Source organism: Ruegeria sp. CDSB117 (genome assembly GCF_059611005.1).
Window position 1 is genome coordinate 109879 of the sequence record NZ_JBXWOS010000004.1, and the last position, 112263, is coordinate 222141.

The following is a 112263-nucleotide window of genomic DNA, read 5'->3' on the forward strand; positions in this document are numbered from 1 at the left end:
GCGGATGTGGACGCATTGGCCGCGATTACCGGTGACCTGCCAATCTGGGCGATGATGGAGACCCCACGCGGTATGCTGAACGCCGCTGAGATCGCCGCTCATCCGCTGATGGCAGGCTTCGTAATGGGTACCAACGATCTGGCGAAGGAATTGCAAACCCGCTTCCGCCCGGATCGTCTGCCGCTGATGACCTCGCTGAGCCTGTGCCTTCTGGCCGCAAAGGCCGAGGGTCTGATCGTTGTCGATGGTGTCTACAACGCATTCAAGGATGCCGAAGGTCTGGCCGCCGAATGTGCGCAAGGCCGCGACATGGGTTTTGACGGCAAAACCCTGATCCACCCCGCACAGGTCGATGTCACCAACGCGGCCTATGCCCCGTCGGAGAGCGAGATCGATCTGGCCCGTCGCCAGATTGCCGCTTTTGAAGAAGTTGAGGGGCAAGGGCAGGGCGTTGCCGTGGTCGACGGCAAGATCGTTGAAAATCTGCACGTTGTAACTGCCCGCGAAATTCTGGCAAAAGCGGAGGCAATTACAGCTTTGCAAGCGGGGTAAGCCAGCATGGGCTTTGTTCTTCTCATTCTCGGTGTGGCACTTTGGTGGGCCGCGCATTTGTTCAAACGTGTGATGCCAGAGCGTCGCGCTGCGATGGGCGACGCCGGCAAGGGCGCGGTCGCTTTGGCCTTGGTGGCGTCGATCTTGCTGATGATCTTCGGCTATCGCATGACCGACTTCATCTATGTCTGGGCCCCGCCTGCCTTCATGATTCACATCAACAACCTTCTGGTGTTGATCGCGATCTTTATGTTGAGCCCGGCCGGAACCAAGGGCCGTATTCTGAACAAGCTCCGCCATCCGATGCTGGGCGGGTTCAAGCTGTGGGCTTTCGCGCATTTGCTGGTGAATGGGGATCTGGCCTCGATCATCCTGTTCGGCGGGTTGTTGGCTTGGGCTGTGGTCGAAGTGATCGTGATCAACAAGTCGCAGCCTGACTGGACCCCCGGTGAACCCGGAACCTATGGGAAGGACGCGATGTTCTTTGTGGCCTCGATCGTGCTGCTGGGTGTCATCGGCTACGTTCACGGGCTGGTCGGCCCGTCGCCGTTCCCCTCGTAAGGATTTGACATCATGGCAAAACTCTACCGTTTGTTGACCGAAGAAGACACCTCGGCCTTCTGCCACAAAGTGTCAGATGCTTTGGCAAAAGGGTGGGAGCTGTATGGCGACCCGTCCTATGCCTATGACGATAACAGCCGCATGATGCGCTGCGCGCAGGCCGTGACCAAAGAGGTCGAGGCCGACTATTCACCTGACATGAAACTGGGACAGCAATAATGGCAAAAACCAATCCGGGCCGCTTTTTCGAGGACTATTCCATCGGTCAGGTGTTGCACCATGCCGTGCCGCGCACGGTGACCAATGGCGAGAGGGCGCTGTATCATGCGCTCTATCCGGCGCGGCATGCGCTGTATTCCTCGGACGAGTTCGCCCGGAATTGTGGTCTGCCGCAAAGTCCCTTTGATGATCTGGCGGCGTTTCATGTCGTGTTTGGCAAGACTGTCCCCGATATCTCGCTTAATGCCGTGGCCAATCTGGGCTATGCCGAAGGGCGCTGGTTAAAGCCGGTCTATTCCGGCGATACGCTGCGTTCGGAATCCGAGGTGATCGGCCTCAAACAGAACTCGAACGGTAAAACAGGCGTCGTCTGGGTGAGAACGCGCGGCCTGAACCAGCGCGATGAAGTAGTCATCGAATATGTGCGCTGGGTCATGGTGCGGAAATCGGATCTGGATGCGCCCGCACCCGAGACTGTGGTGCCGGAACTGAAAAAGGCGCTGGACGCGAAGGATCTGATCGCGCCCGAGGGCCTTGATTTCTCTCAGTACGTTTTCGCTCAGGCTGGTGAGGCGCATCGCTGGGGCGACTATGAGATTGGCGAGACCATTGATCACGTCGATGGCGTCACGGTCGAAGAGGCCGAGCATATGCTGGCCACCCGCCTGTGGCAGAACACTGCCAAGGTGCATTTCGATCTGACCTTCCGCCCCGAAGGGCGGCTGATCTATGGCGGTCACGTGATTTCCATGGCGCGGACCCTATCGTTCAACGGGTTGGCAAACGCACAGATGATCGTTGGCCTGAACGGTGGCGCGCATGCGAACCCCTGCTTTGCCGGCGATACGATCAAAGCCTGGTCCGAAGTTCTGGATAAGGCGGAAACTGCCATTCCGGGTGTTGGTGCGGTTCGCCTGCGGCTGGTCGCCACAAAGGGCGGCGCGCCTTTTGAGTTGAAAAACGAAGACGGTCGTTATCTGCCCAATGTCCTGCTTGATCTGGATTACTGGGCCTTGATGCCGATCTGATACTCGTGGTGACATTCATTTGATCGCAGCCAGCGCCAATCGTGTTAGGCTGTGGTCATGACCTTGCTTCGCACGATAGTTGCCTGCGCCTGTCTGACGCCACCCGCTTATGCCTGCGATCTGGCATTAGCGCTGGCTGTAGATGTCTCAGGCTCGGTGGATTCGACCGAGTATCGAATTCAGATGGATGGCCTTGCTGCGGGGTTGCGCGATCCAATTGTGTCCGAGGCGCTGGTGCGTGGGAAAGCCCGCGTGATGCTAGTGCAGTGGACAGGGTCCTCTCGTCAGATGGTCACTGTTCCGTGGACACAGATCGACAGTTTCGAGGCAATTGATCAGTTTGCTGTGAAGGTGGCCAACGATCCAAGGGTTTGGCGCAACTTTTCCACCGCAATTGGCGAGGCGCTGGAATCGACCATGTCCTATTTCGATACGGTGTCGGATTGCAAACGCCACCTGATCGATATCTCTGGCGATGGGGTGTCGAACGAGGGGGTTGAACCATCGGACGTACACAGAATTCTGCGGACACGCGGTGTGACGGTGAACGCGATTGCAATTGAAGAAAGCGAACCGGATCTGACCGCGTATTTCTTCGAAAATGTGATCGTGGGCGAGGGGGCGTTTGTCGTCTCAGCCTCAGGGTTTGCTGACTATCCCGAGCGGATTCGTAAGAAACTGCTGCGCGAGGTGACCCAGCAAACCGCTGATCTGAAATAGCCACACAACAGAATCGGGTCTGTAGGCGCTAACATCATAACGGATGGAAAACTTTTTGTGATCACGAGCTTATTTTGTGTGATCACATAATGCAAATATCCGTCATTTTGCGTCAATTGTGAACTTTTTTGCATCTGCAGCACGTGACAGAACGGCAAAAAACGGTAAAACCTTCGGAAGCCAAACGTAAAGGAGCCAACATGGCCGATGTAAATCGGGGCAACCGCCCTCTTTCACCTCACCTCACGATCTACCGCCCCCAACTGACTTCGATGACATCGATCCTTGTGCGCATCACGGGAATTGCATCGTTGTTGATTGCGTTCTTTGTCGTCTGGTGGTTCCTGGCAGCTGCAACATCCGAGGCGTCGTTCAATTTCATCGACAGTCTGATGAGAAGCTGGCTGGGTGATCTGGTGATGTTCGCTGCGACCTGGGCGATCTTCTATCACATGCTGGGTCGTCTGCGTCACGTGATCTGGGATCTGGGCTATTGCGTGGATGTCGGTATCTCCGAAAAGATGGGGATCGGCATGATGGTGTTGGCCACCATCTTCGCCTTCATCACGGCAATTGCGGTTTAAGGAGATTGGCCATGAATTACCTCACTGACCGCAAACGCGCGCAGGGTGCCGGTGCTGGCGGCGCGGGCACACATCATCACTGGCAGATGATGGTCAGCTCGGCCGCTCTGGTCCTTTTGGTGCCTCTTTTTGTTTTCGTCTTCGCAAACGGCTTGGGCAGATCCTACGAAGAGGTTCTGGCCTATTACAGCCGCCCATTCCCGGCGATTGTGACTGGCCTGACGATGGTCGTTGTCATCATCCATCTGGTACGTGAAACGCAGGTTGCGATCGAGGACTATGTTCACGGTGTTGCAGAAAAGCTGAGCCTCATGGCCGTCGCGGCGTTTGGCTACACATTGATAGCTGCCGGGCTGTTTGCCCTGATCAAGCTGGCTCTGTGAAACGCGCGGTAAGGAAATAAACAAATGACAACTGCATACGAATACGAAACACACGAATATGACGTGGTTGTTGTCGGCGCTGGCGGCGCTGGTCTGCGCGCCACACTGGGCATGGCAGAACAAGGTCTGCGCACGGCATGTGTCACGAAGGTGTTCCCGACACGCTCACACACGGTTGCCGCGCAGGGCGGTATCGCCGCATCTCTGTCCAACATGGGCCCGGACCACTGGCAGTGGCACATGTACGACACCGTCAAAGGCTCGGACTGGCTGGGTGACACCGACGCGATGGAATACCTTGCGCGTGAAGCGCCTAAGGCTGTGTACGAGCTGGAACACTATGGCGTGCCGTTCAGCCGGACTGAGGAAGGCAAGATCTATCAGCGTCCCTTCGGCGGTCACACGACCGAATTTGGTGAAGGCCCCGCCGTGCAGCGGACCTGTGCGGCTGCTGACCGGACCGGCCACGCGATCCTGCACACGCTGTACGGTCAGTCGCTGAAGAACAACGCCGAGTTTTATATCGAGTACTTCGCCATCGACCTGATCATGTCCGACGACGGTCAGTGTCAGGGCGTTGTCTGCTGGAAGCTGGACGACGGCACGATGCATGTCTTCAACGCCAAGATGGTGGTGCTGGCAACCGGCGGTTATGGCCGGGCCTATTTCAGCGCAACATCGGCCCACACCTGCACCGGTGACGGAGGCGGCATGGTGGCCCGCGCAGGTCTGGCCCTGCAGGATATGGAGTTTGTTCAGTTCCACCCGACCGGCATCTACGGCTCTGGCTGTCTGATCACCGAGGGCGCACGTGGTGAAGGTGGTTATCTGACCAACTCGGAAGGCGAGCGGTTCATGGAGCGGTACGCGCCTCAGTACAAGGACCTCGCACCTCGCGATTACGTCTCCCGGTCGATGACAATGGAGATCCGCGAAGGCCGTGGCCATGGTGATGGTGGCGACCACATTCACCTGAACCTCAGCCACCTGCCGGCCGAGGCGCTGGCCGAACGTCTGCCAGGTATTTCGGAATCGGCACGCGTTTTTGCGGGCGTAGACGTCACCAAGGAACCGATCCCGGTTCTGCCGACTGTGCATTACAACATGGGCGGCATTCCCACGAACTATTGGGGTGAAGTTCTGAACCCGACCGCTGATAACCCGACGGGCGTTGTCCCGGGGTTGATGGCTGTCGGTGAAGCAGGCTGTGCCTCGGTCCACGGGGCGAACCGTTTGGGCTCGAACTCACTGATCGACCTCGTGGTGTTTGGCCGCGCTGCTGCAATCAAAGCGGGCAAGGTTGTGGATGCCGAGGCACCGAACCCGGTGCTGAATCAGGCGTCCGTCGATAAGGCGTTCGACCGCTTTGACGCGGTACGCAATGCCAGCGGTGCAATCGCGACCGCCGATCTGCGTCTTGAGATGCAGAAGACCATGCAGGAAGACGCAGCGGTCTTCCGGACAGCAAAAACCATGGCCGAGGGCGTCGACAAGATGACGGCGATCGCCGCCAAGATGGACGACCTGAAAGTCAGCGACCGCTCGCTGGTCTGGAACAGCGATCTGATGGAAACGCTGGAGTTGACCAACCTTATGCCAAGTGCCTTGGCGACCATCGTTGGCGCTGAGGCGCGCAAAGAATCCCGCGGCGCACACGCGCATGAAGATTTCACCGAGCGTGATGATGAGAACTGGCGTGTTCACACAGTGTCGCGTGTTGATGGCAACAAAGTCGATCTCAGCTATCGCCCGGTCATTGCCGATCCGCTGACAACCGAAGACGAAGGCGGCATCAGCCTGCAGAAAATCGCGCCCAAAGCGCGGACGTTCTGATCAAGCGGACCCCGCCTTAAAATGGCTCGCTGATCGGACGGCACATGCGGCGGATTAGTGAAACGAAAAATAGCAAGGGTCGCTGACATGATGTCTGCGGCCCTTCATTGTGGGTCAGCCAGCCGGCCATTAAATGCTTGCAAGATTAAGGTTGTCTAACTGCCCGTTTTTGGGCGACGACGATTTGAGCTACAGCGATGATTATGTTCAGCGCATGGTCAAATGCCTAGAAAACCACGACGCGGACAAAGTGGTCATCGGCACGCATGGGATCACCTATTCCAGTACAGCTCCGGAAAACGTTCATCAAAGAACACCAATTAAGTTCGGCCAGCCGTTGCAAAACATGCAGCGTGTGGACCGACTGGGAACAGAGGCATTGGTTGCGCTTGGCCGTAACATTGCGCCCTACGAGTACGTGGAATCCAGCCAGAAATTCGTGGATGTGTGTTATGCGCGTTGGTTGCATGAAAACGGCATTGAAAGCTGGGTCATCGATCGCGAGAACAGCGGATTTATTCGGCGCGTGCCCACCGAAGGTGAGCACGGAACATTCTTCATGACTTTTACCAGAAAGACGAGCCAGGTTTGGATGAAATCAGTTTTTTAACGCGTACGACGGGTATCGTGTAACGGGTGACCGCATCTAGGTCAGCTCAGACAGCGCACGTTTCAGGTCGCCGGATATTCGGTGCGGGCTGCGTTCAACCGCAAAGTCGAGACAGGCCTGACGTTTTTTGGCCAACTCCTCATCGGACATGCTGAGTACACGCATCATCATGCGGATCAAGCCTCTTGGGTTTTGCGCGGGATAGAGCAGATCATGACAGGCCTCTGGGGTAGTATGCTTGTGCGCATCAATGTCGGGGCCGATAATCGGCAAGCCAAAGGTCTGCGCCAGCATAGCCGTTCCCGAGGTAAACGTGGTCGTCGACGGCAGCATGTATGCATGCGCATTTGAAAACACTTGGGCTATTTCGGAATCGGGAATTCGTTCAGGCATAACCGTAGTATTGCGGTTTGACCGCAAGCGGCGCATCAGGCGGCGGCCGGACGGATACACACGCCCGACGACTGACACCTGAAAGTCATGCCCGCGACTAGTCAATTTTTTTGCGGCATCTCCCAACCGCCCCAATTCACGGCTGCCCCGCATTGTTCCAAAGCTTAAGAAATGGGTACGCTCGCGCAGAGGAAGGGGGCGTTTCAACGTTTGCTCTGCCGGTTCGTAAACACCAAGATAGCTCGGATGCGGAATGAGACGCAGTTTTTCCGGGTCAGTGCCATAATCATCAATCATATGTTGCCGGGCATGGGGCGTGTGAACGTGAACTAGGTCGACAATATCCGCCAATTCCTGGCGGATATTGCGGAAATAATCTGTCTTGAAACCTTCGGAATGCGCAAACTGATTGTGAATGGTCCAGATCAATCTCCCGCCATTGGCCTGATACTGTCTCATGCCGTCACAGGTGGCCCGAAAATCAGAAGCCTGCTCTTCCGTTTCCGGCGTGGGGAACAACCGGTCGTCCCAATGTATATGAATGATGCTTTGATCGGGTTGAAAATCAGCCTTTGCAAACGCGGACAAAGGAGCGCTTCTGGAAGCAATCAAGCAGAACTCTGGCTTGCAGGCCGAATACAGCATGTTCTGGTAAGGGTTCTTATTGCCGTAGGGTATGTTGACGACATTAATCGGCATTCACTGTCCTGAACTCAACTCGTTTCTTTGGCGGCACGATCCATGTGCACCGCGGGAATTTTGTAGTGAACTTGCCCAATTTTCTTGGGTGTTTTCAAGGTTAAAAGGTTGGCTTTCCGGCCTGCCGAGTATATCTATACGCAGGATTTTAGCGAGGTCGGAAATGGTACAACTCACCCTGCCAAAGAACTCTCGGATTACCACAGGTAAAACTTGGCCGAAGCCTGAAGGCGCGGCCAATGTTCGTAAGTTTCAGATCTATCGCTGGAACCCGGATGACGGTCAAAATCCACGTGTAGACACCTATTTTGTCGATATGGACAGCTGCGGCCCGATGGTTCTGGACGCGCTGATCAAGATCAAGAACGAAATCGACCCAACCTTGACCTTCCGCCGATCCTGCCGCGAAGGTATCTGCGGTTCCTGCGCGATGAATATCGACGGGATCAACACGCTGGCCTGTATCTACGGCATGGATGAAATCAAGGGTGATGTTAAGATTTACCCGCTGCCGCATATGCCGGTCGTCAAGGACCTGATCCCTGACCTGACGCATTTCTACGCGCAGCATGCAAGCATCATGCCGTGGCTGGAAACCAAGACCAACCGTCCTGCGAAAGAGTGGAAGCAATCTATCGAAGATCGCAAGAAGCTGGATGGGCTGTATGAATGCGTGATGTGCGCCAGCTGCTCGACCTCGTGCCCCAGCTATTGGTGGAACGGGGATCGCTATCTTGGGCCCGCTGCGCTTTTGCATGCGTATCGCTGGATCATCGACAGCCGTGACGAAGCCACGGGTGAACGATTGGATGAGTTGGAAGATCCGTTCAAACTGTATCGTTGCCACACGATCATGAATTGCGCCAAGACCTGTCCGAAGGGTCTGAACCCGGCCAAGGCGATTGCCGAAATCAAAAAGATGATGGTTGATCGCGCAGTTTAAAGCGTATGAAAATCATGCACTTGCCGCCTTGCGGTAAGTGCATGTCGCAGTTGCAGATTTGTGTAATGCGATGGCCCCTGATCCAGACTATCTTTGTGATCAGGGAGGAGTGATGAGACCGAAAACGGGACCGCTCCGATGCAAAATCAAAGACTAGAATCCAAAACGAGCGCTGCTGAAGCTCTGGAGCTTCTAAATCAAGCGTGGGCCTACTACACACCCGAGCCTGTAGAGGTGGAAGAAAAGCACGAACCTGAGCTTTTCGAATACGCAAACGCAGCATAAGTCGAAGTCAGGCTTGCGGCCGGCACTCAAAATGGGTCATGCATTGGTCATGCCCATTTTGCTTCTTATCTTGGCAGGCGGTGTGTTTGCCTATTTCCTATGGCGCTCGCGCATCTCGTCCCTGAGCCGGGACTGCCGCTGGCGGCAGCATCGTAAAGAAGGCGTTTGGGTGTGTGCATTCTGTGGCGCACAGCAGCAGGGCAGCGACGCGCCAACTCAATGTCTGAAGGGTCAATAGCGGGGATAAGCAGGGCGGCTTCCCACCCTGCGTTTTTGCATTTACGCTGCCGGGAATGCCGCCTGCAGTGCGACTTCAACCATATCGCCAAAACTGCTTTCGCGTTCAGCTGAGGGCAAAGATTCGCCGGTCAGCAAGTGATCGGAAACGGTTAGAACAGCCAATGCGCGGCAATTGTGCCGCGCGGCCAGAATGTACAGCTCCGCAGCTTCCATCTCGACCCCGAGAATACCGTGCCGTACCATCTGTTCGTTCAGATCTGGGCGTTCGTCATAGAAAACGTCCGACGAATAGATGCCGCCGATATGGGTTGGCGTGCCTTTGGCCGCAGCCGCCTGAGCCGCCGCCTGAAGCAGCCCCCAATCAGCACAGGGTGCGAAATTGAGCTCTTTCATGATGCCGCGTGACGGTGTGCTAAGCGTGGTCGAGGTCATCGCCAGGATCACATCGCGGACATTCACACTGTCCTGCATGCCCCCGCAAGAGCCGATACGGATCAGCGTTTTGGCACCATAGTCCCGGATCAGTTCGTTGACGTATATCGACAAGGATGGCATGCCCATGCCGCTACCTTGAATGGTGACAGGATTATCTTTCCAGCGTCCCGTAAAGCCCAACATGCCGCGCACGTCATTGACTTTCTTCACGTCGTCCAGGAACGTTTCAGCCGCCCATTTTGCACGATAGGGATCGCCAGGCAAAAGAACCGTTTCTGCAATATCGCCTTTTTCGGCTCCAATATGAATTGTCATTTTGGGGTACGTTCCAATTAGAAATTAGACTTCCAGATCCGAAATATCTGCGCCGGAATTCAATGCGTCATGAATCCATTGCGGCTTTCGACCACGACCCGACCATGTTTGTTCTGGATTGGCGGGGTTTTTGTATTTCGCTTTTGTGGCTTTTCCAGATGTCGGATTGTCTTTTGACAGTTCCGACAAAGAGAACCCGAATTCAGCTGCGGCTTTTTCCGCCGCTTTCAGCGCTTCTTTGCGTTCGCGTTTTTCTGCGCCAATAAGCGCCTTTTCCACCTGATCGCGCAATTCAAGTAGATCCTTGCGCGACATATTTTCCAGATTTGTCCCCGACATTCACCCTCTCCCAGGAAATAGTCATTAACGGCGTCACCGATGGCACACCGTAATTCCAAAGAAAAGGATTATCTATCCCCTTTTATTCAGGGATAGAAACAGGATCAGTTCAAATTGACCGGCGTTACTCGGCAGCCAGGTTTTGAGGATCTACAAGAGTGACGATATCGCCCATGATTGCATTCAGTTCGAAATTCTTGGGCGTATAGATCTTTGCAACACCCATTGCAGTAAGCTTTGCGGCGTCGTCATCGGGGATGATGCCACCTACAATCACCGGAATATGATTCAGCCCGGCCTCGCGCAGCCGGTTCATGACGTCCTGCACAAGCGGAATGTGGCTGCCTGACAGAATAGACAGACCGATCACATGTGCGTCGTCATCCGCAGCGGCGGTTACGATTTCTTCCGGCGTCAGGCGAATACCTTCGTAACTGATATCCATACCGCAATCGCGTGCACGGAATGCGATCTGTTCCGCTCCGTTCGAATGACCGTCCAGGCCCGGTTTGCCGACCAGGAATTTCAGACGGCGGCCAAGCTTGTCGCTGACCGCATCCACTGCAGCTCGCAGATCTTCCAAGCCTTCTGTCTTGTTCGAGACCGAGCCCGATACGCCCGTAGGCCCGCGATAGGTACCATAGACTTTGCGCATTTCTTCGGCCCACTCACCGGTGGTTACGCCAGCCTTGGCAGCTGCGATTGAGGGCTCCATGACGTTGGTGCCGTTTTGCGCCGCTTCGCGCAACGCGGCCAGAGCCGCCGCGACAGCTGCGTCATCGCGATCTTGCCGCCATTCATTCAGGCGCGCGATTTGTTCTTGTTCGACAGCAGGGTCAACGACCATGATGCCGCCATCTTCGGTCTGCAGGGGCGAGGGTTCGCCTTCGATCCACTTGTTCACACCGACAACGACAGTTTCGTTCCGTTCAATGCGGTTCAGGCGTTCAGCGTTTGAATCAACAAGCCGTGACTTCATGTATTCGATTGACGCTACTGCTCCGCCCATTGAATCCAGATTGGCGAGTTCGGCGCGTGCGCCCTCTTTCAATTCTTCAACCTTCGCGTCAACAGCGGGGTTGCCGTCGAACAGGTCGCCATATTCCAGCAAGTCGGTCTCATAGGCCAGAATCTGTTGCATCCGCATCGACCATTGCTGATCCCACGGGCGGGGCAGGCCCAGTGCCTCGTTCCATGCGGGCAGCTGAACTGCGCGGGCGCGGGCTTTTTTCGAAAGAGTCACGGCCAGCATCTCGATCAGGATGCGGTAGACGTTGTTTTCGGGCTGCTGCTCGGTCAGCCCAAGCGAGTTGACCTGAACGCCATACCGGAATCGGCGGAATTTCGGATTCTCAACACCATAGCGTTCGTGCAGGATTTCGTCCCAAAGATCGACGAAAGCGCGCATTTTGCACATTTCGGTGACAAACCGGATACCTGCGTTCACAAAGAACGAAATCCGTCCGCAAAGCGCTGGGAAATCGTCGGCGGGTACACGAGGGCGCAGTTCGTCCAGAACGGCGATGGCTGTGGCCAGCGCATAAGACAGCTCTTGTTCCGGTGTCGCGCCAGCTTCTTGCAGGTGATAGGAACACACGTTCATCGGGTTCCATTTCGGCACGTTGGTATAACAATACTCGGCCACGTCGGCGATCATCTTGAGCGAGGGTTTAGGCGGGCAGACATAGGTGCCGCGGCTCAGGTATTCCTTGATCAGGTCGTTCTGAACTGTGCCCTGCAGCTTGGAGATATCTGCGCCTTGTTCCTCGGCCACAGCGATGTAGAGCGCAAGCAGCCAAGGCGCTGTCGCGTTGATCGTCATCGAGGTGTTCATCTGTTCTAACGGAATCTGGTCGAACAGAACCCGCATATCGCCTAGGTGGCCGACGGGTACGCCAACCTTGCCCACTTCGCCGCGCGCAAGTGTATGATCGCTGTCATACCCGGTCTGCGTGGGCAGATCAAAGGCCACTGAAAGGCCCGTCTGGCCTTTTGCGAGGTTCCCGCGATACAACGCATTCGACGCTTTGGCGGTGGAATGACCGGCATAGGTTCGGATGAGCCAGGGGCGATCTTTCTGCGTCTGCGTCATAGCTGGACCTCGTGTCTCGGTTGGGCAAGAAAATTACGTTCCCGGCCTCTAAAGCGCAATTTTCGGGACATGTCAATTCGCTGCGTCGCGGCATATTAGGTTCTTCAGATTGTAGGACGCAGCGTTTGGTGGCAGGGTGCACGCATGACTCAGACCGTGGAACTTCCGCTTTGGCTTTTTTTGCTGATCCTGGTGTTTGCCGTGGTCACTTTGGCATCACATTTTCTGTTCCCGTCGGTGCGGTGGTTTTTCAGGCGTCGACTCGAACGAGCGGTGAAACGATTGAACACGCGCCTGAAGCGGCCGATCCAGCCGTTCAAGTTGGCACACCGTCACGATATGATTCAGCGCCTGATCTATGACCCGCAGGTTGGTCAGGCCGTTCAGGATCACGCACGCGAAACGGGTGTCCCCGATGCTGTGGCGTTCGAGCAAGCGCAGCGATACGCGCGTGAGATCGTTCCCTCGTTTTCAGCCGTTGCCTATTTCAGCATTGCGATCCGTCTGGCTCGTTTGCTGAGCAATGCGTTTTATCACGTGCAGCTTAGCTATCAGGACGAAGACGCTGTCGAAAACATCGACCCCGACGCCACGGTGGTTTTCGTCATGAATCATCGCAGCAATATGGACTATGTGCTGGTTACCTACCTCGCAGCGCAACATTCGGCCCTTTCTTATGCGGTGGGTGAATGGGCCCGTGTCTGGCCCCTTAGCCGTCTGATCCGTGCGATGGGGGCTTATTTTATCCGGCGAAAGTCCGGCAATGATCTCTATCGTCAGGTGTTGTCCTGTTATGTGCGCCACGCGACCGCGGCAGGAGTGACGCAGGCCATGTTCCCCGAAGGTGGGCTAAGTCTGACTGGTGCCCTGGGTCGTCCAAAGCTGGGTTTGCTCAAATATATTATTGACGGGACCTCGGAAGAGGGCCGCGATGTTGTATTCGTCCCCGTGGCGCTGAACTATGATCGTGTGCTCGAAGATACTGTTCTGACGCGTGCCGCATTAGGCAATGAACGACGGTTTCGCGCGCGGATCGGCGTAATCACCAGATGGATCCTCAAACAAATCTGGCGGCGCGTGATCGGGCGCTACAAACGATTTGGCCTAGCCTCGGTCCGATATGGTCAGCCCGTTTCCTTGCGGGCGTTTCGGGCAGATCATCAGCGCGATCTGATGACCGATTTGGCGCGTGACCTGATGACGCGACTCCGCGCTGCCATCCCGCTGGTCCCTGTACCCGCCGCGTGTTGGCTAATGCAAAAGCAAAAAGAGATGTCGGAGGCCGATGCCGTTCAGGTGATTGTCGAGCTCATGCGTCGCAATGGAATGACGGACCAAGAGAACCAGACATCGGTTGAAGCCGCGATTGATCAGTTGGTCGAACGGCGAATTCTCAGGCGCAATGACGGGAAAATATGCCTGTCCGGTCAAAGGGTTGATCTTCTGGAGTATTATGCAGCCTCGGTTCCGATTGGACCAGATGAGGGAAATGCTGCGGATGCGAAGGAAATTTCTGCATCCGCTGGGTCATAAAGTTACAAAACAGCACCGATTTCGGTTGCATTATTTCCTAAAGGCCAATATTCCATCGGTTAATGCACGCGATTCTGCATCGCGGCAAAGGTTTAGAACTGAAGGAGGCCAACATGGCTCTGGACACCGACAGCGGCATCGCGTCGTACGAGGCACCGGAAAAAGACCTCTATGAGATGGGTGAAATCCCTCCGATGGGTTTTGTGCCCAAGAAAATGTATGCATGGGCGATCCGCAAGGAGCGCCACGGCGACCCGGACACCGCGATGATTCAGGAAGTCGTAGACGTCCCCGTGCTGGACAGTCACGAAGTGCTGGTTCTGGTCATGGCTGCAGGCGTCAACTACAACGGCGTCTGGGCCTCGCTGGGCAAGCCGATCTCGCCTTTTGACGGCCATAAGGCACCTTACCACATTGCCGGTTCTGATGCGTCGGGCATCGTTTGGGCCGTTGGTTCAAAAGTGACCCGCTGGAAAGTTGGTGACGAGGTCGTCATCCACTGCAACCAGGATGATGGCGATGACGAGCATTGTAACGGCGGTGATCCGATGTATTCGGACAGCCAGCGGATTTGGGGCTATGAAACCCCCGATGGTTCGTTCGCGCAGTTCACTAATGTTCAGGCCCAGCAACTGATGCCGCGGCCCAAGCACCTGACTTGGGAAGAAAGCGCTTGCTACACGCTGACGCTGGCGACTGCCTACCGGATGCTGTTCGGTCATGAGCCACACGACCTAAAGCCGGGCCAGAACGTTCTGGTTTGGGGAGCGTCGGGTGGTCTGGGTTCCTATGCGATCCAGCTGATCAACACCGCAGGTGCAAACGCGATTGGTGTGATCTCAGACGAAAGCAAGCGTGACTTTGTCATGGGTCTGGGTGCCAAGGGCGTTCTGAACCGCAAAGACTTCAACTGCTGGGGTCAGCTGCCCACAGTGAACACACCAGAATATGCCGAGTGGTTCAAAGAAGCCCGCAAGTTCGGCAAGGCCATTTGGGACATCACCGGTAAAGGCAACAACGTCGACATGGTGTTCGAGCACCCCGGCGAAAGCACCTTCCCGGTTTCGACCTTTGTTGTGAAGAAGGGCGGCATGGTTGTGATCTGCGCTGGTACAACCGGCTACAACCTGACCTTCGATGTGCGTTACATGTGGATGCACCAGAAACGTCTGCAGGGCTCGCACTTTGCCCACCTCAAGCAGGCAGCGGCTGCAAACCAGCTGATGGTTGAACGTCGCCTGGATCCCTGCATGTCCGAAGTGTTCACCTGGAATGATCTGCCCGAGGCGCACATGAAGATGCTGCGGAACGAGCATAAGCCGGGCAACATGTCGGTGCTGGTTCAGGCTCCACAGACCGGGATGCGCACCTTGGAAGAGGTTCTGGCCGCACGCGACTAACTTCGTCTCAGACAAAATCCAAAACACCCGCGAATCGGTTTTCTGGCTCGCGGGTGTTTCTTTTTGGGCGGTGGTCTTAGCCTTTTTAAAGGCTTAAGCGAAAATACCCCGCTGTTTTTGGGGAGTAGAAATCAGTGAATAGGCCAAAAAAACTTCCTCATGCTATGGTTGTGTTAACCCTTCGTTAACCGTTTCGGAGAGACGCTGATGGCGCAAAATGAGTGGATACTGGACGTACTGTCGGACCTCAGCGCCTTTGCTGTTGAAAACGGTTTGACCGCGCTTGCCGAGCAGTTGGATGACACCAAGCTGATCGCCGCAGCCGAAATCTCGTCCAGAAAGAATGAGGTTCGGGCACCAGCGGATGGCAACAAAACTCGATATGAGCCAGGTTCTGGAGGACTTGGAAAACACCAGCTCGCTTGACGAACTAAGCGAAGTCGCCATTCGCCTGCGGGACAGGCTGCAGATTGAAAACCTGATTTACCATTGGGTCGACGGGGCCGGTGATCAATACGGCTATACCACCTATCCCGACGTTTGGGCCGAACGGTACCGCGAGCGTAACTATCACAGAATTGATCCGGTCATACTGGGCTGTTTCCAACGGTTTCATCCGGTGGACTGGAAGACGCTGGATTGGTCGGGCAAGGTTGCCAAGACGTTTTTGAAGGATGCATTAGAGCACGGCGTTGGCAATCAAGGTTATTCCATTCCGATCCGCGGCCCGAATGGCCAATTCGCTTTGTTTACCGTCAATCATACCTGTGACGATGACACCTGGCAGAAGTTCATCAAAACGCATGGGCGCGAACTGATCCTGATTGCGCATTACTTCAACCGAAAGGCGTTGGAGTTTGAAAGTGACCGTCAGCCCGATTCTGCACGTGGATTGTCGCCGCGTGAAGTGGACGCCATGACCTTGCTCGCCCTGGGTTATAGCAGGGCACAGGTCGCTCATTCCTTGTCGATCTCGGAACACACGCTGAGGGTTTATATCGAAAGCGCCCGCGCCAAGCTGGGTGCGCAAAACACAACTCATGCTATCGCAACGGCCCTGAGCCGAGGGTTAATAGTCGTTTAAAGCGCGCCCGCACCAAAAACCGGAAATTAACCACGACTTTGTACCCCCTTCGTTCTTGCACAGGACGACAAGGGGAAAAGAGTCATGTTGCGCTATGTCTATGCTGACGAATTGCACAAATATCCAAAACTGGCTGAGGGGATGTTTCGGGACCGCGCCGATCAATTCAAAACCCGGCTGGGCTGGGATGTTCATGTCAACGACAAGGGGGAAGAGCGGGATCAGTACGATGATCTGAACCCGATCTATGTCATTTGGGAAGAACCGGATGGCAGCCACGGCGGCTCCATGCGCGTGATGCCGACCACCGGTCCGGTTATGGTGAACGAGGTGTTTGGACACCTGACGGGCGGCAAACCAATCAACAGCCCCTTGATCTGGGAAGTGACGCGCTTTTGCCTGTCGCGCACGGCAAGCCCGCACACGGCCGGGGCCATCATGCTTAGCGGCGGCGAGATGATGGAGGGGTTTGGTCTAACCCACATTGCGGGTGTTTTCGATGCGCGTATGATTCGCATCTATCGCCTGATCGGATCATCTCCGATCGTGCTGGGCACCGAAGGTAAAGGGCGTGATCAAATCTCGGTCGGGATGTGGCCGTATTCGGCGGACGACTGCAACCGCGTGGCCAAGCGCGCGGGCATCCCGCGTGAATTGTCGCGGCTGTGGTTCAAGACGGCTTTCGGCGTTGGCAGACAGCACCCGTTTGCATTGTCAGCCTGACAGGGTGAAAACCGAATTCCACATCTGGTGATAGCTGGCGCGGGCTTGTAGGGTCGCGCCATGTCTTTGCCCTCTGTTACTTACTCTGACGACCAGGCCGCCGCGTATGACAGCATCTCTGAGATGCTGAAATCGGCAGGTGTTGACCTTGACGATGACGCGCTGCTGAAGCTTCCGGGATCGGGTAAATCCGGTGTGATGGCTGTGATTGGCAAGGCAGGGTCCGGAAAAACGCTTCTACTGGCCGAGCTTTACAAGGCCATTGCGGACACCGGCGTTCAGATTGTGTCCGGCGATTTCGAGAGCCGCAAAGCCCGTGAAAAACGCAGTCTGGCGATTCTGGCCCCGACGAACAAAGCGGCCAGCGTATTGCGTCTGCGCGGGGTGCCAGCGACAACGATCCACCGTATCCTTTACACACCCGTCTACGACCCGGAATACGAACGGATCGCCGAATGGCTGGCAGGCAATGACGAACGTCCCGAAATCGAGGGTCTGACCGACGAGGCTCTGGATCGCGCAGCGGCGTTTTACCAGAACAACAAGTCCATCCCGGGCGCTCTGGCCGCGGCAGGGTTACGAGGCTCCGATTTTATCACCGGCTGGAAACGCCGGGACGAACCGTTGGACATCGGGTTTGTGGACGAAGCCTCGATGCTGGATGACCGGCAGTTCGAAGACCTGCAGGAAATTTTCCCAACACTTCTGCTGTTTGGTGATCCGGCGCAGCTGGCTCCGGTCAATCAGTCGGGCAGCATGGTGTTCGAAGCGTTACCGGAACCGCGCAAACAGATCCTTCACCGGGTTCATCGGCAGGATGCGGACAACCCGATATTGGACCTTGCCCATGCGCTGTCGGACCCTCAGATGGGGTTCGAAGATTTTGAGCGCATGGTCGAACAGACCGCCCGTCAGGACGACCGTGTGGTTTGGGGGCAGCGGGTCGAGGTCGATCTGATGGCCCGCAGTCCCGTTCTGGTCTGGCGCAATGCAACCCGCATTCGACTGATTCAGGCCTTTCGAAACGTTCATGGCGCGCCGGATACCGAATTGTTGGAAGGCGAACCGCTTATCTGCGACGGTATCGAATTACCTTTGAAACATCGCAAGAAACGGCTGGATCTTGAGGCGCGTGGCTTGATCAAGGGCGCTCAGGTCATCTATCTGGGTCTCGGTCGCAAACCGGGGTTTTCCAGGTTGCACGTGATGGGGGCTGAAGACCCTCAAGTCAGCGCCGCATCCATCGTCAAGATTGAAAAACCGGACGAGGAAGAGCCGTTTATTCCCTTTGCCGCGCGCATGGGTGCCACCTTTCTTCATGGCGCAGCGGTCACCATTCACAAGGCGCAAGGGTCGCAGTGGAACACTGTTCAAGTGTTTGCTCCGGACATCTATGCCGCTGCCCGTATGGGCCGTACTGAAGCTGGACAGCCGCTGTGGAAACGCCTGGCCTATGTGGCCATCACACGCGCGCAAGAAAGGCTGATCTGGGTCGTGCGCAACCGGCTTGCCAAGCCGACCTATCCGCTGCGTGTGGACGACCTGCGCGCTGTCCCCGCGGCCTCGCTGACATTGGAGGCAGAAGAGACATGACATCCATTATTGTGACCGGCGCAAGTTCTGGCATAGGGCGCGCCACTGCTGAATTGTTTCTGGCCCAAGGATGGACGGTTGGTCTATTGGCGCGCAGTGCTGGCAAGCTGAACCAAATGGCTGCAGAGCACGCAAACGCAATTCCATTGATCGCGGATGTCACCGATGCACAAGCCATCGAGGCCGCCTTTGGAGAGTTTCAGGGTAAGGCGGGCCATTTGGATGTGCTGTTCAACAACGCGGGAATTTTCGCGCCGGGGGGAACGATTGACGAGATCGCGTTGGACGATTGGTACCAAAGCGTCGCCGTCAACCTGAACGGCATGTTTCTGTGCGCCCGTGAGGCGTTTCGGATCATGCGTCACCAATCGCCGCAAGGCGGGCGCATCATCAATAACGGTTCAATTGCCGCCCATGTGCCGCGCCCCAACTCGGTGCATTACTCGGCGACAAAACACGCCATATCGGGCCTGACCCGCAGCCTGTCTTTGGATGGGCGGGGCTTCAATATCGCTTGTGGGCAGATCGATATCGGCAATGCGCGAACACAGATGGTGCAGGGCCTGGTCGAGGCGGCCATTGCCGACGGGCAGCAGCCCGACCCAACAATGGCCGTCGAAGATGCAGCGCGGTCCGTCTTGCACATGGCAAACCTGCCGCTTGAGGCAAACGTGCAGTTCATGACCGTGATGGCCACGACGATGCCCTACATCGGACGCGGGTAACGGTCAGTTACTCGCGCAATAGGCGGAACGCGGTTGACGCACCCCAACCCGCCGCTATGGCAATGACCAAAGACATCAAGCCGTACCAGACCGGTTGCTGACGGGACATGTTGTACAAAAACCGCTCCAACCCCACTTTGCGCACGTCGATGGTGGTTTCAAATTGTGAAACAACCTGGCCGCCGCGGGTTAGGAAGATGCGCGCAACATAGTCGCCTTCCGTCAAGTCCGCTGGCATTTCGATTGAGGTACGGAACAGGGTTTGTTCATCAACGGCCACCGTGTCTTCGCGAATGGAATACAGACTTTCGTGCTCGCGGATACGAATAACAGCGTCCGCGAATTCCTGCGCGCCGCGGATGTTCATCGCAGCACCAACAGACCGGATGGCACGTTCGATTGATACGCTGTATCGCAGGTCTTCGGTATCTGACAGAATCTCATTCAAGGGCGCGCTGGTCGCAACCGCATAAAAGCTGGGGGCTTCGTCTACGAGGACACTGTCAGTATTGACCCAGATTCCAAGCTTGCGCTCTTTACGCCGAACTGTGACAGGACTGGATGGGCCGGACACTGCGACAATCACTTCCAGCGGTGGTCCTGACGGAATGGGAGCCTCGCGTTTGACCGCGCCAAAGACCAGGATCTCAGAGCCGTCGAAATTGGCGGTGATGGCCACGCGATCCTGGCTGAGGCCCAGAACGACCTCTTCCTCAACGGCCAGGGCGGGGCTGGCGCAAAGAGCCAGCGCAACAAGCAAGCGTTTCAGCATGATCAGTGCCCTCCGCCGGTGCCAAGCGAATAGAGCTCGGATGGTTCAAGCAGCAGATCCAGCGCCAGTTTTCCGCAGACCACAAGAACAAGGGCTGCGAGCAACACGCGCAACTGCTCGGCAGGCATGCGGGCGCCGATCACCGTGCCGATCTGTGCGCCGATGACGCCGCCAACCAGAAGCAATACAGCGAGAACGACATCAACTGTAAAGTTGGTGGTGGCATGCAGCATGGTCGTAAAGGCGGTGACAAAGATGATCTGGAACAGGGATGTTCCGACCACGACCTTGGTGGGCATTCCCAACAGGTAAATCATCGCAGGCACCATGATGAACCCGCCGCCAACGCCCATAATGGCCGACAGAACGCCAACGAACAGGCCAACCAGCGCAGGCGGAATGACCGAGATATACAGGCCCGAAGTCCGGAACCGCATTTTGAACGGCATCGCATGCACCCATCCGCGCTGACGACGTTTGGGGGGTGCGGACACGCCTTTCTTGGATTTACGGAGCGCGTTCAGGCTTTCGATGAACATCAAACCGCCCACGACGCCAAGGAACACGACGTAGCACAACGTCACAAGCAGATCGACCTGCCCGAGGCTTTTGAGGTAGTTGAATATCACCACCCCAAGTGCGGCACCCGTTAAGCCGCCCATCAATAGGACGGTCCCCATTCTTAGGTCGACTGTTTTTCGTCGAAAATGCGCCAGAACCCCAGAGAAGGAAGAGGCAACAATCTGGTTGGCCTCGGTTGCAACTGCAACGGCGGGCGGAATGCCGATGAAGAACAGCAGGGGTGTCATCAGGAAACCTCCGCCGACACCGAACATGCCCGAAAGAATGCCGACCATCCCCCCAAGCCCCAATAGAAGGAACGCGTTGACAGAAACTTCGGCGATAGGAAGGTAAATTTGCATATCGAGCTACTGGATGAGGGTCGGCGGATCACAGAGGGTGATCAGGGTCGCCTCAAGGCAAAGTGGTGTAGGTTTAATGCGACGCGCGGCGGCAGTGCCCCGTGGCCACATGGCGGAAGTCGGATCGCTGGGCGTCATGCCAGCAGCCTGATACGGCTAAATGTCTGGTTTTCCTCAGTGTTGAGGCGTTCATGCGTTCCCAAATACACGGTTCGGGTGGATTCCGAGTCGTGGGGTATGATTGGCGACACATGCATACCCCTTTAGAACGGTTGCGGCATGCAAAATCAACTCCGCATGCCGCTCTGCAGCGAACAGGACTGAACTGAGTCCGAAACTGGACTTATCAGCGCTCTTTCACGTAAGGCTCACCACCGGCGCGCGGCGGAACCGCTTTACCGACAAACCCGGCCAGAATAACGACGGTAAGGACGTAGGGCAGGGCGTCCATCGCCTGCACAGGGATGACCACGCCGCCCAGATCGATGTTCTGGAACCGCAGCGCGATGGCCTGCAACAATCCGAACAACAGGCAGGCGCCCATTGCATGCCAGGGGCGCCATTTCGCAAAGATCAGCGCAGCCAGCGCGATGAACCCACGGCCTGCAGTCATGTCCTTAACGAACCCGGCCTGCAACGCAGTGGCCAGATAGGCCCCGGCGATGCCACACAGCACACCACAGATGGCGACAGCGGCATAGCGCAGGCCAACGACCGAAACACCGGCCGTGTCGACGGCAGCGGGGTTTTCACCCACAGCTCGCAGGCGCAATCCGAACCGTGTGCGATACAGTATCCACCATGTTGCCGGCACCATCAGGAACGCGACATAGACCAGGATCGAATGGCCCGAGAGCAACTCGGAATAGATCGGCCCGATGATCGGCACCCCGCTCAGCAATTCGGCAAAGGGGAAGTTGATCGGTGTGAAACGACCGCCGCCAAACAACGAAGGCGTGCGCCCGCCCTGTTCGAACCAGCTTTGCGCGACAAGAACCGTCATACCTGCCGCAAGAAAGTTGATTGCGACCCCGGATATCAATTGGTTGCCCCGGAAGGTGATCGAGGCCAAACCGTGAAGCCCGGAAAGAACGAGAGAAGAGGCGATCCCCGCCAGCAGGCCCAACCAGACTGATCCGGTCACGGCCGCGACGGCTGCCGAGAAGAAGGCGGCCATCAGCATCTTGCCTTCCAGACCGATGTCGAAAATGCCTGCACGTTCGGAATAGAGCCCAGCCAGACAAGCCAGCAATAGCGGTGTGGCCAGACGGATGGTCGAATCCAGGACCTGGATGAAGGTAATGAAGAACTCCATCACTGCGCTCCCTTCCGCAGGCTCAGGAACAGCTTTTCAAGCGGCATCCGGACCATGTTGTCCAATGCTCCGGTGAACAGGATCACCAGGGCCTGAATGACTACGATCAGTTCGCGCGGGATCGACGTCCAGAAAGCCAATTCTGCACCGCCCTGATAGAGAAACCCGAACAGGATCGCCGCTAGGAATACACCAAACGGGTGCGACCGGCCCATGAGGGCCACGGCGATGCCGATGAAACCCGCGCCTTCGGTCGCGTTCAAGACCAAGCGCTCTGCCTCGCCCATCACGTTGTTGATCGCCATCAGCCCCGCCAGCGCGCCTGAAATCAGCATCGCTATGATCGTGATCCGCACAGGTGAAATGCCTGCGTAGACGGCGCCGGTTTCGGTTTTGCCGTAAGATCGGATTTCATAGCCCAACCTTGTCCGCCAGATCAGTGCCCAGACGACAAAACAGGCCAAAACCGCAATGAAGAACGTGATATTAACAGGGGTCCCTTTAAACACCACGTTTTCGGCGGTTGAGAACATCGACTGAAATGTGGGCAGGTGAACGGTCTCGGGGAAACGCGCAGATGAGGGGTCTTGCGCGCCCGGTGGTCGCATAAGATTGACCAACACGTAGTTCAGGAATGCCGCCGCAATAAAGTTAAACATGATCGTTGTGATCACGATGTGACTGCCACGCTTGGCTTGTAGATAGGCCGGAATGGCGGCCCATGCCGCGCCAAACAGCATCGAACCTGCGCAGGCCGCCAATAGCGCAATGCTCCAATGCGGCCACGGGATGTAAAGGCATACCATGGCAACGCCCAGCCCGCCCAGCATAGCCTGACCTTCGCCCCCGATGTTGAACAGCCGGGCGTGGAAGGCGACGGCCACAGCCAACCCTGTGAACATAAAGTTGGTGGCATAATACAGCGTATACCCCCAACCGTACGTCGACCCGAGCGCACCGGTCACCATCAGTTTCACCGCTTCGATCGGGTTTTCACCGATGGCCAGAATGACCAAGGCGGACAAGATTGCGGCCAATATCAGACTGATCAGCGGGATCAGCACCACATCGGCCCATTTGGGCATCTTTTCCATGTTACGCGGCCTCTCCCGCAACGCCGGCCATCAACAGGCCAAGTTCTTTTTCATCTGTTTCATGGGGCAGTCTTTCGCCCATGACATGTCCGTCAAACATCACAGCGATGCGATCCGATAGCGAGAAGATTTCTTCCAACTCGACCGAGACGAGCAGGATTGCTTTACCCTGATCGCGCAGCGCGACGATTTGCTTGTGAATGAACTCGATCGCGCCGATGTCGACGCCGCGGGTTGGTTGCCCCACCAATAGAAGATCCGGGTTCCGTTCAATTTCGCGCGCGACAACAATCTTTTGTTGGTTCCCGCCCGAGAAGCTTTTGGCTGTAAGCCACGCATCAGGTGGCCGGACGTCGAATTTCTCGATCTTGCGCTCGGTATCGGCGCGCAGAGCGGCGTTGTTCATGAAAATCCCGCTCTGATAGGCAGGATCACGGTGATAGCCAAAGGCCACGTTTTCCCAAGCGTGGAAGTCCATCACAAGACCTTCGCGCTGACGGTCTTCGGGAACATGCGCAATATGCTGGGCGCGACGGGCCTGACCGTCCGATCCCGGACCGCTAAGCGCCAGCGGGGCACCGTTCAGTTTGATCGAACCCTGACCCGGACGCATGCCACCCAGAACTTCCAGAAGCTCCGATTGGCCATTTCCGGCCACGCCAGCGATACCGACGATTTCACCAGCCCGAACGGTCAGGTCGATACCCTTGACCCGTTCGACCCCGGCCGAATCGAAAACGCTGAGCTTTTCAATTTCCAGAACGGGCTTTCCGGGTTGCGCAGGCACTTTGTCGACCTGCAGCAGCACTTTGCGGCCCACCATCAGCTCGGCCAGTTCCTCGGGGCTTGTGTCGGCTGTTTTCACCGTCGCCGTCATCTGACCGCGACGCATGACCGAAACCGTATCGGTGTTTTCCATGATTTCGCGCAGCTTGTGCGTGATCACGATGATCGTCTTCCCTTCGGCCCGTAGGCGGTCAAGGATGCGGAAAAGCTGGTCAGCCTCGGACGGGGTCAGAACCCCGGTGGGTTCGTCCAGAATCAGAATTTCGGCCTTGCGGTACAGGGCCTTCAGGATCTCAACCCTTTGCTGCATTCCGACGCCAATCTCGTCGATGCGCTTGTCGGGATCAACGAACAGCTCGTATTCCTCTTCCAGCGCTTTCAGTTCTTTGCGCGCTTTGGTCAAGGACGGGGCCAGCAGCCCGCCATCCTCGGCACCGAGAACGATGTTTTCCAGAACGGTGAAATTCTCAACCAGTTTGAAATGCTGGAATACCATCCCGATCCCGGCAGCAATGGCCGCCTGGCTGTCAGGGATGTCGGTCTTGTTGCCGTTAATCCAGATTTCACCTTTATCGGCTTTGTAAAAGCCGTAGAGGATGCTCATCAGCGTGGATTTGCCCGCACCGTTTTCACCGATGATCCCATGGATCGTACCGGGGGCGACGCTGATGGAAATGTCTTTATTGGCCTGAACCGGCCCAAAGGCTTTGGATATCCCTTTGAGCTCAATGGCGGGGACGGTCATGTCTTGTCCTCAATTGCCGAAAGGGCCGCGGTGTCATACGCGGCAGAGTCGGGGGGCAAGGCGGAGGTTGTACCCCCGCCTTGCGCGATATCAGAACTGAAGTGCCGGGCAGCTGTCGTTCTCATAGTAGCTGACAACAGAGACGTTACCGTCGATGATGTCCTGCCGCGCTTTGTCGACTGCGCCTTTCATCTCGTCCGAGACCAGAGGTGCGTTGTTGTCATCCATGGCGACGCCAACACCTTCTTCGGCCAGACCCATCTGGAACACGCCGGTTTCCAGGCCTTCGCCCGCTGACATCGCGTCATAAACGGCAACATCAACGCGTTTCAGCATCGAGGTCAGAACCTTACCCGGGTGCAGGTGGTTCTGGTTGCTGTCCACGCCGATCGACAGGATGCCTTCGTCTGCCGCGGTCTGCAGTACGCCAACACCGGTGCCGCCAGCGGCCGCATAGATCACATCAGCGCCCTGGCTGATTTGTGCTTTGGTCAGTTCCGAACCCTTCACCGGGTCGTTCCATGCTGCCGGGGTGGTACCGGTCATGTTGGCAACAACATTGATGTCAGGGTTTACCGCCTTGGCACCCTGCGCATAACCGCAGCCAAAGTGGCGGATCAGCGGGATATCCATGCCACCGATAAAGCCAACGGTGCCGGATTCCGATGCCATCGCGGCCATCATGCCAACCAGATATGATCCCTCATGCTCGGCAAAACCGATTTGACGGATGTTGGGGATGTCCAGCCAGTTGACGTCAACCGCAACAAATTTGGTGTCTGGGTAGTCAGCAGCCACGGCGGACAGCGGATCTGCCATACCAAATCCCATCGTGATGATTGGGTTTGAGCCGGATTCAGCGAAACGGCGCAGAGCTTGCTCGCGCTGTGCTTCGGACTGGATTTCGATCTCGTTGTAGGTGCCGCCTGTTTCTTCGGCCCAACGCGACGCGCCATTGTGGGCGGCTTCGTTAAACGATTTGTCGAACTTGCCGCCGAGATCAAAGATCAGGGCAGGATCTGCCAGCGCAGCGCCAGCCGTAAGTGCGACTGCGGCGGTGGCACCCATCAAGGATTTCATCAGGGTCATTTTATACTCCCGTTTGTTATTATCGGTCGGGGCGAAGATAGCCCCGTTCACCCACTGTGAGCGAGCATAACTGTTGTGATGGCGGGAATTAAGGACGTTTGCAACCGCCGTGGTCAACAGATTTTTGACCATTTGGTCGAAAAAATATGTCTTAAGCGGTCAATCCAGCGCGGATTCCATCACGATAGCATCGACTTTCTGATTGTTTTCGCGCAGGTAATACCCCTTGCGCAAACCACAGGCGCGATAACCGCTGTGTTCATACAGCGCGATGGCGGGCAGGTTATCCGCAGCGACGTCCAGGAAAGCGCGCGTCGCGCCCAAAGCCTTTGCTTTGGAATGCCACTCTTGCATGCACGCTCGGGCCAGGCCCTGCCGCTGAACGTCCGGATGCGTGGCGATTGTCAGCAATTCAGCCTCATCGCCGATCACCTGGAACAGCGAAAAAGATTGAGTATTTCCAACGATATGTATGAACCGATTGTTCAGAAGATCCGCAAATTCGACCGCAGCCCACGACCGTGACTGGGTAAATGCTGCCGCGTGTGTTTTGGCAAGTTCCTCGGGGCTCATCAGTCCAGCAAAACCGGGGGTGTGTCTTTGGAAGGGGCCGCATCCGCAGGCCGAACATAGAGTGGCGCTGGCTGCGCAGTTTCGGTTTGCCACCTTTGCCCGGCGACCCGGGCAATAGCGCGAACCTGTGCATCGGCGTCGTCATTCAGGATCAGGGGACCAAGTGATTCTGCCTCAGTTTGAGGCATTAGCATCGGACCTTGGTCCGGCAACGCCACGTAAACCTGATCACGCGGGGCGCGGATCGCAGGCAGGGCGTCCGTAGGCATTTCGGCCAAAGCGTCGAACCCGGACACGCCTACCGCTGGAACGCCAAGCCCTAGGGCTAGGCCGCGCGCCGCAGAAACCGAGATTCGGATGCCGGTAAAGTTTCCGGGTCCAACGCCGACACCGATCGCGGACAGGTCTTTCCACCCATATCCGGCATCGGCCAGAACTTCTTCCAGCAACGGCATCAGACGTTCGGCTTGACCGCGCGACATGGCTTCGATGCGCGAAGTCACGATCCGGTTGCCGCACAACAAAGCGGCCGCGCAATGCGCGGCCGATGTATCAAACGCCAAAATAATGGGGTCAGACGGCAACAGGACGAACCTCGGTCACTTCGGGGATGTAGTGGCGCAGCAGGTTTTCGATACCCATCTTCAACGTCAGGGTCGAAGACGGGCAGCCCGCGCAAGCACCCTGCATGTGCAGGTAGACAACGCCCCGGTCAAACCCGTGGAACGTGATGTCGCCGCCATCCTGAGCAACTGCCGGACGGACGCGGCTATCCAGCAAGTCTTTGATTTGATTAACTACTTCTGCATCCTCGCCGGTGTGCTCTGCATGGCCCGATGCGGCTGTTTCACCAGCGCCGATGACCGGTTGGCCGGATTGATAATGCTCCATCACCGCACCCAGAATCGCAGGCTTGATGTGATCCCATTGGACATCATCGGACTTGGTGACGGTCACGAAGTCATTGCCGAGGAATACACCCGTTACTCCGCTAACCGCAAAAATCCGTTTTGCCAAAGGTGATTTTTCACCGGCTTCAGCCGATGGGAAATCCGCAGTGCCTGCTTCCAGCACGGTTTGGCCGGGCAGAAATTTCAAGGTAGCAGGGTTCGGCGTGGATTCGGTCTGGATGAACATGTCACGGCTCCGTTTCAGTTGCTTCTGATATGCGGGTCCGGGCCGGATAAGTCAAGATTTGGAACGATTCTAAATGTTGGCCGCCAACCGGATCGCATCATCCAACCGATCATCTCCCCAGTATAGTTCGTCGCCGACCAGAAAACTCGGCGCACCGAACAGCCCTTTGGCCTGTGCGGTTTTGGTCTGCTCGATCAGAGCTGACTTGATCTCGGGGTCTCGGGTTCTGTCCAAAAGGTCGTCAGGCAAACCGGCGGATTTCAGGCAATCAACCAGAACTGCATCGTCCGACACATTCTGACCTTGTGCGAATTCGGCTTTATAGACCGCCCGAACAAATCGCGCCCTATGGGTCTGATCTTCAATAGCCAGCGTGAGGCGCGCAGCCTTCAGGCCGTTTTGCGGAAACGGGTCCGGCCGCCGGAAGGGCAGGCCGCGCTGCGCCGTCAAACGCTCCATATCGCGCCACATATAGCGCCCTTTGGCCGGGTAAATGTTAAACGGAGAATTATCCCAACCCTGCGCCGCGAAAATGGGCCCCAGAAGAAAGGGATGCCATTCTACGGCGACGTTATGCTGTGCCGCAGCCTGTTCGATTCGCATGGCGCTGAGGTAGGAATAGGTCGATGCGAATTCGAACCAGAACTGGATGCGGCTTTGCATTGGGTGGCCTCAGGTGATGGCTTCCAGCTTTTCCTTGCTCAGGTCGCCGGGCACAATTGTGATCGGAATCGGCAGGCTGCCCGAGTTTTTGGTCAGCTGCGTCACCAGTGGACCGGGCCCTTTCTTTTCGATGCCAGCACCCAGGACCAGAACGCCGATGTCCGGGTCTGACTGGACATGTTCGATTATCTGAGGGACGGGTTCGCCTTCACGAATGGACAACTCGGGGTCGATCCCTTGTTTGTCGCGCATCCATTTGGCGAAAACTTCGTAATGTGCATGGATGCGTTCGCGCGCCTCTTCGCGCATGGTTTCGGCCACACCGATCCAGTGATTGAACTCATCGGGTGGGATGACGGACAGGATCGTTACCCCTCCACCGGTATGGGCTGCACGCATTGCAGCGAAACGCATCGCGTTAAGGCATTCGCGGCTGTCATCCAGAATGACTAGAAACTTACGCATGGGTGTCCTCGTGTATTTAGGGGGATCATGCCCGACCAAATGCGGGCTGGCAACACGGCGTATGACTACCGAGTGCTTGCAGCCCAGTCCCAATAGAGCGCGCGCGCGCGGCGTGCAATCGGTCCGACCTGATATTGAGTGTCCTCCAACGCCGTGACGGGGGTTATTTTGTTCATGTTACCGGTCATAAACACCTCGTCCGCCTTATGAAAATCTTCAAAGCTGAGGACGGATTCGTGGACCGTCACGCCGTCGGCGCGCAGGTTTTTGATATGTCGCGCTCGGGTGATTCCGGCCAGAAAAGTTCCATTGGGCGTAGGGGTGAAGACCTCGCCATCGCGAACCATGAAGATGTTTGCGGTGGCGGTTTCCGCCACATGACCCAAGGCGTCCGCAACCAGTGCGTTCGAGAACCCTTTGGACTTGGCCTCTTTCAACATTCGGGCGTTGTTGGGATACAGGCATCCGGCTTTGGCATTCACAACGGCTGATTCCAGAACCGGTCGGCGGAATCGCGTGGTGGTCAGCGTGACCGAAGCAGTTTCCGGTGCCATTGGTATCTCTTCCAGACAGATAGCAAAGCCGGTGCTGTCCTGCTGAGGCACAATGGCCGTGGCATCACCGTCGATGCCCCAATACATCGGTCGAATATAGACGGCGGAACCTTTGGCATGGCCATCCAGCCCTTCGCGGACGATCTCGACCATCTGTTCGGTCGTCACGGTAGGAGTCAGCAAAAGCGCCTCGGCCGAGCGGTTGACCCGTTCGCAATGGGCAACCAGATCCGGGGTAAGCCCGTCAAAAAATCGCGCGCCGTCAAAGACCGAAGATCCCAGCCAAGCGCCATGGTCTGCCGCCCGCATGATCGGGGCGTCCCCGTTGTGCCACTGACCATCAAAATAGGTGCGGATATTTTTGCCGACTGCCATGACGCCCTCCTTTGCCCTTGGGGCAACCTAGGAAGGCGTCACGGGAAGGTCCAGCGCAATCAGCCTTGTTTTGCGCCAACCATACCCACGATGTCGTAGGTCTGTTGCAGGATCGGGGCCGCTATCGCCCGCGCCTTTTCCGCGCCGCGTGCGAGAATCCGGTCAATCTCGGCCTCTTCACCCATCAGACGCGCCATCTCGGTTGAGATCGGCGACAGTTTGGCGACCGCCAACTCAGCGAGCATCGGTTTGAATTCACCGAATTGCTTGCCGCCGACTTCGGCCAGAACCTGTTCCGCCGTTTGATCGCTGAGCGCGGCGTAGATGTTGACCAGATTGCGGGCCTCGGGGCGTTCGGACAGACCATCGGTTTCTGAAGGCAGCGCATCCGGGTCAGTCTTGGCCTTGCGGATTTTCTTGGCGATCGCGTCGGCATCGTCGGTCATATTGATCCGGGTCATGTCGGACGGGTCCGAAGATGACATCTTCCGCGAGCCATCACGCAGGTTCATCACACGTGGCGCGGGGCCGCCGATGACCGGTTCGGTCACCGGGAAGAAATCCACGCCGTAGTCATGGTTGAACTTGATGGCGATGTCGCGGGTCAGTTCCAGATGCTGTTTCTGGTCTTCGCCCACCGGGACATGTGTCGCGTGGTAGGTCAGGATATCCGCCGCCATCAGCGCCGGATAGGCAAACAAACCCAGCGAGGCGTTCTGAGCGTTCTTGCCCGCCTTGTCCTTGAACTGAGTCATCCGCTGCATCCAGCCCATCCGGGCGATACAATTGAAGATCCAAGCCAGCTGCGTGTGCTCGGCCACCTGACTTTGGTTGAACAGGATGGACTTTTCGGGGTCCAGACCGGCAGCAATAAATCCGGCGCAGACCTCACGGGTCTTTTCGCGCAGACGGGCCGGGTCTTGCCAGACGGTGATCGCGTGCAGGTCGACCATACAATAGATGGTCTCGAAATCTTCGCCCTGCATATCCACAAAACGCTTGAGTGCACCCAGGTAGTTGCCAAGGTGCAGGTTTCCCGAAGGCTGGATGCCGGAAAACACGCGCGGCGTGAACTTGGTTTCGGTCATCGAAGGGAACTCCCGTCTGGAAAAATCAGCCCCCGTCGCTTACCCATGAGGTCAAGGGACGTCAACAGCCGCGAAAGGCCAGCCCAATGAGCAGTGAGCATTATACACCCGCAGTAAACCCTCTGCCGCCCGTTGTGGTGGCGTTGGTCCTGTTCATCATGGGGATCGAATTGGCGTTTACGCTGGGTGCACGTGGTCTTGTGGGTGGGCCATCAGCGGTAGGTTGGCGGTTGGATGCCCTGCAGAGTTACACCTTTTCCCCGGATATCTTTCACTGGATGATCGAGAATGGCCGTTGGCCGTTTGAACATGTGATCCGTTTCGTGACCTATCCGTTCGTATCGGGCAGTTTTACCCAGGCGGTTTTTGTCAGCGTCTTCGTTCTGGCCATGGGCAAAATGGTAGCCGAAGTGTTCGGCGGTTTTCAAATGCTGATCATTTTCGTTTTGTCCGGTATCGGTGGCGCGTTGGTCTATGGGTTATTGCTAAATCCCGCCTATCCGCTGGTCGGAGGGTTCCCGCCGGTTTACGGTCTGATCGGCGCGTTCACATGGCTGCTGTGGCGCAAGTTGTCACTGGTTGGCGAAAACCAATCCCGGGCCTTCAGCCTGATCGCGGTTTTGATGGGCATCCAGCTGGTGTTCGGACTTTTGTTTGGCGGCACGTCCGATTGGGTTGCCGATCTGGGCGGGTTTGCCACCGGATTTGGTCTATCGTTTTTCCTGGCACCGGGCGGATGGGCGCGGATCGTGGGACGTATTCGCCGCGACTGATCAGGACCGACGCAGCGCTTTTCTGAATTCGGACAGCTCGAACGCTTTGAAGAGGTGACCGAGTAAGAAATAGGCGGCAGCTGCAACTATGATTAGGACCAGCAGCGCCAGATAACGCCATCCGGGTACTTGGAAGGTCCAGCCAAAAATATGAAGGGCGGCGAAAAGCACAACGCCCATACCCAGCGATGCCGCGACGACGCGCCAGGCACGTCGTTTGAACCGATCGTCAAACCGTGCTTCATCGCCGAAACGGCGCGCTCCAATCGCCAACAAGGCAACCATCGCCCAACCGGCAGCCGAAGCCGCGATCGCCGGTGCGATCCACCCCACCAACGGGTAAAGACCAAAGGCCAGCCCGGCATTGATTACCATCGCAACTACGGCATAGCGAAACGGAGAGCGGGTGTCTTCGCGCGCGAAGAACAAGGGCTGCAGCAGCTTTTGCAGCATGAAAGCGGGCAGGCCGACGCCATAGATAGCTACGGCCAAGGCAGTGGCTGCCGTGTCCTCGGGGCTGAATTGGCCGCGTTCGAACAGGACCGACACCAGAGGTATTGGAATGATCAGAAAGGCAACTGTGGACGGCAGGGTCAGCAGCAGTGTGAACTCTCCGGCGCGGGAATAGGCATTGCGCGCCCCGCCCTTGTCCCCGGCCCGTAAGCGGCGGGACAGATCTGGGAGCAGGACGATCCCCACCGCAATACCGACCACGCCCAATGGCAATTGATACAGCCGATCCGCTGCGAACAGCCAACTGACAGCCTTTTCAGTTTTGGACGCGACCAACTGGCCAACCACCAGATTGACCTGCGTGACGCCCATCGCCAAAGCGGCGGGCACTGCAATGCGAACCATGCGTCGCATTTCCGGGCTGAGCTTGGGCAATCCGGGACGGATGCGAATACCTGCTCGTTCTGTCGCCACCCAAACCAGCGCCAGTTGCGCGACCCCTGCCAGCGGAATGACCGTGATCAGCCACCAGATTACGTCGCCGCCAGACAGCGCGCCTGCGATCAAAGCAGTACAGGCAAAGATATTGAGTAAGACAGGCGCGGCAGCGGCAGCCGCGAACCGACCGGTGGCATTCAGAACGCCGGAAAACAGCGCGGCCAGCGACATGAACAGGATATAGGGAAAAACGACGTAACCGTAGTCGACAGCCATGTCGAAGCGTTCATCGCCATAGAACCCTTCGGCGGTCAGCCAAACAAGTCCAGGCATGAATACCATCGCCAATCCAACCAGTGCCAAAACAGCCGCCGTCAGCAGGTTGAAGGCATCCTGAGCAAACCCTTCGGCGTCTTCTTCGCCCTCCAACCGTTTCGAGAACATCGGTACAAAGGCGGCGTTGAAGGCACCTTCGGCAAAGAAACGACGAAACATGTTGGGCAGGCGGAAAGCGGCAACAAAGGCGTCCATCACCGGACCAGGCCCGATATAGGCGGTTAGCAGAATCTCTCGGAGAAATCCCAAAATTCGACTGGCCAGAGTCCAGAATCCGACCGTGAACAGGCCTGAAAACAACCGGATTTGTTTCATGAGATCGCGCGCTCCGCACCTTCAGTGATGGCTTTGCGCAGCTTGGTCTCAAGACCGCGTTGCTTGCTTTCGGAATGGTATTTCAGGCCGAACATGTCCTTGACGTAAAAGGTATCGACAACCTGTTCGCCATAGGTCGCGATCACGGCGTTGGCGATATAGACATTGGCCGCAGCCAGCGTTCTTGTCAGGTCATACAACAGGCCTGGACGGTCGCGGGTATCAACCTCGATGATGGTGTAGATCTCGGACCCGTCATTATCGAAGATGATATGGGTCGGCACATTGAAGGCGCGTTCGCGTTTTTTGATCTTGTCGCGCGATTTCAGAGCGTCACGCGCTACGACTTCGCCTTTGAGCGTCTTTTGGATCATCTGTGTCAGTCGCGGCAAACGGCTGGCCTCAAATGGGTGGCCCTCGGCATCCTGAATCCAGAACGCATCGGTGACGTACCCGTCCTTGGTGGTATAGCTACGGGCGTCGACCACGTTGGCCCCAACCAGCGCAAGCGCCCCGGCGATGCGGGCGAAAATCCCCGGATGGTCTGCCATGGCAAAACACGCGCGGGTGGCGTCGCGATCGTCATCCGGATGCAGGTGAATTTCCATCGCGCCGGGGTCGCCGCTGTGTTCCAGAGCGCGTAGCATTTTCGCGAACTCAATATGTGTAGACAGGTTCAGGCCCTGCCAATAGGGCGCATAGTGTCGTCCTGTTTCGGCCTTCAGGTCAGCCTTCGACCAATCGTCAAGCGCCGAACGCAGCGCCTTTTTGGCTTCGGCGCCACGGTTGGCCCGGTTCAGGTCTTCCATACCGGTTTCAAGCGCCCGTTTGGTTTCAGCGTGCAAGGCGCGCAGCAGGGTGGCCTTCCAGTTGTTCCAGGTGTTGGGTCCAACACCGCGAATGTCACACACGGTCAGAACCGTGAGCAGATCCAACCGTTTGACTGTCTTCACCGCCTTGGCAAAATCGCGCACGGTGCGCGGGTCCGAGATGTCGCGTTTCTGCGCCATGTCCGACATCAACAGGTGATATCGCACCAGCCATTCCACGGTTTCTGAGTCCGATTTGTTCAGACCCAAGCGTGGAGCAACCTTGCGCGCGATCTGAGCACCCAGAATGGAATGATCCTCGGGGCGCCCCTTGGCGATATCGTGCAGCAGCAACGCTACGTAGAGAACCTTGCGATTAACCCCGCGTTTCAGGATCGATGAGGCCAGCGGTAATGACTCGACCAGTTCACCGCGTTCAATCTGAGCCAGGTTGACGATGGTCTGGATCGTGTGCTCGTCCACTGTATAGCTGTGATACATGTTGAACTGCATCATCGCCACGATGTGTTCGAACTCTGGCAAAAACGCCGACAATACTCCCAATTCGTTCATACGGCGCAGCGCGCGTTCCGGGTTGCCGTGTTTCAGCATCAGGTCCAGAAAAATGCGCTGCGCCTCTTTGTTTTGGCGCATGTCGTCGTCGATGAGGTTTAGGTTGGCTGTCACCAGCCGCATCGCATCCGGGTGGATCAGCATGCCAGTGCGAAGACCTTCCTCGAACAGACGCAGAAGGTTCAGTTTGTCGGACAGAAACTTCTTGGCGTCCGCTACATCCAAGCGACCGTGAACGACCTTGTACCCTGCTTTGACACGCGGTCGACGCCGAAAGATGCGTTCCAGTAGGGCGGCACCTTTCACGTGTGACGCTTCGAGTTTGGTCAGGAAGATCCGGGTCAGTTCACCAACGCGAGTTGCCTCGCGGAAATAGCGTTGCATGAACACTTCAACAGCCCGTCGCCCGGCCCTGTCTTCATAACCCATACGGTCGGCAACTTCGACCTGCAGGTCGAAGGTCAGTTGTTCTGTCGCACGACCGGTCAGCAGATGCAGATGAGAGCGTACGGCCCACAGAAACTCTTCGGCCTCTACAAAGGTGCTGAATTCCTCGGGTTCAAACAGGCCCAGAGGGACCAGTTCAGCCACGTCCTGAACGCCATAGATGTACTTTGCAATCCAGTAGAGCGATTGAAGATCGCGCAGCCCACCCTTGCCCTCTTTTACATTGGGCTCGACCATGTAACGCTCGCCCTGTTTGTGGTGGCGCTCGTCACGTTCCTGCAGCTTAGCCTCGATGAATTGACGCTCGCTGCCCTTGAACAGCTCGGTTTTCAGACGGTCGTCAAGTTCTTCGGCAAGAGCCGCGTCCCCAGCCAGATAGCGTTGCTCGAGCATGGCGGTGCGGATGGTGAAATCCTCGGTGCCCAGTCGCAGGCAATCCTTGATCGTTCGAGATGAATGGCCAACCTTCAGTCGTAGATCCCAAAGCATGTAGAGCATGGACTCGATGACGCTCTCGGCCCAGGCGGTGATCTTGTAGGGCGTCAAAAAAAGCAGATCGACGTCCGAAGCCGGGGCCATTTCGCCGCGGCCATATCCACCAACAGCAAGAACCGCAATCTTTTCGCCCTGCGTCGGGGTTGCCAGCGGATGTAGATAGGTGCTGGCCACTTGCATCGCTGTGCAGACCAACCCGTCGGTCAAATAGGTGTAGGACCGGGTCAAAGGTCTGGCGTCAAAGGGGCGTTTAGCGAAGGCATCTGCAATGGTCTTACGCCCAGCCTTTTGGGCATCGCGTAGGATGCGCACGGTTTCATTCCGCCGCGCGGCATTGTCTTGAATATTTTCAAAGGCTTCCGACAGTTGCACCAGGATGGCGGTACTGTCGAAAATTTCATCGGCCGCGCAGATCAGCTCACCCTTGGGGGTGAGTGTCAGCACCGGCTGATCAGAAACCGGCGCCAGAGAAGCTTTGAGGGGCGGAGTCAATCACTACTACCTGTTTGTTCTGGATCGTGGCAACGGCCAGACCGCGTTCATTCGTGCCGTCTGATCGCAGGCGGAAGATGCCGCCAACGCCCTGGAAACCGGCATTTTGTGTCAGGGCAGATGCGGTCAGCGCGTCGGATTTTCCTTGGCTGACCAAAGCCGCAATCGCTGCAATGCCATCATAGGCCAGACCGCTGATCGGGTGCGGAGCCTCACCATAGGTGCTGTTATACCGCTGACGGTACGCCTGCGCCTTTGCCGGGTCGGGCAGGGCGAACCAGCCCCCTTGAACACCTGGCAGTTCTAACGTCTGTGCCGGTATGTCCCAGCGCGTCAGGCCGAGGAATTGGGTGGTGGCCGACGACACACCAGCTTCTGGCAACAGTTGCGAATATAGCGGCAGCGCACCAGCTGTCGTCGCTGTCAGAAACACCGAATCTGCACCGGCAGCATCCACGGTTGCCTTGATCGTCGGAACCGAGTTGATGACGCCTTGCTGGGACCGGTCATAACCAACCGTACCAGCATTCGCTACGCGGCTGCTGGCAAGCGCAGTTGCAATCGCCGATTGACCAAGCTGCCCGGCTGCATCGTTGCTGTGGACGATGACCATGCTGGTTTTGCCTTGTGATCCGGCAAAGTTGACCAAACGGTTAGCCGTATTCTGAAAGGTCGGGCCCAGAACAAAGACGTTGCCACCTGCAATGCTGGTATTGTTCGAGAAGGACAGCACGTTGACCTTGTTGTTTAGCACAGCGAGACCTGCCGAGTTTGCTGCCTGCGCGTAAACCGGGCCAATGATGATCTTCGCCCCATCCGCGACGGCTTGTTGCGCCACTGTCGCGGCCGTGTTCGAGCTGCCCCGCGTGTCGTAAACACGTAGGTCTATCGTAACATTCTGCAAATCGGCCATCGCCAGACGCGCTGCGTTCTCAAGGCTCCGTGCAAGTTGAGCGTCGCCCGAATTTCCCGATCCCGCCGGAACCAATAGTGCGACCGGAACGGGTTTCGACGTGTTAATGGATGGGCCTCCACCAAGGCCGCCGGGCTCACATGCAGCGAGGAATGCGGCGGTTGCCAGGATCGCGGCGGATTTCGCCAGCTTGCGAACGGGCTTGCAAACGGTAAACATCTAAATGAAAACTCCCTGTCCCGGCGGCTTGGGGTACCACCAATCTGTTATGCCGCGATAATAAACGTCACGCTGTGAGGGTCCAGCTTTGAATTTTCAAAAAGTAAGATTGGGCGCGGGCCTGTATTTTGTTGCCACTCCGATCGGTGCGGCGCGCGACATCACGCTCAGAGCGCTGGATGTGCTGGCCTCGGCTGACGTCATTGCCGCCGAAGACACGCGCAGCTTGCGCCGGTTGATGGAGATTCACGGCGTACCGCTGGATGGGCGGCGAATCCTAGCCTATCACGATCACAGCGGCGCAGGCGCGCGCGGGAAAATCCTTGATGCATTGCAGGACGGGAAGTCTGTCGCTTATGCATCTGAGGCCGGAATGCCGCTGATTGCCGATCCGGGATACGATTTGGGGAAGGAGGCTGCCGAGGCCGGTCATACGGTGACCTGTGCACCGGGACCGTCAGCGGCGCTGATGGCGCTGACACTGGCCGGGCTGCCGACAGATGCGTTCTTTTTTGCGGGCTTTTTGCCGAACGCGACCGGCGCGCGCCGGTCGCGGATCGAGGCATTGCGAGACGTGCCGGGCACATTGGTGTTTTACGAATCTCCGAAACGCGTGGCGGCGTGCTTGTCGGATCTTGCAACCGTGCTGGGCAATGACCGTCAGGCCGCAATGTGCCGCGAGCTGACGAAGAAATTCGAAGAAGTTCGTCGCGGGACGTTGGAAGAACTGGCGGCCGACCTGCAAGGGCAGACAGTCAAAGGTGAAATTGTTCTGCTCGTGGACCGCGGACATTCGGATACTGTTAACGAATCTGACGTAGAAGAGGCGTTGAAACGAGCCTTGGAAACCCATTCGGTTCGCGACGCGGCCGATCTGGTATCAGAGATGTACAAGCTGCCGCGCCGCCCGATCTATCAGAAGGCTCTGAAATTGGGAAAGGGATGACATGGCCGCACGATCCGTTCGAAGTTCGGTGTCTTTTCATGCCGGGCAGGCTGCGGAGCAGCAGGTTGCATCAAATTATGAACAACGCGGCTATTCCATCCTAAATCGCCGCTGGCGCGGCGCCGGTGGGGAGATCGATCTTATTGCGCGCGACGCTCGCGGGGTTGTCTTTGTCGAGGTTAAGAAAAGCATCAGTTTCGATGCAGCCGCCGCCCGGATCAATCGCCGCCAGATGGATCGCATCTGCGCATCTGCGGCCCAATTCCTGGAAACCGAACCAGACGGGCAATTGACCAATGTGCGGTTTGACGCGGCTTTGGTGGATGCCTCGGGCGCCGTTCAAATTATCGAAAACGCCTTCGGTTTAACCTGATCCCCATTGAACCCGTGACGTGGCTGGGCCATGTATCTGGCGTGAAACTGAGGGACACGCCATGAAAATCGCCTTTCAGATGGACCCGATCGGGGCCGTGGATATCAATGCCGACAGCTCATTCCGTCTGGCCGAAGAGGCGCAGGCGCGCGGACACTCGCTGTTTTTCTACAGCCCGGATCAACTGGCATATCAAGAGGGGCGGATCACCGCGCGCGGTCAGGACATGAAAGTTCAGCGCGTGGCAGGCAATCCGGCTGAACTTGGCCCGGAACATGAAGTGGACCTGGCAGAGTTCGACGTGATCTGGCTGCGTCAGGACCCGCCGTTTGACATGCATTACATCACATCGACCCACCTGCTGGACCGTCTTAAGGGCCAGGTGTTGGTTGTGAATGATCCGTTCTGGGTACGGAACTACCCCGAGAAACTGCTGGTTCTGGATTTCCCGGAATTGACCCCGCCGACAACAATTGCGCGCGACCTGCAGACCATCAAGACGTTCAAGGAAAAGCACGACGACGTCATCCTCAAACCGCTTTATGGAAACGGTGGTGCAGGAGTTTTCCGACTGGATGCGAATGATCGCAACCTGACTTCATTGCATGAGCTGTTCACCGGGTTCTCGCGAGAGCCTTTGATTGTTCAGAAATTCCTGCCGGATGTCAGCAATGGCGATAAGCGTGTGATTCTGGTCGATGGTGACGCAGTCGGTGCGATCAACCGCGTACCGGCCGCGGGCGAAACGCGTTCGAATATGCATGTTGGCGGTCGCCCTGAGAAAATCGGCCTGTCTGAGCGCGATTTGGAAATTTGTGCCGCAATTGGTCCATTGCTGAAAGAAAAAGGTCAGGTTTTCGTCGGAATTGATGTGATCGGTGACTACCTGACGGAAATCAACGTGACCTCGCCGACCGGCATTCAGGAACTCGAACGATTCAACGGCGTGAACGTCGCCGAGAAGATTTGGCAAGCGATTGAAGCGAAGTTTTAAGATGCGGCCTTGGCGCTGATACGAAAGCTTAGCGCCTCGGCGATATGAGGGCGCCGGACATCCGGTGCCCCGTCCAGATCAGCGATGGTACGCGCCACACGCAGGATTCGGTGAAAGGCGCGGGCGGACAAGCCAAATCGCTCAGCTGCCTTCAGCAACAGGTCTTTGCCTTCAGCATCCGGGGCAGCAATTTCATCCAGCAACTTACCTTCGACATCGGAGTTTTGACGGGTGGACGGTGCATCGCGAAACCGCTCTGCCTGAATGGACCGGGCGTTTTCGACGCGCGCGGCTACGGTGGCGGAACTGTCACCCGAGGGCGGCAAGTTCAGATCAGTGAAGCCGACCGGAGGAACCTCAATCCGCAAATCAAACCGGTCCATCAGCGGTCCGGAGATTCGGCTCAGATAATCCTCTCCGCAAACAGGTGCGCGGGAACAAGCGCGCCCGGGATCGGTCAGGTACCCGCATTTGCAAGGGTTGGCCGCCGCGACCAACATGAACCGGCAGGGGTATTTCACATGGGCATTTGCACGCGCGACTATGACCTCTCCAGTTTCAATAGGCTGGCGTAGTGTCTCCAGAACCGTGCGCGGAAATTCCGGGAACTCGTCCATGAACAGGACGCCGTTGTGGGCCAGCGAAATCTCGCCCGGCTTTGCCCCCCTGCCGCCACCAACGATCGCAGCCATGGACGCCGTGTGATGAGGTTCGCGAAACGGGCGGCTGCGACTGATTCCGCCTTCGTCCAAGAGCCCGCACAGAGATTGGATCATTGAGGTTTCCAATGCCTCTGCTGGCGTGAGCGGCGGCAAAATTCCGGGCAGCCTAGCAGCCAGCATAGATTTCCCTGATCCGGGCGTGCCGGTCATGATCAGATGATGTCGCCCGGCTGCGGCGATTTCCAAGGCGCGTTTGGCGCGCTCTTGCCCTTTGACGTCGCGCAGATCCCTCGCGCTGGGCTCAAGCGTAACTTCGCCGGGTTGCGCGGCGGGCAGAGGGGCCTGGCCCGAGAAATGCCGCACCACGTCCCCAAGAGACCCAGCCCCGATGACCTGCGTCGCATCGACCCAAGCAGCCTCGGCGCTTGACGCGCGCGGGCAAAGCAAAGCGCGGTCCTCTGCTGCAGCGGTCATTGCGGCAGGCAAGGCGCCAACAACAGGTACCAGAGAGCCGTCCAGAGACAGTTCGCCCAGCGACACCGACCCTTCGGCGGCGTCCCGAGGAATGATCTCTAACGCAGATAGCAGCGCGACCGCGATAGGAAGGTCGAAATGGCTGCCTTCTTTGGGCAGGTCAGCGGGTGACAGGTTGATCGTGATACGTTTCGACGGCAATGCGATGGCCATGGAACTTAACGCGCTGCGGACGCGGTCCCGTGCTTCGGACACAGCTTTGTCGGGCAATCCTACGATGGAAAAGGCGGGCAATCCCGGCGAGACGGCGCATTGCACCTCGACCGGGCGGGCATCAACCCCTTGAAAAGCAACAGTATGGGCGCGGGCAACCATGAATGACCTTTTTGGTTAACAGGTCGTTGCTGCCACGGTCGCGGTTTAAGAATCGTTAACAACGCGGGTCATTTCGGTGAATTTCGGCCAGGCTCCGGGATCAGCGACAGTTTTGTCACGGCAGAACGAATTACAGAACCCCCAGCGTTGGCCGTCGAGTTCAAGAACTGCAGTAACGGCTTTGCCGGAATAGGGGCAGGTGTCATTGATTGACGTCGTGCCATTCACCGCCTTTGCCTGCGACGTGCCGCCGATTGGCCAAGGTTTTGATTGCAGATCCATTGGGTAGGGAAACGGGTCGTATTCGACCGTCAGTCCCATCGCACGCCATTGGCGGACGGGTCCATCTGACAGCAACTCAAGACAGTATTCGCGACTGGCATTAGACACGGGCAAGCCGTAGCCGATGATCCGCGCTGCGACTGGTGTGTAGAACACGTCAGCCAGCGAATAGCGACCGAACAAAGGACCGGTATTTGCGCCTGACACATCACGGGCATGAGCCCACAAGGTCTCGATCCTTGCCAGATCGGTGCGCGTCTCTGACGAAGGAACGAACCCTTGCCAACACTGTTTGAGTTGCATCGGACACTGCCCGCGCAATGCGCCAAATCCAGCTACCATTTCCGCGCAAAGCCATCGCGCGGTGGCGCGCGCGGCGGGATCTTTGGGCCAAAGCCCCGCTTCGGGATGAAACTCGGCAAGGGTTTCCGCCATCGCCAGGCTTTCCCCAACCACGGTGCCGTCGGGCAACCGCAGAGCCGGGACAAGGCGGGCCGGGGCGAGGGGCTTCAATTCCTCGGCCATAGTGCCGGAATAGAGGCCGATCATGTGGGATCGATAGGGCAGACCGAATGTCTCAAGCATCAGCCACCCGCGCATTGACCAGCTGGAAAACAGGCGGTCTCCGATAAACAATTCATAAGTCATACGGCAAGGATGGCGTGGCAGACCCGTTCAGTAAATCGGTGATTTGTGCGCGGTTGCATCACGGAAGATGATTGATCCGCCCAACGGACCAGTGTTTTCCGTTGTGCGTGATTTCGGTAACCGAAAGGTTGTCGATGCGATGGCTAAAAGCCTCTTGCGCGTCGACGTCCAGCGCCCTTTGGACCTGTGTCAGGATCACGCCAAAATGCGCCACGACCACAATATCGAACCCGCTGTGGCGCGCGATTAGTTCGTCTACGGCTGCGTTGACGCGTCCGCGAACCTCGTTCCAGCTTTCCCCGTTGGGGGGGCGTACGTCGCCGGGGTTATCCCAATATGCGAATGCAAGCTCGGGCTCTTCGGCCTCGATCTCTTTGAAAGCACGCAGTTCCCACGTGCCGAAATTGATTTCGCGCAGCGCGGATCGATGCGGTAATCGCTGGCGGCTGCCCTGTATAGCTGAGGCGGTATCTGCGGCCCGGCTCAGATCAGAGGAAACAACAAGTGCCTTGGCGGGTAGGTGATCATGCAAGCGGGCAACGGCTGCGCGATCGCTCAGATCGGCGGGAAGGTCGGACCAACCGACCATCGTTTTGGCATGAGTTGGGCCATGACGCACAAGATGCAGACGTGTCAATCCAGTTGTCCCTTCACTACAATTGGCAATCCGGCCGTTACCTGCACCACCAGATCGGCCTCGGCGGCCAACGCGATGTTCAGCCGCCCCTGCGCCTCGCGGAACCGACGGGATAGCGCATTGTCCGGGACGATCCCGTGTCCAACCTCGTTCGAGACGATGACGACCTGTGAGGAACACAAGCGTAGGGACTGCAAGAGCGCGCTTTGCGCCTGCTCCAGATCGTTTTCTGCAAGCAAGTGATTGGTCAGCCACATGGTGGCGCAGTCGATCAGACAAACAGAGTTCGGGGACAAATCTGCCAATGTCGGGCCAAGGTCAAGCGGTGCCTCGATCGTCTTCCAGCCTTCGCCCCGTTGGGAAATATGGCGCTGAACCTTACCTCGCATCTCATCATCAAACACTTGTGATGTCGCCAGGTAAACTCTCTTTTTTCCTGATGAAACAACAAGATGTTCGGCAAAAGCCGACTTGCCCGAGGCCGCGCCGCCCAACACAAAGGTTAAATCCGGACTCACGATAATTACCTTCCATGTGATCCACCCGGTTTTGTTTTGCGTATCGTTCATAGGTCGGCAAAGCAACCCCGGCCCGCGCCTGTGAAAAGGGGAGATTTCAATGGCACTGGACAATGCGAACGACTTCTCGATGTCCCGGAGGGCAATGAAAGCTGAACTTCTGGATGCGGAAACAGAATTGAAGTTGGCATATGCGTGGCGGGATGACCGCGATGAACAGGCCCTTCACCGGTTGATCACAGCCTATATGCGCCTGGCTATTTCAATGGCGGCCAAGTTCAAACGCTATGGCGCGCCGATGAATGACCTGATCCAAGAGGCAGGTCTGGGCTTGATGAAGGCCGCCGACAAGTTTGATCCCGATCGGGGGGTGCGGTTTTCGACCTACGCGGTCTGGTGGATCAAGGCGAGCATTCAGGACTATGTGATGCGCAACTGGTCCATGGTTCGGACCGGATCCACATCTTCGCAAAAATCACTGTTTTTCAACATGCGACGTGTGCAAGCCCGACTAGAGCGTGAGGCCGCAACCGATGGCATGGATCTGGACCGGCATCAGCTGCATCAGATGATCGCCGCCGAAATAGGCGTGCCGCTGCGGGACGTTGAAATGATGGAAGGCCGCCTGTCAGGCTCTGATTTCTCGTTGAATGCCGTTCAATCGGCAGATGAAGACGGCCGGGAATGGATCGATGCGCTGGAAGATGAGCGCGAACAAGCCGCGGAGGCGGTCGAAAACAGTCACGATACCCAGCAGTTGCGTGAATGGCTGGTGACGGCAATGCAGGCTTTGAATGATCGCGAGAGGTTCATTGTCCGCGAACGCAAGTTGCGCGAACCCGCCCGAACGCTGGAAAGTCTTGGTCAGGAACTGAGTTTGTCCAAGGAGCGCGTGCGTCAGCTTGAGGCTGCGGCTTTTGTGAAAATGCGCAAGAACCTTGAAGCCCAATCGCGTGAGGTGCAACACTTCATCGCATGAAACATCTTGCGATTCTGCTTTGTGTACTGGTGGTTATGGCCAACTCTGGCCATGCCTATGAGTTGATACCCGACGACGTTGTGTCTGCGATGACGTCTGCGGACGTCGTCATATTAGGCGAAATTCACGACAACACGCAGCACCACATCATTCAGGCCGAGGCGTTGAAGGCCATCAATCCCTCGGCGGTTGTCTGGGAAATGGTGACTGAAGAAAGTGCTCAGAGATTGGCGGACAAGGCCATTTCCGATCCGGAAGAGCTTGCCAGAATTCTGAAGTGGCTCGAATCCGGTTGGCCGCCGCTTAGCATGTACTACCCGGTCTTTCAGGCCTCAGACGCGCCGGTTTACGGCGCCATGGTTCCGCGTGCGGCGGCCCGCGCGGCAATGGAACGTGGCGCCGCCACGGCTCTGGGTGCTGATGCTGCCCGTTATGGATTGACGGTGCCACTGCCGAAGGATGAGCAGGCCGAGCGTGAGGCTGATCAACTCGCTGCCCATTGCAACGCAATACCAGAGACTGCGCTGCCGCAACTGGTCGCAATCCAACGGTTGCGGGATGCGGTTCTGACAAGGGCCATATTGCGCGCGTCGGATGATACGGGCGGACCTGTTGCAGTGATCACCGGCAATGGTCATGCCCGTAAGGACAGAGGGATTCCAACCTTTCTGTCCCGACTACGCCCCGGTTTGAAAGTTTTTGTACTGGGTCAGTCCGAGGATGGCGTCATCGACGGTGAGTTCGACGCTGTGATCGACAGCCCCGGCATCGAACGTGAAGACCCTTGTCTGGCGTTTGAGACACAGAATTAACCGCTGGAACTGTCCGTTGGCCTTGCCTAATGTCGGGCCGACCGGGACGGGAAGGGCACAATATGCTGGCATCGAAACGCATTCTTCTAATCATCGGCGCTGGAATCGCGGCCTATAAGTCGCTGGATCTGATCCGGCGGCTTAAAGAACGTGGTGCTTCGGTAACACCGGTTCTAACAGGCGCGGCAGAAGAGTTCGTAACCCCGCTGTCGGTCTCGGCGCTGGCTGGAGAGAAGGTTTATCGCGATCTGTTCGACCTGACGGATGAGGCCGAGATGGGCCATATTCAGCTGTCGAGGTCCGCCGACCTTATCGTGGTCGCACCGGCAACGGCGGACATGATGGGAAAGATGGCGGCTGGGCTGGCCAACGATCTGGCCTCGACGCTGCTGATGGCGACAGATACCCCGGTTTTGTGCGCTCCGGCGATGAACGTTCGCATGTGGGATCACCCGTCAACACAGCGCAACCTCAAGCAATTGCAGGCAGATGGCATCCGGTTTGTCGGACCCAATGAGGGTGACATGGCTTGTGGAGAGTACGGCCCAGGTCGAATGTCGGAGCCTCTTGAGATTGTGGCCGCGGTCGAGGCGCAACTTGGCAACGGTCCGCTAAAGGGCAAGCGTATTCTGATCACCTCCGGCCCGACACATGAACCGATCGACCCTGTGCGCTACATCGCCAACCGGTCCTCAGGCGCGCAGGGCACCGCGGTGGCACGGGCGTTGTCTGCGCTGGGCGCTGATGTGGTTTTTGTTACCGGCCCTGCCGATGTTTCGCCGCCCGAAGGTGTGCAGGTGATCCGCGTGGAAACCGCGCAGCAGATGTCTGACGCGGTCGACGCTGCACTGCCGGTAGATGCGGGTGTGTTTGCTGCTGCGGTTGCGGATTGGCGCATGGCGGCTGCTTCGGACAAGAAGCTTAAGAAAAGCCGCGATGGTCTTCCGGTGCTTGAGTTTGCTGAGAACCCGGACATCCTCAAACGCGTGTCTAGGCTGGATGCGGGGCGGCCGACGTTGGTAGTTGGCTTTGCCGCAGAAACTGACAACGTGCTTGAACACGCGACCGCAAAACGTGCGCGAAAAGGTTGTGATTGGATCGTCGCCAATGATGTCAGCCCGGCGACCGGCATCATGGGGGGCTCGGAAAACGCGGTTACCCTGATCTCGGACGATGGGGCTGAAGAATGGCCGCGTATGGGCAAGGATGCCGTGGCGCAACGTCTGGCGCAAAAGATCGCCGACGCTTTGGCAAGCTGAACAAGAGGTGCAGTGATGGTAGCAATTCGTGTGATCCGCGAAGACGGGGCTGATCCGGCCATCGCTTTGCCGTCTTATGAAACGACCGGAGCGGCGGGGGCGGACGTCCGGGCAAACCTGCCCGATGGCGCGCCTATCACGCTGGCGCCGGGACAACGCGCCTTGGTCCCCACGGGGTTACGGATCGAGATCCCAAACGGGTACGAGGTGCAGGTTCGACCCCGGTCTGGCCTTGCGCTGAAACACGGGATTACCCTGCCTAATACGCCCGGCACGATCGACAGTGACTATCGCGGCCCGCTGGGGGTGATTCTGCTGAACGCCGGTCAGGAAAGTTTTGAGATTGCGCATGGTGAACGCATCGCGCAACTGGTCGTCGCCCCAGTCGTGCAGGCTGCGTTTGAACCCGTTGAGGTGCTCAGCGACACAGATCGCGGCGCAGGCGGTTTTGGCTCGACTGGACGCGGTTGATGCTTCTGGTTCTGATCCTTGCCGGTGCTCTGTGGGGCATTGGGTACGTAGCGGGGGTGTCCCGAACTGCTCGCTCCGTGTCGGTCAGCGTTTTGCTGATCGGAGTACTTGTTATCCAACTGACGTTGCCGGGTGGGCATCCGCTGCGCGAGGCAACCGGCGGGTCTGCGGCATTGTGGTTGATCCTGGGGGGCGCAGCGGTTTTGGTATTGAGCTATGGCAAGGTGCTCAAAACGCTGCGCAACCGTGCCGCGCCACAGCCAGCCGAGGAAACCGCGATGCAGTCTGACAAGTTCTCTGAGACTGAGTTGGAGCGGTATGCCCGCCACATCGTCCTGCGCGAACTGGGCGGGCCGGGGCAGAAAAAGATGAAACAGGCCCGTGTGCTGGTGATCGGCGCGGGCGGTCTTGGTGCGCCTGCATTGCAGTATCTTGCGGCGGCTGGGGTGGGCACCATCGGTGTGATCGACGACGATATTGTTGAAAACGCCAATCTGCAGCGGCAGGTGATCCATCGCGACGCCGATATCGGGATGCCTAAAGTTTTCTCGGCCCAGCAGGCCATGCAGGCCCAGAACCCAAACGTCGTTGTCCTGCCTTACCATCGCCGCCTGACCGATGAAATCGCGGCGGACCTGTTCGACGATTTTGACCTGATCCTCGACGGGACCGACAATTTCGACACACGCTATTTGGCCAATCGCACTGCGGTGGCGCTGGGTAAACCGCTGATTTCGGGTGCTCTGTCACAATGGGAAGGCCAACTGAGCGTCTTTGACCCGGCCAACGGTGCCCCGTGTTATCAGTGTATCTTCCCCGAGGCCCCGGCTCCTGGCTTGGCCCCATCTTGTGCCGAGGCCGGTGTCATTGGCCCGTTGCCCGGCGTGGTGGGCTCGATGATGGCGGTTGAGGCGATCAAAGTAATCACGGGCGCCGGGCAGGCGCTGCGCGCCGAAATGCTGATCTATGACGCGCTTTATGGCGAAAGCCGCAAGATCACACTGACCCGACGCTCAGATTGCCCCATCTGCCGAGCAGAAGACGCGTAGGGCAATCGTCGCGCCAGCATTGCAGTAGAATTTCGATGTATTGCAGGCACGGCCTCTGGACCATTCCACCCCGCCTCCCTAGCTTGACCAGCAAAGGAGATCCGCATGACTAACCCGATCCTGTCCGCCTGGACCACTCCATTTGAAATCGCGCCATTCGCCCGGATTTCGGATGACGATTTCGCTCCTGCATTGGACGAGGCGATGGCTACCCATAACGCGCAGATCGACGCGATTGCAAACAACCCCGAACCGGCCAGTTTTGCCAATACAATCGAGGCACTTGAAGCGGCCGGAGAGCAGATGGACAAGGTGCTGTCTGTCTTTTTCACCGTTGCGGGTGCCGACAGCAACCCGGCACGGGAAGAGCTGCAACGCGCGTTTTCGCCCAAACTCTCGGCGCACTTTTCGGGGATTTCGTCTAACAAAGCTCTGTTCCAGCGGGTGGCGGATCTGTGGGCGCGCAAGGATCGACTGGACCTGACCGACGAACAGGCCCGTGTTCTGATGCTGACCCATCGTGGTTTCGTGCGTGCAGGTGCCGCATTGGATGGCGACGATGACACCCGCATGCAGGAGATCAAGTCGCGCCTAGCCTCGCTGGGGACTTCGTTCACCCAAAATCTTCTGGCGGACGAACGGGAATGGTCAATGGACATGTCCGAAGATGATTTGGAAGGGTTACCGGAATTCGTTGTGGATACGGCGCGGGCCGCTGGGGATGAGAAGGGGGCTGATGGACCTGTCGTCACTCTATCCCGGTCGCTGATCGTTCCGTTTTTGCAATTCTCACCCCGCCGCGATCTGCGAGAGAAAGCGTACCGCGCCTGGACAGCACGCGGAGCCAATGGCGGTGAAACGGACAACCGCGAGATTGCGGCCGAGATCCTGAACTTGCGAGAAGAACGTGCCAAGCTATTGGGATATGCCGGTTTCGCCGACTACAAGCTGGAAACTGAAATGGCCCGAACGCCGGATCGCGTTCGCGATCTGCTGATGCAGGTTTGGGAACCGGCAAAAAAGCGGGCGGACGCGGATGCAGAAATCCTGACCACCATGATGCAGGAGGATGGCGTGAATGACCCGCTCGAGGCTTGGGACTGGCGCTACTACGCCGAAAAACGCCGCAAGGCCGAACATGATTTGGATGAGGCAGCGCTGAAACCTTACCTGCAGCTTGATCGCATGATCGAGGCTGCCTTTGCCTGTGCCAACAGGCTATTCGGGCTAGAGTTCACCCCGCTGGACGTGCCGCTTTATCACCCCGATTGCCGGGCTTGGGAGGTGACGCGCGACGGGCAGCATATTGCGGTTTTCATTGGCGATTACTTTGCGCGTGGGTCCAAGCGCTCGGGCGCATGGTGCAGCGCCATGCGGGGTCAGGCAAAGTTCCCCAAGGAACAGGCCCCAATCGTGATCAACGTCTGCAATTTTGCCAAAGGTGACCCCGCGCTGCTGTCGTATGACGATGCGCGCACGCTATTCCACGAGTTTGGCCATGCCTTACATCAGATGTTGTCCAACGTGACCTACGAAAGCATCTCGGGCACCAGCGTTGCACGTGATTTCGTAGAGCTTCCCAGTCAGCTCTATGAACACTGGCTGGAGGTACCCGAGGTCCTGGCGGAATTTGCGACCCATGCTGAAACCGGTGAGCCGATGCCTCAAGACATGCTGGACAAGGTATTGAAGGCGGCGAATTTCGATCAAGGGTTCCAGACCGTGGAATACGTGGCCTCGGCACTGGTTGATCTCGCGTTCCATGATGGCGCAGCACCATCTGACCCGATGGCAAAACAGGCCGAGGTACTGGCCGGTATCGGAATGCCAAAAGCCATTGGTATGCGCCATGCGACACCGCATTTTGCGCATGTCTTCGCGGGCGACGGCTATAGTTCTGGCTACTACAGCTACATGTGGTCCGAGGTCATGGATGCAGACGCATTTGCTGCATTCGAAGAAGCTGGCGGAGCCTTTGATGCGGAACGGGCAAAGGCCCTTGAGGACAATATTTTATCCACAGGCGGGTCCCGCGAAGCCGAAGACCTGTATCTTGCGTTCCGCGGACGTTTGCCAGGGGTCGAAGCGCTGTTGAAAGGCCGTGGGCTAGTTGCGGCCTGACCGGATCAGTAGCCCAGATGGCGGTCAACGAGGTGCAGGAAGGGCTTTCCTTCCTCGCCTCGGATAATGTTCTCACAGATCACCTGAGCTGCGGTCGCCGGGCGGGTTTCCGACGCGATATGCGGCGTGACCGTCACGTTGGGATGTGCCCAGTAGGGGTGCTCTGACGGCAGGGGTTCCACGCGAAACACGTCTAGCGTGGCGTGGCTAATGTGCCCCGAATCCAACGCGGCCAGCAGTGCATCGTCGTCGATCAATGGTCCGCGCCCGGGGTTGATGATCCGCGCGCCCTTGGGCAGAACGGCCAGAGTGTCCGCATTCAGTGCATTCACCGTCGCCGGGGTGTCGGGCAACAATAGAACCACGATCTCGGCACTAGATAAGGCGGTACGCAAGCCGTCAGTGCCGTGCAGGCAGGTCACGCCGGGGATGTCCTTTGCGGTTCTGCTCCAACCCGTGACTTTGAAATTCAGCGCGGCCAGCGCCGTTGCGGCGGCTTCTCCTAATGCACCAAGGCCCAGCACACACACATTCCGCTCGCTGGCGAGCGGCGGGGCGTCAGGTGTCCAGACACCGTCCTGCACCGTGATATAGCGGTCCATGCCCAGATGATAGCGCAGCACCTGACCGACGACCCATTCCGTCATGCCGTGCTTTAGCCCGTGGTCAACCATTCGCGCCAGCGGAACGGTCAGCGTTTCATTGCCCGCAATTTTCTCAACTCCTGCCCAAAGGCTCAGAACCGCCTTCAATCGTGTGTAGGGTGAAAAATCCAGCAGCCCGCTTGTTGGTGCATAAACGACGTAGTCGACCTGATCAGGCTCAAACTCAGTTGCCAGACGGAAGTCCAGATTGGCCTGCGACAGCCCTTTTGTAAGTAGAGGTTCATACACGGGCCATTGTTCTGGGCGCGCGGAAAACAGGACGTTTACGGGCATGATGGGCCTTTCAATTCAGCGGGGGCGGTGAATATGCGCGCTTTGAACAATGCCGAAGGCAGCCATCAGAACCAGCATGGCGGACCCGCCGTAGCTGACCATCGGCAGGGGTACGCCCACAACCGGCGCAAGGCCCATGACCATGGACATATTGACCGCAAAGAACAGGAAGAAGTTGAGCGCAACGCCCAAGGTGACCAGGGATGAGAACCGGTCCTTTGTCGCCAAAGCCGTGACCATACAAAAGATAATAATCAGGGCGTAAAGGGTCAGCAAAGTGATGCCTCCGACAAACCCGAATTCCTCGGCCAGCGTGGTAAAGATGAAGTCCGTGTGCTTTTCGGGCAGGAAGTTCAGGCGCGACTGTGTCCCTTGCATGAACCCGCGCCCGTTCCAGCCGCCTGACCCCAGCGCGATTTTCGACTGGGTAATGTGATAGCCTGCACCCAGCGGATCGGTGGAGGGATCAAGGAAGGTATCTATTCGGCGGAACTGGTAATCCTTGAGCAACTGCCACTCGGTGCCCCGGCTGTTGAACACGGTGGCAATTAGGCCGACCACCGCCGCGATAACGGCGGCGAAATAAGCCCAGTGCACACCAGCCAGGAACATCAGTCCCCCGCCCGCCGCCAACAACAGGATCGAGGTGCCCAGATCGGGTTGTTTTAGGACCATAGCCGTAGGGATCAGGATCAGGATGACCGGTATAAGCACCCAGAGCGGTCGCGATGTCTTATGAGACGGCAACCAATCGTAGTAGGCAGCCAGAACCATGACCAACGCAATCTTCATGACTTCGGAAGGCTGGAGCCTCATGAAACCAAGGTCGATCCAACGCTGCGCACCCATGCCGATGGTGCCAAAGAGTTCCACAAATATCAGCAGAACGATCGAGCCGAGATAGGCCAAAACGGACATGTTGCGCCAGAACCAGATCGGTACCAACGCGATGATGAACATAACGGTCAATCCCAGTCCGAACCGCTCAATCTGGGGTTCGGCCCAGGGCATCCAGGACCCGCCCGCGACCGAATACAGCATCAGGAATCCGGCGCTGGCGACGCTGATCAGCAACAAAGTCAGCGGCCAGTTCATGTAGAGGAACTTGCGAAACCCCGTTGGCGTGGATTTGACGGCGTACTCAAGATAGCTCATGCGCGGTCCTTTTCATCAGGTCGCGCTTTGGGGCGGCGGTCGCCCTCAAGCCGTTTTTGTTGTTCCTTGATGCGGTCACGATCTGCAACCGGATAAGCCTCGAGCGGTGGCGTGCCGTTGTACAGAGCCTGCAGCATGATATCCCGCGCGACCGGGGCCGCTGCCTTGGATCCGCCACCGCCGTGTTCCACCACCACTGCCACGGCGTATTTCGGATTGTCGTACGGCGCATAGCTGACGAACAGCGCGTGGTCGCGCCGTTCCCACGGCAGGTCTTCGTTGCGGATTACGCCAGCCGCGCGTTCGGCCTTGGTGATGTTGCGTACCTGGCTGGTGCCGGTTTTACCGGCCATGCGGAATTCATCATTGATGATACGGCTGCGATAGGCGGTGCCTGCCCTATCGTTCGAGACCGAGAACATCGCTTTGCGCACCTGATTCAGGTTGTACGGATTGACGTCCAGCGGCTCACCTGCTCCTGACGGTTCCTCGACGCCATTGACGGACCGCACCAGACGGGGTGTCACGGCCCGGCCCGTGGCGATCCTTGCCGTCATGACCGCAAGCTGTAGGGGCGAGGCCAGCATGAACCCTTGCCCGATCGAGGCATTCGCGGTGTCGCCCACCAGCCAACCTTCACCGTGGACCCGCTCTTTCCATGCCTGATTGGGGGCCAAACCCGCGGCGACAGCTGACATCGGGATATCGTGCTTGACGCCCAGTCCGAATTTGCGCGCCATTTCAGAGATTTTGTCGATGCCGGTACGCACGGCGACATCGTAGTAGTAGACGTCGCAGCTGCGCTTTAGCGACAAATTGAGATCCACTGTCCCATGCCCGCCGCGCTTCCAGCAGTGGAAGCGGCGGCTACCGACCTTTAGGTGGCCGGGGCAATAGACGGTGTTGCCGGGGCCAACAACTCCGGCCTCAAGTGCGGCGAGCGCAGTGATCATCTTGAAGGTCGAACCCGGCGGGTAGGTGCCCTGAACCGTCTTGTTGGCCAGGGGGCGGTAGTTGTCTTCAGTCAATGCCCGGTAATCCGCGACCGATATCCCGCGCACGAACAGGTTCGGGTCGAAACTGGGGGCAGAACTGATGGCCCGGATATCCCCGGTTTCGCAGTCGATGACGACGGCAGCCGCGCTTTCACCGGCCAGGCGCGCCTGGGCGTATTGCTGCAGGTCCGCATCAACGGACAATTGCAGATCGGCCCCTGCCTCGCCTTCTTGCCGGTCAAGCTCGCGCATGATGCGGCCTGTGGCGTTGACCTCGACACGTTTTGCGCCAGCTTTTCCGCGCAGGCTGATTTCCTGTTTGGACTCCAGACCGACCTTGCCGATCTGGAACCGGGGGATACGCAGCACCGGTTCGGGATCTTCGATCAGGCTGAGATCATAGTCACTGACCGGCCCGACGTAACCAACGACATGAGCGAAATCCTCGTAGCGGGGATACTGACGCGCCATGCCCACCTCAGGCGTAACGCCGGGCAGGGCGGGCGCATTGACAGCGACCTTGGAGATATCCTCCCACGTGACCTGATCGGCCAGTGTGACTGGCAGGAACGGGGCAGAACGGCGCATCTCGGTCTTGGCGCGATTAATCTCTTCCTGAGTCAGCGGGATAAGCTCTGAAAGTTTGGCGATGACTTTGTCGACGTCGCCCGCATCTTCGCGGACCATAACAATACGATAGGACTGCGTGTTTTGTCCGATGATCTGGCCGTTGCGGTCATAGATGCGCCCGCGCGTTGGCGGGATCAGGCGAATGTTGATCCGGTTTTCTTCGGCCAGCAGACGGTACTCGTCAGCCTGATCCACTTGCATAAAGCGCATTCGCGCTGCCAGGCCGCCGATAAACGCAGTCTGCAACCCACCCAGGATCAACGCGCGGCGCGGCAGGCGTTTATAGGCCAATCCTTGCGCTTTGGGATTGCGTTGTTTCATGCCCTGGCCCCTCTTGTGCCGGGGTCCGACACTGACACGCGCCGAACGCCAAGCACATTCTGGCTGAGAAGTACGACGAGAGGATAAACCGCAATTGTCAGAACCACTTGTATCACCACAGGACCCAAAGCTGCTTGCTGTACCGATAGAATAGCAAGAATGACACGGTTCAATATGAAAATTCCCGCGATCACCACAGCGGCCGTTGTCCATTCAGCCATAAACCCGGCGTCGCGCATTCCGGGCGCGGCCGAGCGCAGATACGACGATCCCAAAACCACAAGTGCTGCCAGCAGGCCCGGAGGTCGTTGCAGCAGCAAATCGGCCATCAGCATCACCGCAGCAACCAGAAAAATGGGAACGTATTCCGGTCGGCGAAGAACCCAGGCGAACGTTAAAGCAATAAGCATGTCCGGAAACGGCCACCGGTCCGGCTGTGTATCCAAAGGCAGAAGATGCAGGAACATAATCAGTAACGCCAGAAACACGTACAAACAGCGTTTGAGCCAAAGATGAGAGGTTTGCCTATCCATCGCCGACCTCCGGTGGGGTCAGGGCAGCCTCGGGTTGCCGTGGACCCACGATGCCGCCAGGATCCGAGATCACCGGGGCCAAGTGGAAGCGCAGAACGCGAAGGAATTCCAGTCGTTCGAAATCTGCGGAGAGGCGCACCCGCAAACGCCCGCCTGGGTCTTCGGTGATCTGCCCGATCAGCAACCCTCCGGGGAACACGCCGCCATCACCCGAAGTTACAACACGGTCGCCGGGACGTACCAGTTCGCGGTTTTCCAGAAACTCCACTGACGGGGATTGCGTGTTGTCGCCGGTGATCAGGGCGGTTTGGCCAGACGGTTGAATTGTGGCCGGTATAGCGCTGGATGCATCCGTCATCAGGATGACACGCGCGGTGTCGGGGCCAACGCCCGAGATACGCCCGACGACGCCAATCCCGTCCATGGTGGCCCAGCCGTCCCTGATCCCGTCTCTCTCACCCACGTTCAGCAGGACCGACTGGCGGAAGGGCGAGCCGCTATCGGCCATGACCACCCCGGTGATATAGGTCAGGCGCGGATCAAGACGCACATTGTTCAGGTCCAGAAGCCGAGCATTTTCCTGCTCCAGCTGCAACGCGGCCTCTTTCCAGGCGCGCATGATGCGCAATTCGCTGCGCAATTCCTGGTTCTGATCACTCAGCCGTTGGTAACTTTGGAAATCGCGCACCAGATTGACGGCGGCGGTGACAGGAACCATCGCCCATTCCATCGACGGCACAACACTGTCCACGACCTGTGCGCGAAACCGTTCCACGCGCGGGCTGTCGATCCGCCAGATCAGAAAGATGCCTAGCAGACACAACACAACAATCCCCAGCAGCAGGCGGCGCAAGGGGGTTGTGTATTCATCGCGCTGTGATCGGTCTTTCGCCACAGGACTCCTTCCCGTGCTGCTCGTGCCGAATTTACCCTATGTGGTAAAGGGTGCGCGCCTTAGCTTTCGTAGTCAATCGCGTGGCGCAGTTGTTTTTCGTATTCCAACGCCTTGCCGGTGCCCAAAGCCACACAATTCAGGCTTTCGTCGGCAATCGACACGGCCAAGCCGGTCTGTTCGCGCAGGGCAAGGTCCAGATCGCCCAACAATGCACCGCCGCCGGTCAGCATCACGCCCCGGTCCACGATATCCGCCGCCAGATCAGGCGGAGTGGTTTCCAGTGCGGTCATTACCGCCTCGCAAATCTGCTGGACGGGTTCGGACAGCGCCTCGGCCACTTGGGCCTGGCTGATCTCAATTTCCTTGGGCACACCATTCAGCAAGTCGCGTCCGCGAATGTGCATCGACTGGCCGCGGCCGTCATCGGGCATGCGCGCGGTGCCGATGGTGGTCTTGATCCGCTCGGCCGTGGATTCACCGACCAGCAGGTTCTGCTGGCGGCGCAGGTACGAGATGATCGCCTCGTCCATACGGTCACCGCCAACGCGGACCGAGCGGGCATATACGATGTCACCCAGCGACAGAACAGCAACCTCGGTGGTGCCGCCGCCGATATCGACAACCATGTTGCCGGTCGGGTCGGTGATGGGCATGCCCGCTCCAATCGCGGCAGCAATAGGTTCGGCAATCAGACCGGCGCGGCGGGCGCCTGCGGACAGAACCGATTGCCGGATCGCGCGCTTTTCAACAGGTGTCGCGCCGTGGGGGACGCAGACGATAATTTTTGGCTTCGAAAAAGTTGAACGCTTGTGCACTTTGCGGATGAAGTGCTTGATCATTTCCTCTGCAGTATCAAAGTCGGCAATCACGCCTTCGCGCATCGGGCGGATGGCTTCGATCGAACCGGGGGTCCGGCCCAGCATCAGCTTGGCGTCTTCACCAACGGCCAGAACCTTTTTTACGCCGTCCTTGACGTGATACGCCACCACAGAGGGTTCAGACAGGATAACACCGCGCCCCTTGACATAAACCAGCGTGTTCGCTGTCCCAAGGTCGATAGCCATGTCCGCTGTGAACAGGCCGCCCAGATTGCCAAAGATCCCCATATTTTTCCCTGATCCTGTATGTCAGTTTTCTACTGCCCGCGACTCGACGGTTCCGGGACGGATGACTTATAGGGTGCCAACTCGCCCGGTAAAAGGGCTGATTCCGCGACAATCAGCACCTTTCCGCCTTAATTGCAGGGACTTTAGAAGGCAACATGCTCTCATATCAACACATTTACCACGCAGGTAACCTTGCGGACGTCCATAAGCACGCAATTTTGGCAGAAACGCTGGCCTATCTGACTCAAAAGGACAAACCGCTCAGCTACATCGAAACCCATTCGGGGCGGGGGCTGTACCAGTTGGACTCGGATCAGGCCGTTCAGACCGGTGAAGCAGCTGCGGGAATTGAACGTGTGTTGACCGAAGGCTGGTTTGACACGGATCATCCTCTGAGCAGCGCCATTGCCGCTGTGCATGATCGGTATGGCAAAACGGCGTATCCAGGGTCGCCCTTGATCGCAGCGAACCTGCTGCGTCCGCAGGATAAGATGCATCTTGCTGAATTGCATCCGCAGGAATACCGGGCGCTGTCTGACGCCATGATCACGACCGGTGCCCGGAGCTATCAGCAGGATGGCTTTGAACTGGCCCAGTCCCTTCTGCCACCAACACCGCGCCGCGGTGTATTGCTGATTGATCCAAGCTATGAGGTCAAATCCGACTATGACAGGCTGCCCGGCATCGTGGCTTCGCTGAATCGGAAATGGAACGTGGGTGTGATCGCGTTATGGTATCCGATACTGGCCAATGGGCGGCATCAGGCCATGCGCGACGCTTTGACAAAACGGGATTTCCCTAAGGTTCTACACCACGAGGTCCACTTTCCGGCCGCACGCGAAGGGCATGGTATGGTTGGATCGGGAATGTTCGTTGTGAACGCGCCCTATGGTCTGAACGAGTGCGCCAAAACGCTGGACGGCCTGTTTGGCAAACTGCGCGGATGAGCAATCAGTGATCACATGTGATTTTCCTAAAGTAGGCCTCGCAGGTATAAAATCTGCTGTGACAGCAATGGGCTTTCAGGAAAAACCGTTTTTTCAACGCCGGGACCTTGATTTCTGGTGATGATCTCGTAAATAGACTGTCACACGTGACAACAAACGGGAATCGGATTGCTTCGATGGACTTCCTAAGCCGCCATATCAGTGACTTTCATCTGAATTACTGGGAAACCTTGATTGACGATTGGTTCTTCGTCTTCGCCATGGCCTTTCTGGCATTCGAATTGATCCGATACGCAGTCGTAAAAAAACTGAACTGGCAGATGATGGGTGACACCGTCACCAATTTCATCACTCTCGTTTTCTTCATCGGTATCAGCTTTGTTCTGTTGGCTGGTTTCTATATCGGTGCCTATGTCTGGGCCTCGCAATTTGCTGTGTTCAATATTACAACAACATGGGCTTCGTTCATCATTGTGCTGATCCTTGCAGACCTGGCCTATTACTGGGAGCACCGAATTCTGCACCGGATCAACTTCCTCTGGGCAACGCATTCGGTTCACCATAGCTCTCCCTTCTTCAATATATCAGTGGCTTATCGCCATGGTCCGTTGGATGGCTTTTGGCCGTTGTTTTTCCACCTGCCGCTTGTGCTGTTGGGGTTCAACCCATTCATGGTGCTGGTCGCGGAACTGTTGGTGCAACTGTATCAGACGGCCCTGCATACCGAAGTTATCAAAAAGCTGTGGCGCCCGATTGAATACATCTTCAACACGCCGTCGCATCACCGCGTTCACCATGGATCAAACCCGAAATACCTGGACAAGAACTATGCCGGGATTCTGATCATCTGGGACCGTATGTTCGGAACGTTCGAGGACGAAAAGGAAGAGGTGGTCTACGGCCTCGTCAAACCGATCGACTCGATCAATCCCTTCGTCGCCTTCCTTCACGGCTTTGCCCGCCTGTTCAAGGATGTCCGGAACATGCCGGGGTTCGGCAATAAGCTGGGTGTTTTCTTAGGACCTCCGGGCTGGCAGCCAAAGAACGGTCGGAAACAGCGTAAACCCGCTAAGTAAGGCGTAGGAGCGCAAAAGATGCCAAGCAACACACAACGCATCGTGGCGGCCATCGTTACGGCAGGTCTGTTTGTCGGAGGCGCCTGGGTCGCCTCGGGGTTCACCACAGATATTGACCAAGCAGCGGCTTCCACCACAGGGACTTCGCAAGACAAAGGTCTGACCGTCAATCTTCATGGTGCGCGCAGCACCAAGGGCAACGTGATTGTCATGGCCTTTGATCAGGCGACAGCCTTCGACAACATGGATTACACCAAAGCTGCTGGTTATCTTGAGGCACCAGCGTCCGAGGACCCGCTCCGCTTCGACTTTCACGACCTCGACAGCGGGTATTTTGCTGTTATCGCGTTTCACGACGAAAACGGGGATTATGATCTGAACTATGACGCGAACTACATACCAACCGAAGGGTATGCAGTATCGGGGCTGAACGATCTCAACGACACGCCGGTGTATGACTACTCGTTGATCGGGACAGAAAAGCCAGCAGATCTGACCTTGTTCTATTGGCCGTAATGCGGCTGGAGATAATAGAAAAGGGGCGGTCGACAATCGTCCGCCCCCTTTTTGTTCAAGTGAGATCTTTGTAGCTGATTTCCCGGTTATCTGCGCCCGGACCGGCCTTTTGTCGGCGCACGATCAGGCGATTCAGCGCGTGGATATACGCCTTGGCCGAGGCCACGACTGTATCGGTGTTGGCGGATTGGCCGGTTGCGATCATGCCATCCTCTTCCAGACGCACCGATACCGTGGCCTGCGCGTCCGTACCTTCGGTAACGGCGTGCACCTGATAAAGCTGCAGATGCGCCGTATTCGGATGCACAACTCGAATGGCGCGGAAGGCAGCGTCGACCGGGCCGTCGCCTTGTTCGGTGGCGATGATTTCCTTGCCGCCTACTTCCATCTCGATGGTGGCTTCGGCCTTGCCGACGGTTCCGCAGGTAACCTTCATCGAAACCAGTTGCAGGTGATCGTCGCCGTCGTCATCATCCAGCGTCATCAACGCGATCAGATCGTCGTCGAACACTTCTTTCTTACGGTCGGCCAGTTCCTTGAACCGAACGAATATGTCCTTGAGCTGGTTGTCGCCAACCTCATAACCCAGCGTGTTCAGCTTATCACGCAGCGCTGCGCGGCCCGAGTGTTTGCCCAGCGGCAAGGATGTCCCGGACAGACCGATATCTTCGGGGCGCATGATTTCAAAGTTTTCGCGGTTCTTCAGCATGCCGTCCTGGTGGATACCGCTTTCATGCGCGAAGGCGTTCTTGCCGACGATGGCTTTGTTGAACTGCACGTTGAAGCCCGACACCGTCGCGACCCGGCGTGAGATATGCATGATCTTGGTGGTGTCGATGCCTGTGTTCCAGGGCATGATGTCATTGCGTGTGCGCAGTGCCATCACCACCTCTTCCAGCGCGGTGTTACCGGCGCGTTCGCCAAGGCCGTTGATGGTACATTCAATCTGACGCGCACCACCCGCAACAGCAGCCAGCGAGTTCGCGGTCGCCATGCCGAGGTCGTTGTGGCAGTGGGTCGCGAAGACCACTTCATCCGCGCCCGGAACCGTTTCGATCAGACGTTTGATCAGGTCAGCAGACTCCATCGGTGCCGTGTAGCCGACCGTGTCAGGAATATTGATCGTTGTCGCACCGGCCTTGATCGCAATCTCGATCACGCGGCACAGATAATCCCATTCGGTCCGCGTCGCATCCATAGGCGACCACTGCACGTTTTCGCACAGATTGCGCGCATGGCTCACGGTTTCGTGGATTTTGTCGGCCATCTCGTCCTGTGTCAGGTTCGGGATGGCACGGTGCAGCGGCGAGGTGCCGATGAAGGTGTGGATGCGGCTTTTACCTGCATGTTTCACAGCTTCCCAACACCGGTCGATATCGGCGAAATTGGCGCGGGCCAGACCGCAGATGCGGCTGTTCTTTGACCGTTCGGCAATTTCGGACACGGCCTTGAAATCACCTTCGGAGGCGATGGGGAACCCGGCCTCGATGATATCGACGCCCATGTCGTCCAACAGCTCGGCAATCTCCAGCTTTTCCGAATGGGTCATGGTTGCGCCGGGGCTTTGCTCGCCGTCGCGCAGGGTTGTGTCAAAGATCAAGACGCGGTCTTGGTCGGTCACATTGGTCATGGGAATCTCTTTCTTGTCTGTCCTAAAGCCTATGGCGCGCGGGCGTCCTCCTCTGAGCGGGCGCGCCGGATGGCACGCTCAGAGGCGGATTAGGATCAGTAGGCCACGCAGAGACGCACCGCGAAGGGCGGTGTCGGCAATCAGGATATCAGCGCGGTTGATCATGGGGTTGAGGTTATACATCGCGCGGCGGGAATGAAAAGAACGAATTTTCCTCCGGCATATGAAGAGATTTCTTTTTTCCCACATGTGTTGATCACGCATTGCCGACGGCTAGTTCAACCCGCATGGAAACAGCACTTATCATCGGCGCCTCGGGTGGGATCGGAGGTGCAATTGCCAACCGGCTTCGGCAACAGTCGGTCGACGTCACCACATTGTCCCGGTCACAGGACGGATTTGATTTGACCGACCCCGAGATCGTAGATCGGACGCTGGCGGGCGTTTCCGGTCCGTTCGACCTGATCCTGGTCGCGGCTGGCGCTCTTGAGGTTAATGGTGCCACCCCCGAGAAAACCATCAGACTGCTATCCGCTCCGGCGATGATGGATCAGTTCGCGCTGAATGCGGTCGGACCTGCGTTAGTTCTTGCGCATGCCGCGCGCTTGCTGCCGCGCGACCGGCGCGCCGTCTTCGCCGTGTTGTCTGCGCGAGTGGGGTCGATTGGTGACAACCGGCTTGGTGGATGGATCAGTTATCGGACGTCCAAGGCGGCGCTGAACCAGATTGTCCGCACATCCGCGATCGAGCTTGCCCGGAGCCATAAACAGGCGATCTGTGTCGCCTTGCACCCCGGTACGGTCACGACAGCATTCACCCGGAAACATGTTGGGCGGCACCCTGCGGTTACGCCTGATGAGGCCGCCCGGAACCTGCTATCCGTATCAGCCGCGTTAAATGCGGCTGATACGGGTGGTTTTTTTGACTGGGCGGGAAAGCCAGTGCCCTGGTAGATTGATTACCCGTCAGAGGCGGATGTATCAGGCTCGGTTTCGGTATCCGTCGCGTCGGGCGCGCTTACGTTCTCACTGGGTAGGACGCCGTTTTCCCAAACGCCGGTTTCTTCCAGGCCATTGGCATAACGCATCGTGCCATTGCCGTGGCGTTTGTTATCCAGAAAGGTGCCTTCGTACACGTCGCCGGTGGCATAGGTTGCCACACCCTGACCACTGATTTTGCCTTCGGCCCAGCCGCCGGTATAGCTGAATCCGCGTGGGGTTTCTATAGTTCCCTCGCCGTGACGCTGACCGTCTTGGAAATCACCTTCATAGGATGTTCCGTCAGGAAAAGTTGCCTTGCCTTTACCCTGACGCGCGCCATCTACCCAGTCGCCTTCGTACCGATACCCGTTTGCGAATGTCAGAACGCCCGTGCCATGGCTCAGGCCATTCTTGAACTGTCCCTGGTAAACAACACCGTTGGGATACGTGGCCTTGCCGTTGCCCTCAAAGATGCCAGCCGTCCATTCGCCGTCATAGACGGTGCCATCCGGATAAGTCTGAACGCCTTTGCCATGCGGCAGATCTGCGCTGAAATCACCGGTATAGGTCGCGCCATCAGGATAGGTGACCTCACCCAGTCCTTCGATCTGGCCGTCCACCCATTCGCCGGTGTAATCAAACCCGTCGGTCCCAAGAAAGCGTCCTTTTCCGTGGCGGCGGTCATCGGCATATTCGCCCTCATAAGTCGCACCGTTGGCATAGGTGGCCTTGCCATTGCCCTGACGGCGGCCATCAACCAGATCGCCCTCGTAAAGGTCGCCATTGGCCTGCAACAAGCGGCCCTTGCCGGTCATGCGGTCCTGAGACCAATCACCGGTATATGTCATGCCATCCGGAACGGTCAGAGTACCCTGGCCATCGCGCAATCCGTTGTTGATTTGCCCTTCATAGACGCTGCCTTGCGTCGAGGTGATCTTGCCCTCGCCGTGCTTGACGCCATCCTTCCAGTCGCCATCGTAGACGTAACCGCTGGGGTCGGTCAGAACGCCTTTGCCGTGATAGCGGGCGTCGCTGAAGCTGCCTTCGTATCGGACGCCGTTGGTGTATATTGCAACTCCGGTTCCGTTGATCGACCCTTCGGCCCAATCCCCCTCATAGCTGCCTCCGTCGGGGTAGATGATCTTGCCCTGCCCCTCGGGTTGCCCCTTCGCGAACATCCCCTCGTAGACCGAGCCGTTGACATAGCGCGCTATGCCTTTGCCCTGAATTTCGCCTTCGACCCATTCGCCGACATATTCGAACCCGTTTGGCAGGCGGTAAGTGCCTTCGCCGTGGCGCAGGCCGTTCAGGAATGTGCCCTCGTACACGCCGCCAACATCATCATCCGCAACGATGACCTGCCCGTCCTGGGCAAAGGCGGATGCGGCCAGCAAAGCCATCGCCGTGGCGGCCAAAGAAATGCGGATAGCGTTCATGGTTTTTCCTGCCTTGCCCGGTTGTCACGTTTTAAAGCAAAACTAAGATACCCGTGCGGACAGAGCAACGTGTTTTGCCGCATTTGACTTTCACTCGCGGTGCGATCTGCTAAATGGCATTAGGACTGACGAGGGCAAGAGGGCAGCATGGCCAACCGTTTCCGCATTACTCTGGCACAACTCAATCCCGTTGTTGGGGACATCCAAGGCAATTTGGACAAAGCGCTTGCGGCGTGGGAGCAGGGGCGCGAAGCTGGTGCCGACCTTGTGGCTTTCCCCGAAATGTTCATTACCGGTTACAACACGCAGGATTTGGTGATGAAGCCGGTGTTCCATCAAGCGGCCATGGCGGCGGTTCAGTCGCTGGCTGCGCAATGTGCCGATGGCCCTGCCATTGCAATTGGTGGTCCGTGGACGGAAGACGGCAAGCTTTTTAATGCCTACCTGATCCTCAAGGGCGGTCGCATCGGCAGCAAGGTGCTGAAACATCACCTGCCGAATGAAACCGTGTTCGACGAAGTTCGCCTTTACGACGCGGGCCCGTTGGGGGGGCCGTACTCGGTTGGTAACTCGCGGATCGGTAGCCCGATCTGCGAAGACAGTTGGCACCCGGATGTCTCGGAAACACTGGAAGAGACCGGGGCCGAGTTTCTGCTGATCCCCAATGGCTCACCTTACTTCCGCAACAAATATGATGTGCGCCTCAATCACATGGTCGCCCGTGTGGTCGAGACCGGCTTGCCGCTGATCTACCTGAACATGGTGGGCGGTCAGGACGATCAGGTTTTTGATGGCGCGACTTTCGGCCTTAACCCGGGCGGAGAACTGGCCTTTCGAATGCCGGTCTTTGATGAGGCCGTAACACATGTCGATCTGGAACACGGTGATGAGGGCTGGCGTATTGTGCCTGCTGAAGTTGTGCCGCAGCCGGACGAATGGGAGCAGGACTATCGTGCCATGGTCCAATCCCTGCGCGATTACATGGGCAAGACCGGGTTCAAAAAGGCGTTGTTGGGGCTGTCGGGTGGAGTGGACTCGGCGTTGGTCGCGGCAATTGCCGTTGACGCAATCGGTGCGGAAAACGTCCGTTGCGTGATGCTGCCGTCGGAATACACCAGCCAGGCCTCGCTGGATGACGCCGAAGCCGTCGCCAAGGCGCTGGGTGTGCATTACGACCATGTTCCGATCTCGGATAGTCGGGCGGCGGTGACAGACACTCTGGCCCCGTTGTTTGTGGGCCGCGAGGCGGATTTGACCGAGGAAAACGTCCAATCCCGCCTGCGCGGTTTGCTGCTGATGGCGATCTCGAACAAGTTTGGCGAAATGCTGCTGACCACGGGCAACAAGTCCGAGGTGGCTGTGGGTTACGCGACCATCTATGGCGACATGAATGGCGGCTATAACCCGATCAAGGATCTGTATAAAACGCGCGTGTTCGAAACATGCCGCTGGCGCAATGCCAATCACCGTGACTGGATGATGGGCCCCGAAGGTGAGGTGATCCGACCGTCGGTCATTGATAAACCCCCCAGTGCTGAGCTGCGCGAAGACCAGAAAGACAGCGACAGCCTGCCGGACTACCCGGAACTGGACGCGATCCTGGAAATCCTGGTCGACCGCGATGGCTCGATCGCTGATTGCGAAGCAGCAGGATTCGAAGCAGATGTCGCCCGTCGCGTAGAGCATCTGATCTATATCAGCGAATATAAGCGGTTTCAGTCCGCACCAGGTACGCGCTTGACCAAGCGAGCCTTCTGGCTGGACCGCAGATACCCGATTGTGAATCGTTGGCGTGACCGGTCTTGAGCTGAAACCACGCGTATTTTTTAAGTCTCCGATCGTTTCCAAAAAAGGGTGCTTGAGGGCACGCTTTTATTCATTGTCCCTGTGGTGGGGACAGTGCATATCTAGATTCGGCTTAGGCCGTTTAACACGCTTGAAATCAGGACATTTTTCTGACACATTTTAGCTTAATTGCCGCCTCATGTGGGGCAGATGCGGCGCATTCTTAAGTGTCTCGATGTTTATGATCGAGGTTTGTTTGTTACGCATCGTGAATTGCGTGTCTGTGTTAACGATTTGGTGTGAAAATGCGTGAGCAATACGATAGACCACTCCACTCGCCGCTTCCGTGGCGTTCGATGGAATCTGAGGGTCATGAAATAGACGAAGATCAGGTCGATTCTGCCATTGCCGACCTCTTGGGGGCTGAGACGCCGCCAGAGCAGAAAACGGCACCAGGGCAATCAGTGGCTTTTTCGATTCTTCCTGAACTGCTTTCACAAGAAAGCATGTCCGAAGACTCTGCCGACAACGATGCTGGGCTTACAGCCACATTGCGTCAGAAATGGGCGGAACTCTGCGGCGCTGCTTGACGGCCCGAGCCCGCTGAACTGAACAGTGCCAGAGATCATTCTGGCACTATAACCACAGCTTCTGAAAATTGTGATCGGCGCGTCAGGCGACATGTTGCCTATTGTCTGATACCGCGCATTCATTGCGGTCCGAGCAATGAAGTAAGAGCGGCGGATGCCCGGTCCAAAACCAACTCCCGTAGAACCCGATCTGCATCTGCCCAAGTCTGTTGACGTTGTGGTCATAGGCGGCGGAATCATCGGCGCATCAACGGCTTTAGAGCTATCAGAGCGGGGCGCGTCGGTTTTGCTGTGCGAAAAAGGCCATATCGCGGGCGAACAAAGTTCGCGAAACTGGGGATGGGTGCGATTGGGGCTGCGAGACCCCCGGGAAATCCCGCTCATGTTAGAGGCGCAGCAGATCTGGCAGGGCCTGGATCAACGCACCGGACGCCAAACCGGTTTTACGCGTTCCGGCATCCTTTTTGGCGCATCGGGGAAACGGGATCATGCAAATCTTGGACGCTGGGTGCGCCATGTTGAAGGTTTGCAAACTGGCGCTCAGATGGTTTCGGGTGCTGAACTGGATGGCTTGCTGCCCGACGATCAATCGGGGTTGAAAGTTGCCCTGCACATGCCAAGGGATGGACGAGCCGAGCCGCAATGGGCCGCCCCTGCGATCGCTGAAGCCGCACGTGACAAAGGGGCGTGCCTGATGACCAACTGCGCAGTACGCAGCGTTGATGTCGAGAACGGTTATGTCTCAGGTGTGTTTACCGAACGTGGCCGGGTGGCTTGTGCACGGGTGGTTCTTGCCGGAGGCGCGTGGTCGCGGCTTTTTGCGGGAAATGCGGGGATTGACCTGCCACAGCTTAAGGTTCTCAACACGGTCTTACGCACTTCACCGGTGAATGGGCCGGAAACAGCAATATGGTCAGATGACTTCGCGATGCGAAAAAGGGCCGATGGCGGTTATACAATTGCATCCGGGCACGAGAATACGGTTGATATTGTCCCGGACAGTTTTCGGCTTGCGATACAGTTTTTACCAGCGTTCCGGCAGGAGTGGCGGTCCCTGCGGTTCAGGCTTTCCAAGCGCTGGGCGGCAGAGGCGAGCGAAGACCGATCATGGTTGCACACCGACGTCACGCCATTCGAACATTGCCGTGTGCTGGATCCTGAGCCCTCGGCCAAGGTCTTGAGGCAGTCATGGACACGCGCGCGCAAAGGGTTCCCGGTGCTGGAGCAGGCAGAGATCGTTCAAAGCTGGGCAGGTTTGATCGACGTCACCCCGGACGCCATTCCGGTAATATCTTCAGTCGATACCATGTCAGGGATGTTCATCGCCACGGGGTTTTCAGGTCATGGATTTGGAATCGGCCCCGGAGCGGGGCGTTTAATGGCCGATCTGGTTTGTGAAACCACGCCATGCGTTGATCCGGCCGCCTTTCGCCTGTCCCGATTTACGGATGGTTCAAAGGTGCGGCCGGACCCGGGATACTAGGGTACTATCCCATCATCTGGTAGCTGACCGGCACAAAGCGGAACCCGTCGCCACGGGGTTCAACGAAGCCAGCTGCCGGGAATGGCATGTGATAGCCGATCATCGGAACCTTGTCGGCGGCCAGCATGCCCAGCACGTCGCGGCGCGATGCCGTGGCGGCTGCTTTGTCCATGTCAAAACGGACCTCCCATTCCGGATGGGCAAAGGACCAGACATAGTGGTTTGCCAGATCGGCGGTCAGAACAAGACGCTGCCCGTTGCTTTCTAGATGATACACCGTGTGGCCAGGTGTATGGCCATAAGCTGCAACAGCGGTGATACCCGACGAGACTTCGCCGCCATTTTCAACAAAGGTCATCTTCTCGGCCAAAGGTGTGACCTTGGCCGCGACCAGATCTCCGACACGATTGCCCGCGTCCTGCGCCGCCCAGAAGTCATATTCCGGAGAGGAGGTGACATAGCGCGCGTTCGGGAAGGTCGGCGCGTCATTGGTCGTCATGCCGCCGATATGGTCGGGATGCATATGGGTGATGACGACGACATTGATTTGATCCGGTGTCACACCCGCATCGGCCAATGCCGCCTGAATACCACCTTGCCCCAGCCCCGTGTCGAACAGGACCAGCTCAGACCCGGTGTTGACCAGAGTCGGGGTAAAGAAGAACTGCGCGACATCCGGCGAGATGAAATTGTCTGCTGAGACTTTCGCGAAGTCTTCATCTGACGCTCCGCCGCCAAAGATTTCTTGGGCGCCATCGCGCGGCAGGCTGCCGTCCAGCAATGTCGTTACGGTAAAATCGCCCAACGCAAAGGATTTGGCGACGGTTGAATTTGCCTTTGTCTCAGCTCCGGCTGCCAGAACCGGCGCTGCAGCTGCGGCAAAGGGCAAAGCTGCCGCGGTACCCAGTGCCGCTCGGCGTGTCAATTTGATGGTCATTTTGGTTCTCCCTGTCAGAACAGCATTCAGTGAGTTTAGGTCGGCGCGAGTCTCTTGCCAGTGTATACCCTTTTCAAATGGGCTGCGTGGATGAACATTACGTGTTTATTTTTGTTTATGGCGCGATCTGGGAATAAAACTGCCCCCACAGGGCAAAGTGTCGAGGGCTTTTTGGCGGCTGTTCAACCGGCGAAGAAGGCAGATGATGCCCGGGCGTTGGATGCCCTCTTTCGGCACGCGACCGGGTTTGAACCCGTTATGTGGGGGGCGTCGATTGTGGGCTATGGTCGTTACCATTATCGCTACAAGTCCGGGCGTGAAGGAGAGTTTCTGGCAACCGGGTTTTCCCCGCGCAAAACGGCTCTGTCGATCTACATCATGCCCGGCTACGCAGATTTCGGGGATATTCTATCCAGACTGGGTAAACACAAGCTGGGCAAGTCCTGTCTCTATGTGAACAAGCTGGCGGATATTAACACGAATGTTCTGTCTGAACTGATCTGCGCCGGGCTAAAGGACTTGAATCAGCACTGGCCGGTCCAGCCGACCTGAACGCCTTTACTGGACAATCGACCAATCCTGTGACATGAGCCGCGCCAACAGGAGACACCTATGACAACCACCCGTTTTGCCCCGTCGCCCACCGGTTACATCCACGTGGGCAACCTGCGCACCGCCCTGATGAACTATCTGATCGCACGCAAGGCCGGCGGTACGTTCATTCTGCGCATCGATGACACCGATCCTGAGCGGTCGAAGGAAGAATATGTCGATGCGATCAAGCAGGATATGGAGTGGCTGGGCCTGCACTGGGACCGGGTTGAGCGTCAGTCGGATCGTCTGGACCGTTATGCCGAAGCCGCAGACAAGTTGCGCGAGATGGGCCGGTTCTATGAGGCATTCGAGACGCCCACCGAGCTGGACCTCAAGCGTAAGAAGCAACTGAACATGGGCAAGCCGCCGGTCTATGACCGCGCGGCGCTGAACCTCAGTGATGCCGAGAAAGAAGCGCTGCGGGCCGAGCGTGGCAGCGGCGTCTGGCGCTTCAAGCTGGATCACGAGCGGATCGAGTGGAATGACGGTATTTTGGGCGACATCTCGATTGATGCAGCATCGGTGTCCGATCCGGTTCTGATCCGCGGCGACGGTCAGGTTCTCTATACGATTGCGTCTGTGGTGGATGACACTGAAATGGGCGTCACCGATGTGGTGCGTGGTTCGGACCATGTGACCAACACCGCGACCCAGATTCAGATCATTGAGGCGCTGGGCGGCACCTGTCCGCGCTTTGCTCATCACTCGTTGTTGACCGGTCCTCAAGGAGAGGCCCTGTCGAAACGGTTGGGCACGCTTGCCCTGCGTGATCTGCGTGAACAGGGCGTGCAGCCGATGGCGTTGCTGAGCCTGATGGCGCGTCTTGGCTCCTCCGACCCGGTTGAGCTGCGCTCGGAAATGGCGGAACTGATTGAAGGTTTCGATGTGAACCGTTTTGGGGCCGCGCCGACCAAGTTCGATGTGCAAGACCTGTTCCCGCTGACAGCAAAGCATCTGCAGTCCCTGCCTTTGGACGACGTGGCCGAGGCTGTGGCTGATGCTGGTGTTCCTGCCGATCTGGCCGAACCCTTCTGGGCGATGGCGCGCGAGAACATCACCACTTTGGCTGATCTCAAGGGCTGGTGGGAGCTGTGCCGCGACGGAGCAGAGCCGCTGATCGCGGATGAGGATCGTGACTTTATCGCAGAGGCGATGACCTTGTTGCCCGAAGGTCCGTTCGATGGCGAAACCTGGGGCAAATGGACCAGCACGGTAAAAGAAGCGACCGGCCGTAAGGGCAAGGGCCTGTTTATGCCGTTGCGCAAGGCCCTGACCGGCATGGAGCGCGGGCCTGAGATGGCCACTCTGTTGCCACTGCTGCAGGTAATCCGCGCAAAAGCTTGAGCGTATTAGAGAGAATGAGGAAAAGCGGGGTCGTTCGATCCCGCTTTTTTCTATGCGTTCTGCACAATCCGGGCTGAGAGAAGGCTGAGACGATCATCCACGAATTCAGTCTCAACCGATTTCAACTGTTGATGGCGCGGATATCGGGGCTCGGCCCGGTCGTTCAGGATCGGTGCATCCCATCCATCTGTGGTGGCAAAGAAACGATCTGCACCCTTTTCACCAAATGCGCGCAGGTATCCCTGCACGACCACATCAATGTAACTCAGTAGCAATGGGTGGCGATTGCTTGGCGCGTTGTGCCGGTCGAGAGGTACAGCATAGACGGCAATCTCGACCTCGTGCTTTATCGGGTGCGTGACGGATTGTGTGGCGGGAATTCGGTTATAGGCCCACTCCCGTTCGTCTAGGGCGATCCAATCATTTTTCGGCACATGCGCAATCATGCCTTCGATTTCGGACGCAGGGTCCGAAACTGCCGTCAGAAAGGCGACCGGTCGCAGGTCAGTGTGTCGCCACGCGCGCCGCCAGCCTTTTAGCCGGGCAGGATGCGGATCGGGAAAGTCGTGCGTCGAAAGGTTCACAAGGCTGCCGTAGCCAAAGAAATAGGGATCTGCCATGGGCCTGCGTGTCCTTTCCTGACGATTGATGTATGTCAAACCGCTTTTATGCCGGACATGCAATAAGTCTGCATCTTGAAACTTGGGAGGTCACGATGCGGATAACCAAACGGACGAACATTGCGGTACGGCTGCTGATGTATTGTGCAGCGCATCAGGATAGGCTGGTTACCAAGTCCGAGATTGCCGAAGTCTGCAATATTTCCGAGAACCATCTGGCACAGGTCATCAATCAGCTCAGCCAATTGGACTATCTAAGCACTCAGCGCGGTCGTAACGGCGGTATGGTTCTGGCGCGTTCGGCCGAACAGATCCGTATCGGATCGGTGTTTCGCCACGTCGAAGGCAACTTGCCGCTGGCCGAGTGTTTTGCGGATGCCGACAACACCTGCCCGTTGACAGATGCCTGTCGATTGCGGATGGCCCTTCAGGACGCGGCTGAGGTCTTCTATGCCTCACTGGACGAGATCACGCTCGACGCCCTGATCTGCGACAACGATCCTTTACTGCAGATCCTGCAACCGGTTACCTGCGCGCGCGCCAGTTAATCGCTGGCACGCAGGATGCGGGCCGGGCGGACGGCCAGGGGTCGCAGAGCAAAGATCAGCCCCGCGCCAAGCGTCACGATGATGCCCGCCAGAACAATTCCGATTGCGGACGGCCAGATCACCGAGAATTTCGTGTCGAAAATATAGGTGGCAACGGCCCACCCACCCAGAATGCCGGTCAGCAGCGCAACGCCACCTGCGGCCGCGCCCAACAGCGCGGCGCGAAGGGCAAAGCTGAACAGGATGCGTCGCCGGTCCGCGCCCAGAGTCTTGAGGATCGCGGCCTCGTATCGGCGGGCGGGTTCCCCGGCCGCGGCAGCACCGATGAGGACCAAGAAGCCGGTCAGCAGAGAAATACCCGCGCCGTATGACGTTGCCGCTGCGATGCCCGCCAGCAGGCCCGAGACGCGGTCAATCGCGTCGCGCACCCGGATCGCCGTTATGTTGGGGAACGTCCCGGCCAAATCGCGCAGAATTACAGTTTCGGCCTGTTCTTCGGCGTAGACCGTCGCGATGAAGCTGTGCGGGGCACCTGCAAGGGCCGATGGGTTCATGGACATGATAAAGCCCATACCTGCGTTAGAGAAATCAACCTCGCGCGTTGATGTAAGTTCTGCGGTAATGTCCCGGCCCAAAATGTTCACGGTCAGTTGGTCGCCGAGCTTTAGGCCCATTTCTTCCGCCTCCTCGGCTGCGAAACTCACCTGCGGGGTACCGGTATAGTCTTCGGCCCACCATTCGCCCGAGGTTATGCGCGCGTTATCAGGTGGCCGGACGGAATAGGTGATGCCCCGGTCGCCGTCCAGTACCCAATGATCGCCTGCCACTTCGCGGGCGGGCTTGTCGTTGATCTGCGTTATGATCCCGCGCAGCATCGGTGCGCTTTCGATCCGGCTGACGGCGGGGTCGGTGGTCAACCTGTCGCTAAATCCCGGCATTTGGTCCTTCTGGATGTCGACGAAGAAATAAGACGGGGCAACGTCCGGCAAATTGCCGGAAATTGCATTGCGCAAGGTGCCGTCGATCTGCCCAACGGCCGCCAGAACCGAAAGCCCAAGACCCAGAGACAGTACAACGGATGCAGCGCCCTCGCGTGGGTCGGAAATGGCCGACAAGGCCCACCGAAGGGCCGGACGCCCGCGCGCTGAAGGAGCGGTGAGCCGGGCCAGCCGGCGCACCGCATAGGCCGCAGCGGACAGCAGCAGCAACGCGCCCACCAACCCTCCGGCGGTCCAGAACGTCAGGCGCGCCGAGCCGCTGAACCATGCGGCCGATGCGATCAGCAGTGCGAGGCCGAAACCAGTTGCGATGAGGTACACCCCTCGTGGAACCGCACGCGCTGAGGTTAGAGCATCCCGAAACAGGGTCGCTGCGCGAACGTCTTCGGTGCGGGCAAGGGGCCAGAGCGTGAACAGAAACGCCGTCAGTAAACCGTACAACGCTGCTTCGGCAAGCGGTGCCGGATAAAACGAGAAAACCGCGGGTACAGGCAGCCGGGATTCAATCAAGGGGGCCAGCAGCAGGGGCAGCAACCCGCCCAAGGCAAGGCCCAGCAAGATCCCGATCCCCGACAGGACACCGATCTGGATCATATAAGTTTGGAAAATTGTCGCCCTGTCAGCGCCCAGAGTGCGCAATGTCGCGATAGTCTCGGTCTTTTGCGACAGATAGGCGCGCACAGCCGCCGATACTCCGATGCCGCCGACTGCAAGGCCCGACAACCCGACCAGAACCAGAAATGCGCTGAGCCGCCCGACAAACTCGGCAATCCCCGGCGCACCGTTGCGCGCGTCGGTCCATCGCATACCGGTGCCCTCAAAATTCTGGCGCGCTTCTACCGCCAGATATTGCAGCTCGGTTCCTGATGGCAGGGCCAGGCGGTATTTGGTGGAAAACAGGGTTCCCGGGGCCAACAGGCCGGATGCTTGCAAATCTTCGGTCCGCACCAGCGTGCGAGGGCCCAGACCAAAGCCATCTGCCGCCCCGTCCGGTTCATGGATCAATGCGGCGGTCAGGTTGAATTCTTGCGTCCCCAGTGCAAAGCGATCTCCGACGGAAAGACCCAACCGGTCAATCAGCGACGGATCCATTACCGCGCCGGGAAGACCTTGATGTGTCCCTAAAGCCACCGACAGGGGCATTGCAGGCTTCAAAACCGGAGATCCCAACAACGGGTAGGTGTCGTCGACTGATTTAACCTGTGTCAGCGCGCGTTGCGTTTCAGCGTCCTGATCGGCAACGGCCATTGAGCGAAAATCGACCACTTCAGAGACAGCTGTTCCGGTCTGGTCCATCCAGGCGCGTTCGTCATCTGTGGCAAACCGGTAGGTGAATTCCAGTTGCGCATCCCCGCCCAACAGGGCCGCGCCTTCTTCGGCCAATCCAGCCTGGATCGCGTGGCGCACCGATCCAACTGCTGCGATTGCGGCGACACCCAGCGCAAGACACGCGAGGAAAACGCGAAACCCATGCAGCCCGCCCCGAAGTTCACGGCGTGCCAGACGCCCGGCCAGCCGAAAGCTCATTCCGCAGCCTTTTGCTGGCTGTCTTCCGAAATCCGCCCGTCGCGCAAGCGCACAACCCGATCGCACCTGCGCGCCAGACTATGACTATGGGTTACAAGAACCAGAGTGGCGCCGTGTTTGTCGCGCAGGCCGAACAATAAATCGACGATAGCCGCGCCGTTCGTTTCGTCCAGATTTCCTGTCGGTTCATCCGCCAGCAAAATTTGCGGACGCGGCGCGGCGGCCCGGGCCAGCGCAACGCGTTGTTGTTCGCCGCCCGACAATTGCGCCGGATAATGATCGCGGCGGTGCGACAGGCCAACCGCGTCAAGTTCTGCCGCAGCGCGTTGAAACGCATCCTTGTGTCCGGCCAATTCCAGCGGCGTGGCCACATTTTCCAGGGCGGTCATTGTTGGGATCAGATGAAAGTTCTGAAAGACGACCCCCATCGCATTGCGTCTGAAACGGGCCAGAGAATCCTCATCCATGCCAGTCAGATCCTGGCCAAGGGCTGTGATCTTGCCCGCGCTTGCCTGTTCCAACCCGCCCATCAGCATCAACAGCGAGGATTTGCCGGACCCGGACGGTCCGACAAGCCCAAGCGTTTCGCCTTTGGCGACGGTCAGGGTAATATCGTGCAGGATATTGACCCGGCCGGCATTGCCATCCAGCGACAAGGTGGCATTTTGGAGCGAAAGAACTGGTGTCGTCATAGGTACTTCCAAAAGGAGGTGGTCATTTTGGGATATGGAGTGGTTCAAAAAATGCGCAAGGCTTTGATGGCTTTACTGTTTGCGTGTTGCGGCTTTGCCGCCACAGCGGAACCGTTGGTTATCGCGGCCCTCGGGGACTCGCTGACACAAGGATACGGGCTACCGGAACAGGACGGGTTCGTACCACAGTTGGATCAATGGCTGAAGGATCAGGGCGCAGACGTGCAATTGATAAATGCCGGAGTATCCGGGGATACAACTGCGGGCGGCGCGGCGCGTGTCGATTGGACACTGACACCTGACGTGGACGCGATGATTGTGGCGCTGGGCGGCAATGACCTGCTGCGGGGTATCGACCCGGCTGTGTCGCGCGCGCACCTTGAGACAATCGTAACCTCCGCCCGGGCGGCGGAGGTTGAGGTTTTGCTGATCGGAATGCAGGCACCGGGGAATTACGGGGTCGATTACAAGCAGGCATTTGATGCGATGTACCCGGATCTGGCCAAGGCATATCAACTTGTGTTTGCAGAAAGTTTTTTTGAAGGGTTGCAGCCAAACGGCGACCCGAACGCTGTCCGGCAGTTCATGCAACCGGATGGAATTCACCCCAACACAGAAGGCGTGGCGCGGATCGTAGCAGCGCTTGGGCCTTACGTGTTGGAGTTGGTCGAAACCTCGGCCAAGCAGGATTGAGAAGATGCCCGGGCGATTTTTTCTGACACGGCCAATGTCTGAGATCGCCCAGGCACTGAACGTCCGATGTGATGTGGACCTGCAGCCGCTGCGAAAAAACATTCAACCGGGTCAGGAATTGATCGTCCTGACTGCCCACGGCCTGACACCCATGCGATGGGGCATGATCCCGGTTGGGCGCGTCAATGCGCGCGGTCGGCCTGTGATGGAAACTATAATCAACGCCCGGTCCGAAACCGTCTTTGACAAAACCGCCTTCGACGGCGTTGGCCGGGCCGTGGTTCCGGTGGACGGGTGGTACGAGTGGACGGGTGAAAAACGTCGAAAAACCGCATGGCGGATCGCCTCGGCGAATGGCTCACCTCTGTTCTTCGCTGCGATCGCCGACAGTTGGCAGGCTCCGGGCGGTCTGCGAGTTGACCAATTTGCGGCTGTGACCTGCCCACCAAATGCCGATCTGGAGCCGATACACCATCGAATGGGTGTCCTGCTGGATCCTGCCGACATTCAGACATGGCTTACAGGAACCGAGGACGACGCCAAGGCGCTGGCCCAGCCTTGGCCTGACGGGTTGTTGCAGATTGAGGAGGCGACGGACGTCGACTGGTCCGGGCCGTGACCGCCTCAGACCACCGTGACCACAGTTCCGACCGGTACACGCTCATACAAGTCGATGACATGGGCGTTCAGCATCCGAATGCATCCGTTTGAGGCCGCGCGCCCGATGGTTTGCGGCTGCGTCGTTCCGTGGATACGGAAATAGGTGTCGACCCCATTCTGAAACAGGTAGAGCGCGCGTGCCCCCAGCGGGTTTCCATCTCCGCCCGGTTGAACATAATCATTGTCCTTGAACTTGGCGTAAGTCAGCGGTTCACGTTCGATCATCTCGTTCGTGGGGCGCCATGTCGGCCACTCTTTCTTGACGTCGATCGTGGCTGTGCCGGTGAATTCCAAACCTGCCTTGCCAACGCCGCACCCATAGCGGATCGCCTTGCGCGGTTCTGTGATGAGATACAGGTAGAAGGACCGTGGCGCGACCAGAAGCTGCCCCGGCAGAAATTGTTTCTTGACCCGAACGAACTGGGGCGTGGGGTCGTATTCAACGGCTTTCTTCTTGGCCGAAGCAATACCGGGTGTCAGGCCAGCGGCAGCAGATGCTGCAAGGAAAGTGCGACGTGTGAACATATCGGTTCTCTTAAGGACAACAGGAAAATCGTAAACCAGTGTCGGAATGATAACCGATCTGGTCAATCATCTGCCAAGAGTAACCGTATTGTGATGTAATCGCAGGGACACACTTGTGTTGCAGTTTTGTCCCGCGTGATGTGAAAAGGGCAGAGGTAACCTCTGCCCTTTCATGGCCTTAGGCCAGTGCGATATCGTCGGCGCTTTCGCGGCCGTCACGACCAGCGCGCAGCTCGTACGTGACTTTCTGGTTGTCGGCCAGACCGGTCAGGCCCGAACGCTCGACAGCCGAGATGTGAACGAAGATGTCTTTGCCGCCATCCTCAGGTGCGATAAAGCCAAAACCTTTGGTGGTGTTGAACCATTTTACGGTGCCTGTGGGCATATCCGTTGTCTCCTGTTTAGTGCTGCCCACGGAGTTGCGGCAGCCCGGCGTCGTTGTCTGTATCGATAGACTGAGCGCCGGAAACGGTGACAGTGGGTCGAAATAGAAAAACGTAAGCCCCATTGATATGGCATCGGGGTGGGCGTGTGACAAGGGATTTTGTGCGTTTCGTACAAGGGTTTGAGGGCCAGTTTCCCGATTTGCACAAGAATCCGCCGATGGGTTTGGCTATTGGTTCAGCGGTCTTTGATAAGGAAAGGCCATGCGATCTGTGCGCTGAGTGGGCATCTAGAAAACTCCAACCAAGCCTGTGATCAGGTTGCAGCATGAGCAATCACTGCCGCATCCGCATTCCCGGAGCCAAGTACTTTTTTGCCGCGTCTCTGGCCGATCGATTATCGGATTTGTTAGTACGCGAGTTGGAGCAATTGCGCGCGGCCTTTGTGGTGACGCGTTTGTTGTGTTGCCGGATCATCGGCACGCGGTTTGAACCTTGCCGCCGGGAGATGTGGATTATTCGACACGGTGGCGGTTGACCAAAATTCGGTTTGTACGGGGTGTCGGCGTATTCGGTCCGCGGGGCGGGTCGAAAGTTGTCGAATAGAAACGTGGGATTTGGCAACGCAGGTTTTCGGAGCACTGGATCCGTGATGAGCGAGATTTCCGTAATCACATGGCACATTGCTGGGGTAATCCTGTCAAACACGGTTTTTAGAGCTTCCAACCCATAGGCCGAATTCGTCCATACACCACGATATTGGTGCGGGTCGCGTTGATCTGGAATGGAGTGGCATCGCCACCAAAAGGGAGATTGTCGAACCGTAGGATGGGTGATTTCACCCATCACTCCTCTGCAGAACCTAAGTTTAGAACCCCGACAATCCGCAAAAGAAGCACTTAAAACTATCAGCAAAAAATAGTGCCGTAACGTCACGATAGGGGCGGTGGCATGAGCTTTAGTTCGCAAAGCCACATCACAAAAAGACTTTTTGACTGGCTGTTCAAAAATGACGCAGAACGCGGATTTCTTCCCCGTTGGCACTTGATCATTCTTTCATATGTACGCTGCACCGCTGCGGGTGGCCACTCACGGAAACACGGTCCTTGAGCCGACGTCCACCGCACGCTCGGATCGGCCCGCAGCGGAACATTGCAACGAATATTCAGTTTTAACAATTTCGAGAAACCCAACACGCACGGTGAAAGATATGTTTTTCAAGTCGATCTTAGACCACATTTTCAAATCAGCGGAGCAGGAAAATTCGGTGCCAAAAGAGCTTGCCGGGAAAACGCAAATTGCGAACTCTGGAGCGGTTAACAAAAAGGAACTGACTGTGCTTTTTGGAGATGTTCTGAACGAGAAGCAGGTTCGGAGTGGTGAAAACCAACAGCCAGTCGGCCAGTCGCAAAAGTAACTGACTTCCGTAGACTGTTGTAAGGCACAGATCGAGAACGCGCGGACAACGTGACTTGTGTTGTGAGAGGCTGAACTCCGACCGGCTGCTTAAGGCTCACAAATGGTCTGGAGAAGCTTAGAATAACAGCCGCACACGCCAGTCAAACCGTATTACCGATATCTACGTTGTTACTCATTTCAATCAGGCTATTTGAGGCCCGGAATCAAATACGTTGGTTCCGGGCTTCAATCTAAGTTCTTACCGCGCAAACTTCTTATGCTTCAACCGCTTGGGCTCCAGCGCATCCGGTCCAAGGCGGCGCTTTTTGTCCTCTTCGTAATCCTCGAAGTTGCCCTCGAACCATTCCACATGGGCATCGCCCTCGAACGCCAGAATATGCGTGCAGATCCGGTCCAGGAAAAAGCGGTCGTGCGAGATGACCACGGCGCAGCCGGCGAAATCGACCAGCGCGTCTTCCAACGCACGCAGGGTTTCGACGTCCAGATCGTTGGTTGGTTCATCGAGCAGCAGGACGTTGCCGCCCTCTTTCAGCAGGCGGGCCATGTGGACGCGGTTGCGCTCACCGCCGGACAGCAACGAGACTTTCTTCTGCTGATCGCCGCCCTTGAAGTTGAAGGACGAGCAATAGGCGCGAGAATTGACCTGCGCGTCGCCCAGTTGGATGATCTCGGCACCGCCAGTAATCGCCTCCCACACGGTGTCGCTGTCGGCAAGGTCGTCGCGGGACTGGTCGACATAAGACAGCTCGACCGTGTCGCCCAGCGTGATGGTGCCGCTATCGGGCTGTTCCTGACCGGTGAGCATCTTGAACAGGGTCGATTTACCGGCGCCGTTGGGGCCGATTACACCGACAATGCCGCCGGGGGGCAGGGCAAAGTCCAGCCCCTCGATCAGTTGCTTGTCGCCCATGTGTTTCGACAGACCCTCGACCTCGATCACCTTGCCGCCAAGGCGCTGGCCGTTGGGGATGACGATCTGGGCGCGGGTCAGCTTTTCGCGTTCGGACTGTTCGGCCAGCTCGTTGTAGGCGTTGATCCGGGCCTTGGATTTGGCCTGACGGGCCTTTTGGCCCTGACGCATCCAGTCCAGTTCGCGCTGCAGGGTTTTCTGCTTGGACTTGTCCTCGCGGGCTTCCTGTTCCAATCGTTTGGCCTTTTGTTCCAGCCATGCGGAGTAGTTGCCCTCGTAAGGCAGGCCCCGACCACGGTCGAGTTCAAGGATCCAGCCGGTGATGCTGTCCAGGAAATAGCGGTCGTGGGTGACGATCAGGATAGTGCCCTTGTAGTCGATCAGGTGTTGCTGCAGCCAGGCGATGGTTTCGGCGTCCAGGTGGTTGGTCGGTTCATCGAGCAGCAGCATGTCGGGGGCCTGCAGCAGCAGTTTGCAGAGCGCGACCCGGCGTTTCTCACCGCCCGACAGGTTGGCGATGTTGGCGTCGTCTGCTGGGCAGCGCAGCGCCTCCATCGAGACGTCGATCTGGCTGTCGAGGTCCCACAGGTTCTGGCTGTCGATCTCGTCCTGCAGTTTGGCCATCTCATCAGCGGTTTCGTCGCTGTAGTTCATCGCCAGTTCGTTATAGCGATCAAGGATCGCCTTCTTTTCGGCCACGCCTAGCATGACGTTTTCTCGAACGCTGAGGGTTTCATCCAGTTTCGGTTCCTGCGGCAGATAGCCGACTTTGGCACCCTCGGCGGCCCAGGCCTCGCCGGTGAAGTCCTTGTCGAGGCCCGCCATGATCTTCATCAGCGTCGATTTACCGGCGCCGTTGACGCCGACAACACCGATTTTCACGCCGGGCAGAAAGCTCAGGTGGATGTTTTCAAAGCACTTCTTGCCACCGGGATAGGTCTTGGAGACACCCTGCATGTGGTAGACATATTGATAGGCGGCCATGTCGCGTCCTCTGGGTCGGGGAAATCAAGTTGGGCGGTGTGATAGCGGATGGTTGGGATGGGGGCAATCATGAACAATCAGGCCGGATGAAGCCGTCTGCGCAGTTTGCAGGGACGTAGTGCCCAGTGGTTAAAACCAGCGGGTTCCGAGTGCTGGGGATTTCCTCTGTAAGGATTGCTGTATACACACAGCCCAAACGGGAGATTGGTAAACGAAGATGAGCAGTTATGTGATAATTTCGATGGCTTTTTTGCTTTCGGGGCGATCAGTTCAATGGCGGCTCGTGCTGAAAATTTGCCGGACTGCAAGGCGTACAAAGACGCAACTTATTGCTCAACATACAATGTGGCGCAGATGTCGACGTCTCAAATCGAAGGGGGTGATTTTGCTTCTGCAAGTATTCTGACTATGCTTAGGGTTTCGAATAAGTCAGAGCACGATATCAGGTACTACGTTACCTTTAAGTTCATTAAATCACTTGCAAATATCGAGGAAGAGTTCGCACTGACCGAAGACTACCGACAGCTCAAAAAGTCACTTTTGCACCAGATGCTTAAATATGTAGCTTTGACTGGTGATGAGATCAGAGCTCAAGTCTATTTGGCATACTTTGAATTTTTCATCGAACCGAAGGTGGAATTGCCAAAGAGCGTTAATTATCCTCAGATTAAATGGAAGCAGCAGTCAGCGGATTCCAAGCTTCATATTAAGTGTATTGTCGAAAGTGACGTTCCGTTTTTGCCGCTGAAAGAGATTGCTGAATCCGCCGAATTCAAAACATGTATGAACGGATAAACCGGAGGTTATTTGTCCCTGAGTGTATTGATATCCAACTGGTGCAAACCTGGCCGTATTGGCTGGATCGGTCTGCGACCTGAGCGTCGTGCGGAGATGGTCGCGGTTGAGGAAGGCATGATCTCCACCAATGGGCTTGAAGGCGACCGGGGCCGCGCAGGCAAGCGGGCCGTGACGCTGATCCAGCAGGAGCATCTGGCGGCGATTGGGTCATATCTTGGGCAGGGGCCGGTTACTCCGGACATCCTGCGTCGCAATCTGGTGGTGTCAGGGATCAATCTGGCGGCGCTCAAGGGGCGTGAGGTGCAGGTAGGCGAGGCCGTTCTGCGTTTTACCGTTATCTGCGCGCCGTGCAGCCGGATGGAGGAGGCGCTGGGCAAAGGCGGCTATTCCGCCGTGCGGGGGCATGGTGGGTGGTGCGCCGAGGTGGTGCGGCCGGGGCGGGTCACGTTGGGTGATGAGGTTCAACCGGTTGATTGACAACGTTGTCCAGTTCTGAACATCAGCAAGTCATGGATCGTTTTAGTATTCCGTACGCGCGGCCCGGGCTGGTCATCGGGCTGTTCGGTGGGTCGTTTGACCCGCCGCACCAGGGGCATGTGCATGTCACGCTTGAGGCGATGAAGGCGTTTGGACTGGATCGGGTGTGGTGGCTGGTGTCTCCGGGCAACCCTATGAAGGCGCGGGGGCCGGTGCCTCTTGCACAACGGATGGCAGCGGCGCGGGCGTTGATGCAGCACCCTGGGGTCGACGTGACGGATATCGAAGCGCAGACTGGGACGCGGGCCACGGCGGATACGTTGGCAGAACTGCGGCGTCTTTATCCCAAAGTGCGGTTTATCTGGATCATGGGCGCGGATAATCTAGCGCAGTTCCATAGGTGGAAGAATTGGCGGCTGATCATGGACAGCGTGCCTGTCGGTGTGATTGCGCGCCCCGGCGACCGGATTTCTGCGCGGATGTCCCCTGCTGCGCGGCTTTACGCCAAGTACCGGATAGATGGGCAGGCGCGGCGTCTGCTGGGGCGCGCCGATGCGCCCGCGTGGTGTTTCGTGAACGTACCGATGGTCGATGTAAGTTCCAGCCAAATCCGGGAGCGGGGAGGTTGGGGCGCTGAGGTGTTGCCGGAATAGCCCCATGCGCGCATAATCCATATCTGTGGTTGTGTGTATTTAATCTGTGAGATTTTATTCGACTTATGACTGATCGATTTTCTCGACGTGGATTTTTAGCAGGGCTGGGGGCAGCTTTGATCCCTTCTGCTGTGCTGGCCGAGGCGCCTTTGGTCTCGTTGCGCCCTCAATTGCGCGGCGACGTACCGACCGGGGTCGAGCGGCTTGTCCAAGCGGCCGGGCTGCGTGGTGAGGTGGTTTTCGCGGTGGCGGATGCAACAACGGGCACGCAGCTGGAAGAGTTCAGTGGCGATCAGGGGCTGCCGCCGGCAAGCGTGGCCAAGGCGCTGACAGCTCTTTATGCGTTGGATGTCTTGGGGTCGGACTACCGGTTCGAGACCGCCCTGATGGCGGATGGACCGATCGAAAATGGTATCCTGAAAGGTGACTTGATCCTTGTGGGAGGTGGCGACCCGCTGCTGGACACCGATGCGTTGGCCAATTTGGCGGCGAATTTGCGCGAGGCTGGGATTTCCGAAGTTCAGGGTGCGTTCAAGGTTTATGAGGGGGCGCTGCCCTATGTGTTCAGTATCGATCCGGGGCAGCCGGATCATCTGGGCTATAGTCCTTCAATCAGTGGCATATCGTTGAATTTCAACCGGGTGCACTTTGAGTGGAAACGTGATGGTACCCGCTATGACGTGTCCATGGATGCGCGCAGCGCGCGGTACAAACCGTCGGTCGATGTGGCCTCTATGCAGATTGAGAAACGAAAAGCGCCTATCTACACCTATGAATCCAGCGCGCGGCAGGACCGCTGGACCGTGGCGCAAGGGGCGCTTGGTACTGGTGGGGCGCGGTGGTTGCCGGTGCGCAAGCCTGCGCTTTATGCGGGGGATGTGTTCAGGACGCTGGCGCGCGCGAATGGGATCCAATTGGGTCGCGTGCAGGTCATGCGCGAAACACCGAAGGGAACCTTGCTTGTGGTGCATCACAGTGACCCGCTGGATAGTATACTGCGCGGCATGTTGAAGTATTCGACCAACCTGACGGCTGAGATGGTTGGTATGGCGGCCTCGCAAGCGCGCGGCGCCAACTTGCAATCATTGGCGGATTCTGCGGCCGAGATGAACCGTTGGGCGACCGAGACATACGGTGTGACTGGGATCGCCATGGTGGATCACTCGGGCCTGGGTGATGCGTCCCGAATGGCACCGGGAGATTTGGTAACAGCTCTGGTTGCTGCGAAACAGGCGGGCGCATTGAAACCCTTGCTGAAAAAATTCACCCTTGCGGACAGTCAGGGACGGCCCGTTCAAGACCACCCGATCAAGGTTGATGCTAAAACCGGTACGTTGAACTTCGTATCCGGCCTTGGAGGTTTCATCACAGCGCCGGGCGGTTCCGAACTTGCCTTTGCGATTTTTACTGCAGATGTCGACCACCGTGCCACGATTCCGCGCGCGCAGCGCGAACGACCACAAGGCGCGCGAAGCTGGAACAATCGCTCGCGCAAACTCCAACGCGCACTGATCGAGCGCTGGGGGTCTATGGCCGGAAGCTAAGATCAGGTAGTGTGACGTGCCCGAGCGCCGCGTTCGATCGCGGCGGCATGCAGGCGATCAATGCTCAGCTCGTAACGAATTTCTTCAAGCAGGCGCAGCTCGGATTCCGCCAACGAGCCGTCGGCGGCGGCCACATCACAGGCCAGCGCATAGGCGGTTTCGTTCAGCCGTTCGGGCAGGTTGTCACGGATCAGGCCGAACAGGGCGTCCAGCCCGTCCTCTTGTTCAAACAGGTCAAACACGGTTTGCGAAACGCGGCGGGTACGGTCGATGTCATACTCGGCAAAAACCGGCAGCATATTGACCGCGCCTTCGATCTTGACCAGCTCAGCGGTGCGGATGGTCTCATCAGACGCAGAGATTGCAACCATGATCGCTACAAGGCAATCCTGAGGGGACATTGGGTGGGGTACTTGTTCGGTCATGGTGTCGTCCTGATTAGACTTTCTGCGTCAGCACGATAGGAGGGCAAGCGGGCAGGTTCAACGGGTTTCGCTTCGACGAGGCTAGAGAATGGGCAAAGGACCGCGCGTTTTGGTTTGTCGCAATACAAAATTGCTGCGCGTGTCGCGCACAAGCCCGGATTTCAAAAGCCGCTGCATAATGAAGTGCTCAAGCTCTTCTGGCGTCTTGGCATAGACTTTCAGAATGAAATCGTGATCCCCGGTGATCGAGGCGCACTCGACGATCTGAGGTTCGGTTTCAATTAGGCGCAGGAACGCGTTGATGCTGTCCTCCTGATGCTCGCGCAAAGCTACGTGAACGTAGGCTATGGCGTTCAGCCCAACAGACTTGGCGCGTACCTGCGCCGTATAGCCGGAAATGATACCAGCGGCCTCAAGGTCGCGCACACGCCGCCAGCACTGCGAAGCAGATAACCCCGTGCGATCCGCAAGGTCCTGCATGGATTGGCGGCCATCCATCTGAAGTTCTTGCAAAATGGCAATATCGGCGGGTTGAAGGGTTTGTCTCATAAATCATGACTCAATGATATGTATTTGCCAAAATATTGGAATTCACATGTTATTCCAAAGCAAATTCTTCAATCAGATGGCGTATTCTTTTCATAAGGGAGGAAAAGTGATGCCCAAGTCGACCAAATACGCCGCCAAGGTTGCCGATGCGCGCGGTCATATCGCGTATACGCCGGAAGAGGATGCTGTTTGGGCCGACCTCTACGCGGCCCAACAGGAAAACGTTCAGCGCTATATGGCGCGGGACTACCTGGACGGGCTGCAGCGGCTGGACCTGCCAAAAACCACCGTGCCGTCCTGTGCCGATATCTCTGAACGGCTTCTGGATATGACCGGCTGGCGGGTGCAACCGGTGCCTGCGCTGATCGGGTTCAAGACTTTTTTTGGCATGCTAGCAGACAGGGTCTTTCCCGCCGCATCCTTTATCCGCTCACGCGAAGATTTCGACTATATCGAAGAGCCTGACATCTTTCATGAGATATTCGGTCATACGCCCCTGCTGAGCGATCCCCGCTTTGCGGCTTTCAGCCATGCCATTGGGAAGGCCGGGGTACAGGCCAGCGACAAGGATTACTCTTGGCTGATCCGGCTGTACTGGTTCTCAATCGAATTTGGACTGCGCCGTCAGGACGGTGAGATCAAGGCGTTGGGCTCAGGGCTTGCATCTTCGCCGACCGAGCTGGTCTATGCCGTCGAGAGCGATATCCCCGATCGGGACCCGTTCGACATTATGACAATCCTGCGCACCCCCTATCGGATCGACATGCACCAGATGGGCTATTTCGTGTTAAACTCACCTGAGGAGCTGTTTGCGGCCGCCGAACGTGATCTGTTGGCGGATGTGCATAAGGCCCAATCCTTAGGATTGTTGCCCAATAAGTTCCCACCAAAAGCAACCGCAGCGGAGTAAACGGATCATGACCACATCAGGAGAAACCTGCAGTCTTTCGGACCGTACTTGTGTGCCCTGTTCCGGCGGCGTCCCGGCTTTGACACGCGAAGAGGCCAACACCCACATGGCCGAGCTTTCAGCCAATTGGCAGTTGGATGTAGATGCAAAGATGCTGCGCCGACATTTCAAGTTCAAGGGTTTTGCCAAAGCAACCTATCTAGCAAATCTCTGCGCGTGGTTGGCTGATCAGCAAGGGCATCATCCTGATGTCAGCTTCGGTTGGGGATATGTGGATGTCAAACTGACGACCCACGAAATCGGCGGCCTCAGCGAAAATGACTTTATCTGGGCTGCGAAACTGGACCAGTTGACAGCTTAAATCGTCCTTTCCATCAGGAAAAACAGCGCGCTTTATTGACTCATGCTGCACCGGCACAATAGGAGGGGTCGGTCGGTTGCATCGGGCGACCGACACTGTTTTTCCCGATGGAGCAAATCTGATGTCTGAACTGCGTGAAACCGCGATGTCGTCCAAGGCCTGGCCTTTTGAAGAGGCGCGCCGGTTGCTCAAACGCTATCAGAAAGGTGCTCCGGAAAATGGATACGTGCTGTTTGAAACGGGTTATGGCCCTTCGGGTCTGCCGCATATCGGCACGTTTGGCGAAGTGGCGCGAACGACGATGGTCAAACGCGCGTTCGAGGCGCTGTCGGACATCCCGACGAAGCTGATCTGTTTCTCGGATGATTTGGACGGCATGCGCAAGGTGCCAACCAATGTACCAAACCCCGAGATTCTGGAACAGCACTTGCAGCGTCCGTTGACCTCGGTGCCGGATCCGTTTGGCACGCATGACAGCTTTGGTGAACATAACAACGCGATGCTGCGCCGTTTTCTGGATACGTTTGGTTTCGAGTATGAATTCTACTCGGCCAAGGAATTCTACGAGTCCGGACGGTTTGACGAGATCCTGAAGCGTGCGGTTGAGCGTTATGACGAGATCATGGCGATCATGCTCAAAAGCCTGCGGGACGAACGTAAGCAGACCTATTCGATCTTCCTGCCGCTGCACCCCGAAAGCGGGCGGGTCATGTATGTGCCGATGAAAAAGGTCTGCGCAGAGACCTACACCGTGACCTTTGACGATGAGACCGGTAAAGAATGGACCGTTCCTGTCACAGGCGGCCACGTCAAGTTGCAGTGGAAGCCGGATTTCGGCGCGCGTTGGGCTGCGCTGGGCGTTGATTTCGAGATGTACGGCAAGGAACACGCCACGAACGAAAAGATCTATGACGCGATCTGTCGTGCGCTGGGTGGCCGCGCGCCCGAGCATTTCTCGTATGAATTGTTTCTGGATGAGAACGGTCAGAAGATTTCCAAATCGTCGGGCAATGGTGTGTCAATCGACGAATGGCTGACCTATGCGCCGACCGAGTCGCTGGCATACTTCATGTATCAAAAGCCGAAGACGGCGAAGCGTATGCATTTCGACGTGATCCCGAAGGCTTATGATGAGTATCATCAACAGTTACGCGCCTATCCGGGGCAGGATCTGAAGGCACAGCTGAACAATCCTGTCTGGCACATCCACGGCGGGAACGTTCCCGCGTCCACACTGATTGTGCCCTTCGCGATGCTGCTGAATCTGGCGTCGGTTTCCGGGGCCGAAGACAAAGAGGCGCTGTGGGGCTTTATCCGTCGCTATGCACCCGAGGCCACGCCCGACACCCATCCTGATCTGGATCAGGCTGCGGGGTTTGCGGTGCGCTACTTCAACGATTTCGTCAAACCCACCCGCCAGCACCGCGCGCCGACCGATCAGGAACGCGAAGCGCTGGAAGCACTGAAAGCCGCGCTTGAGGCTTATGATGGTCCGGTTGAGGACGAGGCACTACAATCCGTGGTTTATTCCATCGGACGCGAACGCTTCGACCCGATGCGCGGTTGGTTCACTGCGCTTTATGAGGTGCTGCTGGGTGCCTCGCAGGGTCCACGCTTTGGCGGGTTTATCGCCCTTTACGGCGTGCCCGAGACCATCGCACTGATCGACAAGGCTTTGGTCGGGGATCTGGCCTGATTTGACCTGAAACCGCATGGGGCTACTCTTTCAACAGGAGGTGGCCCCATGCGTCGTTTACTACTTGCTGTATCACTCAGTGCCGGACTGGCCTCGGGCGCGTATGCCCAAAATGCCGAGATTGAGGCAAATATTGCGGCGCAAATACAGGCGTTTAAGGCAGATGACTTTGTCACGGCCTTTACTTTTGCAAGTCCCAACATCCAGAACTTTTTTGGGACGCCCGAGAACTTCGGAGCCATGGTCCGCAATGGCTATCCCATGGTTTGGAGACCTGCTGATGTTCGCTTTCTGGAGTTGCGAGAGGTTGCTGGTGCATTGTGGCAGAAGGTCATGATCACGGATAGCAACGGGCAAGTGCACGTTTTGGACTATCAGATGGTCCAGCAAGAAAACGGCTGGAAGATCAATGGTGTGCAGCTTTTGGGAAATTCAGATCCGGCTGCATGATGCAACACCACCGTCACGGTGATATGAGCGGCAGTTAATCCCTATTCGGTACTCAGGCTTTTGCGTTCGGGCAACCCCGGACACTGGGTTTGTGCGCGCGGCGACCTGCTGCGGGCGATTGGGAAAGGGATTTCTATGAACAAGGCAATCACCGACGGTATCGTCTTCATGCCGCCTGCTTTTGCGAATGGTCTGAGCGTCTGGTCCAGAGGCGACGGGACACCGGGTTCGCCAACCTATAACGGGGCACCCTATGGGGCATTCGTTCCGGCAGACCCGGATTTCGGCGGTTGCCTTGAAATCCTGAAGGTGCAGGCAACCCAAAAGCTGCGCTATATGGGGCAGACGCCCTTGATCCCGGGATGCTATTTGCAAATCAAAGCACGTGTCAAAGCCATCAGCGGTCCTTTGCCCCAGGTTCGTATTGCGGCCTGGGCTGGCGGGGCAGGTGACCTGCAGGTAAACGGCGTCGTTGATCAGGGGCCGGTCACGCAGCTATCGGGCTATGGCACCGTACATGAAATCACGGCCATCGTAGGCAATGGTCAACGCTCGGGCGTCGACATGCCCTGGGGCGTTGCAGCGCTTTATGGGCATTTCGGTCTGAACATTGACGGTGCCAATGGTTCGCTCATTCGGGTCGATGATATCGAGATCACCGATGTCACCAGCATCTTCCTGCGCGAAATGATCAGCACTGTCGACGTGCGTGACTATGGTGCAATCGGCGACGGCGTCACCGACGATTCCGTAGCGTTCGAAGCAGCGGATCAGGCGGCCGGCGGTCGCCGGATCTATGTTCCGAAGGGGACGTATTTGCTGGCGCAGAACACATCGATGTCGTCCGAGATGGATTTTGAAGGCACCATCACCATGCCTGACGACAAGATGTTATTGTTGACAAAGAACTTCGACCTTCCAGCGTATATCGCGGCATTTGGGGATGAAGAACTGGCGTTCAAAAAAGCGTTTCAGGCGTTGCTGAACAATTCGGACCATGAATCGCTGGATATGGGCGGGCGCAAAATCTCGGTCACGGCGCCAATTGACATGGCCGCCGCCGTTCCGAACCGGCAGGGCGGTTTTTCGACCCGGCGCATCATCCGTAACGGGCAGTTCGATGTCAAAAGCAGCGCGGCCTGGGATACCGAGACTTTCACCTCGGTCGCAACCTACAACCCGGCGGATTCGACCAAGCTGACCAATGTGGAGAACATTGCCAATATTCCGGTTGGCGCGCTGGTGCAGGGCAATGGTGTTGGGCGTGAAATCTATGTGCGCTCCAAGGATGTCGGTGCCGGAGAGATCAGGCTGAACGACCCGCTCTATGATGCGGCGGGGACGCAAACCTTCACGTTCCAGTCGTTCAAATACCTGTTGGACTTCAGCGGCTTCAGTACGTTGCGCAAATTTGGCATGGAAGAGATCGAATTTCAGTGCAACGGCCGCAGCAGTGCGATCCGGCTTGCGCCGTCTGGCAGTACCTTCGCGGTGACGAATTGCTTTATCAGCCGGCCCAAAGATCGCGGCATCAGCTCGCACGGGACCGGATGTCAGGGGATGCTGATCGACAATTGCCAGTTCCTGTCGACCGAAGAATCCTTCAACGTGTCCGACCGCAAATCCATCGCGTTGAATGCCAATGCAAACGATATCAAACTACGGCACAATCGCGCCGTGCGGTTTCTGCATTTTGCTGTGTTGGCCGGATCCAACAACCTGATCTTAGGCAACCACTTTTTCCAGGGTGACAGCATTCCGCAGGGTATCCGCAGTGCCGGGCTGATCATGACCGGGACTTATAACAGCTCGACCATTTCCGAAAATTATGTCGACAACTGCTTTGTCGAATGGACCAACGAGCGGGATGCAAACCCGGTCTACACAAGCGGATATTCCTTCAGTTCGATGACAATTTCGGACAACATCTTTTATGCCAGCGAAGTCGCGCCGTGGTTCAGTCAGATCGTCATTCGCCCTCATGGGGCCGGGCACTATCTGAACGGAGTGGTCGTGACCGGGAACAAATTCAGGTCAAGCAGCGGTCGTATCGACCGGGCCGACCGCGTCGATACCAGCTTTGCCGATCTGAACCATTCGGCGCATCTGAACGTGATTTTCGAAGACAACACGTTCAATGGCATCAACGCAAAGGTGGAAAACCCGTTGCGGATCCGACGCTCGCAACAATCGGCATCCTCGGTTTGGACCATTCCTGCTGACGGCCGGTTGCCCTTTGGCGGTAAGGCACGCGGGTGCGATGCGGTTACGGTGTTGGGGCCGCTCAGAAATGCGGGCGGGCAGATCGTTCATGCCACGCCCTATGTCGAGCTAGAGCAGGGCGCAAATCAGGACACTATCCAAATGCGCTGGCCTTTGCCCGTCAGTGGGTCGGTGTCGGCCATCATGCGTATGGAATACTAAACGGCACCGATCACGGGCGTTTTAGAATGTATTCCAGATAGCCAGCCTGATGCCCGTATTCTTGCGGGCATCATTGCGCTCTAAGCCCAGAACCCATGTGGTTGGGCTGTCCTTGGTGCGGATCATGATCGAGGGCTTGATCCTCCAGTGCAGGGGGTGGTCGCTTTGGTACGCGGTTTCGATCTGCAGCAGGGGGTTAATAAGGCGCGGGGATGACAGGCCTGCAGTAAGGTCCAACTTGCGATATACCGCATCATGCGTTCGAAATTCCAGTGCAGCGTCAATGGCGATCCAGCCATTGCCCCAGCCGGTCTGAAACCCCTTGCCGTACGAGAGCGTGGCTTTGTACAAGGCCCAGGCTCGCATCTGGCGATGATGGGCACCGATTGCAATCTCGGCAGCAAAGCGCCCTGACTTTTCGAATTCGGCGACAGGCAAGCGGGCGAACACCAGAGCATGCCCATAAATGTCGCGGTGCTCTTCAACGTCCAGGCCAAGCGTTAGCTTCTCCCGCAACCCGTACTCGGCATAAAATGACCCTTTGTAGTCGTATCCGTAATCCGGTTCCTTAAACGCCGTTACGGCAGTCGATACAAAAGCTGCGCCCTTGTCCCGCAACCAAGCGCCAGACCAGGCTGGTGAGGCTGCCAACAACAAAATCAGAAGGATTGAAACCCGGCGCATGCGCGCAGCATCCGCCAGCATGGTTAACGGATCGTTAGGATTTGACCCAAATCCGCAGGAACTTGATGCCGCTAAATGACAAAGGAAACACAAGACCTTTTCAAAACCTATGTTAAGTTTGAAACAGATAGAGGAGAATCCAGATGCCGAAGATTGCCAAAGACGCCAGCGTCCAGACAGTTATCACGACCTTTGAGATGACGCCCGGCACCTGCCAGGACTTGCTGGAAGCTCTGACGGACGCTTATGCGGAATTCATCTCGAAACAGCCCGGATTTGTCGCTGCGGGACTGCACGTGAATGACGCGCAGACGCGGATCGCGAACTATTCGCAATGGGAACGCCGCGAGGATTTTCTGGCCATGCTGCGCACCACGGAAATGCGAAACCGCAATCGGCAGATTAACGAGCTGTGCAAAAGTTTTGAGCCGGTGATGTATGAGGTGGCCGGGACTTTTGGTGGAGCCTGATCTGAATCAATGCCTAACAGCCTGAGATGGTGCAGGATTCAGGCGTGAAAACGGAGGTGCGCGTCATGTATCACAATATTCTTGTCCCCATTTCCTTTGATGCCGAAAGGGATATCTCGGGGCCGTTGAAGCTGGCCGAAATACTGGCGACATCGGATGCGCAGGTCACGTTGCTGCACGTGGTCGAACACATCCCGAGTTACGCCATTTCCTACATGCCGCCAGAGTATCTGGCCGAGGCACGCAAGGCGCTGCAGATGGAACTGGACGCGCTTGCCGAAAAACTGCCCAACGCCAATGGTGTTCTGGTCGAGGGTCATTCGGGCCGGACAATTCTTGATTGGGCGGTCGAACATAAGCCCGACCTGATCATCATGGCGTCTCACCGTCCCGGGATGCAGGATTTGTTGCTGGGTTCTACGACCAACCATGTGGTGCGCCATGCGGCCTGCGCCGTTCATGTGGTGCGCTGATCGGTCCAGATATCGGTTGGGGCAAGGCGCCATGCCTTGCCAAAGCCGCCGTTCAAAACGGCATCGGAAATGGTGAACGTGACAAACCCGAAATCGGTGAAGTCCGCATAAAGCTTGGCTTTGGGCCTCAGGCTCAGATACCGGGCGCGCAGCGCGGCGTGTTTCTCTGTCTTTCTGGCGACGAACTGCGCGTTGGCATGCAGCGTCAGCCTTGGGTGCGTCAACGGATCGCCTGTATCACTGGGCTCACCAATCAACAGCGCACAGGCCGGATTGGTGGTCAGTGCCCGGGTATGGTCGGCCAGGGTTGAGATCAACGTGACCGGCCGCCCCCGATCATCCGTTGCAAGGGCTACGCGCGACACAGAAGGTAACGCCGTATCAGGGTGCAACACGGCCAGCGCGCCGAACGTCGCGTTTTCGATCAGGTCGCGTGCCATTTGGCAGGCTGATTCATCAACCGGGCGATACGGGTCGGTTTTGGTCATCGGTGTTTTAGCCTTGGGGGTCCATCCGGATGCAACATTATCCGCATTGCGACCTATGCGCGAGAGGGACATTCGGGTCTCGGTTTTGCCACAAATCCGGGTTAAGTGTCCGGTATGGCGCTCAATGATTCCGAGCAGGGCTCGAATAAGAAAAACTCAAGAGCCGCAGCGCGACATCGGCGCGCGGATGCGCAGCGCAGACGGGCGCTGTCGCCTTTTCGTATTATTATCATGATCCTTATGTTGCCCGCGACCACTGCGGCGATCGCGGTGGGTGTTTTTTTGCGGACATCAGAATTCGAAGGCCCCGATGCCCTGTTGCATCTGGTGGCCTTGGCTGGCTGCCAGGCCGCCGAAGCCTTGGTGCCGGGGCCGTACTGGGACGGTGAGCCGGGATACCACACGCGCAACGATACGGATGGAGATGGTGTTGCCTGCGGGGCGACGGCTCCTCAGTTCGCAACCCCCCAACCGGCTGCGAATCCTCAACCGGCTGCGACGGTGCCTCAACGGCAGGTGGGTTCGGCCAAGTTCGTCCGGCCCTGATCACCTCGACCCGAACATTCGAATCTATGCTATAGTACACGTGACGCGCCGCTTCGGCCGTCAGTGGGGGATTTCGCCCTGAAAGGGAGGAAAGTCATGTTTGCACGTATTACGCAGTTTAAAATGAAGCCTGGCATGCGGGATGCTGCCGAGGCCAAAATGAATGAATTGAAAGATCAGATTATGGGCATGGAAGGCATGCACAGCTTTACCAATGTCATGAATGAAGACGGTACCGGATTTGTCGTCGCAGTTGTCCAAAGCGAGGAAACATCAAACGCGAACGCGTCCAAAGTGGCCAAACTTTGGGGACATTTTGCCGAGTTTCTCGAAGGTCCGCCGTCGCCTGCAGGGTATGACGTCGTGGTCCACTGGGACAAGGGATAATACCTCGCCCAGCGCTTGCCAAACGACACGCAATCGCCAAAATTGGGCTGATGACCCGCGATGAATTCAACAGCTTTTGTGCCAACCTCAAGGCCACCACCCATGTAGTGCAATGGGGCAATGCGGATGTATGGAAAGTGGGCGGCAAGGTCTTTGCGCTCTGTGGCTGGAATGACGGCAAGGATGCCTTCACCTTCAAAGCAACCGATCTGGCCTTTGAAGTGCTGGGGGGCGAACCCGGCATCCGCCCAGCGCCCTATCTGGCGTCGCGGGGTATGAAATGGCTACAGGTCTATGACGAACGCGGCATGAGCGATGCGTCGCTGCGCGAGCATATCGTGACGTCCTATGATCTGGTCGTGGCTAAGCTGACCAAGAAATTGCGGGCGGAATTGGGTGTTTAGCCCTTCATCGCCTGCAGCAATTCCAGCAGTTGTTTCCGGTCGCCGTCATCCGTGTAATCGCCGGTGGCCAGACGCTCGGCAATGCGCAGGCGCAGGCGTTCCTGCTGGGTGCGCACCTCTTCGCCAGCGGTCTCAGCCAGAGTTTTCATGATCATCGCCACCGCCTGTTGGCGCTTGGTGGTGGGGTTGGCGATATAGTCGACAAGGCTCTGTTGCCCGGAATCGAGGATGTTTTCGGCCAGATCGCGCAGCTGATCGCCATTGGGCAGCAGCGGGGCCGGGGCGTCCGCGGGCGGTAGGATTTCCGGCACGCTGCGCGGGGTCTCGGCCAGAGCGTTCGCACCGTCAACAAAGGCCTCAGTAATCATCCGGGTGATCTTGATGGCGCGCGGGTCCTTGAACAGGGCCGAGGCGATGGCCACGCCGTAATCCGTATAAACCCACGGGTTGACCCGCCGCCCACCACGTCCTTTGGGTTTTGAGATCACATTCTGTGATTGCAAATCGGCGACCTCGGCATCGGACAGCTGAAAGCGGTAGCCGTGGAACAGGTCCTTGTTGCGCGAGACGGCCTGATTGAAGGCGCTGACGGATTTTCCGTAGAACTGCGCCAGATCCTCGGCCAGCACCACGCGAGTGCCGCGCACCCGGTAAATGGCGCTTTGGACCTCATGCGTGCTGGGCATGGTGTTGGGGTTCGTCATGGCAACCGTTTGGAATCACAATTTGTGATTTCAAACGTGGAGGAATGCGCGCTGGGCTGCAAGTTTGAAGCGTGGGGGAGCGCGATGGATGTATCGGAAGCTCGGTCCACGGTTGCCTTAAGAACTATCCACTAAATTGCGTCGGCTTTGCTTGCAGTAGAACCTGGCCAATTCAGGATTGCCCCGACCAAACCGAGAGTCAGGCGGCAACGAAACCCAGTCCCGCTGCCTATAGCTCCAAAGATAGGGCCAGTCGCTAGAATCACATGCGTAACCATGGGGATTTCTGTTGTCCGAATAACCTTCTCTGGCGGATCGAAAAAAAGAGTATTGCTCGATGACTAGTAAGTCGGCTTCTTTTGCTTGTGACGCCATTCGCTCTTTCACAATTGAGTTCTCAATTGAGGCGGGTACAAAAACGGCCAAGATAGAACCTGCAAAAGTGACCAAAACTCGTGTAATCCTTGCGGTCATGAATGCGAGAACCAGTGTTGCCATCAAGACTACTAGGGCGCCCACCAAAAAGTAGTTAAGGTTTGCGGCAACGAGATCTGGAAGCGCATAAAACCAGACGAAGGGCCACAAAAACAGTGTCAGTAGGTGCGAAAAGGGATCGCCTATCGGGTCGCCAAAGCACAGTATTGCAGTAATTGAAAACGCAGATGCCAGCAAAAAAATGGATCGAACGATTGTCGGTTCTCGCTTCCCGGTAAAAACACTGAGCCATACCCAAATTGTTGTTATGCCTATGCTGAGCGCGAAAAGAAAAAACAGGCAGATGGCGACTATAGCACCCATGAGATCGAACAACTTTTAGTTAAATGTTTCGATTAAACAGCTCACAATTTGTTCGCTTTAGAGCTACTGCTTCCGCCGCTTCACATTCCCACCCCGCTGCCCCGGCCTGCCAGCCGTTGACCGTCCGCGCGATTTCACCGCGTCCTCCGAGGCTTTCTCGACCGCCCATTGGCGCGCCATGGGGTCGTCGGCGACGGCGAGGTCGACCGCTTCCAGACGTTTGATTTCATCCCGGATGTTGGCAGCCTCTTCGAATTCAAGGTTCTCGGCGGCTTTGCGCATCTGGTCGCGCAACCCGTCCAGATGCGCCTCGAGATTCGCGCCGTGCATCGGTTTGTCGATGGTGGCGGTGACGCGGTTCATGTCGACGTCGCCCTGATAGAGACCGGCCAGAACGTCCTCGACATTCTTCTTCACCGTCGCAGGCGTGATGCCGTTTTCCTCGTTATAGGCGATCTGCCTTGCCCGGCGGCGGTTGGTTTCGTTCAGGGCGCGCTCCATACTGCCGGTGACCTTGTCGGCATACATGATCACACGGCCATCGGCGTTCCGCGCGGCGCGGCCGATGGTCTGGATCAGCGAAGTCTCAGATCGCAGGAAGCCCTCTTTATCCGCGTCCAGAATGGCGACCAACCCGCATTCAGGGATGTCGAGCCCCTCGCGCAGCAGGTTGATGCCGATCAGCACGTCAAACGCGCCCAACCGCAGGTCGCGCAGGATTTCGATGCGTTCCAGCGTGTCGATATCCGAGTGCATGTAGCGGACCCTGATGCCCTGTTCGTGCATGTATTCGGTCAAATCCTCGGCCATGCGTTTGGTCAACGTGGTGACCAGCGTGCGATAACCATCGGCGGCGACCTTGCGCACCTCGTCCAGCAGATCGTCGACTTGCATGCCGACAGGGCGGATTTCGACCTCGGGGTCCAAGAGCCCTGTGGGGCGGATCACCTGTTCGGTGAAGACACCGCCGGTCTGTTCGATCTCCCATTTCGCCGGGGTGGCGGAGACAAAGACGGATTGCGGGCGCATGGCGTCCCATTCCTCGAACTTCAGCGGGCGGTTGTCCATGCACGATGGCAGGCGGAACCCGTGTTCGGCCAGCGTGAACTTGCGCCGATAGTCGCCCCGGTACATGCCGCCGATCTGCGGAACTGAGACGTGGGATTCGTCGGCAAACACGATGGCGTTGTCGGGGATGAACTCGAAGAGCGTCGGGGGCGGCTCACCCGGTGCGCGGCCGGTCAGATAGCGCGAGTAGTTTTCGATCCCGTTGCAGACGCCGGTGGCCTCAAGCATTTCCAGATCGAAGTTGGTGCGCTGTTCCAGACGTTGGGCCTCCAGTAGCTTGCCCTCACCGACGAGCTGGTCCAGCCGGATGCGCAGTTCCTTTTTGATCCCGATGATTGCCTGATTCATCGTCGGTTTCGGCGTCACGTAGTGCGAGTTCGCATAGACCCGCACCTGGTCCATCGACGCGGCGCGTTCGCCGGTCAGGGGGTCGAATTCGGTGATAGTCTCCAACTCCTCACCAAAGAACGAAAACTTCCACGCCCGGTCCTCGAGGTGAGCAGGCCAGATTTCCAGTGAATCGCCCCGAACCCGGAACGAACCGCGCTGAAACGCCTGATCATTGCGGCGGTATTGCTGGGCGACCAGATCGGCCATGATCTGACGCTGGTCGTATTCGCTGCCGACCTTCAGATCCTGCGTCATCGCTCCGTAAGTTTCGACCGAGCCGATACCGTAGATGCACGAGACCGAGGCCACGATGATCACGTCATCGCGTTCCAGCAGCGCCCGGGTAGCCGAGTGGCGCATCCGGTCGATCTGTTCGTTGATCTGGGATTCTTTCTCGATATAGGTATCCGACCGCGCGACATAAGCCTCGGGCTGGTAATAGTCGTAGTAGGAGACGAAGTATTCGACCGAGTTTTCCGGGAAGAAGCCTTTGAATTCGCCATAAAGCTGGGCTGCCAGCGTCTTGTTGGGCGCAAGGATGATCGCAGGGCGTTGGGTTTCTTCGATCACTTTGGCCATAGTGAACGTCTTACCGGTTCCCGTCGCGCCCAGCAGAACCTGTTCTCTTTCGCCGTCAAAGATACCGCTGGTCAGTTCTTTGATCGCAGTTGGCTGATCACCAGCAGGCGCGAACTCGGTATGCATGACGAACTGCTTGCCGCCTTCGAGTTTCAGGCGCGCGCGAACGTCATCAGCGGTCAGCTGTGTCTTGTCGGAATGGGCATATGGCATAGGCAGGCTCCGGGTCAGGCCCTTACATTTGTTCTTATTTTGTCCAACTGCAAGGCCTGATCCGGTTCAGAAACTCAGTTTCAGTAATAGGCATACTGTGCATCGGGGATTTGAACCGATTGCACCTTGTCGGCCAGCGCTTTCAGATTGCTCTCCAGAACCCGGCCCATCATCGCCTTCATCAGTGTTTGACCCATCAGCCAGCCCAGCGGGCCATATTTCATCTGGTAATCCATGCTCCAGACGACTCGCGAATGGCCATTCGCGAGCGGTTCGATGGTGATGGACGCATGTGCTTGGGTCAAAGGCATCGCCGGCATCTCTGACAAGCGTACGCGATAGCCTTTGTTGACTTGCCAATCCGTCACTTCCTCGACCAGCGAGGTGCCGTTTTCAAAGTGGCAACGCCGTTTCGACCCGACGCCGTCTGGCCCAGTCGTCAGCGCATCCACCGAGGCGACTTGTGGTGCGAATTCGTCGATATGCATGAAACGGCTTAGAATGGCCCAAAGGGATTCGGGCCGGGCGTCGATTTCCAGGCTTTTTCTGTGGTGGATCATGTTGGTGTCCTCTTGATGGCGTTGCACGATTTATAAAAGGCCCTGATGACAGTTTCTGACATCAGGGCGTTACCAGCCGCGACAATTCCCATCTTGTCCCAGCCTGTACTCTGACGCATAAACAATCTCAGCCAAGTGAGGACGGAGGGGCGACATGCGCGCACGGATTTACAAGCCTGCCAGGAACGCAATGACTTCGGGGATGGCCAAGACCCGCAAGTGGGTTCTGGAATACGCGCCCGCGTCGTCGCGTGAGGTTGATCCGCTGATGGGCTGGACATCTTCCGACGATACGCAAACTCAAGTGCGCCTGAAGTTCGACACCAAAGAAGAGGCCCTGGATTATGCCAAAGACAATGGCATCGAAGTCCAGGTTAGCGAACCGCACAAACGCAAACCCAACCTGCGTTCGCGCGGCTATGGTGAGAATTTCGCCACCGATCGGCGCGCGCCCTGGACTCACTGAATGTTCGAAATCCATGAGGCCGACCCGACCTCGGACGCGCTGCGCCCATTGATTGAGGCGCATTTCGCCCATGGCGAAACTGCCGGACCTGCGGAAAGCAACCATACCATGGATGCCCAGGCTCTGGCTGCCGAGGGCATCAGGTTCTGGGCCATGTTTGACGACGGACAGCCCGTCGGCTGCGGAGCGTTAAAGGCGTTACCTGACGGAACGGCCGAGGTGAAATCAGTTCACATCGCCTCGCAGGCGCGTGGACGCGGTCTGGCGCGTCAGATGATGAACCACCTGACAAATGAGGCCCGTATCCAAGGGGTGGCGGCTTTGGTTTTGGAAACAGGTGCTGAACATCTGCCGGAATACGCGGCCGCCCGTAAGCTGTATGAACGGCTTGGGTATTCCTATTGCGGTCCGATTTTTGGATATGAAAGCGACCCGAACAGCGCCTTTATGCGCTTGGCTCTTGAACCCCGGAAGTAAAAACAGCAAGAAGGGCCCAGCGGTCCCGTAGCTCAACTGGATAGAGCAGCTGACTTCTAATCAGCAGGTTGAGGGTTCGAGTCCTTCCGGGATCGCCAGCTTTTTTATCCCATTTCCGGCGCCATCGCCGCATGGATCGCCTGATCTAAGCCGCCTTTGGTGGGCGGCTATCAATGTAAACGTGGGAACCTATTACATCCAACGGATGCGTGTTTCGCAAAATATCGCCGTTCGCACTAGCCCGTCGAGCGAAACTCTGCCGTTTAAAGCTTGCGCGCGCTTTTTCGACTGCAGTTTGTGGAAATCTGAACGAGTTTGCTTCGACGATTGCGCTGAATCAGGGGATGGACGATGTCGCAGGCCAGCACGCTTGAGCGTGAAATGCTTAATTTGATCAATGCAGAACGTGCATCGCGTGGCCTTGACTCCGTTCAGCTGGAACTCCGCTTGAACGCTTCGGCCGAAGAGCACAGCCAGTGGATGCTGGAATCCGGTGATTTCTCGCATACGGGTGAGGGTGGCAGCTCGGCCACCCAGCGCATGCGAGACGCGGGTTTTGTATTGTCCGGGTCCTGGTCCACTGCCGAGAACATTGCCTGGCAAAGCCAACGCGGAGAGCCGGGGTTTTCGGACGATGTCGTCGATTTGCACAATGCACTTATGAACAGCCCCAATCACCGCGCCAACATTCTGAATCCGAACCTGGCATATATCGGCATCGGAATAGAAATTGGATCATTCGGCGGCGTTCCTGCCGTCATTGTGACTCAGAATTTTGCCCGCACCACGGCGAGTGTCCAGTTGGACACCGGCGCCGGTTCGGATGCCGGTGGTTCTGATACGCCAGCAGATCCGGTACCGGTCGTTCCCGATCCGGGCGAACCGGCAGATCCGGTTTCGACATCCTCGCAAGAGAATCTGTCGTTTGGCGACGCGGACACCCTCAGAGTGACGCCGGAAGAACTGGATCAAAGTGTTATCAGCGGGTTTGGAGTGGCCAAGTCCCTCGTCATCGAAGGTGTCGAGCTTAGTCGGTCCAACATTCGCTTGACCGAGAATTCGAACGTTGAATTCGATGTTGATGTTGATGTTGATGTTGATGTTGATGTTGATGGTGATGGTGATGGTAGGACGGATCTGACGATTTCGCTGGACGGCGGGCAGTCGGGCGGCGACTTTTTTGCCATCACCAAGGATGGAAACACCGTGGTCAGTTATGCTAAATTTCTGCCTGACCTTGCGCCCGGGGTCCGCGTTGACAGCAGCGTGATCAACGGCATCGTGAACAAATCCTTTCTCGAAGGCGATGGTGCGGTAGAGCTAAGTAATTTGGCGGACGGAAACCGTCTAGGGTTCTTCATCGTTCAGGATGGTGCAGATTGGGCTAATTCACTTTCAGACAGCGATGACTTGAATTTTGTTGCCAGCAACGGTGGCATGGCAGACGTGGACGACGAGTTTGATTTTGTTTTGACGGTGAACGGAAACTCTGCTGGCGTGACCACGTTTCATGCCGAAAAGGCGGCCTTGAACAGTGACGATCAGCAACACGCGCTTTCGGGTGTCGTGTCGGGTGGCCAGTCAATGACCATCGGTTTCGAGGACTTGACGGGAGGGGGCGACTCCGATTTCGAGGATGTCGTGGTCAAGGTAACCAGGCTTGAGGATGACGCGCTTTCGGTGGTTTAAGTCTAATTGCCGAGTGCACGCTGATTAACGTGTTGTAATTCACTTTTGGCCCATACCGGTTACTCGGCCAAGTTTAACTATGCTGCGGTCGTGTCCCGTATTCCGGACATTCGCAGCAACTGTGCAGTCCGCGGCGTGCTGAGCTCATAAAGCACGCGGCTTGTCGGACTTTCCCGAACGCGGCCCAAATCACTGCCGCTCATGCGCGCAATCAGGTGGTATCATTTCCGCAAAAAAGCCCAGGACTTGAACATCTTAATTTGATCGGATCTGACTACTACTATTTTTTGGTGCTTGTAATTGCGCGCCAGTCTTCCGGTGGAGGCCTGTCTAACAGGCTTTGGGCTCGGGCCATCATGGCGACTGAGGCGGGATCTCCGTTTCGTGTTCGGTCCGCAACCTCGAATGCGGCAACAGCTTTTTCAAACTGCCCTGCCCGGTAGTGCGCAAGGCCTTGTTCATAGGTCTGTATCCAGGCAAATGATCCCTCACACACATCTGCCATCGCTATCAGTTCGTAGACCACCAGCTCTTCAACGCGTCCAAATACGGTAAGCGTGTCCAGTTCGCGCACCACGATTGTGCCGGCCGCCTGCTGTCTCGTTTCTGGCCCAATGAGGATCAGCGTGCCATAATCTTTGTTGGCTCCTTCCAACCGGCTGGCAACGTTCACAACATCGCCAATCGCGGTGTAGTTCAACCGCTGCTCTGATCCGATGTTTCCGACCAAAGCCTCGCCGCTGTTCAGCCCGATCCTGACACGCAAGGGAACGCCGTCATCATCCTTAATTCCGGACGCTTCCACTGCAGCGACAAGGTCCAATGCTGCACGACAGGCGTTTTCAGCGTGGTTCACATCCTTGCGTGGCGCCCCCCAAAACGCCATCACCGCATCACCCATGAATTTGTCGATCGTCCCACCATTTTTGGCGATAGCCGTGGAGGCCGCGCTAAAGAAGGGTTCCATCAGTTGGGTAATCTTGGGGCCAAGTTTCTCGGACAGCCCAGTGAAACCCGTGACGTCGCAGAACAATACAGAGATCTGCTTCACCTCTCCACCTGGCTGTATCTTGATACCCTCAGCAAGCAGCATGCGCACGAGATCTGTGGGTACGTATTTTCGGAATGCCGACAAACCAGCAGCCATGCTGGCGGTGGCCGCAGAAAGATTGGAAAGCTCAGACAGTTTGGACGGTCTGCGTTCAATCTGCTCGACGTCAAAGCGCTCAATTTTGCCGAGGTCTTCGGCTATGCGTGCCAGCGGATTTGCCACAACTTTGCGGATCAGCCAGATCGCTAATCCGGTTGCGACAACTACCACAATGATCAAAACGTAAATCAGATTGATCAGCGTCTCGTCGATCCCCGAAAGAAAGGCCGCTTCAGGTATGACTGTGGCAACGCGCCAGCCGTAAAACCCCAGGGGCGTCAGCGCCACCGCATAAGGCACGCCATCAATGACGACACGTTTCGTCAATGTACCAGAGGCATTTGCTTGTGGGTCAGCCAACAGCCTTTCGCCCGAGATCATTGCGACTTCATAAAGCTTGCCCTCGCCCATGCGCGCCGGAGTAACCTCATCCGCTTCGGCATCGGGGACCGCAATAACCTTTCCATCGGCATTCAAGATAAACGCCGCGCCAAATTCGCCGGGCGCAAGCGTGGCAAGAAACCGTGACAAACGATCCGTTTCGATCGCAACTGCCAAAACGCCTTGTCGCGCTCTATTGACGTCTATCGGACCGGCAAAGGCGTAAACGGTTCTGTCACTATCCGGAAGGTCGCGCGCTTCGATCCACCCAGAGGAATTGAGGCCCATGAAGTTTTTAAACCAGGCGTGTTCGCGCGGATCATAAGATGTTTCAGTAAAGGTCCGCTCTTCGAACTGTATGTCACCGGGAATGAAGATGTAGCGGTCTTTCCGCAGCATCCGGTCGCGGATCCCCTCATCGATTTCAATCATCTCAAGCCCACCGTCACCCAGGCGATGTGACGCAAAAAAATTTCCATCAGGCCAACCGAAGAACATCCATGAGATATTCGGCTGCGCCTGCAATTGTGACAGGAAAACAAACTCCCGCTTGTCGGCCTGTCGCGTCGCGATGACGTTCTGAACAAAGATCGTACGTACGGCCGCCCAGGCGGCTTCGGCCGACCTGAGTGTCACACCCACCTCGATACGGACAGTGTTTGCGATCTGGCCGTTTATTTCTGCTGCAAGCATGCGGCTATTGTCGCGCGCTGTTGTCCACCACAGGGAATGAACAACAAACGTCGACACTCCGATAGACACAGCCACCAGAATTGACACAGCAATGCCTACACTAATTCGCAATAAACTCTCCGCCAAAAAGCCACGTGTTTCAGTATTGAATTGAGACAGCTAAGAGAGCAAAGTTTTCTTAAACCCAGACCCGAAATCTCACGCAACTGTTAGGCGGAAGCAAAGGACTGTGTCGAAGCGAGCGCCTTAACACTAAATGCCGTATCTAACCTTCGTAAATTTGCCAGACGCTTCGCACTGTTGAACATGCGGCCCTTTTCATACCTTTGCCACACCAAACCCACGACGCGCTGCGGCCCGTCAAACCGAACATTGGCTGCAGGCGTAACAGCCAGAAAGGTCGAACACTCGAAATGCAGACGAAACAGACTTTCGCCGTGATTGCTTCAATGACAGCTTGATTGCAAACAGCGTCCACATCGACACCACATCAGATCGAAAAGAAATCCTTTAATACACTGTTAAAGAGCCAAGGCTTTTCCAGATGCGCAGCATGGGCGCATTCCGGCATAACCAGAAGGTTGGCGTTGGGAATGGATTGCCACAATTGTTCGGTCTGGCTCCATGAGTAGGTTCGATCACGGTCACCCCAGACTACCAGTGTTCTGGCCTCGATATTCTCCAGGTGCTTGACACCACTCCAGTTCTCCATCGCGTCTAGCCCATTTAGCATGGTCGGCAATCTGCATTGCTCGGCGATGGCGGCACAGTCTTTGTAGCCATCGGCATATTCCCGATTTAGAAACCAGGTCGCTGCGATCCGTCTGGCGGTGGCCTGCGGTCCGTCCAATTGAGCGCGGCGTTTGGATGTACCGATGGTCTCGAACCTGCCCGGAAGGACTCCTGTGGCGCCGGTACCATAGAGCACTAATCGCCCTATTCTCTCTGGCGCGCGCGCCTCCATTTCTTGCACGACCATCCCGCCCATCGAATGGCCGACCAGGTTAAAACGCCCGATGCCGCGCGTGCTCAGTTGGCCTAGGACCCATTCAGCATAGTCGCCAATACTGTCCAGCGCTTTCCAACAAGCATTTTCGCCAAATCCCGGCAAATCTAAGCTGATGATCTCGTGCCCGACTGCTGAACCGGCCTGCCCCTGCCATTGTCGGCTTCCGCCCATGAAGCCATGCACAAAAACGACCGGTGTCATTTGCGCCCGCCCTGCACGATACGATCAAGAATCATAGCGCAGAACAGGATCGAGAAGCCAGCGAGTATACCCTGTCCGACATTGGCATATTGCAATGCTTCTAGGACATCTTCACCCAATCCCTTGGCCCCGATCAACGAAGCCACGACGACCATTGCCAGTGACAGCATAATTGTCTGATTGATCCCGGCGCGGATTGATGGGGACGCCAGAGGAAGATCAACCTTGGTCAACAGATACCATTTGTTAGCACCAAAGCTGATTGCCGCCTCACGCACGCTTTCGGGCACACCCCGCAAGCCCAGGACGGTTAAGCGCACTACTGGGGTGCCACCAAAAATCATGGTGACAACCACCGCTGCCGGTTTGCCGACACCAAAAAATGCGATTACCGGGACCATGAAGACAAAGGCAGGCATAGTCTGCATAAAATCCATGATCGGCTGGATAAAGGCGTAAAAACGTGGGCGGCGTGCGGCGAACATGCCCAAGGGAATCCCTATGACAATGGACAGACAGGCCGCCGTACCCAATAGGGCCAGCGTTGTCATCGCCCCCTCCCAAAACCCCAAAAGCCCCATATAGGCCAGAAAAGCCCCTGAATAGATGGCCGTGCGGATGCCTGCCGTGAGCCATGTCAAAAGCACGATCAGGCTGGCAATCACGATCCACGGCGTCTGAACCAGGATGACCTCAAGCGCGTCAAGAAGCGCGCGAATGCCAAAGGTCAACCCGTCGAAAAACGCCTCGCTGTTGCCTACACACCATGCGATGAAGTCTTCGACCCCTTGGATGCTGGTCAGGCGAATTGCCGGATCGGTGGGAAAATGGCTGAGCAGGGAAAAACGGCCCGGAAAGCTGTAGTGCAGCATTGCGGCGGTGACGATCAGAAACATGAAAACCGCGCTAAACACAATATGAGTGATTGGCATTGCCGACCGGATCGAACGATCCGACAGCCAATCGGAAAACCGTGCCTCAAGCGCCCAATTGGCCACTATGGATTGCACTGCTTTAACCAGCAACAAGATCACGATCCCGGTTAGAACGATCATAGGGCCTTGGGCGGCAAGCGCATCGGCTTCGGCCCGAATGCCACCGATGTTTTGTTCAAGGGATTCGACTGTGCGTTGATAGACGTCGATCTTGTCCGAGCCGCTTTCGATTGCTGCGGCAAGCTGTTTGCGGCGCAGCTCAAGTGTGCCTTCAATGGATGCTATACGCTGCATGGCGTCGGCGGCCAGTTCCCCAAACAAACCACGCGCGATCTGAACAAAGCCCAGGGTTTCAAGGATCAGGAACGGCAGCGCCCAGCTCCACAATCCACGCGCGCCGAACCAGATAGGACCGAATAATCCGGCCATAATGTTGAAGGTCGGTGTGAATCGGGACGAGGCACCGATCTTATCAAAATTCCGTATATAGTACTCCGGGCTGGTGCGGACAAAGGCACGGATGTTGTCGCGGCGTTCCTCGGCATAGGCAAGGGCAGCTTCGCTTTCTGTGTCTTCAAGTGGGTTGACGCCAAGATCGTTGAGCTCGCTCATGATACTTCTGTCCCTTCGATCACGGTGCGCAGCAAGTCGGCGCGTGTGATGATGCCAACGTCCCTGTCGCCGTCCTGCACGAGTATGGGTTTTTGGTCGTCAATCGCCATGTTGATCAGATTGCTAAGGGTTTCGCCTTCTTCGACCCGTGGAGCATCGCTGTGAACCGGTCCGTTGGCGGCGGTATATTGTTCAAGCGGTTGCATTACGGCGTGGGCATGCACGACTTTAAGCCGCGAAATCCCGGCGACAAAATCGGCAACGTAGTCATCTGCGGGATTCATAACGATATCTTCAGCGGTGCCTATCTGCACCATCTTGCCGTCGCGCATGATTGCTATCCGGTCACCGATACGAACCGCTTCATCCAAATCATGGGTGATGAAGATCGTGGTCTTTTTCAAAATTTTGGACAGGCGAATAAACTCGTCCTGCAACTGGCGCCGGATCAGAGGGTCAAGAGCCGAAAATGGCTCGTCCATCAATAGAACATCTGGGTTTGCTGCCAGGGCGCGGGCCAAGCCGACACGCTGTTGCATGCCGCCTGATAATTCATGAGCAAATTTTGATCCCCAAGCGCCCAGCTCAACGATATCGAGAATGGCTGCCGCCTGTCGCATACGCTCGTTCTTGGCAATCTGACGGATTTCCAGAGGCATCGCCACATTGTCCAAAACCGAACGGTGCGGCATCAGGGCAAAGTTCTGGAACACCATACCGATCTTTCGGTTACGAAATTCCTGAAGCTCTTTCGGGCCAAGGGCCATGACATCGGTACCCTCGATTTCGATTTTACCTGCCGTAGGCTCCAAAAGGCGGTTGAAATGGCGGACCAGCGTGGATTTGCCACTGCCCGACAGCCCCATAATGCAAAAGATTTCGCCACGGTTCACCGACAAGCTGACATCGGCGACGCCAACCACCGCGCCTAACTCTGCCAGAATCTCGGCCTTGCTGAGGCCTCGGTCACGGATCGCCTGCAAAGCGACTTGAGGGTTCGCGCCGAAAATCTTCCAGACATTCGAAATTTCGACAACGGTATCGGCAGGTTCAGAGGACATGCGAGACATCTCAAAGTTTGAGGGGCAAAAGCGAAAGGGGAAAGAAGCCGACACCGAATGGTATCAAAGGTGTCGGCATGATTAATAGACGCCGGATCAGAGGCCCAACCAAGCGTCGACCCGGTCGGGATTGGCGTCAACCCACTCACGGGCAACCTCTGCTGGATCACGGCCCTTGCCACTGATTTCGTAGGCGAAACCGCTGACGTCATCAGCAGTCAGAGCAAAGTTGGCAAAGAATTCCGCAATCGCAGGCGAGCGATCTTCAAGCGAATTTGACCATGCAATCTGAACGTTCTTCAGAGCGTCCTTGGTGGCAACCGAGGATTTGCTGTACCAATCAGGGTCATCCGACGGCTGTACCATCACGTATTTGGCCGGATCAAAGGTCGGCTCGGTCAGCATCTGGACGTCGAACATGTACCAAACCGCGTGCGGTTTATAGCAGTAGAAAGCATAACCTTCGCCTTTGGCGATACTGTCCTTGATGCGCGCGGTCTTGACGCTTTCTTCGGCACGGATCGGATCGATGAAATCAAGAAGGCCATAGTCACGGGTCTTAACCTCGTTGACATTGGCCGAAGCCCAACCGGGGGCGCCAATCCACATCTCACCCTTGCCGTTGCCATCGCTATCCATCGCTGAGGCGACGTCCGGGCGGCCCAGATCAGCAATATCGGTGATGTTCATCTTATTGCCGAAGTCCTGCGAAACGCAGAAGCCCTGGTTTCCTTCATAGGGGTTGGACGACAAGGTTACGGTACCCGCTTCGTCAACGTATTTCTTGGTGAAACTTTCCTGGTTCGGCAGCCAGACATCGGGGTGCACATCAATGTCTCCCTTGCCCTGATCCATCGCCTGGAAAATCGTCGCGTTGTTGCCCGGTACGTACTCAACCTGACCACCGATGCGCGTTTCAACCACAGCACCCAGAAGATGAGCAATCGCCTGTGCGCCAGTCCAGGAGGGCACGCCGATTTTGACCTCTTCGGCGGCGAGAGCAGGCATCGCAAACGCGCCGACTGCAGCCGCCAGACCCAGTGTTTTCAGTTTGGTTCTCATGGTAGTCTCCTCTGTTGAGATGCGCCGTGTTCCGACGTCAGTTTTTTGATCTCTTTGTGCCTCCAACTCATGGCTTTGACCGGAAAGCAATTACCTCCTCATGGCTGTTGGACAGTGGTCCGATGCAAGGCCGGGCCTTCGATTCCTGCTTGAAAGTCTAGAGCAAAGCGAATTCCGCAGGCCAATTCGAACATTTCATCAAACTATTCCAACATTGCATAGTTATGATTACACTCGTCAACCACAGCAGACAGACTGGGACGCACAATGGATTTGAATTGGCTCCGTGACTTTGAATGCCTTGCCCGAACCCTGAATTTTACCCGGGCGTCGGACGAGAGAAACATCACGCAATCGGCTTTCAGCCGAAGAATCAGAGCCTTGGAAAACTGGGTTGGACTTCCTTTGGTTAATCGTGCCACCTATCCTGTGCGTCTGACCGACGCCGGAGAACAGTTTTTGCCGGTGGCCTTGGCCGCGATTTCACAACTGTCCGAGACCCGTCAATTGTTACGGGATGCGGATCGCGGGGACAGCCGGTTCATCCGGTTTTCGGTACTTCACACAATTTCGGTCAATTATCTCGCAACGCGAATTGAAGAACTGCAGCTGCAAATCCCCGAATTGCGCACACGTGTGGTGTCTGATTCCCTCAGCACTTGCTGCGAGCTTCTTGTTGAAGGAGCGGTCGACGTTTTGCTGTGCTACTATCACCATTCAGTCTCGCCATTGATCGATGAGGCGGCATTCGAAAAAAAAGACCTACTAATAGACCGCCTTGTCCCTGTCGCCGCCGCTGAAACAACCCGGGCCAACGGGTGGGATCTTGGCAAGACAGACGGCCCGCCCATTCCACATCTGGCGTATGAGCGATCATCGTTTCTAGGAATGGTGGTTGAGAATACAGTCGAACGGCAAATGCTGAATGCCGAGACGATCTATGTCGATGGATTGGTCGAAACGATCAAGCGGCGGCTTTTGAAAGGCAGTGGATTTGCCTGGATGCCAGAAACTGCGATTTCGACCGAACTTGCCGATGGAGTACTGGTGCCGGTTGGCGACGATACGTGGTGCACCTCTTTAACCATATCTGCCCTGTCTAACCCTGACGCCCTTGATTCGACCGCACGCAAATTGTGGGACCTGCTTTAACGGAACTGCATATTACGCGCTGTTGTTTCGGCGGGCAGCGGAGATGAGAATTTCAACATTGAGCCCATGACGCGCTCATGCAGCTTCGACGCAGGCGAATTCGGCGCCCGGTGAACGGTTGGAATCAAGCAGGCATTCGTTCGCTACCCAATGTCTTTGGAGCTGTCGGCCGTTGCCGCCTCGATGATAGCCTGGACCAAGAGGTCGACTGTATCGCTGACGTTGGCATCCCAAGCGACACTGTCGGAAACAAGCGAAAATTCTGAGCAGGCGATGATTTGCAGGTCCGCTCCGGCGCTGACAAGATCTTTCGAAGCTGCGAACACCGAGTCACGGGCACATGTGCATGGACCCTTGGCCTTGATCGTACGGATGGCCGCCAGCAGGGCATCGTCTTTCGCAGGCCAGACAACAGACAGCCCGCGTTCTGAAAGAGCGGTATCGAAAAGTCGGGTGTGGCGTACCGCTGGTGAGGCAAGCATTCCAACACAACCTCCGGCTCCAAGCTTTTGTGCGGCGTGATCCGCCGCCAACTCGACCATGTTTAGCAAGGGGATGTCCACTGCTTCTGTGATTGCCCCGGCATAGTGGTGCGCAGTGTTACAGGGCATCGCCAGAGCCTTGGCCCCGGCGGTTTGAAGCCGACGCGCCATAGTTGCCAGAGTATCCCCTGGATCAATGCCTGTCCCCTCGATCAGGTGGGCAATCCGCGACGGGACCTGCGGATTCATATCGATCAAAAGGGGAATGTGGTCGTTGTCATCCCGCGCCGGGACGGCCTCCACCAACTTGCGTTGGAGGAGGATTGTCGCCTCGGGGCCCATGCCGCCAAGTATGCCTACAGGACGTAGCGCGCCCATGGCTTAGATATGAACCCAGCGATTTGCGTGGTCGAAGGCAAATTCGTAGCCGCCCAGGGCCGCCGCGCCACCGGTATGAAGGAATACAACCCGCTGATCCTTGAATTCTCCCTTGCGAGCAAGGTCGATTAGGCCCGCTGCGCCCTTAGCCGAATAGCAGGGGTCAAGCAGTATGCCTTCCAACTCGGCGAACATCCGGATCGCCTCAATGCCGCTTTCCGTCGGCAACCCGTAGCCTTCGCCAACATAATCGGTATTGGCCATCACGTCTTCACGCTTGACGATGCCGGCGCAGCTCAGCTTTTCTGCTGTTTTGCAGGCAAGATCATAAACCATCTGTTCCTGTTTGGCTTGCGGTGCCCGCGTGCCTATGCCCAGAACAGGGACCATGGAATTCATCGCGCACATGCCCGTGACCAGCCCGGCCTGAGTGCCTGAAGACCCTGTCGCATGTACCAGCCGATCAATCCGAAGACCCCGCTCATTAGCCTGAGACAAAAGTTCGAAGGCTGCATTTACGTAACCAAGCGCACCAGTCGGGTTTGAGCCACCGCCAGGGATAACGTAAACGTTGCGTCCTTCGGCACGCTTCTTCTCGGCGGCCTTCTGCATTTCTTCAACCATGTTGTGACCACCGGGAAACTTCTCGGTTGTGGCACCATGCAGGTGATCCAACAGGACGTTTCCGTTGGTGTTGTAGTTCCCGTCCTGATAGCCGGTCCTGTCCTCGAGTAGGATATGACAATCAAAACCCAGTTTGGCCGCGAAAGCAGCGGTCTGGCGGCCATGATTTGTCTGGGTCGCGCCTTGCGTCATCACCATGTCGGCGCCCTGTTCCTCGGCCTCGGCCATGAGGAATTCAAGCTTTCGGGTCTTGTTGCCGCCCGTGGACATGCCAGTGCAATCGTCGCGTTTGATCCAGATTTCACAACCCAACTCTTTGGAAAGCCGTTTCATCGGCTCAAGCGGTGTGGGCAGATGGGCAAGATGCAGCCGGGGAAAGCGGGCGAGATGCATAAGAAGACTCCTAATTTTGGCTTTCCTCAACATATCCGTCGAAAATTGCGGCTCCTAATGCGAAATACCGATCATATATTGCAAGAATTGCAAGTTATTGTGGGTTGCTCTATCTGTGTTCCATGCGGCTTGAATGGATAGACGATATCTTAGCTGTGCTTGATGGCGGCTCCTTGGCGCGTGCGGCAGAAAAACGGTTTCTGACGCAGTCGGCCTTTACTCGCCGGGTGCGGCTCATTGAAGACAGCATAGGCGCGGCACTGTTTGATCGCCGCCGCAAACCGGTTACCCTGTTGCCCGGCGTACGGGCGCTTGAGCCCGAGTTACGTGATCTCAGTGCAAGAATGCACAAATTGCGCCAAACCATGCAGACCGCAAGCGATCAGGCTTCGAAATCACTGGGTTTTGTCTGCCAGCATGCGCTGACCACCACAGTGTCGCCGAAGGTGGTTCTGGCGTTGAGTACGGATGGTAACGTTTTGACACGGGTGCGTTCGGGCAACCAGGATGAATGTCTGATGCATTTGATCTCCAGAGAGGTCGATTTTGCGATCATGTATGCGCTTCCGGGTGATGATGCACCCGTACCGGTTAATGCCTTTGAAACGGTGGATCTTGGAACGGACCTTTTGATCCCGGTCGCAACGCCGTACGGCCGCAACAAGGCCAATTCAGCGGTTCTTCCAACGATTAGCTACCCGTCAGAGGTCTTTTTGGGGCAGGTTTTCGCCCGGATGATCAATCCGCGCCTGCCCAAGGACACCACCGTGTCAATGGTCGCCGAAACCGCCCTGACACTGGCGGTGTTGCAACTGGTGCTAACGGATATTGGGGTTGCCTGGCTGCCGCACTCCTTGATTGGCGAACACCTTTCACAAGGGCGGTTGGTGCGGATCGACGACGTCTTACCTTCGCAACTTCTGATCATTCGCCTGGTACGTCTCCGCGAGGCGCAGTCCGAGCATGCTGAACGGGCATGGCAGCGTCTTGCCCAACATCTACAACTCCCGACAGTGGGAAACTGACGATCGAGTAGACGAAAAATTTCGTTGCGCAAGATGTACGTCAGAATACCGGGGTCGTCGGCGCAACAAATGGAACTAATAAGAACGGATAATAGAGGTCGAAAAATTCGGGTGAATGGATGGCAATACATCGCTGAAAAGTACAAAAACTTGGGGTACCTGGAGCGCCCTGAACTGACGCGCAGAAATGCGGCGAATAAATGGAACTGTGACATTTTAACAGTGGGTGTTCTCCCGGCCAGGGCTAAAGGTTTGAATGTCTGAATCGTAATGGTTTGCGCCAATTCGTTCACACCGCAGAAGCCGTTAGTTTGGACTCAAAGCGGGCCTCAGGGGTGAGGAAACATTCAGTGAAAGTGTCTCGCGTCACTGTCGGGTTGTCATTGTGGGCGGGTATGGCGGATCGCAGGATCAGTCATGTTCACCGCTCGAAATTCGAAGCGGGGATAATGAAGCCTAACGGTATTCAGTGGATCCTGAGCATAGGGTTTTGGACCGCAATCATCCCATTTTAGCAGCACAAATTGGGCCGAACGGCGAAGTTCCAATTCGACGTTTTCGGCTATCAAACCGCCGAAACGATTAGGACGCAATGCTGCATCACAAGCCTTAGGATACGAAGTAGGATGTTATCTCACCCACTCCTTTGACAAAATGAGTTTGTGCTTCCGCGTTGGGCAAATGGTCACCCAGCGCATCTTTGGTTTGGGCAGAGATGTGGATGTGCCCCGACCTGCCTGTGGCCTCGAGACGGCTGGCAAGGTTCACGGTTTCTCCCCATACATCATAAATTGACCGTTTTCGCCCGATCAGACCGGCAATGACTGGTCCGGAATGGATA

At 57.0% G+C, this 112263-nt stretch carries 114 protein-coding genes, 1 tRNA gene and 1 pseudogene (2 of these 116 cut by a window edge); 61 read left to right on the forward strand and 55 right to left on the reverse strand.

All coding sequences use genetic code 11. The annotated features are described in order from the left end of the window. The 9 genes from AC2FJC_RS06880 to AC2FJC_RS06920 form a co-directional block, all read left to right on the forward strand. Nucleotides 1-552 carry the 3' portion of an HpcH/HpaI aldolase/citrate lyase family protein gene (locus tag AC2FJC_RS06880; protein ID WP_496738914.1) on the forward strand. 306 nt of this gene lie to the left of the window's left edge, so only the last 552 of its 858 coding nucleotides appear in the window; the start codon falls outside the window, past its left edge; the stop codon is at nt 550-552. A gap of 6 nt (nt 553-558) precedes the next feature. Then, nucleotides 559-1113 carry an NnrU family protein gene (locus tag AC2FJC_RS06885; RefSeq protein ID WP_496738915.1) on the forward strand — a complete coding sequence of 185 codons (555 nt, stop codon included), beginning with the start codon at nt 559-561 and terminating at the stop codon, nt 1111-1113. Between the two features lie 12 nt (nt 1114-1125). Then, nucleotides 1126-1332 (forward strand): DUF1737 domain-containing protein, encoded by a 207-nt coding sequence (locus AC2FJC_RS06890; RefSeq protein ID WP_496738916.1) that lies wholly within the window; start codon nt 1126-1128, stop codon nt 1330-1332. Next, nucleotides 1332-2360, forward strand: a complete 1029-nt coding sequence (locus tag AC2FJC_RS06895; RefSeq protein ID WP_496738917.1) for a MaoC family dehydratase — start codon at nt 1332-1334, stop codon at nt 2358-2360. Before AC2FJC_RS06890 ends, AC2FJC_RS06895 begins: the two co-directional genes overlap by 1 nt. Before the next feature lie 57 nt (nt 2361-2417). Continuing rightward, the gene (locus AC2FJC_RS06900) at nt 2418-3080 is read left to right on the forward strand and encodes a DUF1194 domain-containing protein (protein WP_496738918.1); all 663 of its coding nucleotides are present in this window, start codon (nt 2418-2420) and stop codon (nt 3078-3080) included. 200 nt (nt 3081-3280) lie between these two features. After that, entirely contained in the window at nt 3281-3664 is a 384-nt protein-coding gene (gene sdhC / locus AC2FJC_RS06905) for a succinate dehydrogenase, cytochrome b556 subunit (protein ID WP_496722960.1), read from the forward strand. An 11-nt stretch (nt 3665-3675) separates the two neighbouring features. After that, nucleotides 3676-4047: a succinate dehydrogenase, hydrophobic membrane anchor protein gene (sdhD, locus tag AC2FJC_RS06910; RefSeq protein WP_496738919.1), complete on the forward strand. Its 372-nt coding sequence runs from the start codon at nt 3676-3678 to the stop codon at nt 4045-4047. Between the two features lie 24 nt (nt 4048-4071). Then, entirely contained in the window at nt 4072-5880 is a 1809-nt protein-coding gene (gene sdhA / locus AC2FJC_RS06915; protein ID WP_496738920.1) for a succinate dehydrogenase flavoprotein subunit, read from the forward strand. A gap of 169 nt (nt 5881-6049) precedes the next feature. Continuing rightward, nucleotides 6050-6490 (forward strand): hypothetical protein, encoded by a 441-nt coding sequence (locus AC2FJC_RS06920; RefSeq protein WP_496738921.1) that lies wholly within the window; start codon nt 6050-6052, stop codon nt 6488-6490. A 36-nt stretch (nt 6491-6526) separates the two neighbouring features. On the opposite strand, the gene AC2FJC_RS06925 is transcribed toward AC2FJC_RS06920, so the two are convergent. Then, nucleotides 6527-7582 carry a glycosyltransferase family 4 protein gene (locus AC2FJC_RS06925; protein ID WP_496725839.1) on the reverse strand — a complete coding sequence of 352 codons (1056 nt, stop codon included), beginning with the start codon at nt 7580-7582 and terminating at the stop codon, nt 6527-6529. A gap of 163 nt (nt 7583-7745) precedes the next feature. Here AC2FJC_RS06925 and AC2FJC_RS06930 point away from each other — a divergent pair, with 163 nt between their 5' ends. Continuing rightward, on the forward strand, nt 7746-8525 hold the full coding sequence (locus tag AC2FJC_RS06930) for a succinate dehydrogenase iron-sulfur subunit (RefSeq protein WP_058273522.1): 780 nt from the start codon (nt 7746-7748) through the stop codon (nt 8523-8525). Nucleotides 8526-9089: 564 nt separating this feature from the next. Here the strand turns inward: AC2FJC_RS06930 and deoD are convergent. The 3 genes and pseudogenes from deoD to AC2FJC_RS06945 all read right to left on the reverse strand — a co-directional run. After that, nucleotides 9090-9800, reverse strand: coding sequence for a purine-nucleoside phosphorylase (gene deoD / locus AC2FJC_RS06935; protein ID WP_496725840.1), 711 nt, complete (start codon nt 9798-9800; stop codon nt 9090-9092). A 24-nt stretch (nt 9801-9824) separates the two neighbouring features. Next, nucleotides 9825-10139 carry an H-NS histone family protein gene (locus tag AC2FJC_RS06940; RefSeq protein ID WP_496725841.1) on the reverse strand — a complete coding sequence of 105 codons (315 nt, stop codon included), beginning with the start codon at nt 10137-10139 and terminating at the stop codon, nt 9825-9827. A gap of 124 nt (nt 10140-10263) precedes the next feature. Beyond that, a pseudogene (locus tag AC2FJC_RS06945) lies at nt 10264-12234 on the reverse strand (protein meaA); the annotation flags it as partial. Between the two features lie 141 nt (nt 12235-12375). Here AC2FJC_RS06945 and AC2FJC_RS06950 point away from each other — a divergent pair. The 7 genes from AC2FJC_RS06950 (at nt 12376) to AC2FJC_RS06980 (ending at nt 19289) form a co-directional block, all read left to right on the forward strand. Further along, nucleotides 12376-13764, forward strand: a complete 1389-nt coding sequence (locus AC2FJC_RS06950; RefSeq protein WP_496738922.1) for a 1-acyl-sn-glycerol-3-phosphate acyltransferase — start codon at nt 12376-12378, stop codon at nt 13762-13764. Between the two features lie 113 nt (nt 13765-13877). Beyond that, nucleotides 13878-15164: a crotonyl-CoA carboxylase/reductase gene (ccrA, locus tag AC2FJC_RS06955; protein WP_058273680.1), complete on the forward strand. Its 1287-nt coding sequence runs from the start codon at nt 13878-13880 to the stop codon at nt 15162-15164. Nucleotides 15165-15371: 207 nt separating this feature from the next. After that, complete coding sequence (locus AC2FJC_RS06960) at nt 15372-15590, forward strand: hypothetical protein (protein WP_058278773.1); 219 nt, start codon at nt 15372-15374, stop codon at nt 15588-15590. After that, entirely contained in the window at nt 15529-16248 is a 720-nt protein-coding gene (locus AC2FJC_RS06965; RefSeq protein ID WP_496725845.1) for a helix-turn-helix transcriptional regulator, read from the forward strand. The genes AC2FJC_RS06960 and AC2FJC_RS06965 overlap by 62 nt, the downstream gene beginning before the upstream one ends. 84 nt (nt 16249-16332) lie before the next feature. Then, nucleotides 16333-16971, forward strand: coding sequence for an acyl-homoserine-lactone synthase (locus AC2FJC_RS06970; RefSeq protein WP_496738923.1), 639 nt, complete (start codon nt 16333-16335; stop codon nt 16969-16971). 60 nt (nt 16972-17031) lie between these two features. Further along, nucleotides 17032-18564 carry an ATP-dependent DNA helicase gene (locus AC2FJC_RS06975; RefSeq protein ID WP_496738924.1) on the forward strand — a complete coding sequence of 511 codons (1533 nt, stop codon included), beginning with the start codon at nt 17032-17034 and terminating at the stop codon, nt 18562-18564. Further along, nucleotides 18561-19289: an SDR family oxidoreductase gene (locus tag AC2FJC_RS06980; RefSeq protein ID WP_496738925.1), complete on the forward strand. Its 729-nt coding sequence runs from the start codon at nt 18561-18563 to the stop codon at nt 19287-19289. Before AC2FJC_RS06975 ends, AC2FJC_RS06980 begins: the two co-directional genes overlap by 4 nt. A gap of 7 nt (nt 19290-19296) precedes the next feature. On the opposite strand, the gene AC2FJC_RS06985 is transcribed toward AC2FJC_RS06980, so the two are convergent. From AC2FJC_RS06985 to trpS, 13 genes are all read right to left on the reverse strand, one after another. Then, nucleotides 19297-20061 (reverse strand): TIGR02186 family protein, encoded by a 765-nt coding sequence (locus AC2FJC_RS06985; protein WP_496738926.1) that lies wholly within the window; start codon nt 20059-20061, stop codon nt 19297-19299. A gap of 2 nt (nt 20062-20063) precedes the next feature. Then, complete coding sequence (locus tag AC2FJC_RS06990; protein WP_058273512.1) at nt 20064-20984, reverse strand: sulfite exporter TauE/SafE family protein; 921 nt, start codon at nt 20982-20984, stop codon at nt 20064-20066. A 346-nt stretch (nt 20985-21330) separates the two neighbouring features. Then, nucleotides 21331-22299: an ABC transporter permease gene (locus AC2FJC_RS06995; protein WP_496738927.1), complete on the reverse strand. Its 969-nt coding sequence runs from the start codon at nt 22297-22299 to the stop codon at nt 21331-21333. Further along, nucleotides 22299-23393: an ABC transporter permease gene (locus AC2FJC_RS07000; RefSeq protein WP_496738928.1), complete on the reverse strand. Its 1095-nt coding sequence runs from the start codon at nt 23391-23393 to the stop codon at nt 22299-22301. Before AC2FJC_RS07000 ends, AC2FJC_RS06995 begins: the two co-directional genes overlap by 1 nt. 1 nt (nt 23394) lies before the next feature. Beyond that, nucleotides 23395-24924, reverse strand: a complete 1530-nt coding sequence (locus tag AC2FJC_RS07005; RefSeq protein ID WP_496738929.1) for an ABC transporter ATP-binding protein — start codon at nt 24922-24924, stop codon at nt 23395-23397. A 90-nt stretch (nt 24925-25014) separates the two neighbouring features. Continuing rightward, entirely contained in the window at nt 25015-26013 is a 999-nt protein-coding gene (locus AC2FJC_RS07010) for a BMP family lipoprotein (protein ID WP_282152454.1), read from the reverse strand. Nucleotides 26014-26172: 159 nt separating this feature from the next. Beyond that, a complete protein-coding gene (locus tag AC2FJC_RS07015; RefSeq protein ID WP_496738930.1) occupies nt 26173-26586 on the reverse strand; it encodes a GNAT family N-acetyltransferase in 414 nt (137 codons plus the stop codon). Next, nucleotides 26586-27170, reverse strand: a complete 585-nt coding sequence (gene tsaB, locus AC2FJC_RS07020) for a tRNA (adenosine(37)-N6)-threonylcarbamoyltransferase complex dimerization subunit type 1 TsaB (RefSeq protein ID WP_496738931.1) — start codon at nt 27168-27170, stop codon at nt 26586-26588. Before tsaB ends, AC2FJC_RS07015 begins: the two co-directional genes overlap by 1 nt. Next, the gene (locus tag AC2FJC_RS07025) at nt 27160-27723 is read right to left on the reverse strand and encodes a NifU family protein (protein WP_058273506.1); all 564 of its coding nucleotides are present in this window, start codon (nt 27721-27723) and stop codon (nt 27160-27162) included. The genes tsaB and AC2FJC_RS07025 overlap by 11 nt, the downstream gene beginning before the upstream one ends. A gap of 69 nt (nt 27724-27792) precedes the next feature. After that, on the reverse strand, nt 27793-28386 hold the full coding sequence (locus AC2FJC_RS07030; protein ID WP_496738932.1) for a 2-hydroxychromene-2-carboxylate isomerase: 594 nt from the start codon (nt 28384-28386) through the stop codon (nt 27793-27795). A 9-nt stretch (nt 28387-28395) separates the two neighbouring features. Then, nucleotides 28396-28851 carry a universal stress protein gene (locus AC2FJC_RS07035; protein ID WP_113792095.1) on the reverse strand — a complete coding sequence of 152 codons (456 nt, stop codon included), beginning with the start codon at nt 28849-28851 and terminating at the stop codon, nt 28396-28398. A 65-nt stretch (nt 28852-28916) separates the two neighbouring features. Next, on the reverse strand, nt 28917-29780 hold the full coding sequence (locus AC2FJC_RS07040) for a branched-chain amino acid aminotransferase (protein ID WP_496738933.1): 864 nt from the start codon (nt 29778-29780) through the stop codon (nt 28917-28919). 59 nt (nt 29781-29839) lie between these two features. Further along, nucleotides 29840-30868 carry a tryptophan--tRNA ligase gene (gene trpS / locus AC2FJC_RS07045; protein ID WP_496738934.1) on the reverse strand — a complete coding sequence of 343 codons (1029 nt, stop codon included), beginning with the start codon at nt 30866-30868 and terminating at the stop codon, nt 29840-29842. An 86-nt stretch (nt 30869-30954) separates the two neighbouring features. On the opposite strand from trpS, the gene AC2FJC_RS07050 reads away from it, so the two are divergent. Next, nucleotides 30955-31641: a rhomboid family intramembrane serine protease gene (locus AC2FJC_RS07050; RefSeq protein WP_282120136.1), complete on the forward strand. Its 687-nt coding sequence runs from the start codon at nt 30955-30957 to the stop codon at nt 31639-31641. On the opposite strand, the gene murJ is transcribed toward AC2FJC_RS07050, so the two are convergent. Genes murJ through AC2FJC_RS07065 form a run of 3 tightly spaced genes read right to left on the reverse strand, consistent with a single transcriptional unit; the run spans nt 31642 to nt 37131 of the window. Further along, nucleotides 31642-33183 carry a murein biosynthesis integral membrane protein MurJ gene (gene murJ / locus AC2FJC_RS07055; protein WP_472722863.1) on the reverse strand — a complete coding sequence of 514 codons (1542 nt, stop codon included), beginning with the start codon at nt 33181-33183 and terminating at the stop codon, nt 31642-31644. It abuts the gene before it with no gap. After that, nucleotides 33180-35999 carry a [protein-PII] uridylyltransferase gene (locus AC2FJC_RS07060; protein ID WP_496738935.1) on the reverse strand — a complete coding sequence of 940 codons (2820 nt, stop codon included), beginning with the start codon at nt 35997-35999 and terminating at the stop codon, nt 33180-33182. The genes murJ and AC2FJC_RS07060 overlap by 4 nt, the downstream gene beginning before the upstream one ends. Continuing rightward, on the reverse strand, nt 35959-37131 hold the full coding sequence (locus AC2FJC_RS07065) for a penicillin-binding protein activator (protein WP_496738936.1): 1173 nt from the start codon (nt 37129-37131) through the stop codon (nt 35959-35961). The genes AC2FJC_RS07060 and AC2FJC_RS07065 overlap by 41 nt, the downstream gene beginning before the upstream one ends. Nucleotides 37132-37219: 88 nt before the next feature. Between AC2FJC_RS07065 and rsmI the strand changes: the two genes are divergently transcribed. The 3 genes from rsmI (at nt 37220) to gshB (ending at nt 39444) form a co-directional block, all read left to right on the forward strand. Further along, nucleotides 37220-38077 (forward strand): 16S rRNA (cytidine(1402)-2'-O)-methyltransferase, encoded by an 858-nt coding sequence (gene rsmI, locus AC2FJC_RS07070; RefSeq protein ID WP_496738937.1) that lies wholly within the window; start codon nt 37220-37222, stop codon nt 38075-38077. Nucleotide 38078: 1 nt separating this feature from the next. Further along, nucleotides 38079-38450 (forward strand): YraN family protein, encoded by a 372-nt coding sequence (locus AC2FJC_RS07075; RefSeq protein ID WP_496725862.1) that lies wholly within the window; start codon nt 38079-38081, stop codon nt 38448-38450. A gap of 61 nt (nt 38451-38511) precedes the next feature. After that, nucleotides 38512-39444 (forward strand): glutathione synthase, encoded by a 933-nt coding sequence (gene gshB / locus AC2FJC_RS07080; RefSeq protein ID WP_496738938.1) that lies wholly within the window; start codon nt 38512-38514, stop codon nt 39442-39444. Here gshB and AC2FJC_RS07085 read toward each other — a convergent pair. Genes AC2FJC_RS07085 through cobU form a run of 4 tightly spaced genes read right to left on the reverse strand, consistent with a single transcriptional unit; the run spans nt 39441 to nt 43040 of the window. Then, nucleotides 39441-40955, reverse strand: a complete 1515-nt coding sequence (locus tag AC2FJC_RS07085; protein WP_496738939.1) for a YifB family Mg chelatase-like AAA ATPase — start codon at nt 40953-40955, stop codon at nt 39441-39443. The two genes, gshB and AC2FJC_RS07085, sit on opposite strands and share 4 nt — an antisense overlap. A 45-nt stretch (nt 40956-41000) precedes the next feature. Beyond that, nucleotides 41001-41885, reverse strand: a complete 885-nt coding sequence (locus tag AC2FJC_RS07090; RefSeq protein WP_496738940.1) for a glutathione S-transferase N-terminal domain-containing protein — start codon at nt 41883-41885, stop codon at nt 41001-41003. A gap of 58 nt (nt 41886-41943) precedes the next feature. Then, nucleotides 41944-42522 (reverse strand): histidine phosphatase family protein, encoded by a 579-nt coding sequence (locus AC2FJC_RS07095; protein WP_496738941.1) that lies wholly within the window; start codon nt 42520-42522, stop codon nt 41944-41946. Further along, a complete protein-coding gene (gene cobU / locus AC2FJC_RS07100; protein WP_496738942.1) occupies nt 42519-43040 on the reverse strand; it encodes a bifunctional adenosylcobinamide kinase/adenosylcobinamide-phosphate guanylyltransferase in 522 nt (173 codons plus the stop codon). The genes AC2FJC_RS07095 and cobU overlap by 4 nt, the downstream gene beginning before the upstream one ends. A 100-nt stretch (nt 43041-43140) precedes the next feature. On the opposite strand from cobU, the gene AC2FJC_RS07105 reads away from it, so the two are divergent. The 6 genes from AC2FJC_RS07105 (at nt 43141) to AC2FJC_RS07130 (ending at nt 49731) form a co-directional block, all read left to right on the forward strand. Continuing rightward, a complete protein-coding gene (locus AC2FJC_RS07105) occupies nt 43141-44019 on the forward strand; it encodes an RNA polymerase factor sigma-32 (protein ID WP_496738943.1) in 879 nt (292 codons plus the stop codon). Further along, nucleotides 44016-44831, forward strand: a complete 816-nt coding sequence (locus AC2FJC_RS07110; RefSeq protein ID WP_496738944.1) for a ChaN family lipoprotein — start codon at nt 44016-44018, stop codon at nt 44829-44831. Before AC2FJC_RS07105 ends, AC2FJC_RS07110 begins: the two co-directional genes overlap by 4 nt. Nucleotides 44832-44893: 62 nt before the next feature. Then, nucleotides 44894-46090 (forward strand): bifunctional phosphopantothenoylcysteine decarboxylase/phosphopantothenate--cysteine ligase CoaBC, encoded by a 1197-nt coding sequence (gene coaBC / locus AC2FJC_RS07115; protein WP_496738945.1) that lies wholly within the window; start codon nt 44894-44896, stop codon nt 46088-46090. A 15-nt stretch (nt 46091-46105) separates the two neighbouring features. Next, nucleotides 46106-46561 carry a dUTP diphosphatase gene (dut, locus tag AC2FJC_RS07120; RefSeq protein ID WP_496725870.1) on the forward strand — a complete coding sequence of 152 codons (456 nt, stop codon included), beginning with the start codon at nt 46106-46108 and terminating at the stop codon, nt 46559-46561. Beyond that, the gene (locus tag AC2FJC_RS07125; protein WP_496738946.1) at nt 46561-47610 is read left to right on the forward strand and encodes a HesA/MoeB/ThiF family protein; all 1050 of its coding nucleotides are present in this window, start codon (nt 46561-46563) and stop codon (nt 47608-47610) included. Before dut ends, AC2FJC_RS07125 begins: the two co-directional genes overlap by 1 nt. A gap of 105 nt (nt 47611-47715) precedes the next feature. Next, on the forward strand, nt 47716-49731 hold the full coding sequence (locus AC2FJC_RS07130) for a M3 family metallopeptidase (protein WP_496738947.1): 2016 nt from the start codon (nt 47716-47718) through the stop codon (nt 49729-49731). A 5-nt stretch (nt 49732-49736) separates the two neighbouring features. Here the strand turns inward: AC2FJC_RS07130 and AC2FJC_RS07135 are convergent, their stop codons facing one another. From AC2FJC_RS07135 to AC2FJC_RS07160, 6 genes are read right to left on the reverse strand one after another with little or no spacing between them, the layout of a single operon-like run. After that, nucleotides 49737-50669, reverse strand: coding sequence for a 2-hydroxyacid dehydrogenase (locus AC2FJC_RS07135; RefSeq protein ID WP_496738948.1), 933 nt, complete (start codon nt 50667-50669; stop codon nt 49737-49739). Nucleotides 50670-50684: 15 nt separating this feature from the next. Beyond that, complete coding sequence (gene rodA, locus AC2FJC_RS07140; RefSeq protein WP_058273483.1) at nt 50685-51824, reverse strand: rod shape-determining protein RodA; 1140 nt, start codon at nt 51822-51824, stop codon at nt 50685-50687. Beyond that, nucleotides 51821-53770 carry a penicillin-binding protein 2 gene (gene mrdA / locus AC2FJC_RS07145; RefSeq protein WP_496698828.1) on the reverse strand — a complete coding sequence of 650 codons (1950 nt, stop codon included), beginning with the start codon at nt 53768-53770 and terminating at the stop codon, nt 51821-51823. Before mrdA ends, rodA begins: the two co-directional genes overlap by 4 nt. After that, entirely contained in the window at nt 53767-54303 is a 537-nt protein-coding gene (locus tag AC2FJC_RS07150; protein ID WP_282120150.1) for a rod shape-determining protein MreD, read from the reverse strand. Before AC2FJC_RS07150 ends, mrdA begins: the two co-directional genes overlap by 4 nt. Continuing rightward, nucleotides 54296-55198, reverse strand: a complete 903-nt coding sequence (mreC, locus tag AC2FJC_RS07155) for a rod shape-determining protein MreC (protein ID WP_108860807.1) — start codon at nt 55196-55198, stop codon at nt 54296-54298. The genes AC2FJC_RS07150 and mreC overlap by 8 nt, the downstream gene beginning before the upstream one ends. 59 nt (nt 55199-55257) lie before the next feature. Beyond that, entirely contained in the window at nt 55258-56304 is a 1047-nt protein-coding gene (locus AC2FJC_RS07160) for a rod shape-determining protein (RefSeq protein WP_039523195.1), read from the reverse strand. Nucleotides 56305-56459: 155 nt separating this feature from the next. On the opposite strand from AC2FJC_RS07160, the gene AC2FJC_RS07165 reads away from it, so the two are divergent. The 3 genes from AC2FJC_RS07165 (at nt 56460) to AC2FJC_RS07175 (ending at nt 58843) form a co-directional block, all read left to right on the forward strand. Further along, a complete protein-coding gene (locus AC2FJC_RS07165; RefSeq protein WP_496738949.1) occupies nt 56460-57251 on the forward strand; it encodes a 23S rRNA (adenine(2030)-N(6))-methyltransferase RlmJ in 792 nt (263 codons plus the stop codon). Nucleotides 57252-57427: 176 nt separating this feature from the next. Then, complete coding sequence (locus AC2FJC_RS07170; RefSeq protein ID WP_496738950.1) at nt 57428-58327, forward strand: sterol desaturase family protein; 900 nt, start codon at nt 57428-57430, stop codon at nt 58325-58327. 18 nt (nt 58328-58345) lie between these two features. Continuing rightward, nucleotides 58346-58843 carry a DUF2141 domain-containing protein gene (locus AC2FJC_RS07175; protein ID WP_496725878.1) on the forward strand — a complete coding sequence of 166 codons (498 nt, stop codon included), beginning with the start codon at nt 58346-58348 and terminating at the stop codon, nt 58841-58843. A gap of 55 nt (nt 58844-58898) precedes the next feature. Here AC2FJC_RS07175 and AC2FJC_RS07180 read toward each other — a convergent pair whose 3' ends face one another. After that, on the reverse strand, nt 58899-60473 hold the full coding sequence (locus AC2FJC_RS07180; protein ID WP_496738951.1) for a 2-isopropylmalate synthase: 1575 nt from the start codon (nt 60471-60473) through the stop codon (nt 58899-58901). A 287-nt stretch (nt 60474-60760) separates the two neighbouring features. Between AC2FJC_RS07180 and AC2FJC_RS07185 the strand changes: the two genes are divergently transcribed. Next, nucleotides 60761-61426, forward strand: coding sequence for an SDR family NAD(P)-dependent oxidoreductase (locus AC2FJC_RS07185; RefSeq protein WP_496738952.1), 666 nt, complete (start codon nt 60761-60763; stop codon nt 61424-61426). Nucleotides 61427-61431: 5 nt separating this feature from the next. Here AC2FJC_RS07185 and AC2FJC_RS07190 read toward each other — a convergent pair whose 3' ends face one another. Beyond that, a complete protein-coding gene (locus AC2FJC_RS07190; RefSeq protein ID WP_496738953.1) occupies nt 61432-62889 on the reverse strand; it encodes a 2-isopropylmalate synthase in 1458 nt (485 codons plus the stop codon). A gap of 147 nt (nt 62890-63036) precedes the next feature. On the opposite strand from AC2FJC_RS07190, the gene AC2FJC_RS07195 reads away from it, so the two are divergent. From AC2FJC_RS07195 to AC2FJC_RS07205, 3 genes are all read left to right on the forward strand, one after another. After that, nucleotides 63037-64695, forward strand: a complete 1659-nt coding sequence (locus tag AC2FJC_RS07195; RefSeq protein ID WP_496738954.1) for an NAD+ synthase — start codon at nt 63037-63039, stop codon at nt 64693-64695. Nucleotides 64696-64979: 284 nt separating this feature from the next. Next, a complete protein-coding gene (locus tag AC2FJC_RS07200) occupies nt 64980-65264 on the forward strand; it encodes a hypothetical protein (RefSeq protein WP_496725882.1) in 285 nt (94 codons plus the stop codon). A 154-nt stretch (nt 65265-65418) separates the two neighbouring features. Continuing rightward, complete coding sequence (locus tag AC2FJC_RS07205) at nt 65419-66747, forward strand: NAD(P)/FAD-dependent oxidoreductase (RefSeq protein ID WP_496738955.1); 1329 nt, start codon at nt 65419-65421, stop codon at nt 66745-66747. A 4-nt stretch (nt 66748-66751) separates the two neighbouring features. Here AC2FJC_RS07205 and AC2FJC_RS07210 read toward each other — a convergent pair whose 3' ends face one another. After that, nucleotides 66752-67684, reverse strand: a complete 933-nt coding sequence (locus tag AC2FJC_RS07210) for an MBL fold metallo-hydrolase (RefSeq protein WP_496698848.1) — start codon at nt 67682-67684, stop codon at nt 66752-66754. A 117-nt stretch (nt 67685-67801) separates the two neighbouring features. On the opposite strand from AC2FJC_RS07210, the gene AC2FJC_RS07215 reads away from it, so the two are divergent. Next, the gene (locus AC2FJC_RS07215) at nt 67802-68236 is read left to right on the forward strand and encodes a DUF1801 domain-containing protein (RefSeq protein ID WP_496725885.1); all 435 of its coding nucleotides are present in this window, start codon (nt 67802-67804) and stop codon (nt 68234-68236) included. Nucleotides 68237-68296: 60 nt separating this feature from the next. After that, nucleotides 68297-69622 carry a glutamate--tRNA ligase gene (gene gltX, locus AC2FJC_RS07220; RefSeq protein ID WP_496738956.1) on the forward strand — a complete coding sequence of 442 codons (1326 nt, stop codon included), beginning with the start codon at nt 68297-68299 and terminating at the stop codon, nt 69620-69622. A 50-nt stretch (nt 69623-69672) separates the two neighbouring features. Here the strand turns inward: gltX and AC2FJC_RS07225 are convergent, their stop codons facing one another. Continuing rightward, the gene (locus AC2FJC_RS07225; RefSeq protein ID WP_496738957.1) at nt 69673-70242 is read right to left on the reverse strand and encodes a gamma-glutamylcyclotransferase family protein; all 570 of its coding nucleotides are present in this window, start codon (nt 70240-70242) and stop codon (nt 69673-69675) included. 95 nt (nt 70243-70337) lie between these two features. On the opposite strand from AC2FJC_RS07225, the gene AC2FJC_RS07230 reads away from it, so the two are divergent. Next, nucleotides 70338-70790, forward strand: coding sequence for an RrF2 family transcriptional regulator (locus tag AC2FJC_RS07230; protein WP_496738958.1), 453 nt, complete (start codon nt 70338-70340; stop codon nt 70788-70790). On the opposite strand, the gene AC2FJC_RS07235 is transcribed toward AC2FJC_RS07230, so the two are convergent. Together AC2FJC_RS07235 and AC2FJC_RS07240 are read right to left on the reverse strand one after the other, a co-directional pair. Next, nucleotides 70787-73315 (reverse strand): ABC transporter permease, encoded by a 2529-nt coding sequence (locus AC2FJC_RS07235; RefSeq protein WP_496738959.1) that lies wholly within the window; start codon nt 73313-73315, stop codon nt 70787-70789. The two genes, AC2FJC_RS07230 and AC2FJC_RS07235, sit on opposite strands and share 4 nt — an antisense overlap. Then, entirely contained in the window at nt 73312-74007 is a 696-nt protein-coding gene (locus AC2FJC_RS07240; protein ID WP_496738960.1) for an ABC transporter ATP-binding protein, read from the reverse strand. The genes AC2FJC_RS07235 and AC2FJC_RS07240 overlap by 4 nt, the downstream gene beginning before the upstream one ends. Before the next feature lie 66 nt (nt 74008-74073). Here AC2FJC_RS07240 and AC2FJC_RS07245 point away from each other — a divergent pair, with 66 nt between their 5' ends. Together AC2FJC_RS07245 and AC2FJC_RS07250 are read left to right on the forward strand one after the other, a co-directional pair. Next, nucleotides 74074-74700: an arylesterase gene (locus AC2FJC_RS07245; RefSeq protein WP_496738961.1), complete on the forward strand. Its 627-nt coding sequence runs from the start codon at nt 74074-74076 to the stop codon at nt 74698-74700. Between the two features lie 4 nt (nt 74701-74704). Next, nucleotides 74705-75319, forward strand: coding sequence for an SOS response-associated peptidase (locus AC2FJC_RS07250; protein ID WP_496738962.1), 615 nt, complete (start codon nt 74705-74707; stop codon nt 75317-75319). A 5-nt stretch (nt 75320-75324) separates the two neighbouring features. On the opposite strand, the gene AC2FJC_RS07255 is transcribed toward AC2FJC_RS07250, so the two are convergent. Further along, on the reverse strand, nt 75325-75885 hold the full coding sequence (locus AC2FJC_RS07255; RefSeq protein ID WP_058278724.1) for a L,D-transpeptidase: 561 nt from the start codon (nt 75883-75885) through the stop codon (nt 75325-75327). 178 nt (nt 75886-76063) lie between these two features. Beyond that, complete coding sequence (locus AC2FJC_RS07260) at nt 76064-76270, reverse strand: cold-shock protein (RefSeq protein WP_058273677.1); 207 nt, start codon at nt 76268-76270, stop codon at nt 76064-76066. Between the two features lie 326 nt (nt 76271-76596). On the opposite strand from AC2FJC_RS07260, the gene AC2FJC_RS07265 reads away from it, so the two are divergent. Next, complete coding sequence (locus AC2FJC_RS07265; RefSeq protein WP_496738963.1) at nt 76597-76806, forward strand: hypothetical protein; 210 nt, start codon at nt 76597-76599, stop codon at nt 76804-76806. Nucleotides 76807-76981: 175 nt separating this feature from the next. On the opposite strand, the gene AC2FJC_RS07270 is transcribed toward AC2FJC_RS07265, so the two are convergent. Beyond that, a complete protein-coding gene (locus AC2FJC_RS07270) occupies nt 76982-77110 on the reverse strand; it encodes a hypothetical protein (protein WP_496738964.1) in 129 nt (42 codons plus the stop codon). Between the two features lie 368 nt (nt 77111-77478). On the opposite strand from AC2FJC_RS07270, the gene AC2FJC_RS07275 reads away from it, so the two are divergent. Beyond that, a complete protein-coding gene (locus AC2FJC_RS07275; protein ID WP_496738965.1) occupies nt 77479-77685 on the forward strand; it encodes a hypothetical protein in 207 nt (68 codons plus the stop codon). 240 nt (nt 77686-77925) lie between these two features. Here AC2FJC_RS07275 and ettA read toward each other — a convergent pair whose 3' ends face one another. After that, nucleotides 77926-79581: an energy-dependent translational throttle protein EttA gene (gene ettA, locus AC2FJC_RS07280; protein ID WP_496738966.1), complete on the reverse strand. Its 1656-nt coding sequence runs from the start codon at nt 79579-79581 to the stop codon at nt 77926-77928. A 204-nt stretch (nt 79582-79785) separates the two neighbouring features. Here ettA and AC2FJC_RS07285 point away from each other — a divergent pair, with 204 nt between their 5' ends. From AC2FJC_RS07285 to dacB, 4 genes are all read left to right on the forward strand, one after another. Next, the gene (locus tag AC2FJC_RS07285) at nt 79786-80376 is read left to right on the forward strand and encodes a hypothetical protein (RefSeq protein ID WP_496738967.1); all 591 of its coding nucleotides are present in this window, start codon (nt 79786-79788) and stop codon (nt 80374-80376) included. Nucleotides 80377-80388: 12 nt separating this feature from the next. After that, the gene (locus tag AC2FJC_RS07290; RefSeq protein ID WP_496725896.1) at nt 80389-80856 is read left to right on the forward strand and encodes an MOSC domain-containing protein; all 468 of its coding nucleotides are present in this window, start codon (nt 80389-80391) and stop codon (nt 80854-80856) included. A 32-nt stretch (nt 80857-80888) separates the two neighbouring features. After that, entirely contained in the window at nt 80889-81509 is a 621-nt protein-coding gene (locus tag AC2FJC_RS07295) for a nicotinate-nucleotide adenylyltransferase (protein WP_496738968.1), read from the forward strand. Nucleotides 81510-81574: 65 nt separating this feature from the next. Continuing rightward, nucleotides 81575-83053: a D-alanyl-D-alanine carboxypeptidase/D-alanyl-D-alanine endopeptidase gene (dacB, locus tag AC2FJC_RS07300; RefSeq protein ID WP_496725898.1), complete on the forward strand. Its 1479-nt coding sequence runs from the start codon at nt 81575-81577 to the stop codon at nt 83051-83053. Between the two features lie 2 nt (nt 83054-83055). Here dacB and AC2FJC_RS07305 read toward each other — a convergent pair whose 3' ends face one another. Both AC2FJC_RS07305 and AC2FJC_RS07310 read right to left on the reverse strand, forming a co-directional pair. Beyond that, a complete protein-coding gene (locus AC2FJC_RS07305) occupies nt 83056-83478 on the reverse strand; it encodes a tellurite resistance TerB family protein (RefSeq protein WP_058273455.1) in 423 nt (140 codons plus the stop codon). A gap of 81 nt (nt 83479-83559) precedes the next feature. Next, on the reverse strand, nt 83560-84027 hold the full coding sequence (locus AC2FJC_RS07310; RefSeq protein WP_108860155.1) for an Lrp/AsnC family transcriptional regulator: 468 nt from the start codon (nt 84025-84027) through the stop codon (nt 83560-83562). Between the two features lie 109 nt (nt 84028-84136). Here AC2FJC_RS07310 and phhA point away from each other — a divergent pair, with 109 nt between their 5' ends. From phhA to AC2FJC_RS07335, 5 genes are all read left to right on the forward strand, one after another. After that, nucleotides 84137-84937: a phenylalanine 4-monooxygenase gene (gene phhA / locus AC2FJC_RS07315; protein WP_496738969.1), complete on the forward strand. Its 801-nt coding sequence runs from the start codon at nt 84137-84139 to the stop codon at nt 84935-84937. A gap of 7 nt (nt 84938-84944) precedes the next feature. Further along, nucleotides 84945-85298: a 4a-hydroxytetrahydrobiopterin dehydratase gene (locus tag AC2FJC_RS07320; RefSeq protein WP_496738970.1), complete on the forward strand. Its 354-nt coding sequence runs from the start codon at nt 84945-84947 to the stop codon at nt 85296-85298. A gap of 121 nt (nt 85299-85419) precedes the next feature. Further along, the gene (locus AC2FJC_RS07325) at nt 85420-86994 is read left to right on the forward strand and encodes a lysine--tRNA ligase (protein WP_496738971.1); all 1575 of its coding nucleotides are present in this window, start codon (nt 85420-85422) and stop codon (nt 86992-86994) included. 48 nt (nt 86995-87042) lie between these two features. Beyond that, complete coding sequence (locus tag AC2FJC_RS07330; protein ID WP_496738972.1) at nt 87043-87444, forward strand: DUF4864 domain-containing protein; 402 nt, start codon at nt 87043-87045, stop codon at nt 87442-87444. Nucleotides 87445-87579: 135 nt separating this feature from the next. After that, the gene (locus AC2FJC_RS07335) at nt 87580-89868 is read left to right on the forward strand and encodes a glycosyl hydrolase family 28-related protein (RefSeq protein ID WP_496738973.1); all 2289 of its coding nucleotides are present in this window, start codon (nt 87580-87582) and stop codon (nt 89866-89868) included. Nucleotides 89869-89889: 21 nt separating this feature from the next. On the opposite strand, the gene AC2FJC_RS07340 is transcribed toward AC2FJC_RS07335, so the two are convergent. Continuing rightward, nucleotides 89890-90552 (reverse strand): hypothetical protein, encoded by a 663-nt coding sequence (locus AC2FJC_RS07340; protein WP_233493485.1) that lies wholly within the window; start codon nt 90550-90552, stop codon nt 89890-89892. A 143-nt stretch (nt 90553-90695) separates the two neighbouring features. On the opposite strand from AC2FJC_RS07340, the gene AC2FJC_RS07345 reads away from it, so the two are divergent. Together AC2FJC_RS07345 and AC2FJC_RS07350 are read left to right on the forward strand one after the other, a co-directional pair. Further along, a complete protein-coding gene (locus AC2FJC_RS07345; protein WP_058278712.1) occupies nt 90696-91022 on the forward strand; it encodes an antibiotic biosynthesis monooxygenase family protein in 327 nt (108 codons plus the stop codon). Nucleotides 91023-91087: 65 nt separating this feature from the next. Beyond that, nucleotides 91088-91495 carry a universal stress protein gene (locus tag AC2FJC_RS07350; protein WP_496725906.1) on the forward strand — a complete coding sequence of 136 codons (408 nt, stop codon included), beginning with the start codon at nt 91088-91090 and terminating at the stop codon, nt 91493-91495. Here the strand turns inward: AC2FJC_RS07350 and AC2FJC_RS07355 are convergent. Beyond that, nucleotides 91480-92055, reverse strand: coding sequence for a HugZ family pyridoxamine 5'-phosphate oxidase (locus tag AC2FJC_RS07355; RefSeq protein ID WP_496738974.1), 576 nt, complete (start codon nt 92053-92055; stop codon nt 91480-91482). The two genes, AC2FJC_RS07350 and AC2FJC_RS07355, sit on opposite strands and share 16 nt — an antisense overlap. Nucleotides 92056-92097: 42 nt before the next feature. Here AC2FJC_RS07355 and AC2FJC_RS07360 point away from each other — a divergent pair, with 42 nt between their 5' ends. From AC2FJC_RS07360 to AC2FJC_RS07370, 3 genes are all read left to right on the forward strand, one after another. Continuing rightward, the gene (locus tag AC2FJC_RS07360; RefSeq protein ID WP_496738975.1) at nt 92098-92529 is read left to right on the forward strand and encodes an excalibur calcium-binding domain-containing protein; all 432 of its coding nucleotides are present in this window, start codon (nt 92098-92100) and stop codon (nt 92527-92529) included. A 96-nt stretch (nt 92530-92625) separates the two neighbouring features. Continuing rightward, entirely contained in the window at nt 92626-92916 is a 291-nt protein-coding gene (locus AC2FJC_RS07365; protein WP_170414756.1) for an antibiotic biosynthesis monooxygenase family protein, read from the forward strand. 50 nt (nt 92917-92966) lie between these two features. Beyond that, the gene (locus AC2FJC_RS07370) at nt 92967-93320 is read left to right on the forward strand and encodes an MmcQ/YjbR family DNA-binding protein (protein ID WP_496725909.1); all 354 of its coding nucleotides are present in this window, start codon (nt 92967-92969) and stop codon (nt 93318-93320) included. Here AC2FJC_RS07370 and AC2FJC_RS07375 read toward each other — a convergent pair. The 3 genes from AC2FJC_RS07375 to AC2FJC_RS07385 form a co-directional block, all read right to left on the reverse strand. After that, the gene (locus AC2FJC_RS07375; RefSeq protein ID WP_496738976.1) at nt 93317-94024 is read right to left on the reverse strand and encodes an ORF6N domain-containing protein; all 708 of its coding nucleotides are present in this window, start codon (nt 94022-94024) and stop codon (nt 93317-93319) included. The two genes, AC2FJC_RS07370 and AC2FJC_RS07375, sit on opposite strands and share 4 nt — an antisense overlap. Before the next feature lie 861 nt (nt 94025-94885). Further along, nucleotides 94886-97072 carry an excinuclease ABC subunit UvrB gene (uvrB, locus tag AC2FJC_RS07380; RefSeq protein ID WP_496738977.1) on the reverse strand — a complete coding sequence of 729 codons (2187 nt, stop codon included), beginning with the start codon at nt 97070-97072 and terminating at the stop codon, nt 94886-94888. A gap of 80 nt (nt 97073-97152) precedes the next feature. After that, entirely contained in the window at nt 97153-97632 is a 480-nt protein-coding gene (locus AC2FJC_RS07385) for an SRPBCC family protein (RefSeq protein WP_496738978.1), read from the reverse strand. 154 nt (nt 97633-97786) lie between these two features. Between AC2FJC_RS07385 and AC2FJC_RS07390 the strand changes: the two genes are divergently transcribed. The 4 genes from AC2FJC_RS07390 to AC2FJC_RS07405 all read left to right on the forward strand — a co-directional run bounded on the left by AC2FJC_RS07390 (nt 97787) and on the right by AC2FJC_RS07405 (nt 100264). Beyond that, the gene (locus AC2FJC_RS07390; protein ID WP_109312827.1) at nt 97787-98098 is read left to right on the forward strand and encodes an ETC complex I subunit; all 312 of its coding nucleotides are present in this window, start codon (nt 97787-97789) and stop codon (nt 98096-98098) included. Then, a complete protein-coding gene (locus tag AC2FJC_RS07395) occupies nt 98099-98575 on the forward strand; it encodes a GNAT family N-acetyltransferase (protein WP_496738979.1) in 477 nt (158 codons plus the stop codon). A gap of 21 nt (nt 98576-98596) precedes the next feature. Continuing rightward, nucleotides 98597-98673: transfer RNA gene (locus AC2FJC_RS07400), tRNA-Arg, on the forward strand. Nucleotides 98674-98926: 253 nt separating this feature from the next. Continuing rightward, nucleotides 98927-100264, forward strand: a complete 1338-nt coding sequence (locus tag AC2FJC_RS07405) for a CAP domain-containing protein (RefSeq protein ID WP_496738980.1) — start codon at nt 98927-98929, stop codon at nt 100262-100264. A 280-nt stretch (nt 100265-100544) separates the two neighbouring features. Here the strand turns inward: AC2FJC_RS07405 and AC2FJC_RS07410 are convergent, their stop codons facing one another. The 5 genes from AC2FJC_RS07410 to AC2FJC_RS07430 form a co-directional block, all read right to left on the reverse strand. Then, the gene (locus tag AC2FJC_RS07410) at nt 100545-102599 is read right to left on the reverse strand and encodes an adenylate/guanylate cyclase domain-containing protein (protein WP_496738981.1); all 2055 of its coding nucleotides are present in this window, start codon (nt 102597-102599) and stop codon (nt 100545-100547) included. A 379-nt stretch (nt 102600-102978) separates the two neighbouring features. Continuing rightward, a complete protein-coding gene (locus tag AC2FJC_RS07415; protein ID WP_496738982.1) occupies nt 102979-103698 on the reverse strand; it encodes an alpha/beta fold hydrolase in 720 nt (239 codons plus the stop codon). Further along, nucleotides 103695-105245 (reverse strand): ABC transporter permease subunit, encoded by a 1551-nt coding sequence (locus AC2FJC_RS07420; protein WP_496738983.1) that lies wholly within the window; start codon nt 105243-105245, stop codon nt 103695-103697. The genes AC2FJC_RS07415 and AC2FJC_RS07420 overlap by 4 nt, the downstream gene beginning before the upstream one ends. Further along, on the reverse strand, nt 105242-106306 hold the full coding sequence (locus AC2FJC_RS07425; protein WP_496738984.1) for a quaternary amine ABC transporter ATP-binding protein: 1065 nt from the start codon (nt 106304-106306) through the stop codon (nt 105242-105244). Before AC2FJC_RS07425 ends, AC2FJC_RS07420 begins: the two co-directional genes overlap by 4 nt. Nucleotides 106307-106402: 96 nt before the next feature. Next, complete coding sequence (locus AC2FJC_RS07430; protein ID WP_496738986.1) at nt 106403-107368, reverse strand: ABC transporter substrate-binding protein; 966 nt, start codon at nt 107366-107368, stop codon at nt 106403-106405. Nucleotides 107369-107635: 267 nt separating this feature from the next. On the opposite strand from AC2FJC_RS07430, the gene AC2FJC_RS07435 reads away from it, so the two are divergent. After that, the gene (locus AC2FJC_RS07435; protein WP_496738987.1) at nt 107636-108520 is read left to right on the forward strand and encodes a LysR family transcriptional regulator; all 885 of its coding nucleotides are present in this window, start codon (nt 107636-107638) and stop codon (nt 108518-108520) included. 143 nt (nt 108521-108663) lie between these two features. On the opposite strand, the gene cuyB is transcribed toward AC2FJC_RS07435, so the two are convergent. Both cuyB and cuyA read right to left on the reverse strand, forming a co-directional pair. Further along, entirely contained in the window at nt 108664-109380 is a 717-nt protein-coding gene (gene cuyB / locus AC2FJC_RS07440) for a cysteate racemase (protein WP_496738988.1), read from the reverse strand. A 3-nt stretch (nt 109381-109383) separates the two neighbouring features. Beyond that, complete coding sequence (gene cuyA, locus AC2FJC_RS07445) at nt 109384-110397, reverse strand: D-cysteate sulfo-lyase (protein ID WP_496738989.1); 1014 nt, start codon at nt 110395-110397, stop codon at nt 109384-109386. A gap of 122 nt (nt 110398-110519) precedes the next feature. Between cuyA and AC2FJC_RS07450 the strand changes: the two genes are divergently transcribed. Further along, nucleotides 110520-111422 carry a LysR family transcriptional regulator gene (locus tag AC2FJC_RS07450; RefSeq protein ID WP_496738990.1) on the forward strand — a complete coding sequence of 301 codons (903 nt, stop codon included), beginning with the start codon at nt 110520-110522 and terminating at the stop codon, nt 111420-111422. A 609-nt stretch (nt 111423-112031) separates the two neighbouring features. Here AC2FJC_RS07450 and AC2FJC_RS07455 read toward each other — a convergent pair. Then, nucleotides 112032-112263, reverse strand: the 3' end of a protein-coding gene (locus tag AC2FJC_RS07455) for an adenylate/guanylate cyclase domain-containing protein (RefSeq protein ID WP_496738991.1). The gene runs 1316 nt beyond the window's last position; the window shows 232 of its 1548 coding nt (coding positions 1317-1548); the start codon falls outside the window, past its right edge — the gene reads right to left on this strand; it ends in the stop codon at nt 112032-112034.

Excerpts from the sequence above, each read along its gene's own strand:
- sdhC (WP_496722960.1), top strand. The coding sequence starts at position 3,281 with ATGGCCGATGTAAATCGGGGCAACCGCCCTCTTTCACCTCACCTCACG.
- AC2FJC_RS07320 (WP_496738970.1), top strand. The coding sequence starts at position 84,945 with ATGACCACATCAGGAGAAACCTGCAGTCTTTCGGACCGTACTTGTGTG.
- AC2FJC_RS07395 (WP_496738979.1), top strand. The coding sequence starts at position 98,099 with ATGTTCGAAATCCATGAGGCCGACCCGACCTCGGACGCGCTGCGCCCA.
- AC2FJC_RS06990 (WP_058273512.1), bottom strand. The coding sequence starts at position 20,984 with ATGCAAATTTACCTTCCTATCGCCGAAGTTTCTGTCAACGCGTTCCTT.
- AC2FJC_RS07050 (WP_282120136.1), top strand. The coding sequence starts at position 30,955 with ATGAGCAGTGAGCATTATACACCCGCAGTAAACCCTCTGCCGCCCGTT.
- AC2FJC_RS07150 (WP_282120150.1), bottom strand. The coding sequence starts at position 54,303 with ATGGATAGGCAAACCTCTCATCTTTGGCTCAAACGCTGTTTGTACGTG.
- AC2FJC_RS07110 (WP_496738944.1), top strand. The coding sequence starts at position 44,016 with ATGAAACATCTTGCGATTCTGCTTTGTGTACTGGTGGTTATGGCCAAC.
- AC2FJC_RS06975 (WP_496738924.1), top strand. The coding sequence starts at position 17,032 with ATGTCTTTGCCCTCTGTTACTTACTCTGACGACCAGGCCGCCGCGTAT.
- AC2FJC_RS07005 (WP_496738929.1), bottom strand. The coding sequence starts at position 24,924 with ATGACCGTCCCCGCCATTGAGCTCAAAGGGATATCCAAAGCCTTTGGG.
- AC2FJC_RS07405 (WP_496738980.1), top strand. The coding sequence starts at position 98,927 with ATGTCGCAGGCCAGCACGCTTGAGCGTGAAATGCTTAATTTGATCAAT.
- AC2FJC_RS07165 (WP_496738949.1), top strand. The coding sequence starts at position 56,460 with ATGCTCTCATATCAACACATTTACCACGCAGGTAACCTTGCGGACGTC.
- AC2FJC_RS06890 (WP_496738916.1), top strand. The coding sequence starts at position 1,126 with ATGGCAAAACTCTACCGTTTGTTGACCGAAGAAGACACCTCGGCCTTC.
- AC2FJC_RS07425 (WP_496738984.1), bottom strand. The coding sequence starts at position 106,306 with ATGTCCTCTGAACCTGCCGATACCGTTGTCGAAATTTCGAATGTCTGG.
- AC2FJC_RS07035 (WP_113792095.1), bottom strand. The coding sequence starts at position 28,851 with ATGCGTAAGTTTCTAGTCATTCTGGATGACAGCCGCGAATGCCTTAAC.
- AC2FJC_RS07025 (WP_058273506.1), bottom strand. The coding sequence starts at position 27,723 with ATGTTCATCCAGACCGAATCCACGCCGAACCCTGCTACCTTGAAATTT.
- AC2FJC_RS07420 (WP_496738983.1), bottom strand. The coding sequence starts at position 105,245 with ATGAGCGAGCTCAACGATCTTGGCGTCAACCCACTTGAAGACACAGAA.
- rodA (WP_058273483.1), bottom strand. The coding sequence starts at position 51,824 with ATGAGCTATCTTGAGTACGCCGTCAAATCCACGCCAACGGGGTTTCGC.
- uvrB (WP_496738977.1), bottom strand. The coding sequence starts at position 97,072 with ATGCCATATGCCCATTCCGACAAGACACAGCTGACCGCTGATGACGTT.
- AC2FJC_RS06985 (WP_496738926.1), bottom strand. The coding sequence starts at position 20,061 with ATGCTGAAACGCTTGCTTGTTGCGCTGGCTCTTTGCGCCAGCCCCGCC.
- trpS (WP_496738934.1), bottom strand. The coding sequence starts at position 30,868 with ATGACCGAAACCAAGTTCACGCCGCGCGTGTTTTCCGGCATCCAGCCT.
- AC2FJC_RS07250 (WP_496738962.1), top strand. The coding sequence starts at position 74,705 with ATGCCCGGGCGATTTTTTCTGACACGGCCAATGTCTGAGATCGCCCAG.
- AC2FJC_RS07015 (WP_496738930.1), bottom strand. The coding sequence starts at position 26,586 with ATGAGCCCCGAGGAACTTGCCAAAACACACGCGGCAGCATTTACCCAG.
- AC2FJC_RS07275 (WP_496738965.1), top strand. The coding sequence starts at position 77,479 with ATGTTTTTCAAGTCGATCTTAGACCACATTTTCAAATCAGCGGAGCAG.
- AC2FJC_RS07200 (WP_496725882.1), top strand. The coding sequence starts at position 64,980 with ATGCGTGAGCAATACGATAGACCACTCCACTCGCCGCTTCCGTGGCGT.
- coaBC (WP_496738945.1), top strand. The coding sequence starts at position 44,894 with ATGCTGGCATCGAAACGCATTCTTCTAATCATCGGCGCTGGAATCGCG.
- AC2FJC_RS07215 (WP_496725885.1), top strand. The coding sequence starts at position 67,802 with ATGGCGCGATCTGGGAATAAAACTGCCCCCACAGGGCAAAGTGTCGAG.
- AC2FJC_RS06925 (WP_496725839.1), bottom strand. The coding sequence starts at position 7,582 with ATGCCGATTAATGTCGTCAACATACCCTACGGCAATAAGAACCCTTAC.
- AC2FJC_RS07235 (WP_496738959.1), bottom strand. The coding sequence starts at position 73,315 with ATGAGCTTTCGGCTGGCCGGGCGTCTGGCACGCCGTGAACTTCGGGGC.
- AC2FJC_RS07075 (WP_496725862.1), top strand. The coding sequence starts at position 38,079 with ATGGCCGCACGATCCGTTCGAAGTTCGGTGTCTTTTCATGCCGGGCAG.
- phhA (WP_496738969.1), top strand. The coding sequence starts at position 84,137 with ATGCCCAAGTCGACCAAATACGCCGCCAAGGTTGCCGATGCGCGCGGT.
- sdhA (WP_496738920.1), top strand. The coding sequence starts at position 4,072 with ATGACAACTGCATACGAATACGAAACACACGAATATGACGTGGTTGTT.
- AC2FJC_RS07385 (WP_496738978.1), bottom strand. The coding sequence starts at position 97,632 with ATGATCCACCACAGAAAAAGCCTGGAAATCGACGCCCGGCCCGAATCC.
- murJ (WP_472722863.1), bottom strand. The coding sequence starts at position 33,183 with ATGAAACAAATCCGGTTGTTTTCAGGCCTGTTCACGGTCGGATTCTGG.
- AC2FJC_RS07135 (WP_496738948.1), bottom strand. The coding sequence starts at position 50,669 with ATGCCCGTAAACGTCCTGTTTTCCGCGCGCCCAGAACAATGGCCCGTG.
- AC2FJC_RS07130 (WP_496738947.1), top strand. The coding sequence starts at position 47,716 with ATGACTAACCCGATCCTGTCCGCCTGGACCACTCCATTTGAAATCGCG.
- AC2FJC_RS07345 (WP_058278712.1), top strand. The coding sequence starts at position 90,696 with ATGCCGAAGATTGCCAAAGACGCCAGCGTCCAGACAGTTATCACGACC.
- AC2FJC_RS06930 (WP_058273522.1), top strand. The coding sequence starts at position 7,746 with ATGGTACAACTCACCCTGCCAAAGAACTCTCGGATTACCACAGGTAAA.
- AC2FJC_RS06950 (WP_496738922.1), top strand. The coding sequence starts at position 12,376 with ATGACTCAGACCGTGGAACTTCCGCTTTGGCTTTTTTTGCTGATCCTG.
- mrdA (WP_496698828.1), bottom strand. The coding sequence starts at position 53,770 with ATGAAACAACGCAATCCCAAAGCGCAAGGATTGGCCTATAAACGCCTG.
- AC2FJC_RS07125 (WP_496738946.1), top strand. The coding sequence starts at position 46,561 with ATGCTTCTGGTTCTGATCCTTGCCGGTGCTCTGTGGGGCATTGGGTAC.
- AC2FJC_RS07310 (WP_108860155.1), bottom strand. The coding sequence starts at position 84,027 with ATGAGACAAACCCTTCAACCCGCCGATATTGCCATTTTGCAAGAACTT.
- AC2FJC_RS07175 (WP_496725878.1), top strand. The coding sequence starts at position 58,346 with ATGCCAAGCAACACACAACGCATCGTGGCGGCCATCGTTACGGCAGGT.
- AC2FJC_RS06970 (WP_496738923.1), top strand. The coding sequence starts at position 16,333 with ATGTTGCGCTATGTCTATGCTGACGAATTGCACAAATATCCAAAACTG.
- AC2FJC_RS06940 (WP_496725841.1), bottom strand. The coding sequence starts at position 10,139 with ATGTCGGGGACAAATCTGGAAAATATGTCGCGCAAGGATCTACTTGAA.
- AC2FJC_RS07245 (WP_496738961.1), top strand. The coding sequence starts at position 74,074 with ATGGCTTTACTGTTTGCGTGTTGCGGCTTTGCCGCCACAGCGGAACCG.
- AC2FJC_RS07390 (WP_109312827.1), top strand. The coding sequence starts at position 97,787 with ATGCGCGCACGGATTTACAAGCCTGCCAGGAACGCAATGACTTCGGGG.
- AC2FJC_RS06965 (WP_496725845.1), top strand. The coding sequence starts at position 15,529 with ATGGCAACAAAACTCGATATGAGCCAGGTTCTGGAGGACTTGGAAAAC.
- AC2FJC_RS07450 (WP_496738990.1), top strand. The coding sequence starts at position 110,520 with ATGCGGCTTGAATGGATAGACGATATCTTAGCTGTGCTTGATGGCGGC.
- AC2FJC_RS07105 (WP_496738943.1), top strand. The coding sequence starts at position 43,141 with ATGGCACTGGACAATGCGAACGACTTCTCGATGTCCCGGAGGGCAATG.
- AC2FJC_RS06995 (WP_496738927.1), bottom strand. The coding sequence starts at position 22,299 with ATGGAGTTCTTCATTACCTTCATCCAGGTCCTGGATTCGACCATCCGT.
- AC2FJC_RS07360 (WP_496738975.1), top strand. The coding sequence starts at position 92,098 with ATGGCGCTCAATGATTCCGAGCAGGGCTCGAATAAGAAAAACTCAAGA.
- ettA (WP_496738966.1), bottom strand. The coding sequence starts at position 79,581 with ATGGCCGCCTATCAATATGTCTACCACATGCAGGGTGTCTCCAAGACC.
- AC2FJC_RS07230 (WP_496738958.1), top strand. The coding sequence starts at position 70,338 with ATGCGGATAACCAAACGGACGAACATTGCGGTACGGCTGCTGATGTAT.
- AC2FJC_RS07340 (WP_233493485.1), bottom strand. The coding sequence starts at position 90,552 with ATGCGCCGGGTTTCAATCCTTCTGATTTTGTTGTTGGCAGCCTCACCA.
- sdhD (WP_496738919.1), top strand. The coding sequence starts at position 3,676 with ATGAATTACCTCACTGACCGCAAACGCGCGCAGGGTGCCGGTGCTGGC.
- deoD (WP_496725840.1), bottom strand. The coding sequence starts at position 9,800 with ATGACAATTCATATTGGAGCCGAAAAAGGCGATATTGCAGAAACGGTT.
- AC2FJC_RS06960 (WP_058278773.1), top strand. The coding sequence starts at position 15,372 with ATGGCGCAAAATGAGTGGATACTGGACGTACTGTCGGACCTCAGCGCC.
- AC2FJC_RS06980 (WP_496738925.1), top strand. The coding sequence starts at position 18,561 with ATGACATCCATTATTGTGACCGGCGCAAGTTCTGGCATAGGGCGCGCC.
- gshB (WP_496738938.1), top strand. The coding sequence starts at position 38,512 with ATGAAAATCGCCTTTCAGATGGACCCGATCGGGGCCGTGGATATCAAT.
- AC2FJC_RS07010 (WP_282152454.1), bottom strand. The coding sequence starts at position 26,013 with ATGACCCTGATGAAATCCTTGATGGGTGCCACCGCCGCAGTCGCACTT.
- AC2FJC_RS07190 (WP_496738953.1), bottom strand. The coding sequence starts at position 62,889 with ATGAACGCTATCCGCATTTCTTTGGCCGCCACGGCGATGGCTTTGCTG.
- AC2FJC_RS07170 (WP_496738950.1), top strand. The coding sequence starts at position 57,428 with ATGGACTTCCTAAGCCGCCATATCAGTGACTTTCATCTGAATTACTGG.
- gltX (WP_496738956.1), top strand. The coding sequence starts at position 68,297 with ATGACAACCACCCGTTTTGCCCCGTCGCCCACCGGTTACATCCACGTG.
- AC2FJC_RS07330 (WP_496738972.1), top strand. The coding sequence starts at position 87,043 with ATGCGTCGTTTACTACTTGCTGTATCACTCAGTGCCGGACTGGCCTCG.
- AC2FJC_RS06895 (WP_496738917.1), top strand. The coding sequence starts at position 1,332 with ATGGCAAAAACCAATCCGGGCCGCTTTTTCGAGGACTATTCCATCGGT.
- AC2FJC_RS07195 (WP_496738954.1), top strand. The coding sequence starts at position 63,037 with ATGGCCAACCGTTTCCGCATTACTCTGGCACAACTCAATCCCGTTGTT.
- AC2FJC_RS07435 (WP_496738987.1), top strand. The coding sequence starts at position 107,636 with ATGGATTTGAATTGGCTCCGTGACTTTGAATGCCTTGCCCGAACCCTG.
- AC2FJC_RS07240 (WP_496738960.1), bottom strand. The coding sequence starts at position 74,007 with ATGACGACACCAGTTCTTTCGCTCCAAAATGCCACCTTGTCGCTGGAT.
- AC2FJC_RS06900 (WP_496738918.1), top strand. The coding sequence starts at position 2,418 with ATGACCTTGCTTCGCACGATAGTTGCCTGCGCCTGTCTGACGCCACCC.
- AC2FJC_RS07225 (WP_496738957.1), bottom strand. The coding sequence starts at position 70,242 with ATGGCAGATCCCTATTTCTTTGGCTACGGCAGCCTTGTGAACCTTTCG.
- AC2FJC_RS07255 (WP_058278724.1), bottom strand. The coding sequence starts at position 75,885 with ATGTTCACACGTCGCACTTTCCTTGCAGCATCTGCTGCCGCTGGCCTG.
- cuyB (WP_496738988.1), bottom strand. The coding sequence starts at position 109,380 with ATGGGCGCGCTACGTCCTGTAGGCATACTTGGCGGCATGGGCCCCGAG.
- AC2FJC_RS07375 (WP_496738976.1), bottom strand. The coding sequence starts at position 94,024 with ATGACGAACCCCAACACCATGCCCAGCACGCATGAGGTCCAAAGCGCC.
- dacB (WP_496725898.1), top strand. The coding sequence starts at position 81,575 with ATGACTGATCGATTTTCTCGACGTGGATTTTTAGCAGGGCTGGGGGCA.
- AC2FJC_RS07180 (WP_496738951.1), bottom strand. The coding sequence starts at position 60,473 with ATGACCAATGTGACCGACCAAGACCGCGTCTTGATCTTTGACACAACC.
- AC2FJC_RS07085 (WP_496738939.1), bottom strand. The coding sequence starts at position 40,955 with ATGGTTGCCCGCGCCCATACTGTTGCTTTTCAAGGGGTTGATGCCCGC.
- AC2FJC_RS07350 (WP_496725906.1), top strand. The coding sequence starts at position 91,088 with ATGTATCACAATATTCTTGTCCCCATTTCCTTTGATGCCGAAAGGGAT.
- dut (WP_496725870.1), top strand. The coding sequence starts at position 46,106 with ATGGTAGCAATTCGTGTGATCCGCGAAGACGGGGCTGATCCGGCCATC.
- ccrA (WP_058273680.1), top strand. The coding sequence starts at position 13,878 with ATGGCTCTGGACACCGACAGCGGCATCGCGTCGTACGAGGCACCGGAA.
- AC2FJC_RS07265 (WP_496738963.1), top strand. The coding sequence starts at position 76,597 with ATGAGCAATCACTGCCGCATCCGCATTCCCGGAGCCAAGTACTTTTTT.
- AC2FJC_RS07030 (WP_496738932.1), bottom strand. The coding sequence starts at position 28,386 with ATGCAAAGCCGCATCCAGTTCTGGTTCGAATTCGCATCGACCTATTCC.
- AC2FJC_RS07210 (WP_496698848.1), bottom strand. The coding sequence starts at position 67,684 with ATGACCATCAAATTGACACGCCGAGCGGCACTGGGTACCGCGGCAGCT.
- AC2FJC_RS06885 (WP_496738915.1), top strand. The coding sequence starts at position 559 with ATGGGCTTTGTTCTTCTCATTCTCGGTGTGGCACTTTGGTGGGCCGCG.
- AC2FJC_RS07305 (WP_058273455.1), bottom strand. The coding sequence starts at position 83,478 with ATGACCGAACAAGTACCCCACCCAATGTCCCCTCAGGATTGCCTTGTA.
- AC2FJC_RS07430 (WP_496738986.1), bottom strand. The coding sequence starts at position 107,368 with ATGAGAACCAAACTGAAAACACTGGGTCTGGCGGCTGCAGTCGGCGCG.
- AC2FJC_RS07160 (WP_039523195.1), bottom strand. The coding sequence starts at position 56,304 with ATGGGGATCTTTGGCAATCTGGGCGGCCTGTTCACAGCGGACATGGCT.
- AC2FJC_RS07365 (WP_170414756.1), top strand. The coding sequence starts at position 92,626 with ATGTTTGCACGTATTACGCAGTTTAAAATGAAGCCTGGCATGCGGGAT.
- AC2FJC_RS07185 (WP_496738952.1), top strand. The coding sequence starts at position 60,761 with ATGGAAACAGCACTTATCATCGGCGCCTCGGGTGGGATCGGAGGTGCA.
- AC2FJC_RS07370 (WP_496725909.1), top strand. The coding sequence starts at position 92,967 with ATGACCCGCGATGAATTCAACAGCTTTTGTGCCAACCTCAAGGCCACC.
- AC2FJC_RS07415 (WP_496738982.1), bottom strand. The coding sequence starts at position 103,698 with ATGACACCGGTCGTTTTTGTGCATGGCTTCATGGGCGGAAGCCGACAA.
- AC2FJC_RS07090 (WP_496738940.1), bottom strand. The coding sequence starts at position 41,885 with ATGACTTATGAATTGTTTATCGGAGACCGCCTGTTTTCCAGCTGGTCA.
- AC2FJC_RS07325 (WP_496738971.1), top strand. The coding sequence starts at position 85,420 with ATGTCTGAACTGCGTGAAACCGCGATGTCGTCCAAGGCCTGGCCTTTT.
- AC2FJC_RS07295 (WP_496738968.1), top strand. The coding sequence starts at position 80,889 with ATGGATCGTTTTAGTATTCCGTACGCGCGGCCCGGGCTGGTCATCGGG.
- AC2FJC_RS07335 (WP_496738973.1), top strand. The coding sequence starts at position 87,580 with ATGAACAAGGCAATCACCGACGGTATCGTCTTCATGCCGCCTGCTTTT.
- AC2FJC_RS07260 (WP_058273677.1), bottom strand. The coding sequence starts at position 76,270 with ATGCCCACAGGCACCGTAAAATGGTTCAACACCACCAAAGGTTTTGGC.
- AC2FJC_RS07000 (WP_496738928.1), bottom strand. The coding sequence starts at position 23,393 with ATGGAAAAGATGCCCAAATGGGCCGATGTGGTGCTGATCCCGCTGATC.
- AC2FJC_RS07040 (WP_496738933.1), bottom strand. The coding sequence starts at position 29,780 with ATGGCAGTCGGCAAAAATATCCGCACCTATTTTGATGGTCAGTGGCAC.
- AC2FJC_RS07065 (WP_496738936.1), bottom strand. The coding sequence starts at position 37,131 with ATGTTTACCGTTTGCAAGCCCGTTCGCAAGCTGGCGAAATCCGCCGCG.
- AC2FJC_RS07205 (WP_496738955.1), top strand. The coding sequence starts at position 65,419 with ATGCCCGGTCCAAAACCAACTCCCGTAGAACCCGATCTGCATCTGCCC.
- cuyA (WP_496738989.1), bottom strand. The coding sequence starts at position 110,397 with ATGCATCTCGCCCGCTTTCCCCGGCTGCATCTTGCCCATCTGCCCACA.
- AC2FJC_RS07355 (WP_496738974.1), bottom strand. The coding sequence starts at position 92,055 with ATGTCCCTCTCGCGCATAGGTCGCAATGCGGATAATGTTGCATCCGGA.